85 protein-coding genes, 1 tRNA gene and 1 pseudogene are annotated in these 99,475 nt (G+C 64.2%); 45 read left to right on the top strand and 42 right to left on the bottom strand.

Annotated features, from left to right (window positions below; translation table 11 throughout):
* A partial coding sequence (locus ACK5JE_RS02270; RefSeq protein WP_416800096.1) for an IS256 family transposase occupies positions 1-789 on the top strand: 789 nt, incomplete at its 5' end.
* 203 nt (positions 790-992) lie between these two features.
* Positions 993-1,178, top strand: a complete 186-nt coding sequence (locus ACK5JE_RS02265) for a hypothetical protein (RefSeq protein ID WP_416800095.1) — start codon at positions 993-995, stop codon at positions 1,176-1,178.
* A 190-nt stretch (positions 1,179-1,368) separates the two neighbouring features.
* Here ACK5JE_RS02265 and ACK5JE_RS02260 read toward each other — a convergent pair whose 3' ends face one another.
* The 3 genes from ACK5JE_RS02260 to ACK5JE_RS02250 form a co-directional block, all read right to left on the bottom strand.
* The gene (locus ACK5JE_RS02260) at positions 1,369-2,016 is read right to left on the bottom strand and encodes a DNA-3-methyladenine glycosylase (protein ID WP_416800094.1); all 648 of its coding nucleotides are present in this window, start codon (positions 2,014-2,016) and stop codon (positions 1,369-1,371) included.
* Positions 2,017-2,018: 2 nt separating this feature from the next.
* The gene (locus tag ACK5JE_RS02255; RefSeq protein WP_416800093.1) at positions 2,019-3,059 is read right to left on the bottom strand and encodes an adenosine deaminase; all 1,041 of its coding nucleotides are present in this window, start codon (positions 3,057-3,059) and stop codon (positions 2,019-2,021) included.
* Between the two features lie 202 nt (positions 3,060-3,261).
* The gene (locus ACK5JE_RS02250) at positions 3,262-3,633 is read right to left on the bottom strand and encodes a DUF423 domain-containing protein (protein WP_416800092.1); all 372 of its coding nucleotides are present in this window, start codon (positions 3,631-3,633) and stop codon (positions 3,262-3,264) included.
* Between the two features lie 168 nt (positions 3,634-3,801).
* Between ACK5JE_RS02250 and ACK5JE_RS02245 the strand changes: the two genes are divergently transcribed.
* The 3 genes from ACK5JE_RS02245 to ACK5JE_RS02235 all read left to right on the top strand — a co-directional run bounded on the left by ACK5JE_RS02245 (position 3,802) and on the right by ACK5JE_RS02235 (position 6,625).
* Positions 3,802-5,445: an acyl-CoA dehydrogenase family protein gene (locus tag ACK5JE_RS02245; RefSeq protein ID WP_416800091.1), complete on the top strand. Its 1,644-nt coding sequence runs from the start codon at positions 3,802-3,804 to the stop codon at positions 5,443-5,445.
* 83 nt (positions 5,446-5,528) lie between these two features.
* The gene (locus ACK5JE_RS02240; RefSeq protein WP_416800090.1) at positions 5,529-6,143 is read left to right on the top strand and encodes a thermonuclease family protein; all 615 of its coding nucleotides are present in this window, start codon (positions 5,529-5,531) and stop codon (positions 6,141-6,143) included.
* Positions 6,144-6,145: 2 nt separating this feature from the next.
* Positions 6,146-6,625, top strand: a complete 480-nt coding sequence (locus ACK5JE_RS02235; RefSeq protein WP_416800089.1) for a DUF1178 family protein — start codon at positions 6,146-6,148, stop codon at positions 6,623-6,625.
* 60 nt (positions 6,626-6,685) lie between these two features.
* Here the strand turns inward: ACK5JE_RS02235 and efp are convergent, their stop codons facing one another.
* The 3 genes from efp to ACK5JE_RS02220 form a co-directional block, all read right to left on the bottom strand.
* Entirely contained in the window at positions 6,686-7,243 is a 558-nt protein-coding gene (efp, locus tag ACK5JE_RS02230; protein ID WP_416800088.1) for an elongation factor P, read from the bottom strand.
* Between the two features lie 74 nt (positions 7,244-7,317).
* The gene (gene earP, locus ACK5JE_RS02225; protein WP_416800087.1) at positions 7,318-8,415 is read right to left on the bottom strand and encodes an elongation factor P maturation arginine rhamnosyltransferase EarP; all 1,098 of its coding nucleotides are present in this window, start codon (positions 8,413-8,415) and stop codon (positions 7,318-7,320) included.
* A gap of 88 nt (positions 8,416-8,503) precedes the next feature.
* Positions 8,504-9,706 carry a DUF2863 family protein gene (locus ACK5JE_RS02220; protein ID WP_416800086.1) on the bottom strand — a complete coding sequence of 401 codons (1,203 nt, stop codon included), beginning with the start codon at positions 9,704-9,706 and terminating at the stop codon, positions 8,504-8,506.
* Positions 9,707-10,061: 355 nt separating this feature from the next.
* Between ACK5JE_RS02220 and ACK5JE_RS02215 the strand changes: the two genes are divergently transcribed.
* Positions 10,062-11,480, top strand: a complete 1,419-nt coding sequence (locus ACK5JE_RS02215) for a molybdopterin-dependent oxidoreductase (RefSeq protein WP_416800085.1) — start codon at positions 10,062-10,064, stop codon at positions 11,478-11,480.
* Entirely contained in the window at positions 11,461-12,135 is a 675-nt protein-coding gene (locus ACK5JE_RS02210; protein ID WP_416800084.1) for a molybdopterin oxidoreductase family protein, read from the top strand. Before ACK5JE_RS02215 ends, ACK5JE_RS02210 begins: the two co-directional genes overlap by 20 nt.
* A gap of 79 nt (positions 12,136-12,214) precedes the next feature.
* On the opposite strand, the gene acnB is transcribed toward ACK5JE_RS02210, so the two are convergent.
* From acnB to ACK5JE_RS02180, 6 genes are all read right to left on the bottom strand, one after another.
* Complete coding sequence (gene acnB / locus ACK5JE_RS02205) at positions 12,215-14,800, bottom strand: bifunctional aconitate hydratase 2/2-methylisocitrate dehydratase (RefSeq protein WP_416800083.1); 2,586 nt, start codon at positions 14,798-14,800, stop codon at positions 12,215-12,217.
* 249 nt (positions 14,801-15,049) lie between these two features.
* Positions 15,050-15,349 (bottom strand): GNAT family N-acetyltransferase, encoded by a 300-nt coding sequence (locus ACK5JE_RS02200; RefSeq protein WP_416800082.1) that lies wholly within the window; start codon positions 15,347-15,349, stop codon positions 15,050-15,052.
* Complete coding sequence (locus ACK5JE_RS02195; protein ID WP_416800081.1) at positions 15,339-16,790, bottom strand: bifunctional 2-methylcitrate dehydratase/aconitate hydratase; 1,452 nt, start codon at positions 16,788-16,790, stop codon at positions 15,339-15,341. Before ACK5JE_RS02195 ends, ACK5JE_RS02200 begins: the two co-directional genes overlap by 11 nt.
* A 25-nt stretch (positions 16,791-16,815) precedes the next feature.
* Complete coding sequence (prpC, locus tag ACK5JE_RS02190) at positions 16,816-18,051, bottom strand: bifunctional 2-methylcitrate synthase/citrate synthase (RefSeq protein WP_416800080.1); 1,236 nt, start codon at positions 18,049-18,051, stop codon at positions 16,816-16,818.
* Between the two features lie 62 nt (positions 18,052-18,113).
* Positions 18,114-19,013 (bottom strand): methylisocitrate lyase, encoded by a 900-nt coding sequence (gene prpB, locus ACK5JE_RS02185; RefSeq protein ID WP_416800079.1) that lies wholly within the window; start codon positions 19,011-19,013, stop codon positions 18,114-18,116.
* Between the two features lie 188 nt (positions 19,014-19,201).
* On the bottom strand, positions 19,202-20,191 hold the full coding sequence (locus ACK5JE_RS02180; RefSeq protein WP_416800078.1) for a malate dehydrogenase: 990 nt from the start codon (positions 20,189-20,191) through the stop codon (positions 19,202-19,204).
* Between the two features lie 204 nt (positions 20,192-20,395).
* Between ACK5JE_RS02180 and ACK5JE_RS02175 the strand changes: the two genes are divergently transcribed.
* The 7 genes from ACK5JE_RS02175 to ACK5JE_RS02145 all read left to right on the top strand — a co-directional run bounded on the left by ACK5JE_RS02175 (position 20,396) and on the right by ACK5JE_RS02145 (position 26,119).
* Entirely contained in the window at positions 20,396-21,166 is a 771-nt protein-coding gene (locus tag ACK5JE_RS02175; RefSeq protein ID WP_416800077.1) for a GntR family transcriptional regulator, read from the top strand.
* 66 nt (positions 21,167-21,232) lie between these two features.
* Complete coding sequence (sdhC, locus tag ACK5JE_RS02170) at positions 21,233-21,646, top strand: succinate dehydrogenase, cytochrome b556 subunit (protein WP_416800076.1); 414 nt, start codon at positions 21,233-21,235, stop codon at positions 21,644-21,646.
* Positions 21,646-22,026 carry a succinate dehydrogenase, hydrophobic membrane anchor protein gene (gene sdhD / locus ACK5JE_RS02165; RefSeq protein WP_416800075.1) on the top strand — a complete coding sequence of 127 codons (381 nt, stop codon included), beginning with the start codon at positions 21,646-21,648 and terminating at the stop codon, positions 22,024-22,026. The genes sdhC and sdhD overlap by 1 nt, the downstream gene beginning before the upstream one ends.
* A 1-nt stretch (position 22,027) precedes the next feature.
* Positions 22,028-23,803, top strand: a complete 1,776-nt coding sequence (gene sdhA, locus ACK5JE_RS02160; RefSeq protein ID WP_416800074.1) for a succinate dehydrogenase flavoprotein subunit — start codon at positions 22,028-22,030, stop codon at positions 23,801-23,803.
* 13 nt (positions 23,804-23,816) lie between these two features.
* Positions 23,817-24,533: a succinate dehydrogenase iron-sulfur subunit gene (locus ACK5JE_RS02155; RefSeq protein ID WP_416800073.1), complete on the top strand. Its 717-nt coding sequence runs from the start codon at positions 23,817-23,819 to the stop codon at positions 24,531-24,533.
* A gap of 9 nt (positions 24,534-24,542) precedes the next feature.
* Positions 24,543-24,806, top strand: coding sequence for a succinate dehydrogenase assembly factor 2 (locus ACK5JE_RS02150; protein WP_416800072.1), 264 nt, complete (start codon positions 24,543-24,545; stop codon positions 24,804-24,806).
* Positions 24,807-24,823: 17 nt separating this feature from the next.
* Positions 24,824-26,119: a citrate synthase gene (locus tag ACK5JE_RS02145; protein WP_416800071.1), complete on the top strand. Its 1,296-nt coding sequence runs from the start codon at positions 24,824-24,826 to the stop codon at positions 26,117-26,119.
* A gap of 97 nt (positions 26,120-26,216) precedes the next feature.
* Here the strand turns inward: ACK5JE_RS02145 and ACK5JE_RS02140 are convergent, their stop codons facing one another.
* The gene (locus tag ACK5JE_RS02140; RefSeq protein WP_416800070.1) at positions 26,217-28,511 is read right to left on the bottom strand and encodes an NADP-dependent malic enzyme; all 2,295 of its coding nucleotides are present in this window, start codon (positions 28,509-28,511) and stop codon (positions 26,217-26,219) included.
* Between the two features lie 356 nt (positions 28,512-28,867).
* Here ACK5JE_RS02140 and ACK5JE_RS02135 point away from each other — a divergent pair, with 356 nt between their 5' ends.
* The 5 genes from ACK5JE_RS02135 to ACK5JE_RS02115 all read left to right on the top strand — a co-directional run bounded on the left by ACK5JE_RS02135 (position 28,868) and on the right by ACK5JE_RS02115 (position 37,048).
* On the top strand, positions 28,868-31,747 hold the full coding sequence (locus tag ACK5JE_RS02135) for a 2-oxoglutarate dehydrogenase E1 component (RefSeq protein WP_416800069.1): 2,880 nt from the start codon (positions 28,868-28,870) through the stop codon (positions 31,745-31,747).
* Positions 31,748-31,787: 40 nt separating this feature from the next.
* Positions 31,788-33,005 (top strand): 2-oxoglutarate dehydrogenase complex dihydrolipoyllysine-residue succinyltransferase, encoded by a 1,218-nt coding sequence (gene odhB / locus ACK5JE_RS02130; protein ID WP_416800068.1) that lies wholly within the window; start codon positions 31,788-31,790, stop codon positions 33,003-33,005.
* Positions 33,006-33,100: 95 nt separating this feature from the next.
* A complete protein-coding gene (gene lpdA, locus ACK5JE_RS02125; protein ID WP_416800067.1) occupies positions 33,101-34,528 on the top strand; it encodes a dihydrolipoyl dehydrogenase in 1,428 nt (475 codons plus the stop codon).
* Positions 34,529-34,571: 43 nt separating this feature from the next.
* Positions 34,572-35,663 carry a cell division protein ZapE gene (gene zapE, locus ACK5JE_RS02120; protein ID WP_416800099.1) on the top strand — a complete coding sequence of 364 codons (1,092 nt, stop codon included), beginning with the start codon at positions 34,572-34,574 and terminating at the stop codon, positions 35,661-35,663.
* 44 nt (positions 35,664-35,707) lie between these two features.
* Complete coding sequence (locus tag ACK5JE_RS02115) at positions 35,708-37,048, top strand: tryptophan--tRNA ligase (protein ID WP_416800066.1); 1,341 nt, start codon at positions 35,708-35,710, stop codon at positions 37,046-37,048.
* Positions 37,049-37,102: 54 nt separating this feature from the next.
* On the opposite strand, the gene ACK5JE_RS02110 is transcribed toward ACK5JE_RS02115, so the two are convergent.
* From ACK5JE_RS02110 to ACK5JE_RS02075, 8 genes are all read right to left on the bottom strand, one after another.
* Entirely contained in the window at positions 37,103-38,305 is a 1,203-nt protein-coding gene (locus tag ACK5JE_RS02110) for an ABC transporter substrate-binding protein (RefSeq protein WP_416800065.1), read from the bottom strand.
* A gap of 84 nt (positions 38,306-38,389) precedes the next feature.
* The gene (locus ACK5JE_RS02105) at positions 38,390-39,106 is read right to left on the bottom strand and encodes an ABC transporter ATP-binding protein (protein ID WP_416800064.1); all 717 of its coding nucleotides are present in this window, start codon (positions 39,104-39,106) and stop codon (positions 38,390-38,392) included.
* Positions 39,103-39,918 carry an ABC transporter ATP-binding protein gene (locus tag ACK5JE_RS02100; protein WP_416800063.1) on the bottom strand — a complete coding sequence of 272 codons (816 nt, stop codon included), beginning with the start codon at positions 39,916-39,918 and terminating at the stop codon, positions 39,103-39,105. The genes ACK5JE_RS02105 and ACK5JE_RS02100 overlap by 4 nt, the downstream gene beginning before the upstream one ends.
* Positions 39,908-40,864 (bottom strand): branched-chain amino acid ABC transporter permease, encoded by a 957-nt coding sequence (locus tag ACK5JE_RS02095; RefSeq protein ID WP_416800062.1) that lies wholly within the window; start codon positions 40,862-40,864, stop codon positions 39,908-39,910. The genes ACK5JE_RS02100 and ACK5JE_RS02095 overlap by 11 nt, the downstream gene beginning before the upstream one ends.
* The gene (locus tag ACK5JE_RS02090; protein ID WP_416800061.1) at positions 40,861-41,781 is read right to left on the bottom strand and encodes a branched-chain amino acid ABC transporter permease; all 921 of its coding nucleotides are present in this window, start codon (positions 41,779-41,781) and stop codon (positions 40,861-40,863) included. The genes ACK5JE_RS02095 and ACK5JE_RS02090 overlap by 4 nt, the downstream gene beginning before the upstream one ends.
* A 102-nt stretch (positions 41,782-41,883) precedes the next feature.
* Complete coding sequence (locus ACK5JE_RS02085; protein ID WP_416800060.1) at positions 41,884-42,807, bottom strand: delta(1)-pyrroline-2-carboxylate reductase family protein; 924 nt, start codon at positions 42,805-42,807, stop codon at positions 41,884-41,886.
* A gap of 30 nt (positions 42,808-42,837) precedes the next feature.
* On the bottom strand, positions 42,838-43,473 hold the full coding sequence (locus tag ACK5JE_RS02080) for a helix-turn-helix domain-containing protein (RefSeq protein ID WP_416800059.1): 636 nt from the start codon (positions 43,471-43,473) through the stop codon (positions 42,838-42,840).
* 68 nt (positions 43,474-43,541) lie between these two features.
* Positions 43,542-44,723: an NAD(P)/FAD-dependent oxidoreductase gene (locus ACK5JE_RS02075; protein ID WP_416800058.1), complete on the bottom strand. Its 1,182-nt coding sequence runs from the start codon at positions 44,721-44,723 to the stop codon at positions 43,542-43,544.
* Positions 44,724-44,905: 182 nt separating this feature from the next.
* Here ACK5JE_RS02075 and ACK5JE_RS02070 point away from each other — a divergent pair, with 182 nt between their 5' ends.
* Positions 44,906-46,408, top strand: a complete 1,503-nt coding sequence (locus tag ACK5JE_RS02070) for an aldehyde dehydrogenase family protein (RefSeq protein ID WP_416800057.1) — start codon at positions 44,906-44,908, stop codon at positions 46,406-46,408.
* Between the two features lie 18 nt (positions 46,409-46,426).
* On the opposite strand, the gene speB is transcribed toward ACK5JE_RS02070, so the two are convergent.
* The 10 genes from speB to ACK5JE_RS02020 all read right to left on the bottom strand — a co-directional run bounded on the left by speB (position 46,427) and on the right by ACK5JE_RS02020 (position 59,697).
* The gene (gene speB, locus ACK5JE_RS02065; RefSeq protein ID WP_416800056.1) at positions 46,427-47,377 is read right to left on the bottom strand and encodes an agmatinase; all 951 of its coding nucleotides are present in this window, start codon (positions 47,375-47,377) and stop codon (positions 46,427-46,429) included.
* A gap of 96 nt (positions 47,378-47,473) precedes the next feature.
* On the bottom strand, positions 47,474-48,310 hold the full coding sequence (locus tag ACK5JE_RS02060) for an ABC transporter permease (protein ID WP_416800055.1): 837 nt from the start codon (positions 48,308-48,310) through the stop codon (positions 47,474-47,476).
* Between the two features lie 10 nt (positions 48,311-48,320).
* Positions 48,321-49,556: an ABC transporter permease gene (locus ACK5JE_RS02055; protein ID WP_416800054.1), complete on the bottom strand. Its 1,236-nt coding sequence runs from the start codon at positions 49,554-49,556 to the stop codon at positions 48,321-48,323.
* A gap of 55 nt (positions 49,557-49,611) precedes the next feature.
* Complete coding sequence (locus ACK5JE_RS02050; protein WP_416800053.1) at positions 49,612-50,655, bottom strand: ABC transporter substrate-binding protein; 1,044 nt, start codon at positions 50,653-50,655, stop codon at positions 49,612-49,614.
* A gap of 31 nt (positions 50,656-50,686) precedes the next feature.
* Positions 50,687-51,778 (bottom strand): ABC transporter ATP-binding protein, encoded by a 1,092-nt coding sequence (locus ACK5JE_RS02045; RefSeq protein WP_416800052.1) that lies wholly within the window; start codon positions 51,776-51,778, stop codon positions 50,687-50,689.
* A gap of 66 nt (positions 51,779-51,844) precedes the next feature.
* Positions 51,845-53,104 (bottom strand): 4-aminobutyrate--2-oxoglutarate transaminase, encoded by a 1,260-nt coding sequence (gene gabT / locus ACK5JE_RS02040; RefSeq protein ID WP_416800051.1) that lies wholly within the window; start codon positions 53,102-53,104, stop codon positions 51,845-51,847.
* A 321-nt stretch (positions 53,105-53,425) separates the two neighbouring features.
* Positions 53,426-54,400: an AraC family transcriptional regulator gene (locus tag ACK5JE_RS02035; RefSeq protein WP_416800050.1), complete on the bottom strand. Its 975-nt coding sequence runs from the start codon at positions 54,398-54,400 to the stop codon at positions 53,426-53,428.
* The gene (locus ACK5JE_RS02030) at positions 54,397-55,743 is read right to left on the bottom strand and encodes a purine-cytosine permease family protein (protein ID WP_416800049.1); all 1,347 of its coding nucleotides are present in this window, start codon (positions 55,741-55,743) and stop codon (positions 54,397-54,399) included. Before ACK5JE_RS02030 ends, ACK5JE_RS02035 begins: the two co-directional genes overlap by 4 nt.
* 62 nt (positions 55,744-55,805) lie before the next feature.
* Positions 55,806-57,890: a hydantoinase/oxoprolinase family protein gene (locus ACK5JE_RS02025; RefSeq protein WP_416800048.1), complete on the bottom strand. Its 2,085-nt coding sequence runs from the start codon at positions 57,888-57,890 to the stop codon at positions 55,806-55,808.
* A gap of 34 nt (positions 57,891-57,924) precedes the next feature.
* Positions 57,925-59,697 carry a hydantoinase B/oxoprolinase family protein gene (locus ACK5JE_RS02020; RefSeq protein WP_416800047.1) on the bottom strand — a complete coding sequence of 591 codons (1,773 nt, stop codon included), beginning with the start codon at positions 59,695-59,697 and terminating at the stop codon, positions 57,925-57,927.
* A 247-nt stretch (positions 59,698-59,944) separates the two neighbouring features.
* Between ACK5JE_RS02020 and ACK5JE_RS02015 the strand changes: the two genes are divergently transcribed.
* Both ACK5JE_RS02015 and ACK5JE_RS02010 read left to right on the top strand, forming a co-directional pair.
* A complete protein-coding gene (locus tag ACK5JE_RS02015; RefSeq protein WP_416800046.1) occupies positions 59,945-61,468 on the top strand; it encodes a PLP-dependent aminotransferase family protein in 1,524 nt (507 codons plus the stop codon).
* Between the two features lie 18 nt (positions 61,469-61,486).
* Positions 61,487-62,848 carry an aspartate aminotransferase family protein gene (locus tag ACK5JE_RS02010; RefSeq protein ID WP_416800045.1) on the top strand — a complete coding sequence of 454 codons (1,362 nt, stop codon included), beginning with the start codon at positions 61,487-61,489 and terminating at the stop codon, positions 62,846-62,848.
* Here the strand turns inward: ACK5JE_RS02010 and ACK5JE_RS02005 are convergent.
* Positions 62,775-63,797, bottom strand: a complete 1,023-nt coding sequence (locus tag ACK5JE_RS02005) for a LysR substrate-binding domain-containing protein (RefSeq protein WP_416800044.1) — start codon at positions 63,795-63,797, stop codon at positions 62,775-62,777. The two genes, ACK5JE_RS02010 and ACK5JE_RS02005, sit on opposite strands and share 74 nt — an antisense overlap.
* 130 nt (positions 63,798-63,927) lie before the next feature.
* Here ACK5JE_RS02005 and ACK5JE_RS02000 point away from each other — a divergent pair, with 130 nt between their 5' ends.
* The gene (locus tag ACK5JE_RS02000) at positions 63,928-65,115 is read left to right on the top strand and encodes an acyl-CoA dehydrogenase (RefSeq protein WP_416800043.1); all 1,188 of its coding nucleotides are present in this window, start codon (positions 63,928-63,930) and stop codon (positions 65,113-65,115) included.
* A gap of 9 nt (positions 65,116-65,124) precedes the next feature.
* Positions 65,125-66,381 carry a CaiB/BaiF CoA transferase family protein gene (locus tag ACK5JE_RS01995; protein WP_416800042.1) on the top strand — a complete coding sequence of 419 codons (1,257 nt, stop codon included), beginning with the start codon at positions 65,125-65,127 and terminating at the stop codon, positions 66,379-66,381.
* A gap of 82 nt (positions 66,382-66,463) precedes the next feature.
* Here the strand turns inward: ACK5JE_RS01995 and ACK5JE_RS01990 are convergent, their stop codons facing one another.
* Positions 66,464-68,827: a Tex family protein gene (locus ACK5JE_RS01990; protein WP_416800041.1), complete on the bottom strand. Its 2,364-nt coding sequence runs from the start codon at positions 68,825-68,827 to the stop codon at positions 66,464-66,466.
* 114 nt (positions 68,828-68,941) lie between these two features.
* Here ACK5JE_RS01990 and ACK5JE_RS01985 point away from each other — a divergent pair, with 114 nt between their 5' ends.
* Positions 68,942-71,005 (top strand): ATP-dependent DNA helicase, encoded by a 2,064-nt coding sequence (locus ACK5JE_RS01985; RefSeq protein ID WP_416800040.1) that lies wholly within the window; start codon positions 68,942-68,944, stop codon positions 71,003-71,005.
* Positions 71,006-71,058: 53 nt separating this feature from the next.
* Here ACK5JE_RS01985 and ACK5JE_RS01980 read toward each other — a convergent pair whose 3' ends face one another.
* Positions 71,059-71,898 (bottom strand): outer membrane protein assembly factor BamD, encoded by an 840-nt coding sequence (locus ACK5JE_RS01980; RefSeq protein ID WP_416800039.1) that lies wholly within the window; start codon positions 71,896-71,898, stop codon positions 71,059-71,061.
* Positions 71,899-71,953: 55 nt separating this feature from the next.
* Here ACK5JE_RS01980 and ACK5JE_RS01975 point away from each other — a divergent pair, with 55 nt between their 5' ends.
* The 10 genes from ACK5JE_RS01975 (at position 71,954) to ACK5JE_RS01930 (ending at position 81,242) form a co-directional block, all read left to right on the top strand.
* A complete protein-coding gene (locus tag ACK5JE_RS01975; RefSeq protein WP_416800038.1) occupies positions 71,954-72,931 on the top strand; it encodes an RluA family pseudouridine synthase in 978 nt (325 codons plus the stop codon).
* Positions 72,912-73,730 (top strand): peptidoglycan editing factor PgeF, encoded by an 819-nt coding sequence (gene pgeF / locus ACK5JE_RS01970; RefSeq protein WP_416800037.1) that lies wholly within the window; start codon positions 72,912-72,914, stop codon positions 73,728-73,730. Before ACK5JE_RS01975 ends, pgeF begins: the two co-directional genes overlap by 20 nt.
* A gap of 201 nt (positions 73,731-73,931) precedes the next feature.
* Positions 73,932-75,554: a PHA/PHB synthase family protein gene (locus ACK5JE_RS01965; protein ID WP_416800036.1), complete on the top strand. Its 1,623-nt coding sequence runs from the start codon at positions 73,932-73,934 to the stop codon at positions 75,552-75,554.
* A 15-nt stretch (positions 75,555-75,569) separates the two neighbouring features.
* On the top strand, positions 75,570-76,307 hold the full coding sequence (locus ACK5JE_RS01960) for a 3-ketoacyl-ACP reductase (protein WP_416800035.1): 738 nt from the start codon (positions 75,570-75,572) through the stop codon (positions 76,305-76,307).
* Between the two features lie 2 nt (positions 76,308-76,309).
* The gene (gene phaR, locus ACK5JE_RS01955; protein WP_416800034.1) at positions 76,310-76,882 is read left to right on the top strand and encodes a polyhydroxyalkanoate synthesis repressor PhaR; all 573 of its coding nucleotides are present in this window, start codon (positions 76,310-76,312) and stop codon (positions 76,880-76,882) included.
* A 122-nt stretch (positions 76,883-77,004) separates the two neighbouring features.
* A complete protein-coding gene (locus tag ACK5JE_RS01950) occupies positions 77,005-77,541 on the top strand; it encodes an iron transporter (protein WP_416800033.1) in 537 nt (178 codons plus the stop codon).
* Between the two features lies 1 nt (position 77,542).
* Positions 77,543-77,890 carry a cupredoxin domain-containing protein gene (locus ACK5JE_RS01945; RefSeq protein WP_416800032.1) on the top strand — a complete coding sequence of 116 codons (348 nt, stop codon included), beginning with the start codon at positions 77,543-77,545 and terminating at the stop codon, positions 77,888-77,890.
* Between the two features lie 15 nt (positions 77,891-77,905).
* Positions 77,906-78,769, top strand: coding sequence for an FTR1 family iron permease (locus tag ACK5JE_RS01940; RefSeq protein ID WP_416800031.1), 864 nt, complete (start codon positions 77,906-77,908; stop codon positions 78,767-78,769).
* A 282-nt stretch (positions 78,770-79,051) separates the two neighbouring features.
* A complete protein-coding gene (locus ACK5JE_RS01935; RefSeq protein ID WP_416800030.1) occupies positions 79,052-80,470 on the top strand; it encodes a 4Fe-4S binding protein in 1,419 nt (472 codons plus the stop codon).
* A gap of 265 nt (positions 80,471-80,735) precedes the next feature.
* The gene (locus ACK5JE_RS01930) at positions 80,736-81,242 is read left to right on the top strand and encodes a YcxB family protein (RefSeq protein ID WP_416800098.1); all 507 of its coding nucleotides are present in this window, start codon (positions 80,736-80,738) and stop codon (positions 81,240-81,242) included.
* Between the two features lie 371 nt (positions 81,243-81,613).
* Here the strand turns inward: ACK5JE_RS01930 and ACK5JE_RS01925 are convergent.
* Positions 81,614-81,690: transfer RNA gene (locus tag ACK5JE_RS01925), tRNA-Met, on the bottom strand.
* Between the two features lie 67 nt (positions 81,691-81,757).
* Here ACK5JE_RS01925 and scpB point away from each other — a divergent pair.
* From scpB to typA, 8 genes are all read left to right on the top strand, one after another.
* Positions 81,758-82,540 (top strand): SMC-Scp complex subunit ScpB, encoded by a 783-nt coding sequence (gene scpB / locus ACK5JE_RS01920; RefSeq protein ID WP_416800029.1) that lies wholly within the window; start codon positions 81,758-81,760, stop codon positions 82,538-82,540.
* Between the two features lie 34 nt (positions 82,541-82,574).
* Positions 82,575-84,263, top strand: coding sequence for a pseudouridine synthase (locus tag ACK5JE_RS01915; protein WP_416800028.1), 1,689 nt, complete (start codon positions 82,575-82,577; stop codon positions 84,261-84,263).
* Between the two features lie 269 nt (positions 84,264-84,532).
* Positions 84,533-85,003 (top strand): ribosome maturation factor RimP, encoded by a 471-nt coding sequence (gene rimP, locus ACK5JE_RS01910; RefSeq protein ID WP_416800027.1) that lies wholly within the window; start codon positions 84,533-84,535, stop codon positions 85,001-85,003.
* Positions 85,000-86,484, top strand: a complete 1,485-nt coding sequence (gene nusA / locus ACK5JE_RS01905; RefSeq protein WP_416800026.1) for a transcription termination factor NusA — start codon at positions 85,000-85,002, stop codon at positions 86,482-86,484. The genes rimP and nusA overlap by 4 nt, the downstream gene beginning before the upstream one ends.
* A gap of 55 nt (positions 86,485-86,539) precedes the next feature.
* Positions 86,540-89,467 (top strand): translation initiation factor IF-2, encoded by a 2,928-nt coding sequence (infB, locus tag ACK5JE_RS01900; RefSeq protein WP_416800025.1) that lies wholly within the window; start codon positions 86,540-86,542, stop codon positions 89,465-89,467.
* 16 nt (positions 89,468-89,483) lie between these two features.
* Positions 89,484-89,894 (top strand): 30S ribosome-binding factor RbfA, encoded by a 411-nt coding sequence (gene rbfA / locus ACK5JE_RS01895; RefSeq protein ID WP_416800024.1) that lies wholly within the window; start codon positions 89,484-89,486, stop codon positions 89,892-89,894.
* A 35-nt stretch (positions 89,895-89,929) separates the two neighbouring features.
* Positions 89,930-90,688 carry a tRNA pseudouridine(55) synthase TruB gene (gene truB / locus ACK5JE_RS01890; protein WP_416800023.1) on the top strand — a complete coding sequence of 253 codons (759 nt, stop codon included), beginning with the start codon at positions 89,930-89,932 and terminating at the stop codon, positions 90,686-90,688.
* Positions 90,685-92,505, top strand: a complete 1,821-nt coding sequence (typA, locus tag ACK5JE_RS01885) for a translational GTPase TypA (RefSeq protein ID WP_416800022.1) — start codon at positions 90,685-90,687, stop codon at positions 92,503-92,505. The genes truB and typA overlap by 4 nt, the downstream gene beginning before the upstream one ends.
* A 65-nt stretch (positions 92,506-92,570) precedes the next feature.
* Here typA and ACK5JE_RS01880 read toward each other — a convergent pair whose 3' ends face one another.
* On the bottom strand, positions 92,571-93,485 hold the full coding sequence (locus tag ACK5JE_RS01880; RefSeq protein WP_416800021.1) for a DMT family transporter: 915 nt from the start codon (positions 93,483-93,485) through the stop codon (positions 92,571-92,573).
* A gap of 99 nt (positions 93,486-93,584) precedes the next feature.
* Positions 93,585-94,259: a helix-turn-helix domain-containing protein gene (locus tag ACK5JE_RS01875; RefSeq protein ID WP_416800020.1), complete on the bottom strand. Its 675-nt coding sequence runs from the start codon at positions 94,257-94,259 to the stop codon at positions 93,585-93,587.
* Between the two features lie 152 nt (positions 94,260-94,411).
* Between ACK5JE_RS01875 and ACK5JE_RS01870 the strand changes: the two are divergent.
* Positions 94,412-95,041 (top strand): annotated as a pseudogene (locus ACK5JE_RS01870) (YqiA/YcfP family alpha/beta fold hydrolase); the annotation flags it as partial.
* A gap of 9 nt (positions 95,042-95,050) precedes the next feature.
* Complete coding sequence (locus ACK5JE_RS01865) at positions 95,051-95,551, top strand: GNAT family N-acetyltransferase (RefSeq protein ID WP_416800097.1); 501 nt, start codon at positions 95,051-95,053, stop codon at positions 95,549-95,551.
* A gap of 44 nt (positions 95,552-95,595) precedes the next feature.
* On the opposite strand, the gene ACK5JE_RS01860 is transcribed toward ACK5JE_RS01865, so the two are convergent.
* From ACK5JE_RS01860 to ACK5JE_RS01840, 5 genes are all read right to left on the bottom strand, one after another.
* Complete coding sequence (locus ACK5JE_RS01860) at positions 95,596-95,985, bottom strand: hypothetical protein (RefSeq protein WP_416800019.1); 390 nt, start codon at positions 95,983-95,985, stop codon at positions 95,596-95,598.
* A 511-nt stretch (positions 95,986-96,496) separates the two neighbouring features.
* Positions 96,497-97,261 (bottom strand): ABC transporter ATP-binding protein, encoded by a 765-nt coding sequence (locus tag ACK5JE_RS01855; protein ID WP_416800018.1) that lies wholly within the window; start codon positions 97,259-97,261, stop codon positions 96,497-96,499.
* A 31-nt stretch (positions 97,262-97,292) separates the two neighbouring features.
* Positions 97,293-97,991 carry an ABC transporter permease gene (locus ACK5JE_RS01850; RefSeq protein WP_416800017.1) on the bottom strand — a complete coding sequence of 233 codons (699 nt, stop codon included), beginning with the start codon at positions 97,989-97,991 and terminating at the stop codon, positions 97,293-97,295.
* A 10-nt stretch (positions 97,992-98,001) separates the two neighbouring features.
* The gene (locus ACK5JE_RS01845; protein WP_416800016.1) at positions 98,002-98,691 is read right to left on the bottom strand and encodes an ABC transporter permease; all 690 of its coding nucleotides are present in this window, start codon (positions 98,689-98,691) and stop codon (positions 98,002-98,004) included.
* A gap of 117 nt (positions 98,692-98,808) precedes the next feature.
* A partial coding sequence (locus tag ACK5JE_RS01840; RefSeq protein WP_416800015.1) for an ABC transporter substrate-binding protein occupies positions 98,809-99,475 on the bottom strand: 667 nt, incomplete at its 5' end.

Raw genomic sequence — 99,475 nt, 5'->3', positions numbered from 1 at the left:
GAGGTCATGGCCGAGACGGTGGCCTGGCAGAACCGGCCCCTGGAGCGCATGTACCCGGTCGTGTTCTTCGATGCCCTGCGCGTGAAGATCCGCACCGACGGGCTGGTGGTCAACAAGGCGGTCTACCTGGCCCTGGGGATCGACGCTGATGGGGAGCGTGACGTGCTGGGGCTGTGGATTGAGCAGACCGAAGGTTCGAAGTTCTGGCTCAAGGTCTTCAACGAGCTCAAGAACCGGGGCTGCCAGGACATCCTGATTGCCGTGGTCGATGGCTTGAAGGGCCTGCCCGATGCCATCAACGCGGTCTTCCCGAAGACGACGGTACAGACCTGCATCGTGCATTTGATCCGTAATAGCCTGGATTATGCGGGCTGGAAGGATCGTAAGCCGGTCGCCGCCGCACTCAAGCCCATCTACGCAGCGGCCAACGAGCAGCAGGCCACAGAGGCGCTGACGGCCTTTGCTGCTGGCCCTTGGGGCACGAAATATCCGACCATCGTGGCCGCCTGGGAACGGGCCTGGGAACATGTGGTGCCGTTCTTCATCTTCCCACCCGACATCCGGCGCGTGATCTACACCACCAACGCCATCGAGAACATGAACCGGCAACTGCGTAAAATCATTAAGAACCGGGGTCAGTTCCCCAATGATGAGGCGGCCGTGAAGCTCTTGTGGCTGGCGCTGCGAAACGTGCTGGCCAAGCCGTCACGATCGGTTCATACGTGGAAAGCAGCCATGAATCAGTTCGCCATCTTGTTCGGTGAACGGTTCACTGAGGCCAGGGATTGAACGATGTCAAACCGCCCCGCCCACAAAAAATCTGACACTCCCCTGCCAATCAGTATTTGCAGCAGCACTATCTGCCCCGACACAACCAGGAGTTCACTGTGTCCGCAGCCTAATCCGGTAGTGGCTTCGTACCCTATATCGGCACGGCACTGCCGGACATTCTATGCGAGCAGTTCGAGCGCACGGTGGGCAACGATAACTGCGTGAGCTTCGAAGGCCTGAGCTTGCAGATTCCGCCAGATGCGTTGCGCTATCACTACGTCAAGCGCCGGGTGCGGGTGCATCGCTACGTGGATGGGACGCTGGCCGTGTTTTATGGACCGCGCTGCCTGGCGCACTATGATGAACATGGTGCATGGTTCGGACCCTTGCGCCAGCGGGCCGCCTGACCCGTCCAACGGGCGGCCGCGCCCGGTGTTCAGGCCGCTTCGGGCTACGCCCTACACGGCCTGAACACCGGGCAAGCAAGCGGACATTTCATGAGCTATAAAACCGGACAAGTCTATTTGCTCCCAACAGTCGCCCTGTCGGAGGTGCCCTGTCGGAGGATTCCGGATCGCAGGCGGCAGGGCCGGGCTGTCATGCAATGCGGTCGGTTTTCTGGCGGGATGGCCTGGGCGCCCGGCTGACGGCCGGATGGCCCGATATGAAAAAACGCAAGGGCTTTACGGCCCACTCGCCCGCGTAGTCGACGCCGATGCGGGGGCCGGCAACGATGTCGGTGGGCGAGGGGGCGTCGTCACGGGCGAGCCAGAGCGTGTCGCCGCACAGATCGATGCCATAGTGATCGCGGGTCACCCCCATGGCGCGGCACAGCCGGCCCGGGCCGCTGGTGGAGGCGTCCAGTCCCTGGACGGGCGCCAGCGCCCGTAAGAGAACAGCCGTGCCGCTGCCCTCGGGGCCGGTGACGACGTTCAGGCAGTGGTGCATGCCGTAGATCAGGTAGACGTAGGCATGACCGGGCGGTCCGAACATGGCTTTGGTGCGCGCCGTGCGTCCGCGCGAAGTATGGGCCGCGAGATCCCCTGGCCCCAGGTAGGCCTCGACTTCGACGATGCGTCCGATGCGCTGGCCGTCGGGTGTTGTGTGCACCAGCAGGCGCCCCAGCAGATCTCGCGCGACGGTTTCGGCGGGCCGATCATAGAAGGCGCGGTCGAGCCGCCGGCAATCCCCCCGGATCGGGTCGGCGGTCGTGACGAGCCTGGATTGCGGCGAAGCACCGGGCATTGTCAGCCCCGGCCCGCCGCCGCCGACAGTTGATCCAGCAAACGGGTCTGTTCGGCGGGTGGCAGGAACGAGGATTTCAGGCTGTTGGCCGCCAGCGTGACCAGCTCATCGCGGGTCAGGTCCAGAGCCTCGGCGCTGGCGATGTAGTTGTCCAGCACATAGCCGCCGAAATAGGCCGGGTCGTCCGAATTCAATGTCACGACGGCGCCGGCCCGCAGCAGCTTGGCCAGATTGTGATCGCGCAGGTCGTGGACCACGCCCAGTTTCAGGTTCGACAAGGGACAGACGGTCAGGGGCACACGGCGCTGGATCAGCGCTTGCAGCAGTTCGGGGTCCTCGCTGCTGCGCACACCGTGATCGATACGGGCCACCTTGAGGATGTCCAGTGCGTTGCGTACATATTCGGCCGGGCCTTCCTCGCCCGCGTGGGCGACCAGGCGGAAGCCGAGTTTCGCGCAGCGGGCATAGACGCGGGCGAATTTCTCGGGGGGATTGCCGCGTTCGGATGAGTCCAGGCCGATGCCGATCCACAGGTCCGCGTAGGCCTCGCGCAGCGGTAGCGCGGCCTCGAGCGTGGCAAAGGCTTCTTCCTCGGACAGGTGACGCAGGAAACTGAGCAGCAGGTAGCTGCTGATGCCCAGCGTGTCGCGCGCCTCGCGCAGGGCGCGGGCCAGTCCGGCAAAGACGGTCTCCAGCGCGATGCCGCGCTGGGTATGGGTCTGAGGGTCGAACATCAGTTCAGCGTGAACGACCCCGTCGGCATGAGCGCGATGCAGGTAGGCCATGGCCAGGTCGTAAAAATCCTGTTCGGTGATCAGGACCCCCGCGCCGGCGTAGTACAGATCCAGGAAGGATTGCAGGTCCGTGAACCGGTAGGCGTCGTGGACGGCCTGAACGTCGGCATAGGGCAGGGTGACATGGTTGCGGCGGGCCAGCTCGAACATCATTTCCGGTTCGAGCGTGCCTTCAATGTGCAGGTGCAGTTCGGCTTTGGGCAGGTCGCGCAGCCAGTCGCGCCATTCATAATCGGGAGAGGCGGCCATATGAGACTCCAATCGGGCCTGTCAGACTTTCATTATAGGCAGGGGACTGCGGTGTTGCGTGTCCCCGTTGTGTGTCCCCGTCGTGTGTCCCCGCCGTGTGTCCACGTTGTGCGTCCCCGTCGTGTGTCCCCGTCGCGCCTTGCAAGGCGCTCCGATTCGGCAGGTATACAAGGGTCCGCAGAGGACCCTTGTATGTCCGGCCTCATCCACGCCAGGCGGCCCAGGCGAGCGTCAGCCAGGAAAAGATCATCAGCAGCCCGCCGACGGGCGTGATGGCGCCCAGCGCCCGTACGCCTGTCAGCACCAGCGCATACAGGCTGCCGCTGAAAATGACCAGTCCGGCCAGCATCAGGCCGCCCGCCAAGGCCCCCGGCGCGGCTGCCAGACGGGGCCAGAGGGCAGCGATCAGCAGCAGGCCGATGCCGTGGATCATCTGGTAGTGGGCCGCTGTGCGCCAGACCTCCAGCTGATCCGGGGTGACCAGGCGTTTCAGACCGTGCGCCCCGAAGGCGCCGGCCGCCACACCCAGCGCCAGGATCAGGGCGCCGCACAGCATCAGAAAACGGGATGTCACGACAGTCTCCACAATAAACGACCGCTCGATTGTATCCGTGCTGCCTGTCCGTCGTCGGAGATCGCGGGTAGACTGAGATGATCCGATCAGGCAGGCGCCCCGGCGGATGCGTTCCGCCCGGCTTGTGCAGGGGGCTCTGTCATCGCGGTCATGGCGGGAGGACTTCGAATGCAACTCGAACACACGACGCAGGGCATGCCCGGGTCCGACAATCAGGTGCCGGATCTGCCCGATTGCAATCTGTACCTGACCGATGCGGCGCTGATCGAAGGCGTCCGTCGTGAGCATGCGGGCGACCGTGAGGCCGAACTGGAAACCTGGGGCGAACGGCTCGGCCGCGCTGATCTGACGCGGCTGGCGGCGGAGGTCAATCGTCAGGGGCCCGTACTGCGGGCGTTCGACCGCCGGGGCATGCGTATCGACGTGGTCGAGTTCCATCCCGGCTGGTCGGAATTCCTGTCGCTGGCGTTCGCCCAAGGCATGCACGGCAGCGCCTGGGTCGATCCGGGACCGGGAGCCCAGGTCGCCCGGGCGGCGCACTATCTGATGCACGGCCAGGTCGAGGCAGGCTCTTTGTGCCCCGTGACCATGACCAGCGCCGCCATCCCGCTGCTGGCGCGGGAGCCCTGGTTTGCCGGGATCCAGCCGTTGCTGGCCAGCCGTCAGTACGATGACCGCGACCTGCCGCTGGCCGAAAAGCACGCCATGATGATCGGCATGGGCATGACCGAACGGCAGGGCGGATCGGACCTGCGCGCCAACCTGAGCCGGGCTGAGCCGCAGGGCGAGGGTTGGTTCCGCCTGTCGGGTCACAAATGGTTCTTTTCCTCGCCCATGTCGGACGCCCATCTGGTGCTGGCGCGCGACGGCGATGGTCATTCCTGCTTCTACATGCCGCGCTGGCTGGATGATGGCAGCCGCAACCCGGTGTACATCCAGCGGCTCAAGGACAAGCTGGGCAACCGCTCCAATGCCAGCTCCGAGGTCGAATTCGAGGGGGCGATGGGGCGCCGGATCGGCGAGCCCGGCCGGGGCATCGCTACGCTGGTCGAAATGGCGTCCTACACGCGCCTGGACTGTGTACTGGGCAGTGCGGCCCTGATGCGTCAGGCGCTAGTTCAGGGCATTCATCATGCGCGCCATCGCAGGGCCTTTGGCCGTTTGCTGATCGATCAGCCATTGATGCGGCAGGTGCTGGCGGATCTGGCTCTGGAGAGCGAGGCCGCCACGGCGCTGGCCCTGCGCCTGGCGGGCGCCTTCGACCACCCTGAGCAGCCTGTCGAGCAGGCGTTGCGACGTCTGCTGACGCCCGCGGCAAAATTCTGGGTCTGCAAACGGGCCATTGATGTCACGGCCGAATGCATGGAAATCTGGGGTGGCAACGGCTACGTCGAAGACGGCCCCATGGCCCGTCTGTACCGAGAGGCTCCGGTCAACTCCATCTGGGAAGGTTCCGGCAACGTCATGTGCCTGGATGTGCTCCGGGCTGCTCGCCAGGAATCCCAGCATCTGGCGCAGATGATCGATGGACTGGCCAGAACGCATGCTGGTGAACCCGCGTTGCGGGCCGTGGCCGATCGCTTGCTGGCCGCTCTGGCGCTGGATGCGCAGGGGCAGCAGTCGCTGGCGCGGATGATCTCTCGGGATCTGGTGCTGCTGGTCCAGGCGGATCTGCTGTTGCGTCAGGCGCCGGATGCGGTTTCGCGGACTTTCGTCGACAGTCGCCTGGGCGCTGCCGGTGGCGATGTGTTTGGCGCCCGGCCATCGGCGCTGGCTTCGGATGCGCTGCTGCGACGGGCCTGGCCGGGGTGAGGGATCTCGTGCCCCGGCGCTCCATTACAATGGCCGGAACGGTTGCGCATTCCGGCGCGGCCTGTCTGTCTCCGGTCATGCCGATGTCTTCCTTTTTCAATTCCTTCCGATCCGGCCGTGTCGTGTCGAAGGCCGCCCTGGCTCGGCGCGCGGGTCTGCTGCTGGCTGCCGGACTGGGCCTGGCCTGGTCCATGCTGGGGGCGCGCGCGAACGATACGTACGAGCTTTCCGGCCGGGTCGTGGATGTGGCCGATGGCGATACCCTGACGCTTCTGGTAGGTCGGGAGCGTCATCGGATACGGTTGTCGAGCATCGATGCGCCGGAGACCGGGCACGGTCGCCAGCGGCCCGGCCAGCCATTCGGTCAGGCGGCCCGCAAGGCGCTTGCCGATCTGGTCGCCGGCCGTACGCTGACGCTGCGGTGTTTCGAGCAGGATCGCTACGAGCGCGATGTGTGCGATGCGCCGCTGTCTGGCGCACGCACCGCCAACCGCGCCATGGTCGAGGCCGGCATGGCCTGGGCCAATCGGCAAGGGGGCGGCAAATATCTGCGGGACGAGGCCGTGGCCGGACTGGAGCGGCAGGCGCGTGACCGGCAGCTGGGCCTGTGGCGCCAGCCGGGGGCCATCGCGCCCTGGGACTGGCGCTGGCAGTGCTGGGATGCGCTTGAAAACGGACGATCCACCCCCATCTGCTGATCATGGCACTCAAAGTATTCGACCTCTCGTGCGAGCATGACCATGTCTTCGAAGGCTGGTTCTCGTCTCGGGACAGCTACCAGGATCAGCTGTCCCGGGGGCTGGTGCGCTGTCCCGTTTGCCACAGCGACCGGATCACGCGCCGGGTGTCGGCGCCGCACCTGAATGTCAGTCACCTGCGCGCCGAACCGGCACCCCGTGTCGAGGTTTCGCCTCAGACCCGGGCGGCGGTTGCCGCGCCGTCCAGCGATCAGATGGCGCGCCTGCAGGCCGAGGTCCTGCGCCAGGTCCGTCGCATCGTGCGTCAGAGCGACGATGTCGGCGACCGGTTCGCCGGCGAGGCCCGCCGCATGCACAGCGGCGAGATTGAGGAACGCCCCATTCGCGGCACGGCTTCCGCAGAGGAATGCCGTGAGTTGGTCGACGATGGTATTTCGATCATGCCGATTCCCGAAATCCTGGACGACGACCGGCTGCAATGACGTGATGGCGTCCATAAAAAAACCGGGCCCTGGCCCGGTCTTTTTATACGCTGCGGGAGATTACATCACCCGGCTGCGGTATTCGTTGGTGCGGGTATCGATTTCGATCTTGTCACCGATGTTGCAGAACAGCGGCACGGACAGTTCGTAGCCGGTGTTGATCTTGGCGGGCTTCAGGACCTTGCCGGACGTGTCGCCCTTGACGGCGGGTTCGGTGTAGGTGATTTCGCGCACGATGATGGTGGGCAGTTCCACCGAGATCGCACGGCCGTCGTAGAACACGACGCCGACGGTCATGCCTTCTTCGAGGTAGTTCAGCGCGTCGCCCATGCTGTCGGCTTCGACTTCGTGCTGGTTGTATTCCTCGTCCATGAAGACATACATCGGATCGGCGAAGTAGGAATAGGTGCATTCCTTGTTCTCAAGCACGACCTGTTCGAATTTCTCGTCGGCCTTGTAGACGGATTCGCTGGCGCTGCCGGTCAGCAGGTTCTTGAATTTGAGCTTGACGACGGCGGCGTTGCGGCCGGATTTGTTGTATTCGGCCTTCTGGACGACGAGAGGATCGCTGCCGACCATGACGACGTTGCCTACGCGCAGTTCCTGTGCGATTTTCATGGGGAAAACTCCGGGGATGAGTGCCCCGAGCCAAAACGCATTCCGAGGCAGTACTGAAAAAATAACTGTACATTCTAGCGCGTTTGGCGCTTTCGCAGGCAAAAATCCAGTAAATCTTGACCCAGATCGGGCCGGACGCTCAGCGCCGTGCGCCAGGCCAGGCTGCGCGCGCGCCAGTCCGACCAGACCGGTTCTCGCAGCGCGGCGGGCAGAGTCCGGGCCACCGCGTCGTTGTCCAGCTGATTCCAGGCGTGGATCAGATCGGCGGCGGTCCCGGGCCAGCGGGCCTGATCCAGCCAGGCCTCCAGTTTTTCCAGGTGCGCCTCCTGCGCCTGGCGGTAGATTTGCCAGACCAGGGGCGTGCCTGCCCAGAGCGCCCGGACCAGGGAGTCTTCGCCGCGCACGAAGTTCAGGTCGCAGCACCACAGCAGTTCGTCGAATCGTGCCTGAGGCACGAAGGGGATGGATATGACCTGCAGGCCGTTCTGGTGATGCAGCGGGCCTGATGGTCGGGGGCCGGGTGTCAGCAGCCAGACGGGACGGTCCAGACTCGCCAGCGCCGATTGCAGGCCCGCCAGTGGGGCATCGGGATAGCAGAACAGCAGTATGCACAGCGCGTCGGCGGGTGGCGCCGACAGCAGTCCGGTCAGTGCCTGCAGGCGCTGGCCACGATCCCGGGCCTGATCGGTCTTGCAACGCGTCAGCAGGTCCGGTTCGCGCAGCAGCCCGCCGGTGGCCCGGGTGAAGCCGGGAAAGAAAAAGAATTTCGGTACGCCGTTGGCCTGGAGCGAAGGCAGGCCGTGGCAGTCTTCCACCCAGGGTTCCGCGCTGAGGTATTCCAGGTTGATCCACAGGCAGTCGCGCCCGGCCATGGCGGCCTCGTAGGCCGTGGGCAGCGCGCAGGCGAAAGCCTCGATCACCACGCCGCCCCGAGGTGGCATGGCCTGCTCCGCCTGATTCCAGGGCGCGACCCGGACGCCTTCAAGGGTCTGTCCGGTTGGCCGCAGGATCAGCGAGGGCAGCAGTTGCGCCAGCACGTCGGGCCGATCGATCCACAGTCGCACCGGTTGGCCCAGTGAGGCCAGCCGCCGGGCGAGCCGCCAGCAGACGCCCGCGTCGCCGAAATTATCGACGACGCGGCAGAACAGATCGAATGACAGCGGCCCGGACACGGATCAGTCCGCTGGAACGGTGCCGGGCCGGTCGGCTCCGGGCTGTTTGCCATCAGCGAGACGGGGGACGGTCACGACTCGATCGGGCTCAGTGGAACTGGACGGGCTCCGGATCGATTTCCTCCGGCAATTCGGGATGCTGCATTTCGCCCAGCATGTTGGGAAAGTACGGTGTGCCGCAGTCCTCGCAGAATTCCACAGGGTGCAGGCCGGGCAGACGGCGGATGTCCTGGACTCCGCATTCGCGCAGCAGGGCGGCAATGGTGTCCCAGGTATCGGCCTGGTCTTCGGTGTCCGGATCGGGCTGGGATTCCTCGCGGCTGAGCGCGGGCCAGACGCAGCCATAGATCACATCGTTGCTCTGGCGGGTGCAGAAGCCGATACGGTATTCCTCGATGGACTGGTCTCCGCAGGCGACCATGGCGGCGCGCAGGTCCGTGCCCGGGATCCGGGCGGCGGTCTGCAGCCAGGTGGCCGCGGCTTTCAGGACCAGGGGGCGAATGCCCTGGTCCGCCTGACGGGTGCCGGTGTAATAGGACTGGGGACGCAAGTATTCCAGCTGGCAGCCGGTGAAGGAGGATTCCAGGATGGGGGCGCAGCCCTGCGCCCATTGCTCGGTGATGGCTTCCTGAGAGGGCGCCTCGGAGGGCGGGGGGGATTGCCATTGGAAGACCGGCGCGCCACGTGGGACGACCACCGCGCCGATCAGGAAGAACACATCGGCCAGCAGATCATCCGGCGCCTCGGCGTCGCGCAGGGCCGGACCGTCCCGGCGCTGTCCCAGGATGCGCTGCGCCAGCGCCTGGGTCCAGGTGCGGGTTTCCTGGAATGATTGCGGCAGGCGGTCGAAGCGGATCAACGCAGGCAGGAGTGTGACCTGGGCCTGCGGCCCCAGGACGGTTTTCGCCATCAGCGCTTCGAGCGCGCGCAGTTGGGCAGCGTCCAGTTGTCCGGGCGGCAGGCGGTAGCGGGTCCAGGCCAGAATCGGCGCCGAGATCAGCAGCGTGTCGTGGTCAGGCGCGTCGGGTGCCGGCGTCAGTGATTCTGAGCGGGCCTCGGCTAGTTCCACCAGCAGCTCGTACGCGGCCGAGCGTTGTTCCAGCAGAACGTCCAAGGCGGTCTCCACGGCACGGCCATGGCGTGCGCTCAGCGCCTTGTCCAGGGCTTCGCTGAGGCAGCTTTCCCAGTAGCGGTCTTCCAGGAAACTGCCCGAGCGCGACAGCGCTTCGGCCAGGGCGATCAAGGTTTGCGAGGTCCGCGACAGGGACGAGGAACGGGAACGAGGGGGCATGGTGTAGCAGAAAACAGAGTAAGCCTTAGTGTACCGCGAGCGGTGCGGGTGCCAGCGGCGGCCAGCCTTCGTGTCATGTCTGCTTTCAAGTTGTTCCCTCAGCCTGCGTTCGTCAAAGAAAATATTGTGAATCAATGGGTTGAATGAGGTCTCGCGCGATACACTCGTAAGACCGGGCGGCGGCGGGCTCGCCCTCGTCCGGCGTCATGCCTGAGTCCCCCGCCTTGCCCGGAAGGCTTCGGACCCACCCTTGGGAGCGTCAGGATGGCCAGCATGGATGACAGGATCATCGACATTTGGGGCGCGCGCGCCGTATGCGTCAGGGGCCTCATGGCCGCAACGGGTCGACGGGTTTTTGCAGAACGGTCTTGCGCAACAGCGCATCGAGCGCTGGGTGCGCAGTGCCTGTCTGATGTGCTCGAACGGCTGTGGCCTGGAAATTGCCGTGGCCGACGGTCGGATCGTGGGTGTGAGAGGCCGGGCCGAAGACCGCATCAATCATGGACGGCTTGGACCGAAAGGCCTCTACGGCTGGCAGGGCGAACAGCATGATCGCCTGACGGTCCCGCTCATCCGGGAAAATGGCCGGCTGGTGGAAACCAGCTGGGACACCGCGATGGAACGGATCGTCCGCCGGTCCCGGAAGCTACTCGACGAGACCGGACCGCTCTCGCATGCGTTCTACACGTCCGGGCAACTGACGATCGAGGAATACTACACCCTGGCCGTGATCGGCAAGGGAGGTATCGGGACGCCGCATATGGATGGCAATAGGCGCCTGTGCACGGCCACCGCCGCCGCCGTTTTTGGCGAAAGCTTCGGCTGTGACGGTCAGCCCGGTTCCTACACCGACATCGATCATTGCGATGCGCTCTTTCTGTTCGGCCACAACGTGGCCGAGACGCAGACGGTGCTGTGGGCGCGCATGCTGGATCGACTGGCGGGCACTCGGCCGCCGCGGCTGGTCTGTGTCGATCCGCGCCGTACCAAGGTCGCCGAGCAGGCGACGGTGCATCTGCCGATCCGCAATGGCACCAATCTGGCGCTGATGAATGCGCTGGTGCACGAGTTGACCGCCCGGGGGTATGTGGATTCCGATTACATCGCGGCGCATACCATCGGATTCGAGCAGCTCGAAGCTCTGACGCGGGAGACCACCGCCCAATGGGCGGCCGGGATTTGCGGCGTGCCGGCCGAGGATATCATCCGGGCGGCGGAGATCTTCGGGACCAGCGAGCGGGTCCTCTCGACCGTCTCGATGGGCTTTTATCAGTCGCATCAGGCGACGGCGGCTTCCTGTCAGGTCAGTAACCTGCATCTGCTGCGCGGCCTGCTGGGCCGCCCGGGCGCGGGCATCTTGCAGATGAATGGCCAGCCTTCGGCGCAGAACAATCGCGAGGCGGGCTGTGGGCCGGTGTTGTCGGGCTTTCGCAATTGGCATAATCCCGACCATGTGCGCGAACTGGCCGCGCTCTGGAACGTCGATCCCATGATCATCCCGCATTGGGCGCCGCCGACCGATGCGCTGTCGATCTTTCGTCATGTCGAGGCGGGTTCCATCGGGTTCCTGTGGATTTCCGGCACCAATCCGGTGGTCTCGATGCCGGACACGGAGCGCATCCGCCGCGCGCTGTGCAGCGAGTCGTGTTTTGTCGTGGTCTCGGATGGCTACCGTACCGAAACCACAGGGCTGGCCGATGTGGTGCTGCCGGTGGCGCTGTGGGGGGAGAAAACCGGGACGGCGTTCAATGGCCGTGCAATGCGCAGGCCCTGAGGGGACCGAGCGTCTCTACCCGGACGGTCGGTTCCCCACGACGATCGCGGCGTGCGAGACCTTTGGTCATGACCTTGACACGGGCACCGGCGCGAGCGAGGCGGAATTCCGCTCCCTGGGCGCCGACGGGCGCGCCGTGCTCAAGTCCACGGCCTATGAACCGGCGTTCGAGATTCCCGACGCCACGTATCCGTTGCGGCTCACGACCGGCCGCACGGTCTATCACTGGCATACACGCACCAAGACCCGTCGCGCCGTCCAGTTGCAGCAGGCCGCCCCGGCCATGTGGGTGGAGATCTCCGAACCGGATGCGGCACGCTTGCACATCGCGGAGGGCGATATCGTGCGGGTCACGTCGCGGCGCGGCAGCATCGAGGCGCCGGCCCGCGTCTCGCATGTGCGCGAAGGCGTCGTGTTCGCTCCCTGGCATTATGGCGATACGCCAGCCAATGCGTTGACCCTGTTCGCTTGGGATCCGGTGTCCAAGCAGCCCGAGTTCAAGGTCTCGGCGGTGTTCGTCGAACGTCTGCGCGCCGGAGAGGGGCCCGCGCCGGCGCCGATGCATACCGCCTCGGCGCCGGTATGGCCAACCGGCCTCCATGCGGCGGCCACCGCAGGCCGGTGGCCGGGCGAGCAGCAAGATGGGTCGCCATAAAAAAACCGGGGGACGGGCTTGCGCCCGCCTCCCGGTCTGATGCGGTCTGGCGTCGCGGGGGCGACGCCAGGCGACCAGGTCAGGCGTCGACCGTGTTGGCAACCGCCGTGAAGTCCTCGATCTGATCGAAGTTCATGTAGCGGTAGATCCGGGTGCCGTCCTTGGCCAGCACCCCCATGTCGACCAGGTATTCCTCGCGCGTGGGGATGCGGCCCAGGCGCGAGCAGATGGCGGCCAGTTCCGCCGAACCCAGGAACACGTTGGAGTTCTTGCCCAGACGGTTGGGGAAGTTGCGGGTGCTGGTGGAGAACACTGTCGCGCCTTCACGGACCTGGGCCTGATTGCCCATGCACAGCGAGCAGCCCGGCATTTCCATGCGCGCGCCTGCCGTGCCAAAGGTGCCGTAGTGGCCTTCCTTGGTCAGTTCGCTGGCGTCCATCTTGGTCGGCGGCGCGACCCAGAGCTTGGAAGGCAGGTCGCGCTTGCCTTCCAGCAGCTTGGCGGCGGCGCGGAAATGGCCGATGTTGGTCATGCAGCTGCCGATGAAGACTTCATCGATGGCGGTGCCGGCGACATCGGACAGCGTCTTGACGTCGTCCGGGTCGTTCGGGCAGGCCACGATCGGCTCGTGGATGTCGGCCAGGTCGATGTCGATCACCGCCGCGTAGTCGGCATCGGCATCGGGCTCGACCAGTTGCGGGTCGGCCAGCCAGGCCTCCATGTTCTTGATGCGGCGCGCCAACGTGCGGGCGTCCTGGTAGCCATTGGCGATCATCCATTTCAGCAGCGTGATGTTGCTGTTCAGGTATTCGATGATCGGTTCCTTGTTCAGGCGCACGGTGCAGGCGGCGGCGGAGCGCTCGGCCGAGGCGTCGGACAGTTCGAAAGCCTGTTCGATCTTCAGGTTCGGCAGCCCCTCGATTTCCAGGATGCGGCCGGAGAAGATGTTCTTTTTGCCTTTCTTTTCGACGGTCAGCAGGCCTTGCCTGATCGCGTACAGCGGAATCGCGTTGACCAGGTCGCGCAGGGTGACGCCGGGCTGCATTTCGCCCTTGAAGCGCACCAAGACGGACTCGGGCATGTCCAGCGGCATGACGCCGGTGGCGGCCGCGAACGCGACCAGGCCGGAGCCGGCCGGGAAGCTGATGCCGATCGGGAAGCGGGTGTGCGAGTCGCCGCCGGTGCCGACCGTGTCGGGCAGCAGCATGCGGTTGAGCCATGAGTGGATGATGCCGTCGCCCGGACGCAGCGCCACGCCGCCGCGCGTGCTGATGAAGGCGGGCAGCTCGTGGTGGGTCTTGACGTCCACGGGCTTGGGATAGGCGGCGGTGTGGCAGAAGGACTGCATCACCAGGTCGGCCGAGAAGCCCACGCAGGCCAGATCCTTGAGTTCGTCGCGGGTCATGGGGCCCGTGGTGTCCTGGCTGCCGACCGAGGTCATGCGCGGTTCGCAATAGGTGCCCGGCCGCACGCCCTGGCCCTCTGGCAGGCCGCAGGCGCGGCCGACGAGTTTTTGCGCCAGGGAATAGCCCTTGCCGCTGTCGACGGGCGCCTCGGGCAGGCGGAACAGGGTGGTGGGCGGCAGGCCCAGGGAAGCGCGGGCCTTGGCTGTCAGGCCACGGCCGATGATCAGCGGAATGCGACCGCCGGCGCGGACCTCGTCGAGCAGCACGTCGGATTTCAGCTGGAACTCGGAAATGACCTGGCCGTCCTTGAGCGCCTTGCCTTCGTAGGGGCGCAGTTCGATGACGTCGCCCATGTTCATGGCGGACACGTCCAGTTCGATCGGCAGAGCGCCGGAGTCTTCCATGGTGTTGTAGAAGATCGGGGCGATCTTGCCCCCCAGACAGACGCCGCCGAAGCGTTTGTTGGGCACGAAGGGAATGTCTTCGCCGGTGTGCCAGATGACGGAGTTGGTTGCCGATTTGCGTGAGGAACCCGTGCCGACCACATCACCGACATAGGCGACCAGATGGCCCTTGGCCTTGAGCTCGTCGAGCAGCTTGATCGGGCCGACCTGGCCGGGGGCGTCGGGCACGATGCCGTCACGCGGATTCTTGAGCATGGCGAGCGCGTGCAGAGGGATGTCCGGGCGGCTCCAGGCGTCGGGCGCGGGCGACAGGTCGTCGGTGTTGGTTTCGCCGGTGACCTTGAAGACGGTCAGCGTCATGCTTTGCGGGACTTCGGCGCGGCTGGTGAACCATTCGGCATCGGCCCAGCTTTGCAGGACAGCCTGGGCGTGAGGATTGCCCGCCTTGGCTTTTTCTTCGATGTCGTGGAAAGCGTCAAAGACCAGCAGGGTCTTTTTCAGGCCCTCGGCCGCGACGGGCGCCAGGTCGTCATGGTCGAGCAATTCGATCAGGGCGCCGATGTTGAAGCCACCCAGCATGGTGCCCAGCAGCTCGGTGGCGCGGCGGGCGTCGATCAGCGGGCAGGATTCCTTGCCCAGTGCGATGGCGGCCAGGTAGGAAGCCTTGACCTGGGCGGCGTCGTCCACGCCAGCGGGAACGCGGTGCGTGAACAGATCCAGCAGAAATTCGGCCTCGCCCTTGGGCGGGTTTTTCAGCAGCTCGATCAGATCGGCTGTCTGTTGGGCCGTCAGGGGAAGTGGCGGGATGCCGATCGCCTCGCGGGCGGCGGCTTCGGTGCGGTAGGAGTCCAGCATGGCGTGATGCCTCAGGAAAGAGGGTTGGAAAACGCCATTATTTTACTGGCAAGCCCGATGATCAGGCAATAGTCTTATATAAGATATAAGACTTAAACCCTACAGGACCGGGCCGGATGCCTCTTTTCCGTGCGGAAACCGGACGAGGACGGGCGGCTCGGCATCCTCAGGGAGGCATCCCCGAGGAGGTGCGAATCCAGCCCGAGGGCTTCACCGGGCCGTTTCGCCCAGGCAGATCAGTCGGACGGATCAGTCGAGCAGATCCTGGTATTCCGGATGTCGCTGCACGAAAGCCGCCACATACGAGCACAGCGCCCGCACGCGCCAGCCGCGCGCGCGGGCCGTGTCCAGCCCCGTGCGCACCAGATCGCCGGCGATGCCGCGTCGGCCCACGGCAGCCGGGACCCCCGTGTGGGTGAACGTCGCAACGGGGCCGTCCAGGGCATAGTCCAGCACGCTGAGGAAGCCGTCCTCCGTCCATTCGAAACGATGGGCGGCCTCATTGTGGCGGATGGCCCGGGCCGTGGGCGCTTGAGCGTCAGATGACATACAGATCCACGTATTCATGCACCGGCATGGCTTCGAGCTTTTCCTGGTCCAGCGACACATCCAGGATGCGCTGCTGCTGGCGGGCGGGGAACTGGCGGGCCAGATTCCGACGGAACTTGGCTTCCAGCAGCGGGATGCCATCCTTGCGGCGACGCTTGTGACCGATCGGGTATTCGCAGACGATCTCGTCGAGCCTGGTGCCGTCCGTGAATTCGACCGTCAGCGCGTTGGCGATGGAGCGCTTGTCCGGGTCGTGATAGTCGGTGGTGAACGCCGGGTCTTCGACGCAGATGGTCCTGTCGCGCAAGGCGTCGATGCGCGGATCGGCGGCCACGCCGTCCTCGTAATCCGCCGCAGTCAGGCGGCCGAACAGGATGGGCACGGCCACCATGTACTGGATGCAGTGATCGCGGTCGGCGGGGTTGTTCAGCGGGCCTTTCTTGTCGATGATGCGGATGCAGGCCTCGTGCGTGCGGATCGTGATTTTCTTGATGTCGGCATCGGTCTTGCCCAGGGCCTGCAGCCTGTCGTGGATCTGCATGGCGCACTCGACAGCGGTCTGCGAGTGGAATTCGGCCGGGAAGGAGATCTTGAACAGCACGTTTTCCATCACGTAGCTGCCGTAGGGGCGCTGGAACTTGAAAGGCTGTCCCTTGAACAGCACATCATAGAAGCCCCAGACCGGCGCGGTCAGCACCGAGGGATAGCCCATTTCGCCCGTGCGGGCCATCAGGGCCAGACGCACGGCGCGGCTGGTTGCGTCGCCCGCCGCCCAGGACTTGCGGCTCCCGGTGTTGGGGGCATGGCGGTAGGTGCGCAGGCTCTGGCCGTCCACCCAGGCCAGGGACACGGCGTTGATGGCTTCTTCCCGGGACAGGCCCAGCATCTGGGAGACCACGGCGGTGGAGGCGACCTTGACCAGCACCACGTGATCCAGGCCGACCTTGTTGAAGGAGTTTTCCAGTGCGATGCAGCCCTGGATTTCGTGCGCCTTGATGATGCCTTCGAGCACGGCGCGCATGGTCAGCGGCGCCTTGCCGGCGGCCACCGCGTTGCGCGACAGCCAGTCGGCCACGGCCAGGACACCTCCCAGGTTGTCGGACGGGTGGCCCCATTCGGCGGCCAGCCAGGTGTCGTTGAAATCCAGCCAGCGAATCATGCAGCCGATGTTGAAGGCGGCCTGCACCGGATCCAGCTGGAACTGCGTGCCGGGGACCTTGGCGCCGTTGGGGACCACGGTGCCAGGCACGATGGGGCCCATGAGCTTGCGGCAGGCCGGGTATTCCAGGCCTTCCAGGCCGCAGCCCAGGGTGTCGATCAGGCAGTTGCGGGCGGTTTCGAGCGCCAGCGCGCTGTCGATCTTGTAGTCGAAGACGTAGTCGACGATATCCACCAGCACCTGATCGGGCTGGGGGCGAACGTTGGAAATGGGTGCGGACATGGAATTTCCTGAAGAGAGGTTCGACTTACTTGCGCTTGGACAGGGGAACGAACTTGCGATCCTCCGGGCCGACGTAGTTGGCCGTCGGGCGGATGATCTTGTTGTCGATGCGCTGTTCGATGATGTGCGCCGACCAGCCGGCCGTGCGGGCGATCACGAACAAGGGGGTGAACATGGCGGTGGGCACGCCCATCATGTGATAGGACACGGCGGAGAACCAGTCCAGGTTGGGGAACATTTTCTTGGCGTCCCACATCACGGATTCCAGGCGCTCGGCGATGTCGAACATTTTCATCGAGCCGGCGGTTTTCGACAGGCGCCGCGCGGTGGCCTTGATCACCTGATTACGCGGATCCGAAACAGTGTAGACCGGATGGCCAAAGCCGATCACGACTTCCTTGGCTTCGACGCGACGGCGGATGTCGGCCTCGGCCTCGTCCGGGGTGTCGTAGCGTTTCTGGATCTCGAAAGCGACCTCGTTGGCGCCGCCGTGTTTCGGCCCGCGCAGCGCGCCGATGGCGCCGGTGATGGCCGAATACATGTCCGAGCCCGTGCCGGCGATCACGCGACCGGTGAAGGTCGAGGCGTTGAATTCGTGCTCTGCATACAGGATCAGCGAGGTGTGCATCGCGCGGACCCATTCCTTGGACGGGGTCTCGCCGTGGAGCAGATGCAGAAAATGGCCGCCGATGCTGTCATCGTCCGTTTCGACATTGACGGCGCGACCATTGTGGCTGTAATGATACCAGTACAGCAGCGCGGAACCCAGGCTGGCCATCAGGCGGTCGGCGATGTCGCGGGCGTCCGGCAGATTGTGGTCGTCCTTTTCGGGCAGCACGCAGCCCAGCGCCGAGGCGGCGGTGCGCATCACGTCCATGGGATGGCTGGCGGCGGGCAGGGACTCCAGGACTTCCTGGACATGGACGGGCAGGCCGCGCAGGCGGCGCAGCTTTTCCTTGTAGGCTTTCAGCTCGGCGGCGGTCGGCAGCTTGCCATGGATCAGCAGGTGAGCGACTTCCTCGAATTCGCAAGTGTCGGCGATGTCCAGGATGTCGTAGCCGCGGTAGTGCAGATCGTTGCCGCTGCGGCCGACCGTGCATAGTGCGGTATTGCCTGCGACGATGCCCGACAGCGCCACGGATTTCTTGGGCTTGGGGGTCACGGGCGCGGCGGCGGGCGCCTTGGATGCGGCGGTCTTGCGGGCTGCGGCTTTTTTGGGAGCAGCAGCTTTCTTGGGAGCGGAGGTGTTCTTGGTTGCCATCAGCGGTCTCCTTGAATGAGGAAGGAATCGGAGTAGGGGCGTTCTGGAGAAAAAAATTCCGGTCAGGACGCTTTGTTCTTGCCTTGCTTGAACAGGGCGTCCAGCTGTTCTTCGTAACGGTGGTAGCCGATCCGGTCGTAGAGTTCTTCGCGCGTCTGCATCAGGTCGAGCACCTGGTGTTGATGGCCGTCGCGGCGGATGGCCTCGTAGACGGTCTCGGCGGCCTTGTTCATGGCCCGGAATGCCGACAGGGGATAGAGCACGATGCCCACCCCCGCGCCTGCGAGTTCCTTGACCGTGAACAATGGCGTCTTGCCGAATTCGGTGATGTTGGCCAGCACCGGGACGTTCAGGCTGTCGGAAAATTTCTTGTAGGTATCCAGATCGTAGGATGCTTCTGCGAAGATCGCATCGGCGCCCGCTTCGACGCACGCATGCGCGCGCGCCAGGGCGGCATCCACGCCGTCGACGGCGATCGCGTCGGTACGCGCAATGATGTAGAAATCGCTGTCGTTGCGGGCATCGACGGCGGCTTTCACGCGATCGGCCATTTCTCCGGTGCTGACGATTTCCTTGCCGGGCCGGTGACCGCAGCGTTTGGCGCCGACCTGATCCTCGATGTGGCAGCCGGCCGCACCGAACTTGATCAGGGATTTGATGGTGCGGGCAATGTTGAAAGCCGAGGGGCCGAAGCCGGTATCGATGTCCACCAGCAGGGGAACATCGCAGACATCGGTGATCCGGCGCACGTCGGTCAGGACGTCGTCGAGCGTATTGATGCCCAGATCGGGCAGGCCGAGCGACCCGGCGGCCACACCGCCTCCGGAAAGATAGATGGCCCGGTAGCCGGCGCGCTGCGCCAGCAAGGCGTGATTGGCATTGATGGCCCCGATGATCTGCAGGGGGGATTCTTCGATCAGGGCCTGGCGCAACAGGGCGCCGGGAGAGGCGGGACGAGTCATGATGGACGCTCCGATGAGCCGCCGGCTCCTGGCGTACCCCAGATATGCGGCAGCGTTCGCCCCGGGCGGGGCGTGATTCCAGCCGGTAACAGTGGCATTCTGGGATCAGATTGCCGCGCTGTCTGTCATCGGCTGGACATTCGGCGGCGCGTGGCGAGTGGATGTCGCACGCGCGCGTCGTGGCGGACTTACTTCAGCAGATCGGCAATGCCGTCGCGTTCCTCGAGCAGTTCCTTCAGGGTGAAGTCCATGCGCTCGCGGGAGAAGTCGTCGATTTCCAGGTCCGGGACCCGGGTGTATTCGCCGTTGGCCGTCGTGACCGGCACGCCGTAAATGATGTCTTCGGGGATGCCGTACGAGCCGTCCGAAGGAATGCCCATGGTGACCCATTTTCCGTCGGATCCCAGCACCCAGTCGTGGATGTGGTCGATGGCGGCATTGGCGGCCGAGGCGGCCGAGGACAGGCCGCGCGCGGCGATGATGGCCGCGCCACGCTTGCCCACGGTGGGGATGAATTCGTCGCGGATCCAGGCCTGGTCGTTGATCAGATCCTGGGCGGGCTTGCCGCCGATGGTGGCAAAGCGCGTGTCCGGATACATGGTGGGCGAGTGGTTGCCCCAGACGATCAGTTTTTCGATGTCGGCCACGGCTTCGCCGGTCTTGGCCGCAATCTGCGACAGGGCGCGATTGTGATCCAGGCGCAGCATGGCGGTGAAGTTCTTGGCCGGCAGGTCTGGCGCGGACTTCATGGCGATGTAGGCGTTGGTGTTGGCCGGATTGCCAACCACCAGGACCTTGACGTCGCGGCTGGCGACTTCGTTCAGGGCCTTGCCCTGGGCGGTGAAGATCTGGGCATTGACCTGCAGCAGGTCCTTGCGCTCCATGCCGGGGCCGCGCGGGCGGGCGCCGACCAGCAGGGCCACGTCCGCGTCCTTGAAGGCGGTGCGCGGATCGCTGTGGGCGCTCATGCCGGCCAGTAGCGGGAAAGCGCAGTCGTCCAGTTCCATCATGACGCCTTGCAGCGCCTTCTGGGCCTTCTCGTCGGGGATTTCGAGCAACTGCAGGATGACGGGCTGGTCTTTGCCGAGCATTTCTCCTGAAGCGATGCGAAACAGCAGGGCATAGCCGATCTGGCCGGCGGCGCCGGTGACCGCGACGCGCATGGCAGGTTTGGACATGGTGGTTCTCCGATAGCGATAGAGTGAGAGAGGGTATCCGGAGGGGATGCAAATTGCTGGTAAGAATAGTGTATTTGATTGGCAGGCGTCAAGGGTCTTATATCTTATATAAGACATAAGAGTATTAGACATCCGGGCCTGGAAATGCGAAAATGCGTCGTCTCATTCTGTAGCATGGCCCAACGGCAGCATTTCCTGACCGACATGTCCGAATCTCCTCTGATTGATCGCCCGCAGACGCCGAGTCGCGCGACGTCCAGCGCTGCGTTCAGCCCCCTGTATCAGCAGATCAAGGGGCTGATCCTGCAGGGGCTCGACCGGGGTGAATGGAAACCCGGCGAGTCGATACCCAGCGAGCTCGAGCTGGCCGCCCGTTTTCAGGTCAGTCAGGGCACCGTGCGCAAGGCCATTGATGAGCTGGCGGCCGAGAACCTGCTGATCCGCCGTCAGGGCAAGGGCACTTTCGTGGCGACGCACAATGAGGCCAAGGTTCGTTACCGATTTTTACGACTGACTCCCGACGAAGGGCGCCCCGGCGTGTCCAGCAGCCAGATTCTCGACTGCCGCCGCACCAAGGCGTCGGCCGAAATCGCCGCCGCCCTGGACCTGCGCGCCGGGGATGCGGTCGTGAACATGCGCCGCGTCCTGTCTTTTGACGACGTGCCCACCATTCTCGACGATATCTGGCTGCCGGGCAGTGTCTTCAAGGGGCTGACCCTGGAATCGCTGCTGCGTTACCGGGGGCCGGTGTATGCCCTGTTCGAAACCGAATTCGGTGTCAGCCTGGTGCGCGCCGAGGAAAAAATCCGCGCGGTGGCTGCCACCGACGTGCAGGCGAAACCGCTGCAAGTCCAGCTTGGCAGCCCGCTGCTGCAGGTCGAGCGCATCGCCTATACCTATGGCGATCGTCCCATGGAGTTGCGCCGTGGTCATTATGTGTCGGAGCGCTATCATTACCGCAACAGTTTGAATTGACTCACGGATGGGCGAAAATACCAAGTGAGCCCAGAATTCCTTCCATTTTCCAACTACGAGGCCATCATGTCTGAATCAGCCGCAAAGCCGCGCCCGCAGTTCCGTAACCTGGGGTTGAGCGACCTCATGAGTTACCGTCTGCCTCCGGCGGCCAAAGCATCCATTCTGCACCGGGTGAGCGGCGCACTTCTTTTTCTGGCGCTGCCGCTGGTGATCGTGCCGCTGTTCGCGCAAAGCGTCGAATCGCCCGAATCCTTCGCGGTCATGCGCGAATGGGTCTCCAGCCCCGTCTGTAAGATCGTGCTGCTGGTCCTGATGTGGGGCTATTTCCACCACTTCTGCGCCGGCATCCGTTACCTGACGCTGGATCTGCATATCGGCAATGAGCGCGCGCCTTCGCAGCGCTCCGGCGCCCTGGTGATGGGCGTGGCCCTGGCATTGACCGTGGTCTTCGGTCTGAAACTCTTTGGAGCATGGTAATGGCTCAAGAACGTATCGGTCGCAAGCGCCTGGTCGTGGGCGCGCACTACGGCACCCGCGATTTCATCGTCCAGCGCGTCACCGCCGTCATCATGGCGGTCTACACCCTGATCCTGGTCCTGTACGCCATCCTGGTGCCCAGCCTGGACTACGCGTCCTGGCGTGCTTTCTTCGCCTTTTCTGTCGGCACGCTGCCGGTCGGGCAGCTGCTGGCGACGCTGGCTTTCCTGTCGCTCGCCTGGCACGCCTGGATCGGCGTGCGCGACATCTGGATGGATTATGTTCATTCCGCCGGCCTGCGTCTGTTCATGCAGGTCATGACTGTCCTGTGGCTGGTCGCCGCGGTGGTCTTCTTCGGTCAAATTCTCTGGAGTCTCTAACGTGGCTGCTGTCAACAAATCCCTTCCGCGCCGCCAGTTCGATGTGGTGGTCGTCGGCGCCGGCGGAGCCGGCCTGCGTTGTTCGCTGCAGCTGGCCCAGGCGGGCCTGTCCGTGGCCGTGCTGACCAAGGTCTTTCCGACCCGCTCACATACCGTGGCCGCCCAGGGCGGCGTCAGTGCCTCGCTGGGCAACATGAGCGAGGATCACTGGCAGTGGCACATGTATGACACCGTCAAGGGTTCCGACTGGCTCGGCGACCAGGACGCGATCGAATTCATGGTCCGCGAGGCACCCAATGCCGTGTACGAACTCGAGCACTTCGGCATGCCCTTCGACCGCAACCCGGACGGCACTATCTATCAGCGTCCGTTCGGAGGGCATACGTCCCATTTCGGCGAAAAACCCGTCCAGCGCGCCTGTGCCGCTGCCGACCGGACCGGCCATGCGATGCTGCATACGCTCTATCAGCGCAACGTCGCCGCCCGCACCCAGTTCTTCGTCGAGTGGATGGCGCTGGATCTGCTGCGCAACAACGACGGCGACGTGCTGGGCGTGACCGCGATGGAAATGGAAACCGGTGAGATCTACGTCCTCGAGGCCAAGCACACGGTGCTGGCCACCGGCGGCGCGGGCCGGATCTGGGCCGCGACCACCAATGCCTTCATCAACACCGGCGACGGCCTGGGCATGGCGGCGCGCGCGGGCATCCCGCTGCAGGACATGGAATTCTGGCAGTTCCACCCCACCGGCGTGGCCGGCGCGGGCGTGCTGATCACCGAGGGGGTGCGCGGCGAGGGCGGATTCCTGCTGAACAAGGATGGCGAGCGTTTCATGGAACGCTACGCGCCGCAGCTCAAGGATCTGGCGCCACGCGACTTCGTGTCGCGGTCGATGGACCAGGAAATCAAAGAGGGTCGCGGCTGCGGCGACGGCAGCTACGTGCTGCTCAAGCTCGATCACCTGGGAGCCGAGACCATCACCAAGCGGTTGCCCTCGATTCGTGAAATCGCCATCAAGTTCGCCAATATCGATCCGGTCAAGGACCCGATTCCCGTGGTGCCGACGATCCACTACCAGATGGGCGGCATCCCCGCCAACTATCATGGCCAGGTCGTCACCCACGCCAATGGCGAGGAAAAAATCGTCAACGGTCTGTATGCGATCGGCGAGTGCGCCGCGACGTCGGTGCATGGCGCCAACCGCCTGGGCACCAACTCCCTGCTGGACCTGATCGTGTTCGGCCGTTCGGCCGGCAACTTCATCGTGGGGCAGCATCCGGAACGCCAGCACAGCCACAAGCCGCTGCCGGATACCGACATTCAGGCTTCTCTGGATCGCGTCAACCATCTGGAGACCCGCACCTCCGGCCAGAAGGCCCAGGATGTGGCCAACAAGATCCGCGTGGCCATGCAGAGCCACTGCGGCGTGTTCCGCAAGCTCGATGTCCTGCAAGAGGGCGCCGAGGTCATCGCCGATCTGGTGCCCGAGGTCCAGGACATCTATTTCTCGGACAAGTCCAAGGTCTTCAACACCGCGCGTATCGAGGCCCTGGAAGTCGCCAACATGATCGAGGTCGCCCGCGCTACCACGAAATCCGCCGCCAACCGCCTGGAATCCCGCGGGGCCCACGCCCTCGAGGATCATCCGGAACGCGATGATGTCAATTGGCTCAAGCACACCCTGTGGTTCGCCGAGGATAACCGCCTCGAGTACACGCCGGTGCGCATGAAGCCCCTGACCATGGACAGCATCCCGCCCAAGCCGCGCACTTTCTAATCTGGATATCGTCATGAGTGAAAAACGTATCGTGAAATTCGAGATCTACCGCTACGATCCGGACAAGGATGAGCGCCCCTACATGCAGAAATTCGAGGTCGAACTGCAACCGACCGACAAGATGCTGCTGGACGCGATTCTGCGCATCAAGAACGAGCTCGACGACAGCCTGGCCCTGCGCCGGTCCTGCCGCGAAGGCGTGTGCGGCTCAGATGCCATGAACATCAATGGCAAGAACGGCCTGGCCTGCACGACCAATCTGATGGAACTCAAGGAGCCCATCGTCCTCAAGCCGCTGCCCGGCCTGCCCGTGGTGCGCGACCTGATCGTGGACATGACCTTCTTCTTCGATCAGTACCATTCGATCAAGCCTTACCTGATCAACGACACGCCGCCTCCCGAAAAAGAGCGGTTGCAGTCGCCCGAGCAACGCGAGGAACTCAATGGCCTGTACGAGTGCATTCTGTGCGGTTCCTGCTCGACCTCCTGTCCGTCTTTCTGGTGGAATCCGGACAAATTCGTCGGCCCGGCCGGATTGCTCCAGGCTTACCGTTTCATCGCGGATTCCCGCGACGAAGCAACCGGCGAGCGTCTGGACAACCTGGAGGATCCCTACCGTCTGTTCCGTTGTCATACGATCATGAACTGCACGGATGTCTGCCCCAAGGGACTGAATCCGTCGGCTGCGATCGGCAAGATCAAGGAAATGCTCGTGCGACGCACGGTCTGAGGAAAGAAAATGCCCGGTGACCTGTCCGTTCTGGACCGGGCCCGTCTACGTTGGCGGGCGCGGCGAGGCCTGCTCGAGAACGATCTCATCATCACGCGTTTCCTGGATGCCCGGGAAACGCAGTTGACCGAGACCGATGTCCGGGCACTGACGCAGCTTTTCGACATGGGCGATAACGAACTGCTCGATATCCTGCTGGGACGAACCGATCTGTCGGGCACGTATGACACGCCCGACATCCGCAGGCTCGTCGAACAGATGAAAGCGCTGTAACTTTAAGGAAGATTCACATGCAGCTATCCGATAAAAAAGCGACGCTGTCGTTCTCCGACGGCAGCCCCTCGGTCGAGTTCCCCGTTTATCAGGGCACGATAGGACCGGACGTGATTGACATCCGCAACCTGTACGGCCAGACGGGGATGTTCACCTATGATCCCGGGTTCATGGCGACGGCCTCCTGCGAATCCGCCATCACCTATATCGACGGCGACAAGGGCCAGCTGCTGTATCGCGGCCACCCGATCGACCAGCTGGCGAAGAACTGCGATTTCCTGTCCGTGGCCTATCTGATCATGAACGGCGAGTTGCCTTCTCCGGACCAGAAACAGGAATTCAACCATATCGTCACGCACCACACGCTGGTGCATGAGCAGATGCATAATTTCCTGCAGGGCTTCCGCCGCGATGCGCACCCGATGGCGGTGCTGACGGGGCTGGTCGGCGCGCTGTCGGCCTTCTATCACGACTCCACCGACATCACCGATCCGCGCCATCGCGAGGTGTCGGCGATCCGCCTGATCGCCAAGATGCCGACGCTGGTCTCCATGGCGTACAAGCATTCCGTGGGTCAGCCCTTCATCTACCCGAAGAACGACCTGTCCTACACGGGCAACTTCCTGCGCATGATGTTCGCCACCCCTTGCGATGACTACGTGGTCAATGATGTGGTGGAACGTGCGCTGGATCGCATCTTCATCCTGCACGCCGATCACGAACAGAATGCCTCCACCTCCACGGTGCGTCTGTGCGGTTCCTCCGGCACCAATCCATTCGCGGCCATCGCGGCCGGCGTGGCCTGCCTGTGGGGCCCGGCGCACGGCGGCGCCAACGAGGCCTGCCTGAACATGCTGGAAGACATCCAGGCCCAGGGCGGCGTGGCCAAGGTCGGCGAGTTCATGGAAAAGGTCAAGGACAAGAATTCCGGCGTCCGTCTGATGGGCTTTGGCCACCGGGTCTACAAGAACTACGATCCGCGCGCCAAGATGATGCAGGAAACCTGCCGCGAAGTGCTCGATGCGCTGGGCCTGCACAGCGACCCGCTGTTCAAGCTGGCCATGGAACTGGAACGCATCGCCCTGGAAGACCCGTATTTCGTCGAGCGCAAGCTCTACCCGAACGTGGACTTCTACTCGGGCATCGTCCAGCGCGCCATAGGCATCCCCACCTCGCTGTTCACGGCCATCTTCGCCCTGGCCCGCACGGTGGGCTGGATCGCTCAGTGGAACGAGATGCTCTCCGATCCCAGCTACAAGATCGGTCGTCCGCGCCAGCTGTACACCGGGGCTTCGCTGCGCGACGTGAAATGATCACGCGCTTTGCCGCCACATGAAAAACGGGCCGCGAGGCCCGTTTTTCATGTTTGTCCGCCGAGCGATACGGTCTCGACGGATGCGCGCGAACCGGTCAGTCCGCCTGGCCCGCCTCCTGCTGGGCGTCCACCACGGCCAGGGCCGTCATGTTGACGATCCGGCGAACCGTGGAACTGGTGGTCAGGATGTGCACCGGGCGTGCGGTTCCCAGCAGGATCGGACCCATCGCCACGCCATGGCTGCCGGTCATCTTCAGCATGTTGTAGGTGATGTTGCCGGCGTCCAGGTTGGGCATGATCAGCAGGTTGGCCGGCCCCGTCAGCGTCGTATCGGGGAAGGCCTTGACGCGGATCGTCTCGGACAGGGCCGAGTCGGCGTGCATTTCCCCATCGACCTCGATCTCGGGCGCACGCTCGGCGAGCAGGCGCCGGGCCTCGGCCATCTTGCGGGAGGACGCCGACGGGCGGCTGCCGAAGTTGGAATGCGAGAGCAGGGCGACCTTGGGCACGATGCCAAAGCGGCGGATTTCTTCGGCGGCCAGGATCGTCATGTCGGCGATCTGTTCGGCGGAGGGATCCTCGTTGACGTGCGTGTCGCAGATGAACAGTGTCTGGGTCGGCAGCATCAGCACGTTCATCGCCGCGTAGGTGCGGGCGGTGGGTTTGAGGCCGATGACTTCCTCGACGTATTTCAGCTGGTTGTCGAAACGACTGGCCACTCCGCAGATCATGGCATCGACGTCGCCGCGTTGCAGCAGCATCACGCCGATCAGGGAATTGTGCTTGCGCACCATGGCCTTGGCGATGTCGGGGGTGACGCCGTCGCGGCCGCGCTGCTTGAAGTAGGCGTTCCAGGTTTCGTTGAAGCGCGAGTCGTCTTCGGGATTGACGATTTCCACGTTCTGTCCGGGCACCAGGCGCAGGCCGAATTTCTGGATGCGCATGTCGATCACGGCCGGACGGCCGATCAGGACGGGTCGGGCGAAGCCCTCGTCGAGCACGGTCTGGGCGGCGCGCAGCACGCGCTCGTCCTCGCCGTCGGCGTAGACCACGCGTTTGGGCGCGGATTTGGCCTGGCGGAACATCGGCCGCATCAACTGGCCGGAGTGGTAGACGATGCTCATCAGGGACTGGCGGTAGGCGTCCAGGTCCTCGATGGGGCGACGGGCCACGCCGGAGGCGGCGGCGGCCTCGGCGATCGCCGGGGAGATCTTGACGATCAGGCGCGGATCGAAGGGTTTGGGAATGATGTATTCCGGCCCGAAGGACAGATCCTGGTCGGCATAGGCGCCGGCGACCTCGGCGCTGCTCTCGGCCTGGGCCAGTTCCGCGATGGCGTGCACGCAGGCCAGTTTCATTTCCTCATTGATGACGGTGGCGCCGCAGTCCATCGCACCCCGGAAAATGAAGGGGAAGCACAGTACGTTGTTGACCTGGTTCGGGTAGTCCGAACGGCCGGTGGCGATGATGCAGTCGGGCCGCGCGGCCTTGGCGTCCTCCGGGCGGATCTCGGGGTCGGGGTTGGCCAGGGCCAGGATCAGCGGCCGGTCGGCCATGGAGCGCACCATGTCCTGGGTCAGCACGCCGGGGGCCGAGCAGCCCAGGAACACATCGGCGCCCTTGCAGACGTCGGCCAGGGTCCGGGCGCCGGTCTTCTGGGCGTAGCGGGCCTTGTTGGCCTCCATTTTCTCGTCGCGCCCCTGCCAGATCACGCCGCGTGAATCGACCACGTAGATGTTCTGCTGCGAGACGCCGAGCTTGACCATCAGGTCCAGGCAGGCGATGGCGGCGGCGCCGGCCCCCGAGCACACCAGCTTGACCTTGCCGATGTCCTTGTTCACGACCTTCAGGCCGTTGAGGACGGCAGCCGACGAGATGATGGCGGTCCCGTGCTGGTCGTCGTGGAAGACCGGGATCTTCATGCGCTCGCGCAGCTTCTTCTCGATGTAGAAGCATTCCGGCGCCTTGATGTCCTCGAGGTTGATCCCGCCCAGCGTCGGCTCGAGCGCGGTGATGATGTCGACCAGTTTGTCCGGATCGTGCTCGTTGAGCTCGATGTCGAAGACGTCGATCCCGGCGAATTTCTTGAACAGGCAGCCCTTGCCCTCCATGACGGGCTTGGCCGCCAGCGGGCCGATGTTGCCCAGGCCGAGCACGGCGGTGCCGTTGGTCACCACGCCCACCAGGTTGGCCCGCGAGGTGTACCGGGCGGCGGCCGCCTCGCCATCGGCATGAATGGCCATGCTGGCTGTGGCCACACCTGGCGAATAGGCCAGGGTCAGATCGTCCTGGTTGGCCAGGGGTTTGGTCGGGACGACGGAGATTTTCCCGGGGGTGGGGAATTCGTGGTAATCGAGCGCCATTTTGGCGCGTTCTTCTTTCAGGTCCATGGATCCTGTGCTCCTGCTGTTTCGTATCGTACGTGTCGTCGCGGTGAAAGAACCCGCCCGATTGTGTGTTTATTCGCGTGTTTGTTTATGACCGGGTCTCTGTTTTTTCCGAGTATTTGCCGAGTGTTTGTTAATACCAACGCCCACCGGGTGAAAATCAGTCCCGATTGGGTGTTTTCGGCAGATCAGTTTAAACCTATGCCGCGAGGCGGGTATACTTTGGCCTTAATACGGCTTATGCAAGGCGTCGTACCGTTGCCTTCTGCCCCTGCTATCCGCTCATCGGTCTGGCCGAGCCGCGGAAGGTTTTTCAATCTGCATCGTTCGGGTGAAGCACCCGTCAGGTGAAGCGCACAATGTCCTCGGAACAAGAACTCCAGTCCAAGTCCTATTTATTCGGCGCCAACGCGCCCTACGTAGAAGACCTCTACGAAGCCTATCTGAACAATCCGGGAGCCATTCCTGATCAGTGGCGCGCCTACTTCGATCAATTGCAGCATCAGCCCGCAGTCGATGGCCGGGAAGGCACCCGTGATCAGGCGCATGCCCCGATCGTCGCCTCCTTCGCCCAGCGCGCTCGCGAAAACGCCTTCCAGGTCCGCCCCGCCCAAGCCTCCGACCAGTCCCTGGCCATCGCCGGCAAACAGGTCTATGTCCAGTCCATCATCGCCGCCTATCGCACGCTGGGTTCCCATATTGCCCAGCTCGATCCCCTCAAGCGCCGCGACCGGCTGGACATTCCGGAACTCGATCCCGCGTTCTACGGCCTGACCGAGGCCGACCTCGACCAGATCTATTCGGCCACGAACACCTACTTCACCAAGGCCGATACGATGACCATGAGGGACATCCTCAAGGCCCTGCGTGATACGTATTGCCACAACGTCGGCGCTGAATTCATGCACGTCTCGGATCCGGCGATCAAGCGCTGGATCCAGGAACGCCTGGAGTCCACGCTGAGCGTGCCGGAATTCACCGTCGAAGAAAAGCGCAACATTCTGCGCCAGGTGACCGAGGCCGAAGGCCTGGAACGGTTTCTGCATACCAAGTACGTCGGCCAGAAGCGCTTTTCCCTCGAAGGCGGCGAGAGCTTCATCGCCGCCATGGACGAGGTCGTGAACCATGCCGGCGAGAACGGCGTTCAGGAAATCGTCGTGGGCATGGCGCACCGCGGCCGTCTGAACATGCTGGTCAACATCATGGGCAAGATGCCCGGCGACCTGTTCGCCGAGTTCGAGGGCAAGCACAGTCAGGCCCTGAGCGACGGTGACGTCAAGTACCACAACGGCTTTTCCAGCGATCTGTCCACGCGCGGCGGTCCGGTCCACCTGTCGCTGGCCTTCAATCCCTCGCACCTCGAGATCGTCGACCCGGTGGTCGAAGGCAGTGTGCGCGCCCGCCAGGACCGTCGCGAGGACGAGGCCGGCGAGCAGGTTCTGCCGGTGCTGGTGCACGGGGACGCCGCATTTGCCGGGCAGGGCGTGGTGATGGAGACCCTGAACCTTGCCCAGACGCGCGGGTACGGCACGGGCGGCACGCTGCACATCGTCATCAACAACCAGATCGGCTTCACGACCTCGGATCCGCGCGACTCGCGCTCCACGCTGTATTGCACGGACGTGGTCAAGATGATCGAGGCGCCGGTCTTCCACGTCAACGGCGACGATCCCGAGGCCGTGGTGTTCATCACGCGCCTGGCGCTGGACTATCGTCAGCGGTTCAAGCATGACGTGGTCGTGGATATCGTCTGCTTCCGCAAGCTCGGCCACAACGAACAGGACACGCCGTCCCTGACCCAGCCGCTGATGTACAAGAGCATCGGCACCCATCCCGGCACGCGCAAGCTCTACGGCGACCGGCTGGTGGCCCAGGGCATCCTCAACGCGGGCGAGCCCGACCAGATGGTCAAGGACTACCGTCAGCTGATGGAGGACGGCCAGCACACGGTCGAGCCGGTCCTGACCGACTACAAGAACAAGTATTCCACCGACTGGTCGCCGTTCCTGGGCGCCAAGTGGACGGATCATGCCGATACCGGCATTCCTCTGGCCGAGTTGACCCGCATCGGCGAAAGACTCACCCAGGTGCCGGACAATTTCACCGTGCATCCGCTGGTCAAGAAGCTCCTGGCCGACCGCCTGGCGATGGCGCGCGGCGAGCATCCCGTGGACTGGGGCATGGGCGAGCATCTGGCCTTTGCCTCCCTGGTGAACAATGGCTATGCCATCCGCTTCACGGGCCAGGATTCCGGCCGCGGCACCTTCACTCACCGTCATGCCGTGCTGCACGACCAGAAGCGCGAGCGCTGGGACGACGGGACCTATGTGCCCCTGCAGAACGTGTCCGAGGGACAGGCGCCGTTCGTGGTCATCGACTCCGTGCTGTCCGAGGCCGCCGTGCTGGGTTTCGAGTACGGTTACTCCACCGCCGAGCCCAATGTGCTGACCATCTGGGAGGCCCAGTTCGGCGATTTCGCCAATGGCGCCCAGGTCGTGATCGACCAGTTCATCTCCTCGGGCGAGGCCAAGTGGGGACGCCAGTGCGGCCTGACGCTGATGCTGCCGCACGGCTACGAGGGGCAGGGGCCGGAGCACTCCTCGGCGCGCATCGAACGCTTCCTGCAACTGTGCGCGGACAACAACATGCAGGTCGTGCAGCCGACCAACGGCGCGCAGATTTTCCATGTGCTGCGCCGGCAGATGATCCGTCCCTTCCGCAAGCCGCTGGTGATCTTCACGCCCAAGTCGCTGCTGCGCAACAAGAATGCCGCTTCGCCCCTCGAAGACCTGGCCGAGGGCGGCTTCAAGCCCGTGATCGGCGAAGCCGACGCGAACATCGCGCCGGACGGCGTCAAGCGCGTGCTGCTGTGCTCCGGCAAGGTCTACTACGATCTGGTGCATGCGCGCGATGAGCAGGATCGCAAGGACGTGGTCATCCTGCGGATCGAGCAGCTTTACCCGTTCGCGCACAAGTCCTTCCAGGCCGAATTGCAGAAATACCCCAACGCCAAGGAACTGATCTGGGTTCAGGACGAACCCCAGAACCAGGGCCCGTGGTTCTACGTGCAGCATCATCTGTTCGAGAACATGGGAGACGGCCAGAAACTCGGCTACGCCGGTCGCCCGGCATCGGCTTCGCCCGCCGTCGGCTACATGGCCAAGCACCAGGAACAACAGCGCGCCCTGATCGAGCAGGCCTTTTCGCCCAAGTTCAAGAGCTTCACGCTGAGCAAATAATCCGACCTCCTTTAAATACAGACAACACGGAAGAATCATCATGGCCATTACCGAAGTCCTCGTTCCGCAGCTTTCCGAATCAATATCGGAAGCCACCCTGCTCAACTGGAAAAAGCAGCCCGGAGAAGCCGTTGAGGCCGACGAGATCCTGATCGAGGTCGAAACCGACAAGGTCGTCCTGGAAGTCCCGGCCCCGACCGCCGGCGTGCTCTCCGAGATCGTCAAGGGCGACGGCAGCACCGTCACCTCGGGTGAAGTCCTCGCCCGCATCGACTCCGATGCCAAGGCTGCCGCTACGCCGGCCGCCGCGCCTGCCGAGGCGGCTGCGCCGGCGCAGGCTTCCGCGCCGGCCGCCGCCGAGACGACCAGGCCGGCCGCCAAGTCTTCGGTGGCGTCCCCGTCCGCCGGCAAGATCCTGTCCGAAAAGGGCATCGATCCCGCCACCGTCGAAGGCACGGGCCGTGGCGGCCGCGTGACCAAGGGCGACGCCCTGAGCGCATCGCAGGCACCCGCCGCCCCCGCCACGCCGTCGGCCCCCGTGCCGGTCGGCCTGGATGGTCGTCCCGAGCAGCGCGTGCCCATGAGCCGCCTGCGCGCCCGCGTTGCCGAGCGCCTGATCCAGTCCCAGACCGAGAACGCCATCCTGACGACCTTCAACGAGGTCAACATGCAGGCGGTGATCGATCTGCGCAAGAAATACAAGGACGTCTTCGAAAAGGAACACGGTGTCAAACTGGGCTTCATGTCCTTCTTCGTCAAGGCCGCCGTCGCCGCGCTCAAGCGCTATCCGATCGTCAACGCCTCGGTGGACGGCAAGGACATCATCTACCACGGCTACTTCGATATCGGGATCGCCGTGGGCAGCCCGCGCGGCCTGGTGGTGCCCATCCTGCGCAATGTCGACCAGCTCAGCATCGCTGAAATCGAAAAGCAGATCGCCGACTTCGGTCAGCGTGCCCAAGCGGGTAAACTGGGTCTGGAAGAACTGACCGGCGGGACCTTCTCGATCTCCAATGGCGGCGTGTTCGGCTCGATGCTCTCGACCCCGATCATCAATCCGCCGCAATCGGCCATCCTCGGCGTGCATGCCACCAAGGAACGGCCGGTCGTGGAAAACGGCCAGATCGTGATCCGTCCGATCAACTTCCTGGCGCTGTCCTACGACCACCGGATCATCGACGGACGCGAAGCCGTCCTGGCCCTGGTGGCCATGAAAGAAGCCCTGGAAGACCCTCAGCGTCTGATGCTGGGCGTCTGATTCCGGATACGGCGTCATTGCGCGCGCGCCCACCCCGGGCGCGCCCGGCGGGCATGCGCATGGCGCATGCCCGCTAACCTCTTCGAGAATTCATCATGGCAAAACAATTCGATGTGATCGTGATCGGCGCCGGTCCTGGCGGCTATATTGCCGCCATCCGCGCCGCCCAGCTGGGCCTGTCCGTGGCCTGCGTGGATGCCTGGACCAGCCCGGCGGGCAAGCCGGCGCCCGGCGGCACCTGCACCAATGTCGGCTGCATTCCGTCCAAGGCGCTGCTGCAATCGTCCGAGCACTACGAGCAACTGAACCATCATTTCGCCGAGCACGGCATCACCGCCAAGGGCGTGAGCCTGGATCTGGCCAAGCTGATCGGCCGCAAGGACACGGTGGTCAAGCAGAACAACGAAGGCATTCTGTTCCTGTTCAAGAAGAACAAGGTGTCCTTCTTCCACGGAACCGGTTCGCTGACCGCCAAGACGGACTTCGGCTGGGCCGTCAAGGTCGCCGGCAAGACCGATGAGGAACTCGAAGGCCGCCACGTGATCGTGGCCACCGGCTCCAGCGCACGCGCGCTGCCCGACGTGCCCTTCGACGAGGAGCAGATCCTCTCGAACGACGGCGCGCTGCGGATTCCCGCCGTGCCCAAAAAGCTCGGCATCATCGGCGCGGGCGTCATCGGCCTGGAAATGGGCAGCGTCTGGCGCCGCCTGGGGGCCGATGTCACCATCCTGGAAGCCATGCCCGATTTTCTCGGTGCTGTCGACCGCGATGTGGCCAAAGAGGCCCAGAAGGCGCTCGTCAAGCAAGGTCTCGACATCCGGACCGGCGTGCGCATCACCGAGGTCAAGACCACGGCCAAGAGTGTCAATGTACAGTACACCGACGCGGCCGGCGCCGAGCAGAAGCTGTCGGTCAACCATCTGATCGTGTCCATCGGCCGCGTGCCCAACACGCAGGGCCTGGGCGCCGATGTGGTGGGCCTCAAGCTGGACGAGCGCGGGTTCGTGGTCGTCGATCAGGATTGCCGCAGCAACCTGACCAACGTCTGGGCGGTCGGCGACGTGGTGCGCGGGCCGATGCTGGCGCACAAGGCCGAGGAAGAAGGCGTGGCCGTGGCCGAGCGTATCGCCGGCCAGCATGGTCACGTCAATTTCGACACCATCCCCTGGGTCATCTATACCTCGCCCGAAGTCGCCTGGGTGGGCAAGACCGAGCAGGCACTGAAATCCGAAGGTCGTGACTACAAGGTCGGCAGCTTCCCCTTTATGGCCAACGGCCGTGCCCGCGCGCTGGGGGACACCACCGGTTTCGTCAAGATTCTGGCCGATGCCAAGACCGATGAGGTGCTGGGTGTGCATATCGTCGGCCCGATGGCCTCCGAGCTCATCTCCGAGGCCGTGACCATCATGGAATTCCGCGGCGCCGCCGAGGACATCGCGCGCATCTGCCATGCGCACCCGACGCTGTCCGAAGCCGTCAAGGAAGCCGCCCTGGCGGTCGACAAGCGCACGCTGAACCTGTAGCTCGTCCGAGTCCTGTTTGGTGAGTTCGTCCTCTCAGACGCGGATGGATGTCAGCGCGTACTACGCGCAGGCGCTCAACGAGCGGGGCTTCGTCGCGGACGAGGCCCAGCGCGTGGCGGTCGAGCGCCTGCAGCGATACTACGACGACTGGATCGAGTTCAAGCGCCAGCGCTCCAACGGCCTGAAAAGGCTGTTTTTCCACCCGGTCGTGCCCCGCGGGGTCTATCTGTGGGGCGGTGTCGGGCGTGGCAAGAGCTTTCTGATGGATGCGTTCTATCTGACCGTACCCGTCAAGCGCAAGGTCCGCCTGCATTTCCATGAGTTCATGCGGGGCGTGCATCGGGAGATCCGCGAAGTCAGCGGCGAGTCCGATCCGCTGGATCATGTGGCGCGCAAGATCGCCGCGCGCTACCGTCTGATCTGTTTTGACGAGTTCCATGTGTCGGATGTGGCTGATGCCATGATCCTGTACCGGCTGTTGCTGCGGCTGTTCGAATACGGCACGTCGTTTGTCATGACCTCGAACTACGAGCCATCCACCCTCTACCCGGACGGTCTGCACCGCGACCGCATTCTGCCGGCCATCGCGCTGATCCAGGAAAAGATGGATGTGCTCAACGTCGATGCGGGGGTGGATTACCGGCGCCGCACCCTGGCGCAACTGCGCATGTACATCACCCCGATCGTGGCGGCGACCCATGACGAACTGCGTTCGGCCTTCGATCGTCTGGCCGATACCGCCGAGCAGAAGCCTGTGCTGAACATCGAGAACCGCGAGATTCAGGCGGTGGCGCTGGCCGGAACCGTGGTCTGGTTCGACTTCATGGCGCTGTGCGGCACACCCCGTTCACAGAATGATTATCTGGATCTGGCGGACCGCTTTCAAACCGTGATTGTCTCCGATGTGCCCCGGATGGCGCCTCGTCAGGCCTCCGAAGCGCGTCGCTTCACCTGGCTGGTCGATGTGCTGTATGACCACAAGGTCAAACTGATCCTGTCGGCCCAGTGTCCGGCCGACGAGCTTTATACTGAAGGCCCGATGTCGAACGAGTTCTCCCGCACTGTGTCGCGCCTGATGGAAATGCAATCGCGCGAATACCTGGCCGAAACACGCCGGGCCTCGGTCGTCCTTTAGCGGCGTGAGATGCCGCGTCTGTCCGGAAATTCCCTGGAAACCCCATGAGCACACCCGTCACCCGCGTCCTGACTGGCATCACCACGTCGGGCACGCCCCATCTGGGCAATTACGCAGGCGCGATCCGCCCGGCGATTCAGGCCAGCGTCGAGCCCGGCGTGGATGCGTTTTTCTTCCTGGCTGATTATCACGCGCTCATCAAGTGCGACGATCCGGCCCGCATCGCGCGCTCGCGGCTCGAGTTGGCCGCGACCTGGATTGCCGCGGGGCTGGATACGGAACGGACGACTTTCTACCGCCAGTCGGATGTTCCGGAGATTCCCGAGCTGTGCTGGATGCTGAGCTGCGTCACGGCCAAAGGGCTGATGAATCGCGCGCATGCCTACAAGGCGTCGGTGGACGCCAACACGGCCAAGGGCATCGAACCGGATGACGGGGTCACCATGGGGCTTTTTTCCTACCCGGTGCTGATGGCCGCCGACATCCTGTTGTTCAATGCGCATTGCGTGCCGGTGGGTCGCGATCAGATTCAGCACCTGGAAATGGCGCGCGATATCGCCCAGCGCTTCAACCATCTGTATGGCCAGGGCGAGGATCTGTTCGTGCTGCCGGAGGTCCAGGTCGACGAGGCTGTCGCCACGCTGCCGGGCCTGGACGGGCGCAAGATGTCCAAGAGCTACGACAACACCATCCCCCTGTTCGAGGGCGGAGCCAAAGCGCTGAAATCCGCCGTGGCGCGGATCGTCACCGATTCGCGCCAGCCCGGTGAACCCAAGGATGCCGAGAACTCGCATCTGTATACGCTGTATCAGGCCTTTGCCACGCCGGCGCAGGCGGCGGATTTCCGGACGGCGCTGGAAGGCGGCCTGGGCTGGGGCGAGGCCAAGCAGGCCCTGTGCGAGCTGATCGAGGCCCAGATCGGGCCGCGACGTGAATACTATGCGGAACTGATGGCCCATCCCGAACGGATCGAGACCATCCTGCTGGCGGGCGCGGCCAAGGCCAGGCGGACCGCCACCCCGCTGATGGCGCGTTTGCGCGAGGCGGTCGGCCTGCGGCTGTCCGCAGGCACGAGCGCCAGGTCTGCGGCGCAGGGAACGGCTGCGGCGCGCGCCGGTCGCGCCCGGATCGTGTCTTTCCGGGACGAGGAGGGGCGTTTCCGCCAGCGTCTGTTCGGGACCGATGGCGCCGAGCTGCTGCTGTCCGAGCCCTTTGACGATCCCAAGGCGCTGAATGGTTTGGGCCGTCTGTTCGTCGGTCGTGACCTGTCGGATCTGAAAGCCGCGGCTGACGGCTGCGTCAGCCTCGAAGCCGGCGGCCAGTGCTGGGCGCGGGTGCGCGCGGCCCTGGTGCCTCAGGTGCAGGACGCATTGTCGGCTCTCTGAGGACGGGGCGCTGAGCGCCCGGGCCTGGGGCGCCGGGCGCGTCGAGGGGCCTCCCTATTTCTTGTAGGGGACCATCTTGCCGTCCTTGATGATGACGGGCTGGTAGGATTCCGACTTCTGCATGCCGTCCTGATCGAACGCCTTGGCGCCGCTGACCCCGACATAATTTTGCGATACCGGAATCAGGGCATCGCGGATGGCGTCGGATGTCGCGGCGCCGGCCTTCTGGATGGCCAGCGCGACCAGCATGGTCGAGTCGTAGGCGTAACCGCCGAAAGCACTGGTCGGCGCCTCGCCGAAGGCCTGCTGATAGTCGGCCGCATACTTGTCGTAGGCCGGGCCCCCCGCGCCGGCTTCCAGTCCCTTGATGCCCTCCGCAATCTGCGGCGTCTTCTGGATGTCGGCCACCCATAATGAAGGATAGTCGGCATACCAGTTCTTGGCGGTCTGGAGGCCAAGCTGATAGGCCTCCTGCATCATCAGCCGGGCATCCGCGCCGAAGGCGGTGAACAGGACGGCGCCGGGGTCCTGGGACACGGTACGCCGCAGATCGGCGTTGTAGTCGGACTTGCCTTCTTCGTAACGGACCTTGGTCGTGCAGCTGATGCCCTCCTGCGCTTCGAGCTGCTTGCAGGCCTGGATCTCCATGCCGACGCCAAAGGGATTGTTGGCCACCAGACTGGCATAGCGCTTGGCGCCGGAGTCTTCGCGGGCGAAGTCGGCAAGCGCCTTGCCCATCAGGTCATCCAGGCCCATGGTGCTGAACAGGTAGGGGCCGATCTTGCGCAGTTCGGGCGAGGTCGATGAAGAGCAGATTTCCACGACTTTGGATTGTTGGGCAAACTGTCCCGTGGGCACGCAGACTCCGCTGGACAGAATGCCCAGCACGACCGGGACCTTGTCCACGTTGACCAGTTTGCGCATGGCGTCCAGCGCGGAGGCAGGGCGCGATTCAGTGTCCTCGATGATCAGCTGGATCTTGCCGCCGATCGCATCCGGACCGATCTTGACGGACGCGCCGCCTTGCATGGCGAGATCGTGCCCCTGGTTGACCTGCTGGACGGCGAGCTGGATGCCGCGTGAGATGTCCTTGCCCTGGATGGCGCTGGTGCCGGTCAGCGGAACCAGGACGCCGATCTTGATGTCTGCCGCCAGCGCGGGGCTGATCAGGCCCGCGCACAGCAATGCGGACGCTGCGGCGGTGGCGAGGGGAGTGAAGCGTTTTTTCATGATGTCGTCCTCCGGTTGGGTCTTCATGAAACAAACTGCCGCTGTTGCGGCGAGGTCCGCCATCCTGATGATTGCGTGCTGGCGGGAGCTTTGGAGCAAGGGTCTGGATGTTCAGCTTTTGGCGGTGCCAAGGTAGGCCTCACGGATTTTCTCGTCGCTCAGAATCGTATCGGCGGGGCCTTCGAAGGCGTTCTTGCCGTCGGCCAGCACGATGCCTGTCGTGGATGCGCGCAGGGACAGTTCGGCATTCTGTTCGACAATCAGGATGGTGCGGCCCTGTGTGTTGATTTCCTGGATCTTTTCGAAAACCTCGGCGGCGATGCGCGGAGACAACGCGGCCGTCGGCTCATCGAGCAGGAGCAGGCGCGGATCGGTCATCAGCGCGCGGGCCAGCGCGAGCATCTGCCGTTCGCCCCCGCTCATGGTGTGGACGCGCTGGCGCCGACGCTCGGCCAGTCTGGGGAACCGCTCGAACTGCGTCTGAACGCGGACCGACAGGACGGCGCTGTCCAGCGTGTACCCGCCCATCTTCAGGTTTTCTTCGACGGAGAGCGAAGGAAAGACGTTGTCCAGTTGAGGGACGAAGGCGATGCCGCGGGTCACCCTCAGGTGGGCGGGCAGCCTGGTGATGTCCTCGCCATCGAAGTGGACCCGTCCGCTGCTGGGTACGAGATAGCCCATCAGGGCTTTCAGGAAGGTGGATTTTCCGGCGCCGTTGGGGCCGATGATGGTTGTGATCTCGCCTTCCTGGACCCGCAGGCTGACGCCGTGCAGGATCTCCGTATCGCCATAGCCCGCGATCAGGCTTTCTGCGTGCAACAGGCTCATGCTGGGGCTTCCTGTGATGAAGACGCTGCATCCGGCGTCGTGGCCGGCCCTGTCTGTCCGCCTGCCGCGATGTAGGCGCGCAGCACATCCTCCCGGTCCAGCACATCGCCCACGGGGCCTTCGGCCAGCACCTGACCCATGTCCAGCACGCACAGGGTGTCGCACAGTTCCCGTATCACGGCCATGTTGTGCTCAATGATCAGAAAGGTCTCGCCTTGCTGGCGCAGGGTCTTGATGACGTCCACGATGTCGTCGATCAGCCGCGGATTGACGCCGGCGACCGGCTCGTCGAGCAGGATCAGGCGGGGGCGCGCCATCAGGACCTGCGCCAGGGCCAGCAGTTTTTTCTGTCCGCCCGAGAGTCCGCCCGCCAGCGCGTTTGCGTGATCCTGCAGCTTCACCATGCTCAGGAGATGCCAGGCGCGCTCGAGGTTCTCGTGCTCCTCGCGGTTCACCTGCCGACGGTAGAGCAGGGACGCCAGCACCGATTCGCCGCGCTGCTGGCGCGCGCCCAGCAGCATGTTCTCCATGACGGTCATGCGCTGCGGATTGAGCGTGATCTGAAAAGTACGACACAGCCCCAGCCGGGCAATCCGGAAGGGCGGCAGATTGTGGATGGGCCGGCCATCGAAGCGGATATTGCCCGCATGGGGTCTGAGGAAACCGGAAATAATGTGGACGAGCGTCGTTTTGCCTGATCCGTTGGGGCCGATCAGCCCTGTAATCCGGCCTTCCTCCGCCGTCAGGGAGACTTCGCGCAGCGCCTGCAGGCCGCCGAAATGGCGCGAGACCTTGTCGACTTCAAGCAGCATGGCGTTCTCCCGGTGACGACGGGGGTGGTGCGGCCGTGTTGGCAGGTTTGGGGTAGCGGCGCTTGCGTTCAGGTACCAGCCCCTGGGGCAGGTAGAGGATCACCAGGATGATCAGTACACCGATCAGCACCATGCGCAGGGCCGCCACGGTGGCCGAGTATTCAGAGGGGACGTCGATGAAGCGCGTGGAGTTGTAGATGGCTTCGATGACCAGCGTGCCGGTCAGGGCGCCCAGGTTGTTGCCCGGGCCGCCCATGATGACCATGGCCCAGACCAGGAAGGTTTCCAGGGGCATGAAAAAGCGCGGATCGATGAAACCGACGAAATGCGCGTAGAGACTGCCCCCGGCGCCGGCCAGGGCGCCGCCGATGATGAGCGCCTTGATGCGGGCGCGGCGCACGTCCTTGCCCAGCGAGCGGGCCACCTCGTCGCTTTCCCGGATGCCTTTCAGGAGGCGGCCGAACGGGGTCCGGTCCAGCCAGGTGACGAGCAGGTAGGCGGCCAGGACGCAGACGATGACCAGGGCAAGATAGACATAGCCGTACTGGCGGCTTGTGAATGCGTCCTGGAAGGGCGCTGGAATGTTGCTGATTCCGTAGGAGGCGCCGACGTAGTCACTGCGCAGATTGGTGTTGAGAAAGATGATGCGGATCAGCTCGGCGGCGGCCAGGGTGGCGATGGCCCAGTAGTCCTGCTTCAGATCACCGATCGGCAGGGCCATCAGTCCGCCCAGCACGCCACCGCCCAGGATGGCGAACAGGAATCCCAGCCAGATCGGCAAACCGAGGATCGAGGTGGCAATGCTCGAAAAATACGCGCCGACCATGAAAAAGGCCACCTGCCCGAAATTCACCAGTCCGGTCTGTCCGTACTGAAAGCTGAGGCTCAGACTGATCAGGCCATAGATGCCGACCACGGTAAAGAGATAGACCAGAAAATCGCTCATGAGGCTCGCCTCCCCAGCAGTCCGCGCGGTCGCACCAGCAGGATCAGGATCAGGATCACGAAGGTGATCCCGGTCTTGTATCCCACCGGGATGTAGAGTTCGGTTTCGGCGCTCAGGCGCAGGGCTTGCGCCAGGGGGCCCCAGTTGATGGTCAGGCCGATGTTCTCGGCAAAGGCGATGAGCATGGCGCCCAGGACGGCGCCATACACGTTGCCGATCCCGCCCACGATGGCTGCGGCAAAGACGGCGACCATGATCTCGAATCCCATGTTCGACTGGATCTGCGCGACCAGGCCGAGCATGATGCCGCCCAGCGCACCGAGCGCCGCGCCGATGAACCAGACCGTCCGGATGATGCGCTCTGTGTAGATGCCGCTGGCCTCGGAGAGCTGCGGATTGTCCGCCGTGGCGCGCATCGCCATGCCGAGTTTGGTGCGCGTCAGCAGCAGGTGAAAGCCGAGCATGGCGACCAGGGCCGTGGCGATCACGGCTGCGCCGACCGGCGAGATGCGTCCTCCCAGGATGAGCCATGGGCGGGACAGCGGGATCGGATATGAATGGGCGCTTGGCCCCCAGAGGGCCTGGGCACCATACTGCATCACCATTCCCAGACCGAACGAGGCGATCATGAGGATGGCGGCGGGCCGGTGGCGCAGTTGCGAGAAGATGAGCCGGTCGCTCAGGACGCCCAGGCCGCCCGTGAGGATGCAGGCCACCACGGCGCCGGTCAGGATGGCCCATGCCGGTGGCAGCGGCAGGTTCAGGCTGGCGGTCAGTGCGACAAATGCACCGATGGTGCCGAACTGGACATGCGCGAAGCTGGCAAAGCGCAGAATGTCGTAGACCATCGTCAGGCCGACGGCGATCAGGGCCAGCTCGGATGTCCGGACCAGGCTGTCAATGATGACCTGGAACATGACGCGTCTCCGTGCCGGTGTCGGAAAGAGGGGATTGAGGGTTCATTCGTCCAGGGCCGCCGGGATGGCATCGGCGGACATCGTGGGGGGGAGGGGGAAGACTCATGACGATGATCCTTGTCGTTCACGCTGTTGCGCCACCGCGCACCGCGCCGCGGCCAGATCCCAGGCGGCGCAGCCCACTGTCTTGAGGACGCAGGGTTCCCCGGGTGGCGCGGCGTCGAGCAGGTCGAGCAGGTCATGCACGCGCTCCCATGGCACCCCCGCTTGCAGATAGTCGCCGGCCTCGTGTCGTGCGCCTTCCCGTTCGTCCACATAGAGACGGCTGCCGAGCAGTGTGGCCGCGCCGATCTCCGCGAGATCCGCGCGATAGGCGCCCACAGCGATCAGCATGCGGCCAGGGCGGGCCGGCAGTCCATAGACCGGCACTGCGCTGGTCGTGGCCGTGATGACGACATCGGCTGAATCCGGGACGCTGCGGGTGGCCTGGATACGAGGACGGCCAAGCTGCGCGGTGAATGATTCGGTCTGCGCCGGCGTGCGGCCGATGATGCTGATCCGGACGTCGGGATACAGATCGCACAGGGCCAGGGCGTGTCCGCGCGCCTGGGTCCCGGTGCCGAAAATGACGGCATGGCGCGGGCCATCGGGCAGCAGGTGGCTGAGTCCCAGCATGGAAACGGCCACGGTGCGGCGCGTGGTGACCGTGGGGCCATCGAGCATCAGCCGCAGTTCGCCCGTGTGGCCGTCGTACACCGATACCATGCCGTGGATGGTGGGCAGGCCGCGCTCACGGTTGGTCGTGACGACATTGACCAGTTTGTGCACCCCCAGATCGGCTGCAGTGGCCGGCATCGACAGCAGCGTCCCGCCCTCCGGGAACGGCACCGCCTGCCGCGCGGGCGCCTGGATCAGGCCCTGACGCATTTCCCGTGCCGCCTGCCCGATGGCCTGCATCAGCGCGGGCCAGGGCAGCAGTGCCTGCGTCTGCTGGCCATTCTTCAGGGTGGGAGGAGATGTATTCATCTGCAGCTCATCCTTTGGGGCGGTGATCATTCATTGGGGGTTGCGGCTGAGGTCCGGCGTCGTGCTGACCCAGAGCACCATGGCGTCGGCCTGACTGACGCTGATGACGCGATGCCGCATCCGGCTGTCGATGTAGAAGCTCTCGCTTTCGTTGAGCATGACGGGCTGATAGAACTCGGTATGCAGCTCGATGGCGCCGCTCAGGACGTACACGAATTCCTCGCCTTCGTGCTGGCTCCAGCCCTCGTCATCGCGCACCTGGTGTTTTTTGATGCGCGAGACGAACGGCATCATCTGCTTGTTGGCCAGTTGCGAACACAGGAGCCGGTGATGGTAGAGCGGCGTGTTGTGGGTCTCACCACACCCCTGGCGTTCAATGCTGCGCCGGCCCGCGCCCATGTGGGATTGCGCATTGACGAACAGTTCCGCGATGTCGACACCGAGACCATGCGCCAGACGCAGCAGCACATCATAGGTGGGTGAAAGCTGGCCGGTTTCGATCTTGGAGAGTGTGGGCGTGGAGATGCCGGTGCTGGCCGTGAGCTGCCCCTGTGTCAGGCCTTTGCTCCGGCGCAGCCCCTTGAGCCGCTGGGCAAGCTCGGATTTTCGAGCCTGTGTGCGGGCTTCGGTCAGGTCCGGTTCTTTCATCAGGGTGACTTTTTCCATGTGTTGCTGATCTCGCGGTATGGCGCGTCCTGGCGGGCGCGCAGGGTGTTTTGCGCCGCCCGGTCCGGTCAGACGATGTTGTGTTCGATGATGGGCTGCTGCTGCAGGATGCGCTGCCAGCCCAGCCGCGATAGGTCCAGAGACTGGAACCGCCCGTGGATGATGAGTTCGGACAAGGCGCGGCCGATGGCCGGCGCCTGCTGCATGCCGTGGCCGCTCAGTCCGTTGGCAAAATACAGATTGTCGATGGCGGGATGCAGGCCGAGGATGAGGTTCTGATCGAACAGGTTCATGTCGTAATGGCCTGCCCAGCTCCGTGTGCAGCGCAGGGCCTCGAAGGTGGGGACCCGCGCCGCCAGTGTCGGCCACAGCACCTCTTCGAACAGCGGGTGCTGAACGTCGAAATCGCTGGCATCCGGGTCGTGGTCGGCATCTGGCGCAATGCCCATGATGAAGCCGCTGCCCTCCGGTCTGAAATAGGCGCCGCTGGGGTCGATGACCATGGGGCAGCCGGGCAGGGTTCCGGGGCATTGCACGTAGAACACGCTGCGCTTGCGGGGCCGCACGGGCAGATCGATGCCGGCGCAGGCCGCCAGCCGGGCCGCGCCCGTCCCGGCGGCATTCACGACCGCGTCGCAGGCGATCGTGTGTTCATCCCGCAATCGGACGTGCGTGAGGTGTCCGTCGTGCCGGATCAGATCGATGACCCGGTCTTTGAGGTAGCGGGCGCCCTGTTCGATGGCCTTGCGGCGCATGCCCTGCATCATGCCGTAGGCATCCAGCCAGCCTTCGCCGCTGAGCCCGAGCGCGCCCGCGGCCAGATCGTCGATCGCGAGCCAGGGAAAGCGCCGTGCGAGCTGCGCGCGGTCGAGCAGGGCGATATCGGCGCCCAGGCTGCTTTGCAGGGCCTGATTCCTGGTCAGGGTTTCCAGACCTTTTTCTGTGGCGAGGAAGAGATAGCCGCCTTCGTGGAACGCCGGGTCCGGACAGTCGCCATCGACGCCCATGCGGTTTTTGAACCCGCGCAGGAATTCCGTGCCGAAGAGCGACATCTGAATGTTCTCGGCGGTGGAAAACTGATGGCGGATCGAGGCGGCCGACAGTGCGGTGGCGCTGAATTGGTAGGTAGGGTCCGGTTCGATGACCGTGACCGTTCCACGAAAGCCGGGGTCGGCCGTCAGAAAGTAGGCGGTGGCGCTGCCGATGGCGGCGCCCCCTGCGATCACGACATTGAAATGCTGCTGCGTCATCCTGCGGGCTCCTGGGGACAAAAGGGCTGGCTGAGAGGCTGCAAGGCGGAGAATGAACTTATTGTGAGTTCAAAAATTTCTGATTTCTCTAGGTATTTTCCCGTGAGGAAAATAATTTTCTTTGATTTTCTCGCATGCTATCCTGACCCGGAATCATGAGCAATCACGGTACGGAGCCTGCGATGAACACTCAGGAACTGCTGCAGTCTTTGGGGCTTTCAGATGAATGCCTCGCAGGAGGCGATCTGGCGGTCGATTCTCCGATCGATGGCGCGCGCATCGCGGACGTCCATACGCAGGGCGTTCAGGCGGTCGACCCCATGGTCGCCCGGGCCCAGGAGGCTTTCCTGCAATGGCGGGCGGTTCCCGCGCCCCGGCGCGGCGAGCTGGTCCGATTGCTGGGCGAGGAACTACGCGCCCGCAAGCAGGCGCTGGGCCGTCTGGTCTCTCTCGAGGTCGGCAAGATCGCGGCCGAGGGCGAGGGCGAGGTCCAGGAGATGATCGACATCTGTGACTTCGCCGTCGGGCTGTCGCGCCAGCTCTACGGGCGGACCATCGCCTCCGAGCGGCCCGGGCATCACATGCTGGAAACCTGGCATCCACTGGGCGTGGTGGGGGTGATTTCCGCCTTCAATTTTCCTGTGGCGGTGTGGTCCTGGAACACGGCCATTGCGCTGGTGTGCGGCAACCCGGTCATCTGGAAGCCCTCCGAAAAATCCCCGCTGACCGCGCTGGCCTGCCAGGCGATCTTCAGACGGACGTGCCAACGCTTCGGAGCCGATGCGCCCGAAGCGCTGCTGCAGGTTCTGGTCGGTCATCGCGAGGTCGGCGAGGCCCTGGTCGACGATCCGCGCGTCGCGTTGGTCTCGGCGACCGGCTCGACCCGGATGGGCCGGCAGGTGGGACCTCGTGTGGCCCAGCGCTTCGGCCGTTGCCTGCTCGAACTGGGGGGCAACAACGCAATCGTGGTGACGCCCTCTGCCGATCTGGGCATGGCCGTGCGCGCCATCCTGTTCGGCGCGATCGGGACGGCTGGCCAGCGCTGCACGACCACGCGCCGCCTGATCGTGCATGAGTCCGTGGCCGACGAGTTGCTGGTGCGCCTGAAAAAGGCCTATGCCAGCGCCGTGGTCGGCAATCCCCTGGATACCGGGACGCTGGTCGGTCCGCTGATCGACCAGACGGCATTCGAGCGGATGCAGCAGGCGCTGGATCGTGCGCGCCAGGAAGGCGGCCAGGTGACAGGCGGGGAGCGGTTGCTGGCGGAGCGCTACCCGCATGCCTGGTATGTCCGTCCGGCGCTCGTCGAGATGCCGGAACAGACCGGGCTGGTCTGCACGGAAACCTTTGCCCCGATCCTGTACGTGATGCGCTATGCGGAGTTTTCTCAGGCGCTGGACATGCACAATGCCGTGCCTCAGGGGCTGTCTGCGGCGATCTTTACCACCGATCTGAGGGAATCGGAATATTTCATCAGCGCGCAGGGCTCGGACTGCGGCATCACGAACGTGAATATCGGGACGTCTGGCGCCGAAATCGGCGGAGCGTTTGGCGGCGAGAAAGAAACCGGCGGAGGCCGCGAGTCAGGTTCGGATGCCTGGAAAGCCTATATGCGGCGTGCAACCAACACGATCAACTACTCGCACGAGCTTCCCCTGGCACAGGGCATCCAGTTCGGAGGTTGAGGGGCGTCGGTTTTCCGGTCAGCGCCGTTTTACGCCGGGCAGAACGCACAGCATTTCAAAGGCCAGGTTGGCAGCCAGCAGCGAGGTATTGCCTTGTGGGTCGTAAGGGGGAGAGACCTCGACGAGGTCGGCACCGATGATCTCCAAGCCCCATGTGCCGCGGATGATTTCAAGCGCCTGGGGGACGGTCAGGCCACCGATTTCTGGCGTACCCGTGCCGGGCGCATAGGCCGGATCAATCCCGTCGATGTCAAAGCTGAGGTAAACCGGGCCTTCTCCAAGCTGGTTGCGAACTTGTTCCATAAGAGGTTGAAGTGATCGGTGCCAGCACTCTTCAGCCTGTACGACCCGGAATCCCTGCTGACGACACCAGTCGAAGTCTCCTGCGGTATAGCCGGTGCCGCGCAGGCCAATCTGGACGACTCGAGATCCATCGATCAGATTTTCTTCTACAGCCCGCCTGAAGGGGGTGCCGTGCGCGATCTTTTCGCCGAACATGACGTCGTTGACGTCTGCGTGTGCGTCGACATGCACCAAACCGACAGGACCGTGCTTTTTGCGCATGGCGCGCAAGATCGGCAGGGCGATGGTATGGTCGCCCCCCAGCGTGATGGGCCGGCAGTCTTGGGCGACGATGTGATCGTAGGCTTTTTCGATGCGCTCGATTGAATCAAGAAGATTGAATGTGTTGATCGCGACATCGCCGATGTCGGCAACCTGGAAGGAGTCGAACGGCGCGGCCCGGGTCGCCATGTTGTAGGGCCGCAGCAACGCGGATTCCGCACGGATCTGTCGTGGTCCGTAGCGGGTTCCGGATCGGTTCGATGTGCCGATATCGAGCGGTACGCCGACGAAACAGGCGCCCAGTCCGCAGGCGTCAGGTGCAGGAGGCAGTCGCATCATCGTGGCAATACCCCCGAATCGGGGCATCGCATTACCACCCAAAGGCTGGTTGTAGTCGTTGCTCATCTGCGTTCCTTCTGGGACCTGGTTGTATGGCTGTTGGGTTGCAAATGGAGGCATCGCCTCGTGATGACTCGCGATGCATTGGCAGTATGAATAGCCCTAGTCTTTTCTGACTGTTTTTGCCTCGACCCGCCCGCGCAGCCATTCCAGTACCAGCAGCAGCGCGGTCGAGAACAGGATCAGGATGGTCGCCACGGCGGCGATCACCGGGCTGATGTTTTCGCGGATGCCCGTGAACATCTGGCGCGGCAGGGTGACCTGTTCCGGGCCGGCGAGAAACAAGGTGATGACGATCTCATCGAATGCGGTGGCGAAGGCGAACAGGGCTCCTGCGATCACGCCTGGGGCGATGATGGGCAGCGTCACGCGAAAGAAGGTCCTGACCGGTCCCGCGCCCAGGCTGTAGCTGGCTCGCAGGAGATTGGGGTCGAAGCCCTGCAGTGTCGCGGATACGGTCGTGACCACAAAGGGGGCGCCGATCGCGGCCAGGGCCAGGATCAGGCCGCTGTAGCTGTTGACCAGGCCATAGGGGGCATAGAACAGATAAACGCCCAGACCGGTGACGACCAGGGGCACGATCATCGGCGAAATCAGGACAGCCATCAGCAATCCCTTGCCGCGGAACTGGGCCCGATGCAGGCCTGCGGCTGCAAGGGTGCCGAGGATCGTGGCCAGCAGAGTGGCCGCGGGGGCGACGATGAAGCTGTTGGAGGTGGCCCGGGCCCAGTCTGCTGAATGGAACAGGGTCTGATACCAGTGCATCGAGAACGACTCGATCGGGTAGAGCAGCATCGAGCTCTGGTTGAACGACAGTGGAATGATCACCAGAATCGGCAGCAGCAGGAACACCAGGATCAGAGCGGACAGAATGCGCAGCGTGTAATGCCAGGCGCGTTCGGTCAGAGAAAGGTAGGGCGGGAATTCGGTCTTGAACATACCTGTCCTTTCAGCTCAGGGTCAGTTCCCGTCCGGAGAGCCGGCGGTACAGGGTGTAGAGCAGCAGGGTGGCCGCCAGCAGAATCAGTCCCAGCGCGCTGGCCATGCCCCAGTTGATGGTCTGATTGGTGAAATATGCCACGTAGTAGCTGATCATCTGGTCGCCGGCGCCTCCCAGCAGGGCTGGTGTGATGTAGTAGCCGATGGCGATGATGAACACCAGCAGCGATCCGGCCGCGATGCCGGGATAGGTTTGCGGCACATAGACGCGCCAGAAAGCGGCAAAGGGATGACTGCCCAGGGAAATCGCGGCCCGCTGGTAGCTGGGGGGCACAGATTGCATGACGCTGTACAGGGGCAGCACCATGAAGGGCAGCAGGATGTGGACCATGGAGATATAGACGCCCAGCCGGTTGAACAGCAGGGGCAGGGGTTCGGAAATCAGGCCCATGCCGCCCAGCGCACTGTTGATGAGGCCTTCGCGTTGCAGCAACACCACCCAGGCGGCGATGCGGACCAGCACTGAAGTCCAGAAGGGAATCAGGATGCAGATCAGCACCAGATTGGCTTGCCGCTTGGTCAGGCGCGTGATCCAGTAGGCCAGGGGATAGCCCAGTACGAGAGTGATCAGGGTGACGACCAGGCTGATGATGAAGGTGCGCGAGAAAATTGCCTGGAAAGCCGATGTGTTGGGCGGTACGGCAACTACCCTGCCGTCGGCATCGAGCTTCAGGTCCAGCGAGGCCAGTAGGTAGTAAGGCGTCCAGGCCTTGTCGTTGCTGGCGATGACCGCCCAGTAGGCGGGTTCGGCCCAGCGCTTGTCCAGACGAGTCAGCTCTGTGCGGATGCTTGCGGCATCGTCCGCCTCAATGGGCAGGCGGCGCATGGTCTTGAAGATCAGCGAACGGTAGCCGGCGATCTCGTAGTTCAGACGCCGGGCGAGGGTGCCGGCCGCAGGAGAACTCTTGGCCTGCGTCAGGTCCTGGACGAGTGCCTGAAAGGCGGTGTCGGGAGGCTCGGATCGGCCATCCCAGCGGCCCAGCGCCTGCAGGGTGCGGGGCAGCGTCTGGATGACCTCCGGGTTGTCCGCAGCCCGGGTCAGCAGGGATGCGATCGGAAGGACGAAGATCGCCAGCAGGAACAGGGCCAGCGGCCCGACCAGCAGGAGCGCGCGCCAGGTGCGGCGTCGCTGCGAGATGCGCATCGCGCGCTGGATGGCATCAGGGTCGTCGAAGGTCGTATCCATGGCGGGAATCCTCGGGCGGTCGGAGAGGGCCCGCCACTGACGGGCCCCGGCCGGATCAGCGGGCGGCCCAGGCCGTGAAGCGCTGTTCGAGCTCTTCGCCGTGATCAGTCCAGAACTCCAGGTCGTTGAACAGGGCACTGCGGGCGTTTTCAGGCGAGTTGGGGACGTTGATCAGGACGTCCGGTTTGAGCATGCCGATGGCTTTTTTGCTGATGGGGCCATAGGCGATATGTTGCGTATAGGCCGCCTGCGCCTTGGGAGAGCTGGCGTAGCGGACGAACTCGATCGCCTGGTCCTTGTTGGACGAGCCGGCCGGAATGACCCAGTAGTCAAAGTCATAGACGCTCTGGTTCCAGACGATTTTCAAGGGCCGGCCCTCGCGCTGGGCCGCGTCGATGCGACCGTTGTAAACAGTGGACATGACGACGTCGCCAGCCGTGAGCATCTGCGGCGGCTGGGCGCCGGCCTCCCACCACTGGACGTAGGGCTTGATCTCGTCGAGTTTCTTGAAGGCGCGATCCACGCCTTCAGGGGTGGACAGGACTTTGTAGACGTCCTGCGGCGCCACGCCGTCGGCCATCAGTGCAAATTCGACGTTGTAGTGCGCAGTCTTGCGCATGCCGCGCTTGCCAGGGAATTTTTTCACGTCCCAGAAATCGGCCCAGCCCGTCGGCGGGGTTTTCAGGGTGTCGGCGTTGTAGGCCAGGACGGTGGACCAGACAAAGGTGCCTACACCGCAGAATTTCAGGGCGCCTTTGACCAGATCGTCCTTGTCCAGGATGGTGCTCCAGTCGACGTTTTCGTACAGGCCTTCGTCACAGCCCCGGCCCAATTCGCTGGTCTCTACCTCGACGACGTCCCAGACGACGTTGTTGGACTGGACCATAGCCTTGATCTTGGCCTGTTCGCCGTTGTAGGCGACGGGGATGACCTTTTTGCCGGTTTCTTTTTCAAAGGGCTGGATGAAGGCGGCGTTCTGTGCGTTGCCATTGGCGCCGCCGAAGTTCACGACTGTCAGGTCGCGCGCCTGGACTGAGGTCTGCGCCAGGGCCAGCGGCAGCGCGAGTGCCAGGGCCGTCAGCAGGGGGGTAGGTTTCATGACATGTCTCCTGTGTGTTTTTGCGTAGAAGTCAGGGAAGAAAAACGCGGACGTATCCGGGATCGATCCGCAGAGCGATGCGAGTTCCGGGGGCATGCGTCCCGGCGTCCGCGGCCAGGGGCATCTTGACGAAGAAAGTGTCGCCGCCATCCATCCGGCAACGCAGGCGGACATGGTCTCCGAAATAGACTTCGTCGACGGCGGTGGCCTGGAACGCGTTGAGGTCTGCGGCGGTGGCCGGCAGGACGCGCTCGGGGCGCATGGCGACGACGCAGGAGGCCCCGGCCGTCAGATTCTGGATGTTGAGTCCGCGCAATGAGACGCCGCCGGCCAGTTCGATCTGGCACTGGTCGCCCTCGACTGTGCGGATGGTGCCGGGAAACTGGCTGCTGTCGCCGACGAAACCGGCCACGAAACGGTTGCACGGCGCTTCGTACAGCATGTCGGCGGCACAGACCTGCTGAATGACACCCTGATCGAATACCGCGATGCGGTTGCTCATGGTCAGGGCCTCGCTTTGGTCGTGAGTGACATAGACGAAGGTGATGCCCAGTTGCCGGTGAAGCGCCTTGAGCTCGAGCTGCATGTGCTCGCGCAATTGCTTGTCCAGCGCGCCCAATGGCTCGTCCATGAGAACGATCTTGGGTTGGAAAACCAGGGCGCGCGCCAGCGCGATGCGCTGCTGCTGCCCGCCCGAGAGCTGTGCCGGATAGCGTTTGGCGAAATCCTGCATCTGCACCATGGCGAGGGCCTCACGGATGCGCTCCGTGCGCTGGCCGGCCGGCATCTTGCGGACCCTGAGGGGATAGTCCAGGTTGCGCTCCACCGTCATGTGGGGGAACAGCGCGTAATTCTGGAACACCATGCCCAGGTTGCGGTGGTGGGGCGGGACGTCGTTCAGGCGGCGGCCTTCCAGGAAAATATCGCCCCGGGTGGGCGACTCGAAGCCGGCAAGCATCATCAGGCAGGTGGTCTTGCCTGAACCGGAGGGGCCGAGCAGGGACAGGAACTCGCCGGGATGGATATCGAGATTGAGATCCCGGACGACCAGGTGACTGCCATCGTAGGATTTCTGGACGCCCTGAAAGCTGACCAGGGGTTCTGATGCGGGAGCAGCGGACATCGGGGGCAACCTCCGGAACGGATGGAAGGGGCAGCGGGTCCTTGGGCCTGAGCGTGTGCTGAACCCTCAGGCCATGGCTTCTTTGAGAATAGCCAGTCCTTCCTCCAGCAGGCCATCAGGGATTGTCAGAGGAAAAAGGAAACGCAGGACTTGACCGTAGGCGCCGCAGGACAGCAGAACCAGTCCGCGATCCAGTGCGCGACGCTGGATCGTGGTGACCGTCTCGGGGTCAGGCCGCCCGTCAGGGTGGCGGAATTCGGCTGCGACCATGGCGCCCAGTCCGCGGATTTCGGCCATGCGTGGATGGGCCAGACGGGTCAGCGCCTGTTTCAGCCGCTGGCCCAGGACGTCGGCGCGCGCGATCAGGTTTTCCTCATCGATCACGTCCAGGACGGCCAGCGCGGCCGCGATGGCCAGCGGATTGCCCGCGTAGGTGCCGCCCAATGCGCCGCGAGGCGCCGCATCCATCAGATCGGCCCGGCCGCAGACGCCGGACAGCGGCATGCCGCCGGCCAGGCTTTTGGCCATGGTGATCAGGTCGGGCGTCACGCCTGAATGCTCGATGGCAAACATTTTGCCGGTGCGGGCGAATCCGGTCTGAACCTCGTCGGCAACGAGCACGATGCCGTGGGCATCACAGCGCTCACGCAGCGCCTGCAGCAGTTCGGTTGGCGCGACGTTGAAGCCGCCTTCACCCTGGATCGGCTCAATGACGATGGCGGCGACTCGGGTCGGGCTGATATCGGCTTTGAACAGCAGGTCCAGCGCCCGCAGGGAATCTTGTGTGGTGATGCCTTCGAGCGGATTGGGGAAGGGGATGTGGTAGACCTCGGCGGGGAGCGGGCCGAAAGCCTGTTTGTAGGGGGTGACCTTGCCGGTCAGGGCCATGCCCATGAACGTGCGGCCGTGGAATGCCCCTGAAAAGGCCACCACGCCGGAGCGTCCGGTCGCGGCACGGGCGATTTTGACGGCATTTTCCAGCGCCTCGGCGCCCGTGGTGAAGAACGCGGTTTTCTTGGGCTGACCTCCGGGGGTCAGCCGGTTGATCCGTTCGGCCAGCTCGATATAGGAGCCATAGGGCGCCACCTGGAAAGCCGTGTGCGTAAAGGCATCCAGTTGTGCGCGGATCGCGGCCACGATGCGCGGGTGGCGGTGACCGGTGTTGGCGACGGCGATTCCGGCGGCGAAATCGATGAAACGCCGGCCTTCCACATCCCACATCTCGGCGTTCAGCGCGCGCTCGGCATAGAAATCGCAGGTGATGCCGATGCCGTCGGGGATGGCTGCGTTCTTGCGGGCCTGCAATTGCTGGTTCAGTCCGGTCATGAGTGTCTCCGCTAGGGCTCGAGTGGCCCCGTTTTTTGCGTCAATATACTTCTGTTTTGGTTCTTCAAATAGGTCCATTTAATTATTATTTGTAGAACCAATAAAGAAAAATGTTAATCATGATAAGAATTTTAGTTAAAGAATCTAAAATGACTGGATAAATTGAAATGATCGATTGGCTTTCGTGGCTTGCGATGACCGATCGACAAGATGACCCGCATCAATTCTGGGCGCCCACCCGGGCGCCACCCCGCCCGCGCGCGATTTCGACGCCTGGTGTGCTTCAGGCGCTCCGATCTCGAAGGGGGAAAGGAAGGCGGGCTAGGACGAGTGGCGCGCTTCGCTGGGCGTCATGCCAAAGCGGACCTTGAACTGGTTGCAGAACTTGGACTGGTCCGTGAAGCCCAGCTGATAGGCGATCGTGCCGATCTGGGTGCTGGAGGGCCGGTATTGCAGTTGTGTGAACGCCTCTTGAAGACGCAGCTCACGGATCCACTCCGATACGCTGCAGCCGGTCTCGCGGCAGAGCATGTGCAAGTAGCGTGTGGATAGATTGCACGACTGGGCGATCAGGTCGGGCTTGAGCGCGGGGTTGCCGAGATGCGCGCGAATGCAGGCTTCCACCTGCCGCAGATGCGCATTCCGGATGGCCGAGTTTTCGGAATGCAGGACCTTGGGGTTGTTTTCGAGTGTCGAGGCAAGCAGCTCGACCGTGTGCATGCCCATGAGCGCCTGTGTCGTGGTCGGCAGGTTCTGGTGATGCTGGATGAGCAGTTTCATATAGCTGACGAACAGCGAACCGGCGCCTTCGCGGGCATCGAGCAAGGTCGCGCAATAAGTCCGGGGATTGCGCAGCCGCGAGCGCAGCAGGTCTCCGGGGACCTTCAGCACCCACATGGTATTCGTCTTGGGATGCTGAAAAAGAAAGGGCTCGCGGCTGTCTTCCAGGATGAAGCCGCCCGGAGGGCACCAGGTGCCACGGCCCATCTGCTCGAAGTGGATTTCGCTGAGCTCGGGCACGGTGATCAGGAAGCTGTCGTTGTCGCTCGTGCAGTGATGATCCAGGCGCTGGTAGCGCAGCGCCTGGGAGCACAGACGTGACAGGGACAGGCGGCCGATTTGCCAGGAATCCAGCGTGGCGTCGAACGTGCGGGTCTCTTCGAAGGTGAGTTTCAGGTCGAAGTAGGTGTCGTTGACCGCTGCTCGCCAATAGCGGGATTTATCTTGAGCGGCAATTTCGCGAGTGGAATACTGGCTGTGCATGCCGATCCCCCGGAGGCTCGTCGTTCCCGTCATTCTAGACTGGACAGGCGATATCCGGAACCGCGGCGGGCGGCGGCCGCGTACACGACCGCCGCGACGAGGAATGTGGCGGGGGCGGAGAACGAGGCCAGGCCGGTATTGTGCATCAGGATCAGGCCGCAGGCTGTGCCGGTGAACCAGGCAAGCAGTCCCCTGGGATTGAACGACTGGTGCGAGGCTGCGCCGGTCGCGACGGACGCGGTGGCATCCATGCCGGACGGATTGAGCAGGATGTGCACCAGCGCGACGCCCACCCAGGCGACCACGAAGACGCCCTGGTACGCGAGGGCCTGCAGGATGTAGCTGAAGACGTCGGCCAGCATGATGACATAGGCCAGGACGCCCACCAGGACCGCCCAGATCCAGTGAGGCAGCCGCAGGTTCAGGATGCGCTCGAAGAAGGAGTGCATGTTGGTGGTGGCCAGATGGAAGTTGGCGGTGTTGATTCGCGTCTGGGTCACCCATGCGAACACCAGCCCCCCAAAGCCCATCAGCTGCACGAGGCTGATCACCACGCCCGCTTCGCTCGTGGTGCCGAGCGTGGAGGCCAGAAAGATGCCTGCCATGCCGCTCAGCAGAAAGGTCACCAGATAAAAGGGAACCCCGAAGTTGAAACGCGCATGGTAGGCCGTGTCCTCCTGGCGACCATAGCGCGCATAGTCGAAGGTATACATCATCAGGATCCACACGCCCATGTAGTAGGTGTAGCAGTCCCACCAGCCATATTCGACCGGGCCGTTCTCGGGTTGCAGGAACAGCCAGTCATTGCTGTAGCCGTGGCTGGAAATCGTGAGCAGGACGGCGATCGCCAGCCCGGCCAGGTAGATCGGCAGCAGCACGCCGTTGAGCTTGTCGAGCCAGGTCTGAATGCTGCCGAAGATGAGGACGATGCCGTAGATGATGACGACCAGGTAGGCCAGATTCAGCGGCACGGAGGGAAAATAGGCCTGCAGGGCCACGGCCATGACCGAGCTCTCGAACACGCCGTAGTACAGCGCGGTGGCAAAGAAGATCAGTGTGGCGAGCGAGGCGCCGAAGTCACCGAAGAGCACGCGGGAAAAGAGGGCCACCGACAGTCCGGTGCGGATGGCGTAACGGGAGATGACGCCGTTGATCGCGCCATAGGTCAGCACGGAAAGGCTCATGCCGATGATGGCGTTCAGGGTGCCGAACTGATGCGCCAGCGATGCGGCGACGACGATGTAGAACAGGGCGCTGCATACGCCCCACCAGGCCATGGTCAATCCCAGCTTTCCCATGCGGGAGTGAGGGGGGATCGCGCCGGTGATTTCTTCTGCGGCGGGGGCCTGAGCCTTGTCTTGTGCTTGTGTTGTCATGTTGTCTCCTCCTGTTCCGCTGGTTTTATGGTGTGTGGAATTTCTTTGGGGTGGTGGGGGGATTACGGGGCTTGTCGATCACGCATGACGTAGGTGCCGCTTGCATCCAGGCGGATATGCCAGCCTGGATCGACGACGATGGTGGTGGTGGTCTCCTCGATGACGGCAGGGCCTTCGAGTTCGTCGCCTTCTCCCAGCCTGCTGCCGTCGTACACCGGGGTATCGATGAGGGCGGCATCGACGCTGAAGATCATCGGACGGCGTGTGAGCAGCGCATCGGCGGCATGACCGCCAGGCGGGATTCTTTGCTGTAACTCATGGCCATTGCGCAGGAGCACGATGCTCTCGATATTGACGATCTCCACCTCGCTTTCGGGTTCCGAGTAGGTGAAAAGCTGTTCGTGCATGGCATCGAATGCACGGCGGATTTCATCGATCGTGTCGGCATTGACGGGCAGGTCGCCGATGCTGACGGAACATTCATGGATCTGGCCGACATAGCGCATGTCGATGTTGCGGCTGAAGGACACCCGACTGGTGTCGATGGTTTCTTCTTTTTCCAGCAGCGCCAGCGCCTGGGTCTGCAGCTCGTTGAAACGTTGTTCAATGCGCTCGAGATCGGCATGTCCGTTCAGGCGAAGCGGACAGGCGGCCATGAGGTTGTATTTGATGTCGGACAGGATCTGTCCAAAGGCGCACAGTCCCGAAGCCAGCTTCGGGATCAGCACGGTGCGGATGCCGATCTCGCGGGCCAGTGCCGCGATGTGCAGGCTGGTGGCGCCGCCCGCGCCGACCAGGACGAAGTCGCGCGGATCATAGCCCCGTTCGATGGTCACGCGGCGAATGCCGCTCACCATGTTGTGGTTGACGATGCTGTGGATACCGTAGGCGGCCTTTTCCGGCGAGATGCCAAGAGGCTGCGCAATGGCGTGGTTGATCGCGTCATGCGCGGCCTGGCGGTCGATTTTCAGGCGGCCGCCCAGAAGATGTTCCGGATTCAGGTAGCCCAGCACGACATTCGAGTCGGTGACGGTGGGATCGGTGCCTCCCCGTCCGTAGGCGGCCGGCCCGGGGTCGGCGCCTGCGCTGCCCGGGCCGACATTGAGGACGCCCATGCTGTCGATCCAGGCAATGGAGCCGCCGCCTGCGCCCAGCGTTTCAACCTGCACCATGGGGGTGCCGATACGATAGCGCAGGAAGTCGATGTCCTTGCTCACGTTCGTGATGCCGTCATGCGTGAGCGTCATGTCGAACGAGGTGCCTCCCATGTCGACGGTGATCAGGTTTTCGTAGCCGAAGGGCTTGCCGATATGCATCGCGGCCTGCGGTGCCGAGGCCGGGCCCGAGTTGATGGCGTTGACCGCGCGTGACGCCATGACACCGAGCGAGGCCATGCCGCCATTGGACTGGTAATAGCGCACCGGGGTGACTGCGCCCTGATCACGGAAATACGCATCGATGCGAGTGACATAGCGGCGCAGGACCGGGCCGAGATAGGCATTGGTGATGGCCGTGGAGGTGCGGGTGTACTCGCGCATCTGCGGGTAGACCTCGGTGCCGACTGAAACATAGACATCGGGCAGCATTTCGCGCACGATTTCGGCAGCGCGCCGCTCATGGCGGTCGTTCAGTACCGACCACAGAAATGAGATGGCGACGGCTTCGACGCCTTCGCTGCGGAAAAACTCGCAGGCCTCGCGGACGTCCTCTTCGTTCAGGGGGATGCGAACCGAGCCGTCGCTCAGCGTGCGTTCGCGGATAGGGCGGCGCAGGTAGCGTTCGACCAGCATCCTTGCGGGAGGGTACTGGCCGTCGTAGCGGTGGCCTTCCTCTTTGTGGCCCAGGCGGATTTCGATGGAGTCCTCGTGACCGGCGGTGCAGATGAGGCCGGTTTTCACGCCTTTGTGCTGGATAAGCGCGTTCAGGGCGACCGTCGTGCCGTGAACGCAGAGTTCTGTGTTGGCCAGGATGGCGGAGATGGGTTCTTTGAGGACCTCGGAGATCTGGTTCAGACCGTCCGAGATGGCGTGTGTGCCATCATCGGATGTGGACAGCGCCTTGAACAGGCGCACCGTGCCCGTCTGATCCGCCAGGATGAAATCCGTGAAGGTGCCGCCGGCATCCACGCCCAGTCGGTAGGTTGTCATGGTGTCTTCCTCTGTTGTGCTTGAATGGGGTGGTTCAGGCGGTCAGCGCCTCGTGTGGCGGGACGCCGGCCCGCAGGGCCCGGGTTTGCACGTCATCCAGGACCAGGGTGACCGGATCGATGATCACGCCGTATTCTTCCCGGGCGGCCTCGATGGAGACGAGGCCGTTGCGCACATCGTTGCGGACAGCCTCGGGGTCGCGTTCGAACGCAGCCCCCCAGCCGCCGCCGCCCGGGTTGTAGCTGGCGATCCGCTGGCCTTCCTTGAGGGTGAAGATGGCATTCTTCTTGACCGTTTGCGTGAGTTTGGCGCCGTCGCGGATCTCGATGCGGCCCACTTTGAGATCGGGGCGGGCACTGGCGGCGCCGCTCGCGCCCAGGGCGGGCTCGAAGCGGCCTTCGCCAAAGCTGACGGCGGTCATGGCGTGGTCCAGGGGCTCGACTTCCCAGACCGTGCCGCAGCCGCCGCGGAATTTTCCGGCGCCGCCACTGTCCGGAATGAGGCTGTAGCGGTGGATCTGGATCGGGTAGGCGTGTTCCAGCATCTCGATATCGCCGGAATACAGGGCGCCAAAGCAGCACTGCGGACCGCAGGCATTCCAGCCGTCCATATAGGCGGTGGCGCCCGCGCCCGAGATGAGGGACGCGAGCACCATGGTCACGTATTCCTCCTGGTTGCGCGTGTCGATGCCGGCGATGTTCAGACCGCTCGAGTGTCCCCACGAGCCCACAGCACGCGATGAGTCGGCCTGCTCAAGTGCGAGGCGCACGGCGTCGGCCAGGGTTTCCATGGGCGTGGTCGTGCAGTTCACGTGTGGCGCCGGTTCCGAGGCATTGCACAGTGTGCCTTCAGGGCCCAGATCTACGTGAATGCAGCGGTACAGGCCTTCGTTGTAGGGGGGATCCAGCTGGGCGAACATCATCAATCCCAGGTAGACGCCCGAGATCGAGTTGCCTGCGTAGGAGTTGATGAAATAGGGGATCTGGGGCGGGCTGGAGATGCGGATGTCGCAGCGGCCTCCCCGGATGTCGATCTGCGCGCCGATGGTCAGGTCGCCATAGCCGTGGCCCGCATCCTCGAGGACGGCTTCGGCCTTGTAGGTGCCGTCCGGCACTGAGCGGATGATCTCGCGCATGTGGCGGTCTGCCATGTCGAGCAACTCGTCGACACAGGCCTGGACTGTGTCGACACCGTATTTCTTCAGCAGTGTGGTCAGGTTGCGCGCGCCGACATTCACCGCGCCCAGCTGTGCTTTCAGGTCGCCCTCCTGATCGCGGCGTGAGCGCATATTGGTGAGCATGAAGTTGATGACGTCTTCTCTGGGCTTGCCTTTGTCCCAGAGCTTGACGGGAGGGATGCGCAGGCCCTCGGCGTAGATTTCCCGTGCGTCGGGGTTGTAGCCGGCAGGCACAGGGCCGCCGATGTCCGTGACATGTCCTTTGCAGACCGTCCAGAAAACCAGCTTGCCCTCGTAAAAGACGGGCTTGTACATGCAACAGTCGAGGATATGGCTGCCCATACAGGCTGGATCGTTGTGATAGATGATGTCGCCTTCGTGGATGTCATCGCCGAAATAGTCGGCGACCGCTTTCATCGCGGGGATCAGGCCGCCCAGGTGGATGGGGATGTCCTGGCCCTGCAGGATCATTTCCGGCCGATGATTGAAGAGGGCGTTGCTGTAGTCGTGGGCGACGTTGAACACACTGGATCTGGCTGTTTTCTCCAGCGTCATCGTCATTTCGCGTTGTGTCGTCTCGAGCGTGCCCCGTACGACGGCCAGCGTGATGGGGTCGAGCTGCTTGTTCATGTCTGTCTCCACGAGAGTCCTTGGTCTGCCGGCCGCGCAGTGCGGGCTTGCCGGATGCGCGGCTCGATGTACCGCTAGGTTAAAGACTCGATCCTGATGAGAATTGGCGTATGGAGAAGGACGAATTGCCGCTGGAGGAACAACCGTGCGAAGGCCGGTGCGGCTATTTCCACGCTGATCGGTTTCTTCTATACTGATCATATGGCTCTTTATTTAATCTGTTTTTCAATTTATTAATGGTGCCAATTTGGAATCGTTCGTTCTTTCAGAGTGGCTACAGCAACACTTCGATCCTTCCGGAGATAGTCCTGCTTATCAAAGACTGTATGTCTTGATCAGTAGGGCCATTCTCAAGGGACGCATGGCCGCAGGCGCGCGCCTGCCGTCGACCCGGGATCTGGCCGCCGACCTGGGGATCGCGCGCAATACGGTGCTTCAGGTCTATGACCAGTTGACCGAAGAGGGCTATGTGCATGCGGGCGTGGGGCGGGGCACTTATGTGCAGGACATCAGCCAGGATCTGATCGAGATTCCAGCCGACGACGAGGCGGCCGACAGTCTCGCGTCGTCGGAAACGGGGCAAGATCGGCACCTGTCCAGTCGCGGCAGTGAGTTGTTGTCTCATCTGGGCTTTTCCAACCGCCAGTCGGGCGCTTTCATGCCCGGCATTCCGGATGTGCGTGAATTTCCGCTGAAGGCCTGGGCGCGGATTCAGAACCGACAGTGGCGCGAGGCACCCTGGGAACTGATGCGTTATGCGCCGGCGGGCGGCTATGGTCCCCTGCGCCAGGCCCTGTCCGATTATCTCGGGAGTGTGCGGTCGGTGCACAGCACAGCCGCGCAGGTCATCATGACCACCGGGATCCATCAGGCCATCGACGTCACCATCCGCCTGCTGTGCGACCCGGGCGATACGGTCTGGATCGAGGAGCCTTCCTACTGGGGGATTCGCAACCTGCTGGCATCGGCGGGGATGAATGTCGTGCCGATTCCTGTGGATGGCGAGGGGTTGTGGCTCGGAGAGGCCGAGCATTCCCGTCCGCCGCGCCTGATCGTGGTGGCGCCTTCGCACCAGTACCCGCTGGGCATGGTGATGAGCCTGGCCCGCCGACGCATGCTGCTCGATTATGCGCGCCAGCACGCCTGCTGGATCCTCGAGGATGATTATGACAGCGAGTTCCGCTATGGCAGCCGTCCCCTGCCGTCCCTGCAGGGCATGGATGAAGCCGGACGGGTGCTGTATGTCGGCAGTTTCAGCAAGACGCTGTGTCCTGGCCTGAGGGTCGGATTCCTCGTGGTGCCCGATACGCTGGCCGGCGCCTTTGCCAATGCGGTGGCCGAACTCTATCGCGAAGGCAACATGATGACGCACGCTGTCCTGGCGGAGTTCATCCGCGAGGATCATCTCGCCTCGCACATTCGCCGGGTGCGGCGTCGTTATGCGGAGCGGCGCGCCTGTCTGATCGAGGCCGTGCTCCGGTATTTTGGCGACGGGCTCGAGATCATCGGCGATGACGCGGGCCTGCACCTGGTCCTGGCGCTGCCTGACAGTGTCGATGATGTGATGGTGGAACGGGACGCCTTGCAACAGGGCGTGGTGACCCGCCCGCTGAGCACGTATTACATGGACCGCTCGCGTGTCCGGCCCGGCCTGCTGCTGGGATATGCGGGGGCCACGCCCGATGAAATTCAGCCTGCTTTCGATACGCTGGCCCGTGTGATCAGCCGTTATGTCCGAGGCATCGCACGATCAATCGATTTTTACGGATGAACCCGAAGGAACCCTGACATGACGACGAACGACACCCTGGCGCAAAACGATGTGGCCTACCAATTGCATGCCTATACCAATGCCCAGCGGCACCGCGAGGAAGGCCCCTGCATCATGGCCCGAGGTCACGGAATCCACGTCTACGATACCGAAGGCAAGGAATACATCGAAGGCATGGCGGGACTGTGGAGCGCCGCCGTGGGATTCAGCGAGCCCCTGCTGGCCGAGGCCGCGCGCCGGCAGATGACGTGTCTGCCCTTCTATCACACCTTCAGTCACAAATCGAACATTCCTTCAATCGAGCTGGCGGAAAAGCTGATCGGCCTGACCGGGGGCCGCATGGCCCAGGCGTTCTTCACCAATTCCGGATCCGAGGCCAACGACACCATCGTCAAGATGGTCTGGTATTACAACAATGCGCTGGGCCGTCCGGATAAAAAGAAGATCATTGCGCGTCAGCGTGGTTACCATGGCGTGACAGTGGCTTCGGCCAGCCTGACCGGTTTGCCGGGCAATCACCGCAGTTTCGACCTGCCTTTGCCCCGGATGCTGCATGCGCGCTGTCCGCATTGGTATCACGAAAGCCTGCCTGACGAGACCGAAGCCGCGTTCTCCGACCGGCTGGCCGCCGAGCTGGAGGCGCTGATTCTGGCCGAAGGCCCTGAGACGGTGGCGGCTTTCATCGGTGAACCCGTCATGGGGGCGGGCGGCGTGATCGTGCCGCCCGAAACCTACTGGCCGAAAATGCAGGCGGTCTGCCGCAAGTACGATGTGCTGCTGATCGCTGACGAGGTCATCACCGGATTCGGGCGCACGGGACAGATGTTCGCCTCGACGCTGTTTGGTATCGAGCCGGATTTCATGACGTTGTCCAAGCAACTGACCTCGTCGTATCAGCCGCTGGCCGCAGTGCTGATGAACGAGCGCGTGGCCGACGTGATCGCGCGTCACAGCGGCGAGCTGGGCGCATTCGGTCATGGCTATACCGCCAGTGGTCATCCGGTGGCGGCCGCTGTGGCGCTGGAGAATATTCGCATCATCGAAGAACGTGGCCTGGTGGACAATGCGGCTGCGGCGGGGGCCGTGCTGCAACGTCGGCTGCGGGATCTGGCAGGCCATCCGCTGGTGGGCGAGGTCCGCGGCGTCGGGCTGATCGCCGCCGTCGAACTGGTGGCCGACAAGGCTTCGCGCGCATCCTTCGATCCCGTGGGCAAGGCCGGCACCCGGGTCGTGCGTCAAGCCCAGGACAATGGTCTGATCCTGCGCGGCATCCAGGATAGTGTGGCGTTCTGTCCGCCGTTGATCATCACCGAGGCTCAGGTCGGGACGCTGGTGGATCGTTTTGCGCAGTCTCTGGATGAGGCGGCCAGGACGCTGTAGGCGCGGACCGCGGGGCGATGGGGCCGACAATCGGACGGTTGTCCGCTGAGGGGCCGTGACGGCCGGATTCATCGTTCCGCGCCTGTCCGACGAGCCAATCGCGAAAATGCCTCAGGGCGGGCAGCGAGGCCTTGCGTTCGGGGATGATCAGGTGAAAGGCCCGCTGGCCGGGACCGCTGTGCGGATTCAGTACGCCCAGAACGCCCTGGGCGAGTTCACGCTGGATCAGGAAGGGCGGGATCAGCGCCACGCCCAGTCCGTCGCTGGCTGCCTGGGACAGCATGGAAAACAGCTCCAGTCGCGTGCCGGCCAGGGCGGCGGGCGCGGCAACGCTTGTGGAAGCGAACCACTCGCGCCAGGCGGTCGGCCGGGTGCTTTGCTGCAGCAGGGGCAGGGCAGCGATGCGGGCGGCGTCCAGCGGACCGGTGGCCAGGCGGGGACTGCAGACCGGGACAGGATTTTCCTTCAACAGGAAATGGGCCTGTGTGCCCGGCCAGCGCGGGTCACCCGAATAGATGGCCGCATCGAATTCCGTATCCTCGAACAGGAAAGGGTGGGTCCGGGTGGCCATGTTGATCTGCAGGCCCGGCCGGTCGGCGCGCAGCGACGCCAGACGGGGCAGCAGCCAGCGGGTGGCAAAGGTCGGCACCACGGCGAGTTCCAGTACGCCGCCGCCCTGGTGGGCCATGACGGCCTGCGTATCCCGTTCGAGGGCGTCCAGTTGCCGGCGGACCAGCCGGCTGTAGCGCTCGCCCGCGTCGGTCAGGCGCACCCCCCGGCGTGCACGCTGGAACAGCGGCACGCCGACCAGTGCCTCGAGCCCGGCGACCTGACGACAGATCGCGCCCTGGGTCAGTGACAGTTCCTGGGCGGCACGCGTGAAGCTCTCATGCCGCGCGGCGGCCTCGAAGGCTTGCAGGGCCTGGGTGCTGGGAAGACGTTTGCGCATTTACGGAGTGATGAAAAAACACAGATAGCGCAGTTTATATCGTTTGTATCCTGGAGGATATCTCGTTAGGATGCGTGGATATCACTAATGATCACGTTGATCCCATATTCGACTTTCCGGAGACCTCACGATGTCCGCTGCCCGTTCTCAGTTCCAATGGCTCGATCCCCTGCTGCTGGACCAACAGTTGATCGACACCGAGCGCATGGTGCGCGATGCTGCCCGCGCCTATGCCCAGGATCGGCTGCAGCCGCGCGTCCAGGAGGCTTTCCGCCACGAAAAGACCGATCCGTCCATCTTCCGCGAAATGGGTGAGCTGGGCCTGCTGGGCGCCACGATTCCGGAACAATACGGCGGCGCGGGCATGAACTATGTCTGCTATGGGCTGATCGCCCGCGAGGTCGAGCGGGTGGATTCGGGCTATCGCTCGATGATGAGCGTGCAGAGTTCCCTGGTCATGGTGCCCATCAACGCTTTCGGTACCGAGGCGCAAAAGGAAAAATACTTGCCGAAACTGGCCTCGGGCGAATGGATCGGCTGCTTCGGCCTGACCGAGCCCGACCATGGGTCGGACCCCGGCTCCATGGCCACGCGGGCGAAAAAGGTCCCGGGCGGCTACAGCCTGACGGGCGCCAAGACCTGGATCACCAACAGCCCGATCGCGGATGTGTTCGTGGTCTGGGCCAAGGACGAGGCCGGCGATATCCGTGGCTTCATCCTGGAAAAGGGCTGGAAGGGCCTGTCGGCGCCGGCGATCCACGGCAAGGTCGGCCTGCGCGCCTCGATCACGGGCGAGATCGTCCTGGACGAGGTCTTTGTACCGGAAGAAAACGCCTTCCCCGAGGTGCGGGGCCTCAAGGGGCCCTTCACCTGCCTGAATTCGGCGCGCTACGGCATTGCCTGGGGCGCGCTGGGCGCGGCCGAGGCCTGCTACGAGACGGCGCGTCAGTATGTGCTGGACCGCAAGCAATTCGGCCGCCCGCTGGCCGCCAATCAGCTGATTCAGAGAAAACTGGCCGACATGCTGACCGAGATCACCCTGGGCCTGCAGTCGGTGCTGCGGGTCGGGCACCTGAAAGACGAAGGCCAGGCACCGGTGGAGATCACCTCCATCATCAAGCGCAATTCCTGCGGCAAGGCCCTGGACATCGCCCGCACGGCACGCGACATGCTGGGTGGCAACGGTATTTCGGACGAATTCTGCATCGCCCGCCATCTGGTCAACCTCGAAGTCGTCAATACCTATGAAGGCACGCATGATGTGCATGCGCTGATCCTGGGGCGGGCCATCACCGGCATCGCCGCTTTCGCCAACTAGGGCCCGGCCATGGCGTATCCAACCGCCGGGTCGGATGCCGCGCCGCGTGGCGCGCTGTCGCATATCCGTGTTCTGGACCTGTCGCGCATCCTCGCCGGCCCCTGGGCCACGCAGATCCTGGGGGACCTGGGGGCGGACGTGATCAAGATCGAGCGTCCGGGCGAAGGTGACGACACGCGCGGCTGGGGGCCGCCCTGGATGCCCGATGACCAGGGAGGTGAATCGCGTGTTGCGGCCTATTATCTGTGCGCCAACCGCAACAAGCGCTCGGTGACCGTCGATATGGCCAGTGAGCAAGGACAGGCGCTGATCAGGCGTCTGGCCTGCGAGTCCGACGTGCTGGTCGAGAATTTCAAGGCGGGCGGGCTGGCACGCTACGGGCTGGACTATGACAGTCTGCATGCGCTCAATCCGCGGCTGGTGTATTGCTCCATCACGGGGTTCGGACAGACCGGACCGTACGCGGCGCGGGCGGGCTACGATTTTCTGATTCAAGGGCTGGGCGGGTTGATGAGCGTCACCGGCCGGCCCGATGGCGAGCCAGGTGAAGGGCCGATCAAGGCGGGCGTGGCGCTGACCGACATCCTGACGGGCCTGTATGCGGCCAACGCCATTCAGGCCGCCCTGGCGGCGCGCGAGCGGACGGGGGCGGGGCAGCATCTGGACATGGCGCTGCTGGACGTGCAGGTCGCCAGTCTGGCGAATCAGGCCATGAATTATCTGGCGACCGGCGTCAGTCCGGCGCGGTTGGGCAATGCCCATCCCAGTATCGTGCCGTATCAGGACTTTCCCACCGCCGATGGCTACATGATTCTGGCCATCGGCAATGATGGGCAATTCGCCCGTTTTTGCGAGGAAGCCGGCCGGCCGGATCTGGCGCGGGACGACCGCTATGCCACCAACCGGGCGCGCGTGGAGCATCGCGACACGCTGATTCCCATTCTGCGGCATCTGACCACGGCCCGCACCACTGCCGCCTGGGTGGCCGCGCTGGAAACCCGCGCCGTGCCCTGCGGTCCGATCAATGCGGTCGAGCAGGTCTTCGACGATGCCCAGGTGCGCGCGCGCGGCCTGCGTATCGAGATGCCGCATCCGGAAACCGGCAGAGTGCCGCTGGTGGCCAGTCCGATCCGCCTGTCGGAGACGCCGGTGGACTATCGTCTGCCACCGCCCTCGCTGGGGGCGCATACCGACGAGGTGCTGACGCAGGTCCTGGGGCTGGCGGCTGAGGACATCGAGGCCCTGCGGGTGGACGGCGTGATTTGAGTTTCATGCCGGACGCGCGCGCAGGACGGGGGCCGCGTGAGAGTCCGGCTGTCCGGGTGCGCGCGCCCCCGGTGCCTGATCCTCAGTTCTTTGATGACTTCAGTCGCGCAAAGGCCTCGGCCATGGCGCCCTGGGGAGCGGCCTGCCTGTCGGGCCGACCGCCGCGTTGACCGGCCCGGCCGCCCGGTCGCGCGGCGCCCGCTCCGGATGCCGGGCGCGGTTCCGGATCGTCCTTGCGCATGCTCAGCGCAATGCGCTTGCGCGCCACATCGACTTCCAGCACTCGCACCTGGACGGTCTGACCGACCCGCACTACGTCGCGCGGATCCTTGACGAACCGGTCGGCCAGGGCGGAAACATGCACCAGGCCGTCCTGATGCACGCCGATATCCACGAACGCGCCGAAATTGGCGACGTTGCTGACCACGCCCTCCAGGACCATGCCTGGCGTCAGGTCCTTGATGTCGTTGATGCCTTCCTTGAAGCGTGCCGTCTTGAATTCCGGGCGAGGGTCGCGGCCCGGTTTTTCCAGTTCCGCGAAGATGTCGCGCACCGTGGGCAGGCCGAAGCGCTCGTCGGTGAAGTCGGCCGGGGACAGTCCTTCGAGCGACCGGACGTTGCCCATCACCGCCGAGGCCGGCTGACCGGCTTTTTGCAGAATCCGTTCGACCACGGGGTAGGCCTCGGGATGCACCGCAGAGGCGTCCAGCGGGTTGTCGGACCCGGGGATGCGCAGGAATCCGGCGGCCTGTTCGAAGGCCTTGTTGCCAAAACGGGGCACATCGCGCAGCGCCTTGCGGTTGAGGAAAGCGCCGTGCGCCTCGCGCCACTGGACGATGTTGCGCGCCAGGGACTGGTTCAGGCCGGACACGCGTGTCAGCAGCGGCGCCGAGGCCGTGTTCACATCTACGCCGACGGCATTGACGCAGTCCTCGACCACCGCGTCCAGGGAACGGGCCAGTTCACGCTGGTTGACGTCATGCTGGTACTGGCCCACGCCGATGGCTTTGGGTTCGATCTTCACCAGCTCGGCCAGCGGATCCTGCAATCGGCGGGCGATGGAGACCGCGCCGCGCAGGCTGACATCCAGTTCGGGGAATTCCTGGGCAGCCAGTTCGGAGGCCGAATAGACCGAGGCGCCGGCCTCGGACACGACGACGCGCTCGAATGCCAGTTCGGGATGACGTTCGCGCAGCGTGGCGGCCAGGCGCTCGGTTTCGCGCGAGGCGGTGCCATTGCCGATGGCGACCAGATCGATCTTGTGGCGTGCGACCAGTGTGGCCAGGGTCCGCAGGCTGCCTTCCAGATCTCGGCGTGGTTCGAAGGGGTAGATCGTGGCGGTCTCGAGCAGCTTGCCAGTGGAGTCGATGGCGGCGACCTTGACCCCCGTGCGGATGCCGGGGTCCAGCCCCAGCACGGCTTTTGGGCCGGCCGGGGCGGCCAGCAGCAGGTCCTTGAGATTGGCGGTGAAGACGCGGATCGCCTCGGCTTCTGCGGTTTCCCGCAGCCGTCCGATCAGCTCCGTCTCGAAGCTGGTCAGCAGCTTGACCCGCCAGGTCCAGCGGCAGACCTCGGACAGCCAGTGCTGGCGAGGTGTGGCGCGGGCATCGAAGCGGGCATCCAGATCCAGGAGGTCGGCCACGCGCGCGACAAAGGGGTGAGGGGTCTCCTCCTCGCGTTCGGGGTCCAGTCCCAGGCGCAGATCCAGCACGCCTTGCTGCCGCCCCCGCAGCAGGGCCAGAATGCGATGCGAGGGCAGGGTGCGCAGGGCCTCACTGAAGTCGAACCAGTCGCGGAAATTCGCGCCTTCGGTTTCCTTGCCCGCCACGACCCGGGCATAAATCCGCCCGCTGTTCCAGAGTTCCGTGCGCAGTGTGTCCAGCAGCGTGGCGTCTTCGGCGAAGCGCTCGGCCAGAATGTCGCGCGCGCCGTTCAGGGCGGCGCGCGCGTCCCCGAAACCGGCTTCGGCATTGAGGTAGGCGGCCGCCAGCGTTTCGGGCTCGGCGGCCGGATCGGCCAGCAGGGCATCGGCCAGGGGCTCCAGCCCGGCCTCGCGGGCGATCTGGGCGCGTGTGCGCCGCTTTGGCTTGTAGGGAGCGTACAGATCCTCCAGTCGCTGCTTGCTGTCGGCTTCCAGGATTTGCGTCCGCAGGGTCTCGTCGAGCTTGCCCTGACCGGCGATGGAATCCAGGATCGCCACACGGCGGCCTTCCAGCTCGCGGATATAGAGCAGCCGGACTTCCAGCTGGCGCAGCACCGTGTCGTCCAGCCCGCCGGTGGCTTCCTTGCGATAACGGGCGATGAAGGGCACAGTGGCGCCGGAATCGAGCAGATCCACCGCGGCGGCAACCTGCGCGGGGCGGGCATCGAGTTCGGCCGTCAGCAGCCGCAGGATGCGGGCGGGATCAACAGCGTGGTTCAGTGCGTCGGGATGGGTCGTGGTCATGAGCATTACGGATTACCGGTACAAGCGGCGCATTTTGCCATATCTGTCCCGTCTGGCAGGGATGTCTGGCGTATCATCCTGTAGTTGATTCGCCTCCACGCCGTGCCCCGCCTCATGTTTTCCGACGATCTTGCCGACCTTTTCGGTCCCGATGGCCCGCTGGCCCGCCAATTGCCGGGTTATGTGCCGCGCGCGGCCCAGCTCGAGCTGTCCGAGGCCATCCGCGACGCGCTGGACGGCGGCAGTGTGCTGATCGCCGAAGCCGGTACGGGGACAGGCAAGACCTGGGCCTATCTGGCGCCCGCCTTCCTGTCGGGTGGCAAGGTGTTGGTTTCCACTGGCACCCGGACGCTGCAGGATCAGCTGTTCAGGCGCGACATCCCGCGGCTGCGCGCCGCGCTGGCGCTGCCGGTGGACGTTGCGCTGCTCAAGGGCCGCAGCAATTATGTCTGTCACTATCACCTGGAGCGCCTGGAGCAGGACGAGCGCGCCCTGAAATCGCGCGATGAAATCACCCAGTTGCGCGCCATTCGCCGCTTCACGCGGGAAAGCGGCAGCGGTGACCGGGCGGATCTGCCCGAAGTGCCGGAAACCGCCGATATCTGGAACCGGGTGACTTCGACCCGTGACAATTGTCTGGGTCAGGACTGTCCCTATGTACGTGACTGTTTTCTGCTGAAGGCCCGGCGTCATGCTCAGGAGGCCGACGTGGTGGTGGTCAACCATGCGCTGTTCATGGCGGATCTGGCGCTGCGCGAAGAGGGCATCACCGACCTGTTGCCGGAAACCCGACTGGTGGTTTTCGATGAGGCGCACCAGCTGCCCGATACGGCCACCCGTTTCCTGGGACAGAGCCTGTCGCTGCATCAGGTGCTGGACTGCGCCCGCCAGGCCGAGGCGGCCGGGCTGGCGCACGCCCGCGAGACCGTCCGCTGGAGTGAGTTGTGCCAGGCCCTGGATGCGGCGGCGCGCGACTTGCGTCTGGTCAGTGCGCCCGTCGGCCGGTTGCCGGGTGGCCGCGCAACCTTCGAACAGATCCCTGAGACGGAGGCCTTCGACCAATCTCTGGACCGGCTGGCGCAAGCCCTGGATGGCCTCGCCGAATCCCTGGGCACCCAGGAGGAGCGTCATCCGGATCTCGCCGCTGCGGCCCGCACGGCCCGCACCTTGCGCGCCCGGTTGTGGCAGTGGGCGCATCCTGGCCGGGGCGAACCGGTGGTGGAGGATGTCCCCGGTTTCGTCGGGCAGCCAGCGGATGTGGCACAGAGGGAGGCCGGTGCGGCAGAGGATCAGGCGGCCGTGCGCTGGATCGAGCACAGCGCGCATTCGGTCCGGCTGCAGCGGGCGCCTTTGTCGGTGGCGCGGATCTTTTCAGGATTCCGGCGGCCCGGACAATCCTGGGTGCTGACTTCGGCTACTTTGTCGGTGCGGGGCGATTTTCAGCATTTTCAGCGCCAGCTCGGGCTGGGCAGCGCCGCGACGCGCAGTTGGGTGTCGCCTTTCGATTATCCGGCGCAGGGTCTGCTGTATGTGCCCAGGTCCCTGCCATGGCCGAACGATCCTGGTTTCACGGACGCCTTTGCGTGCGCCCTGCTGCCGCTGGTGGATGCTTGTGAAGGCGGAGTGCTGGTACTGTGCACCACCCTGCGCGCGGTCGACCGGGTGGCCGACGCCTTGTTGCGCGGCATGCTGGCCTCGGACCGGCCTGTGATGCGCCAGGGGGAGGCTTCGCGCGGTGTGCTGTTGGAGCGTTTCCGCTCGGCCGGCAATGCGGTGCTGGTGGGCAGCACCAGTTTCTGGGAAGGCATCGATGTGCCAGGCGATGCGCTCACCCTGGTGGCGATCGACAAGCTGCCATTTGCGCCGCCCGATGATCCGGTCCTGGAGGCGCGCCTGAACGTCTGCCGGGCCGAAGGCGGCAATCCCTTCATGGAATACCAGTTGCCGCAGGCGGCGCTGCTGCTCAAGCAAGGCGCGGGACGCCTGATCCGGTCCGAGACCGACTGGGGTGTGCTGGTCGTGGGCGACGGGCGGCTGGTGGACAAGCCCTACGGGCGGCTGTTGTGGCAGGGGCTGCCGCCTTTTGCGCGCACCCGGGATGCCGAGGTGGCGCTGGATTTCATGAGAAATCCGCCCGCAAGACAAGCGCCGGCGGCAGAAGACGCCGCCGAGGCCTGACGCGGCGGGACGTCAGCGCCTGGCCTGATGGGGGCGGGGCCCCCGAAAAAACGCTAGAACCAGTTGATCGGATTCCAGGCGCTGGAGGGCTCATCCAGCCCTTGCTCGTAGTATTTGCTGTTGGGGAAATTGCTGTCGAGCACGCGCTTGGCGTCGTCACGCAGCTTGGGCAGATTCAACTTGTCGTAGCTGAGCATCATCAGGTAGAGGGCCTTTTCCGCGATGGGTGCGCCTTCGAAGTCGGTGACCACGGTCTGGGCGCGATTGGTGGCGGCCACGTAGGCGCCACGCTTATAGTAGTACTCGGCGATGTGGACCTCGTTCTCGGCGATCGTGTTCACCAGCCAGGCGGCGCGCAAGCGGGCATCGGGCGTGTAGCGGCTGTCGGGATAACGCCGGATCAGTTCGTTGAAGGCCTCGTAGGACTGACGCAGTCCCTTGGGGTCGCGTTCGCTGGGATCCTGGCGCGTGAATCCCGACAGGATGGCACTGGGGGGGGTGAAGGAGATCATGCCCTTCAGGTACAGCATATAGTCCGTGCCGGGATGGTTCGGATATTGCTGCATGAAGCGGTCGATCGTCGCCTGGGCCTGCTCGGGTTCCTCGTCCTTCCAGTTGATGTAGGCCTGGTCGATCAGGGACTGCTGCGCGTAGATGCCAAAGGGGTAGCGGGCTTCCAGCGCTTCCAGGTTCTTGCGGGCTTCGGACCAGTTGCCCGAGCTCATTTCCGAGCGGGCCTGGCTGTAGAGGCGCTCCGCGCTCCAGCCGGCTGTCGGGTCGACATTGCTCTTGGTCGAGCTGCAGCCTGCTACCAGCGTCAGGCACAGGCAGGCCAGGACCAGCCGGAGATGGGTTGACAGGATTTTGGAGGAAACGGAGGCATGCGCGGCCACGGGGCATCCTTGGTCAAGGTGTTAGCATTGTCGGCAGATTATATGATTTGTCGCCATGCCGTACACGGATATCGCCTCAGAAGACACCGAACCCGACGCGCCCGAGGTTTTTCAACTGCCGCTCGACGTCCTGCCGGATCGGCTGGATAAGGTTCTTGCCGGCCTGATGCCGCAGCATTCCCGCAGTCGTTTGCAGTCCTGGATCGAGGCGGGTCATGTCGAGGTCGATGGCGCGCCGGGCAAGGTGCGCACCCGGGTTGGACCCGGCGCCCTGATCCACGTCTGGCCCCAGCAGGCGCCCGAGGATCTGGCCTTTGTCCCTGAGGATGTTCCTTTCCGCGTCGTCGCCGATGCGGCGGACTGGATCGTGGTGGACAAGCCTGCCGGCCTGGTGACCCATCCGGGCGCGGGCAACTGGCATGGCACGTTGCTCAACGGCCTGCTGTTCCGCTATCCCGAACTGGCCCGCGTGGCGCGGGCAGGTATCGTCCACCGGCTGGACAAGGACACTTCCGGTCTGCTGGTCGTGGCCCGCACCGAAACCGCGCAAACGCAATTGGTACGTCAGCTCCAGGCGCGCACGGTACGGCGCGAGTATTGTGCGCTGGTGCATGGCGTCTTGCCGGGGCGCGGAACCGTGGACGCGCCCATCGGCCGCGATGCCCGGGTACCGGTGCGCATGAGCGCCGATCGACCAGTGGCGCCCAAGCCGGCGATCACCCATTACGAATCCTTGGGGGTCGGTCATGCCGGCAGGATTGCCGTGTCCCGTGTCCTGTGCCGTCTCGAGACCGGCCGCACACACCAGATCCGTGTCCACATGGCGCGTCTGCGGCATCCCCTGCTGGGCGATCCGCTGTACGGTGGCCGACTGGAGGCCGGCGCCGGGCGCCAGATGCTGCATGCCCGCGTGCTGGGTTTCGACGATCCCGTCACCGGACGACCCTGCGCGTTTACGGCGGAGCCGCCGGATGATTTCTGCCGTGTGCTTGACGGCATTCGATGGGAAAACGATGACAGCGATCACGCTTGAGCCTGCTCCGGGCATACAGGGGGTGACCGGCGCGCCCTGGACCGGGGTGCGTTATTTTTCGACTTGGCGCATCGGCGGCGTCAGCCTGCCGCCGCGCGACAGCCTGAATCTGGGCGCGCATGTCGGAGACGACCCCGCCGCGGTTCAGGAAAACCGGCGACGGCTGCGACAGGCCCTGCCAGGAGAGCCATTCTGGCTCGAACAGGTGCATGGTACGGAGGTGTTCGATGCGGATGGTGTGCCGGATGCCTGCGGGCAGTTCGCGGATGGCGAGGCCGGCGTCCCGCCTGCGCGCGCGGATGCCGCCGTGACGACCCGCCGCAGCCGTCCCCTGGTGATCATGACGGCCGATTGTCTGCCGGTGGTGCTGGCCGACGAGCATGGCACCGTCCTGGGGGTGGCCCATGCGGGCTGGCGGGGACTGGCATCCGGTGTGCTGGAAAACACGTTGGATGCCATGCGTCGGCGCGCGCCTGGCGTGCGACGTTGGCGTGCCTGGATCGGCCCGGGGATCGGGTCACGGGCCTTTCAGGTCGGGCCTGAAGTGCGCGCCGCATTCATCGATGCCGCCCCCGCAGGAGCGGGCCGCGCGCATTGGGCGTCATTTTTTGTGGCTGAGCCAGCCAGCGATCGCTGGCTGGCTGATCTGGCGGGTCTGGCGGGCGCCCGGTTGCGGCAGGCCGGTGTTTCGTACGTGGCGTCCAGCGGAGAGTGCACCTGGACGCAGGCGGACCGCTACTTTTCTCATCGGCGCGACCCCGGGTCCGGAAGACAGGCAACCCTGGCCTGGCTGCCGTGAATGGCGGCGGGCCTCGTGGGCGCTGGCGGGAAGTCCATGATTTTGACTTTTTTTGCTCTATCTTGATCCGTATCTATGGCAGTATTCGGCTTGTTCTGGGTAGCGACTTACCCGAATTGACGCAATTCACCAGAATGACAGAATAGACCCACAAATGGTTCCGGGCAGTTTCAGGATCTTGGCGCAACAGGGAAGGGTGGAATGGCTGATCGAAATTCTTCACAAAGGGTGACACCGTCCAGGGTCGCCTCCACCCAACTGGCTTCCATCCAGTCAGATTTCTTCAAGGCCTGGCAGTCGCTGCAGGACCAGTTTCATCAGGGGGCGCTGACGCCGCCCGCTGACCGCCGGTTTTCATCGGATGCCTGGGCCAGCAATCCCCATGCCTTGTTCTCTGCGCATGCCTACCTCATCATGGCCGGCGCCTTGCAGCGCATGGCGCAGGCAGCCGACCTCGATGCCGCCGCGCGCGAACGCCTGCGGTTCTCGGTCATGCAGTGGATCGAAGCCGCCGCGCCGTGCAATTTCCTGGCGTCCAATCCGGACGCGCTCAAGGCCTCGGTCGACAGCGGGGGAGAATCCCTGCAGCGGGGGCTGACGAATCTCTTGCGTGACCTGACGCGGGGGCGCATCTCGCAGACCGACGAATCGGCCTTCATGCCCGGTGAAAATCTGGCCATGACGCCGGGGACGGTGATCTACGAAAACCCGCTGATGCAGATCATCCAGTACCGGCCGCAGACCGCCAAGGTCCATCAGCGGCCCCTGCTGATGGTGCCGCCCTGCATCAACAAGTACTACATCCTTGACTTGCAACCGGCCAACTCCCTGGTGCAGCACACCGTGCAGGCCGGCTTCGAGGTCTTCATGGTGTCCTGGCGCAACCCGCTGCCCGAGGATCAGGACGGTATCGAGCGCAAGACCTGGGACGACTATGTCGAGGACGGCGTGCTGCAGGCCATCCAGGTCGTGCGCGACATCACCCGCCAATCGCAGATCAATGCGCTGGGCTTTTGCGTGGGAGGCACGCTGCTTTCCAGCGCCCTGGCCGTGGCCCGCGCCCGGGACGAGGACCCGGTGGCCGCGCTGACCCTGCTGACGACCTTTCTGGATTTCCGCGAAACCGGCATTCTCAATGTTTTCGTCGATGAGCAGCATGCCCGCGCGCGCGAGCAGCAGCTGGGCGCCGGCGGACTGATGACGGCGGGCGAGCTGTCCACGACCTTCTCGTTCCTGCGGCCGGCCGAGCTGGTATGGAACTATGTCGGCTCCAACTACCTCATGGGGGAGTCCCCGCGCGCCTTCGATCTGCTGGCCTGGAATGCCGATGGCACCAATCTGCCGGGGCCGTTCTTTACCTGGTATTTCCGCAATACCTACCTGGAAAACCGCCTCGAGACCGGTCAGTTGCGCATCTGCGACGTGGCCGCCGACCTGCGCGCCCTGGACATGCCGGCCTATCTCTATGCCTCGCGCGAGGACCACATCGTGCCCTGGACTTCGGCGTACGCCTCGACGCGGCTGCTGACGGGGCCGCTGCGCTTCGTGCTGGGCGAGTCCGGCCATATCGCCGGGGTCATCAATCCTCCGGAGCGAGGCCGTCGCGGCTACTGGTACCGGGATCATGACAGTGCCCTGCCGGGCGATCCGAACGCCTGGCTCGATCAGTCCGAGCATGCCCGGGGCAGCTGGTGGCCCGACTGGCTGGACTGGCTGGTCGGACATTCCGGAGAATTGCGCAACGCCCGGCGTACTCCGGGCAACCAAAAATATCCTGCCATAGAACCCGCACCCGGGCGCTATGTCAAAGTCAAAGCAGTCTGAAAAAAGGAGAGCACCATGAGTGGCAAACTGGCTTACGTGACGGGGGGTATGGGCGGCATCGGCACATCGATCTGTCAACGCCTCGCAAAGGATGGCTTCACAGTCGTGGCCGGTTGCGGTCCCAGCCGGGACCATGCCAAGTGGCTGGACGAGCAGGCCGCCCTGGGCTACAAGTTCAACGCCTCGGTCGGCAACGTGTCCGACTGGGATTCCACCGTCGAGGCCTTCATCAAGGTCAAGGAGCAGTTCGGCCCGGTCGACGTGCTGGTGAACAACGCGGGCATCACGCGCGACAGCGTCTTTCGCAAGATGAACCAGGATGACTGGCGCGCCGTCATGGACACCAACCTCAACAGCCTGTTCAACGTGACCAAGCAGGTCATCGACGACATGGTGGATCGCCAGTGGGGGCGGATCATCAACATCAGTTCGGTCAACGGCCAGAAAGGCCAGTTCGGCCAGACGAACTATTCCACCGCCAAGGCCGGGATCCATGGCTTCACCATGGCGCTGGCCCAGGAGGTCGCCAGCAAGGGCGTTACCGTCAACACCATCTCGCCGGGCTATATCGGCACCGACATGGTGCGGGCGATCCGTCCCGACGTCCTGGAAAAGATCGTCGCCACCATCCCGGTCAAACGCCTGGGCACGCCGGAAGAAATCGGCTCCATCGTCGCCTGGCTGGCGTCCGACGACTCCGGTTTCGCGACCGGAGCGGACTTCTCGCTGAACGGCGGCCTGCACATGGGATGATCATGACGCGGCAAAATCCATCACCCCAGGCTGAGCGGTTGATCAAGAAATACCCCAACCGCCGCCTCTATGACACCCAGTCCAGTGCCTACATCACACTGGCCGACATCAAGCAGCTCGTGCTGGACAATGCGGTATTCAAGGTCGTCGATGCCAAGTCGGGCGACGACCTGACCCGCAGCATCCTGCTGCAGATCATCCTCGAGGAGGAGTCCGGTGGTGTGCCCATGTTCTCGGCCGAGGCGCTGGCGCAGATCATCCGGTTCTATGGCCATGCCATGCAGGGGGTGATGGGCACGTTCCTGGAAAAGAACATCCAGGTGCTGATGGACATCCAGGACCGCATGGCCGAGCAGTCGCAAGGGCTGTATCAGCAGCATTTCGGTCCGGAGGCTTGGGCGCAGCTGATGAACATGCAGACTCCGGCCCTGCAGAACATGATGAATAATTACATCGAGCAAAGCCGCAGCCTGTTCGTGCAGATGCAGGATCAGATGCAGGACCAGACGCGCAACATGTTCTCGGCGTTCCCATTTCCTGGGCAGCCGCCCGAGAGCGGGAAGAAAAAGAAGTGATCACAGGCCGGGCGTTCCGCCCGGCCACGTCTCGTATTTCGTTGATTCATCTCAATTTCCGGGGCGGCATTTCGATGCTATAGTAACGAGAATCATTCTTCTTACTAGCACGGAGATCGTTCATGGTGAAAAAACTGTTCGTCGCGTTGGCCGCTGTCGGCCTAGCCTCTTCCGCTCTGGCGGCCGAATATCCAATCGGTGAACCGAGTGAGCTCAATGGGCTGGAAGTCGCGGCGGTCTATCTGCAGCCGATCGAAATGGCGCCCGAAGGCATGATGCGCCCGGCCAAGGATTCCGACATTCACCTCGAGGCCGACATCCACGCCACGGCGGACAACAAGAACGGTCTGCCCGAAGGCGCCTGGGCTCCGTATCTGAATATCCAGTTCGTGCTTCAAAAGCAGGGCAGCGACAAGGTCCTCAAGGGCAACCTGATGCCCATGGTGGCCAATGACGGCCCGCACTACGGCGACAACGTCAAACTCGAAGGCCCGGGCAAATACGACCTGACCTTCATCGTCGGCTCGCCCGAGACCGCGCCCAACAACCATTTCGGCCGTCACACCGACAAGGAAACCCGTGTCGACCCGTGGTTCAAGACGTTCGAGGTCAAGTACGAGTTCGTCTATGCCGGGACCGGCAAGAAGGGCGGCTACTGACATGCGGACCTGGATCGCCCTGGCAGCGCTGGTCTGGGCCGGCTGGCTGGCGCCGATGTCGGCAGCCAGCGCCGCCGGCCTGTCGGTCCATACGCTCACCTTCAAGGGGGACGGCACCTTTGAACCCGCCCGCCTCGAGGTTACGGCGGGTCGCTTCAAGATCGTCCTGGTCAACGAAAGCACCGAGGCCGTCGAATTCGAGAGTCTGCCGCTGCGCAAGGAAAAGGTCCTGGGGCCGGGGGTGACCTCGTTCGTGGTGCTGTCCCTGTCGCGGCCGGGTGAATATCCCTTCTTCGACGACTTCCATCCCCAGGTGAAGGGCGTCCTGGTGGTGCAACCCAAGCCCTGACCGTCGCATCCCATCATGGAACAAGTCGCCTTCATCGTCTGGCGTGAAAGTGTCGAGGCACTCCTGGTCGTCGGCATTCTGTACACCTGGCTGCGCGCCTCGCCGGAAGGCCGGCGCGGGCTGCCCTGGCTATGGGGCGGCGTGGGCGCCGGGTTGTTGCTGGCCGGCGCGCTGGCGCTGGTGTTGCTGGGGATTTCCTCCTGGCTGACCGATGAGGGCCAGGAATGGTTCCAGGCCTTGATGGCGCTTGCGGCTTGCGGCCTGGTGGTCCAGATGGTCGTCTGGATGCGCGTGCATGGACGCGGCCTCAAGCGTGAGCTGGAATCGGGCGCCTCCGAGCAGATCGGCGGTGATCACTGGTGGGGACTGCTCGTGCTGGTCATGATCGCCGTGGCGCGCGAAGGAAGCGAGACCGTGGTCTTCCTGTATGGCACCGTCCTGTCGTCTCAATCGTCGGGAGGGCTCGGCGCCATGGCGCTGGCCGGCCTGGGCGGGTTCGCGGCGGCACTGCTCACCTTCGGGGTGCTGCAATTGGGCGGGCGCATCATCACCTGGCGGCGATTCTTCAAACTCACCGAAATCCTCTTGCTGCTGCTGGCGGGCGCCTTGCTGGTGTCTGCGCTGGATCGCCTGATTTCCCTGGGTGTGTTGCCCACCCTGATGGATCCGGTGTGGGATTCCTCCTGGCTGTTGAGCACCGAAGGCGGACTGGGCAAGATCCTGGCTGATTTCGCCGGCTATCGTGACTATCCGGCGCTCTCTCAACTGCTGATCTGGCTGGCGTACTGGTGCGTCGTGGCGTGGCTGTTGCGCCGTGCATCGCGTGCTGCTGCCGCGCCGGCCGCAGCAGGCCGCAGCAAGGCGACCGCTGCTGTGTGACCAATGTGTGCGGTGCGCCACCTGCTGTTTTCGTGTCGCCGGCAATCGCCGGCGCCGTTGCTTCCAGGCATGATCGTGCTTCGGACAGGAACTTTGTCCGGCAACGGGGGTGCTGTCGGCGGACGACGCGGCCTCGATCCGGTGCCTGGTTCTCATCATGCAATGCGCGAGTGAGCTGTGGTTGGCAGCCGATGGCGCTCATGCGAGCACGCCGGTTTGCCTGAGGCAGGGGATGCGGGGAGAATACCGCCTTGGTTTCATGACCTGTAATGACATAGCTGCATGATTTCGTCGCATTCCTTCCGGTCCGGTGTCGCACGCGCAGGAAATTTCCTGCGTGATCATCAGCGCGCGATCCGATGGACGCAATGGGTCATCGTCGTCGTCTACATCGTCCTGCTGGCCGTGCCGGCGGTCATGCCGTTGCCGGATCGCACGGCCTCTGTCTTCAACAACCTCACCATCTTTGCCCAATTCGCCTTCTGGGGAATCTGGTGGCCGTTCGTGCTGGTGTCCATTCCGCTGTTCGGGCGCGTCTGGTGCGGTCTGTTCTGTCCCGAGGGCGCCCTGACCGAATGGGCCAGCAAGCACGGACAGGGCCGGGCCATCCCGCGCTGGATGCGCTGGGGTGGCTGGCCATTCGTGGCGTTCAGCCTGACCACCATCTACGGCCAGTTGGTCAGCGTGTATCAATATCCCTGGGCGGTTGCCGCCGTGCTGGGCGGATCGACCGTGGCGGCCATGATCATCGGCTGGCTCTACGGGCGTGAAAAACGCGTCTGGTGCAAATACCTCTGTCCGGTCAACGGAGTGTTCAACCTGCTGGCCAAGCTCGCGCCCTGGCACTACCGGGTGGACGCCGCCGCCTGGCGCGCCCCCGTCCGGCGGATCGAAACCATCAACTGCGCGCCCTTGCTGCCCCTGCGCAACATGCAGGGCGCGGCCGAATGTCACATGTGTGGGCGATGTAGTGACTACCGGGGCGCCATTACCCTGACGCCTCGGTCGCCGGAGGCTGAGATCGTCCATGTGGCTTCCGGCAGCGGCTGGCAGACGGCCCTGATCGTCTTTGGCCTGATGGGTCTGGCCGTGGGGGCCTTTCTGTGGAGCGCCAGTCCCTGGTTCGTGTCGATCAAGCAGTCCGCCGCCACCTGGCTGGTGACGCGAGACATCTACTGGCCGCTGGCGGACAATGCCCCCTGGTTCATCCTGACGCATTACCCGGATGTCAACGACAGCTTCAGCTGGCTGGACGGCGGCATCATTCTGCTCTTCATCGCAGGCGCGACCGTCGTGGTGGGCGGGGCCGTGTTCTGCGGCCTGTGGCTGGCAGATCGATCGCTGCCGGTCATCGAGGCGCCGGGCGTGCGGGATGCGGACGGCCAGTTGCTGCGCAGCCGCTTGGCGGGCGTTCACAAGCTCGCCCAGGGTCTGATCCCGGCAGCGGGGGCGGGGGTGTTTCTGGGGCTGTCGGCCACCACGCTGACGCTGTTGCAGAACGAAGGGGTTCCCACCGGCTGGGCCAATGCCGTGCGCTTTGTCCTGCTGGCGCTGGCGCTGTTCTGGAGCTTGCGATTCGAGTGGCGGCTGGCGGGGCTGCGCACGGCTCGGCCGATGCGCCGCTTGGGTGCGGTGGTCCTGGTGGCCGCGGGTCTGTTGCCGTTCTGCTGGGCCTGGGTGCTGTTCTTTGTGCGTTGGTGAGAGGCCGGTCGGGCCTGATGGTTGCGCCGCAAGTCCGTTCACGCAAGCCCGTTCAGCAAGCGCCCGCCGCCGGTTCTTCGCGGGTCAATGAGACACCCGACGATCGCACCCGTCAAGTTATGACCATCGTCGACACAGCAACATTCCGCCGTGAGCAGTCATTGGACCTCGGCAGTCTGAAAGCCAAGGTGGATGTGATTTCGTGAGGTGATCGAACAGTTGTCGCGGGTCATGTAAACTCGCGGAAAGCAGAAGCAGGGACGTGATGGCGGACGGCAGGAGAACTTCGGTCACCTATACAAGGGAAATGCTGGAAAGCGCCGTCAAGGCGTTCGTCTGGCGGCGGGGGATCACCGAACAGAAAGGACTATGGGTGGTCGAAGCCGTGATGATCGCCGCCTTGGCATGGCTGCTCTGGAGCGGCGAACGCGGTTGGCCGATTGGCGTCATCGGTGTCGCCGTACTGCTTCCGCCTTGCCTGATCGTCGGGGTGTGGGTCGCGCATTATCGAAATACTGTCGGAAAGTTTCTCCGTATGCCGTCCCGCCAGGCGGTATTCGTTTTCCGCGATGACGGCTTCGAGGTCATATCCGAGCTTGGGGAGGCTCGGCTCCCTTGGTCAACCATCACCGAGATTTGGGAACGTCCCGACTGCTGGATGCTGTTCACGGGGCCGAACCAGTTCATGACGCTGCCGATTGGAACAGTGATGGAAACAGATCGAGAGTTTCTGCGACCCAGGCTATCGCCTGCGGCACGGAGAGAATCGTGAAGAAAGGCTGTCGCAGGTTTTGGGATTCTTGGACAAGATATTTGGGAGGTTCGGCCAGCTTTGCGAATACCTGCAAGACGAGGACGGTCGCGCCCGCGCCGCCGAGACCTGCCGGTTCCTGGTCGATCAGGTGACCCTGATGCCCGACAACGGCGAACTGGCCATCGTCCTGCGCGGCGATCTCGGGGCGATCCTGCGCTTTGCCGCCGGCAAGAAAAACCCCGACTTCCTTTCGAAGGCCGAGGCTTTGGACAACCTGCTATCGCAGGGACCGCTGGTTGCGGGAGGGCGCAACAGACGATCTCTGCGGAATGGATCCGGGAATGCAAAAACCTCCGCGGCGGGGCCTACGGAGGTTTCGCAATTATCGTTGGTTGCGGGGACAGGATTTGAACCTGTGACCTTCGGGTTATGAGCCCGACGAGCTGCCAGACTGCTCCACCCCGCGTCTGAGAAGCAAGACTATAGCAAGTCTGCGAAAATAATGCAAGCAATCCATCGGAGTTCAAGCTAAAATGACGGAAGCGGAAATCCTGCGCGTATTGGAAACAGCCTTGTTGTGCGCCGATGCGCCTTTAACGGTCACTGATCTGCGCAGTCTCTTCGAGGACACGATTTCCGGGGACGACGTCCGCCGCCATCTTGCTGCCTTGCAGCTCGATTGGCAGGACAGGGGGCTCGAACTGGTGCAGCTTGCCAGTGGCTGGCGCTTCCAGAGCCGTCCCGACATGCAGCGCTACCTGGGGCGACTGAACCCCGAAAAACCGCCTCGCTACTCACGTGCCGTACTCGAAACGCTGGCCATCATCGCATGGCGGCAGCCCGTAACGCGCGGAGACATCGAGGACATTCGCGGTGTCACGGTCTCGGCTCAGATCATCCGCACCCTGGAGGACCGGGGCTGGATCGAAACCCTGGGTTATCGCGATGCGCCTGGGCGTCCTGCATTGCTGGGGACGACGCGTCGTTTCCTCGAGGATCTTGGCCTGCGGGCGCTGGATGAGTTGCCTGCCCTTGATGAGGAAGGCTCTGCGGATGCGCTGGGTGTGCTGGCGTTCGATGCGTCGGAAGACTCGGATGCTGCGCGCAGTCAGGTCGAGGCGCAAGAGACGGAAGTCCAGGTCGAGGCGCAACAGGTCACAAGCCAGGATGTGGCGCAGGAGGCGCAAGGCGGGCAGCGCACCGACGAGGAAACCCAGGCAGTTGAGCCTGGGATGGCGGCAGTGGATTCAGCCGTGTCTCCGGACATCGGTCCCGACGAGCCCGAGGCCTTGGTGTCGCGTGCCCCGGATGAATGAAAAACGGAATTTTGTGTAGGAGTCACCGAACCCCATGACAGCAGAAATTGAGACGAGGCCGGAAGGCGCCGCCACGAGCGCACCCGAAACGCCGTCTGCGACCGAGAATCGGCCGGAAAACGGCAAGCCACGCGGGCGCAAGCTGCGCACACCGTTTCGCCGCCGGCGTGGGGATGCGCAGCGGGCTGGCAGCCAGGGGGGGGCGGCTCGCGAGTCCGAGTCCGCCGAAGCCATTGACGCGGGCACGACCGAAGAGGCCGATCGCGCTCTGAGTTACCTGAACGATGCGCATCCGACCGCCCGGCGCCTGGACCGCTATCTGAACAGTGACGTCCTGATGCCCAAGCTGCACAAGGTCCTGGCCGACGCCGGGGTGGGCTCGCGCCGCGACATGGAGGACCTGATCGTCGCTGGTCGCGTCTCCGTCAACGGTGAACCCGCTCACGTGGGCCAGCGCATCGGGCCAGACGACAAGGTCCGTGTCAACGGCCGTCTGGTGACGCGTCCCAAGGCAGGCAAGCTGCCCCGCATCATCATCTACCACAAGCCTGCCGGTGAAATCGTCAGTCATGATGACCCCGAGGGGCGGGCATCCGTGTTCGCCCGCCTGCCGCGCATCCGCACGGGCAAATGGCTGTCCGTGGGTCGTCTGGACCTGAACACCGAGGGGCTGCTGATCCTGACGACTTCGGGAGAACTTGCCAACCGCTTGTCTCATCCGCGTTACGGCTCGGAACGCGAGTATGCGGTTCGCATCCTGGGCGAACTGGGCGAACAGGAAAAGGCGCGCCTGACCAGCGGCATCGAGCTGGAAGACGGGTCGGCGCAATTCAATTCTCTGGACTACATCGGCGGCGAGGGCAGCAACCGCTGGTACCGCGTCACGCTCAGCGAAGGCCGCAACCGCGAGGTGCGACGCATGTTCCAGGCGGCGGGGGTGACCGTCAGCCGTCTGATCCGCACGCGTTTCGGCGATGTCATGCTGCCGACCAATCTGCGCCGGGGGCGTTGGGATGAACTGAATTCCGACCTGGTCGGCGCCCTGATGGTTCAGCTGGGTCTGTTGCGCAGTGGCGATGAGGACGAAAGCCAATTCGAGTGTCAGCCGCTGTCCCATGCCAGTGCGCTGCCGCCGGGGTTTGGCTCGCCGGGACAGAACGGTCAGAATGGCGCGCGTCTGAATCGCCGGGGCAAGGTGTCCGGCGGTCGCAAAGGGGGTATTGACCCGTTCACGACCGGGCTGCTCATCAGTGGCGGGCTGGCCAACGGGCATCCGGATGGTGGCAAGCCTCGTCAGGCGGCGAAGTCCGGCCGCAAGCCGTCCAAATCCCAGTTTCATGGTCATGGCCAGGAAGCGCCGGACGGACAATCCGAGGACCGGTTTGCTGCTGGCCGGCCGTCCCGGCAGGGCAATGCGGGCAAGCCCGGCGGAAAACCTGCGGGCCGTCATGCGGGCAAGCCGGCCCGGCCAGGCAAGCCCGGCGCCGGGAAATCCGGCAAGCCCGGCAAGCATGCCCAGGGCGAGGCGGGGCCTGCTCAGGCCGATGTGGTGTCCGTGCCGGGCCGCGCGCCCAAGGGCGCGCAAAAACCCAGCCGCAAACCCGGGAACAAGTCAGGCAACAAGGCTTCGCGCAAACCGTCGGGCGGCGGCGGTGGCGAGCACCAGCCCCGGGGCGCGCACGCGCACGAGTCCCGTCTGGGGTTCCTGGGCCGGAACCGCTGATGCGTGTCTGGTGCCGGGATTTCGCAAAAGAGGTTCCGGAAACCGTCTTCAGGCAAAAGAATGCTGTTATAATGTAAGGCTTTACAGCACCTTTGTGCTGTGTCCACCGGGGGTTTGCCTTTCGCATCATGTCATGCGAGGCGCGGCGTTGCGGATGCCTTGATGCATGCGCGAGCCAGTGCAGGCGGGCCGTCGGCGGTTCCTGAATGGGCTTCGGGGTGACCGGGGCGAACAAAGGGCTGCGGGACAGCCCCTTTTTTTTGGATTTTATGGCGGATATCTTGACGGTCGCCCAGCAGGCGCTGCTGGGTTTCGATGTGGAACTGGTCGATGTGGAACGCATGCCCCTGGGGGGCCTGCGTGTGGTGATCGATCGTCCTGAAGGCGTACGCATCGAGGACTGTGAGCAGGTTTCCCGCCAGTTGTCGCACGTGTTCGAAGTCGAGAATATCGACTACAAGCGCCTGGAAGTCAGTTCTCCCGGTGTGGACCGACCCTTGCGCCGCCCGGCGGACTATGTCCGTTTTGCCGGCGAGCGCATCGAACTGCGCCTGCACGAACCGGTCGAATCCCGCAAGACCTTTACGGGCATCCTGCGGGTCAGCGGGGATGAGTCGCCCGTGTTCAGCCTGGACTGGGAAGACCCGTCCGGCCAGTCACGGACGCTGCCGTTTTCTTTTGACGATGTGGACCGGGCCCGATTGGACCCCGTTCTCGATTTCAAGGGTAAGAAGCGATGAGTCGCGAAATTCTGCTGTTGGTCGACGCCCTGGCGCGTGAAAAAAACGTCGAGCGCGATGTCGTGTTCGGCGCTCTGGAAAGCGCGCTGGCCTCGGCCATGAAAAAGCGGTTCAAGGAAGACGTGGACATTCGCGTGGCCATTGACCGACAGACCGGCGAGCACGAGGGCTTTCGCCGCTGGTTGATCGTGCCCGACGAGGCCGGCCTGCAGGAACCCGACGCCCAGGAACTCTATACCGACGCCCAGGACATCGTGCCGGGGATCGAGGTCGGTGAATACATCGAGGAACCTCTCGAACCGATCGAATTCGGTCGCATCGGCGCGCAGGCGGCCAAGCAGGCCATCCTGCAGAAAATCCGCGACGCCGAGCGCGAACAGGTGCTCAATGACTTCCTGGACCGGGGCGAGACCATCGTCGCCGGCACGGTCAAGCGCCTGGACAAGGGTGACGGCATCATCGAAATCGGCAAGGTCGAGGCCCGCCTGCCGCGCACTGAGATGATCCCCAAGGAAAACATCCGCGCTGGCGACCGCGTCCGCGCCTACGTCCTCAAGGTCGATCACGCCGCGCGCGGTCAGCAGGTCATCCTGTCGCGCACTTCGCCCGACTTCATCCGTGAACTGTTCGAGAACGAAGTTCCCGAGATCGAGCAGGGCCTGCTCGAAATCAAGGCGGCGGCGCGTGATCCGGGCGTGCGTGCCAAGATCGCCGTCGTGGCGTACGATAAGCGGATCGACCCGATCGGCACCTGCGTCGGGATGCGCGGTTCGCGTGTCACGGCCGTGCGCAACGAACTGGGTGGCGAACAGGTCGATATCGTCCTGTGGGCCGACGATCCGGCCGAATTCGTCATTGGCGCACTGGCGCCGGCGCATGTCGAATCCATTCTCGTAGACGAGGACAAGCACGCCATGGATGTGGTGGTCGATGAGGAAAACCTCCCCAAGGCCATCGGCGCGCGTGGTCAGAACGTCCGTCTGGCTTCCGAGCTGACCGGCTGGCAGATCAACATCATGACGCCCGAGGAAAGCCAGAACCGTCAGGATGCCGAACGCACCGAGTTGCGTCGTACTTTCATGACAAGGCTGGATGTGGACGAGGAAGTCGCCGACATCCTGATCGACGAGGGCTTCACCGGTCTCGAGGAAGTCGCCTATGTGCCCTTGCAGGAACTGCTGGACATCGAGGCTTTCGATGAGGATACCGTCAATGAACTGCGCACACGTGCGCGCAATGCGCTGCTGACCGAGGCCATCGCCCAGGAAGAACGCGTGCAGACCGCGCGCGACCTGCTGGAAATCCAGGGCATGGATTCAGTCCTGGTGGCAAAACTGGCCGAAAACGGCATCACCACGCTGGACGATCTGGCCGAGCTGGCCGCCGACGAGCTGGCCGATCTGACCGGGCTGCCCGCAGAAACCGCCAGCGACATGATCATGCAGGCGCGGGCCCACTGGTTCGAGGACGACGAAGCCTGATCGCTTCGTCGCATCGAACCGAGTCGCCCTTCAACGTAGTCAAAGAGAGAGTCGAATGTCGAGTAACACCGTCGCCCAATTCGCCGAAGAGCTGAACATGCCCGCCGACGTCCTGCTGGATCATTTCCGTTCGGCCGGCGTCGAGCTGGATTCGGTGAACGCTGACGTGACCGAAGCAGACAAGAGCGCACTGCTCGAGTCCCTGCGCCGTTCGCATGGCTCCGACATGGGCAAAAAGGTCGTGCTGACGCGCCGCAAGACGTCAGAAATCCACCAGGCCGACAGTACCGGCCGCTCGCGCACGATCCAGGTCGAGGTCCGCAAGAAACGCGTGCTGGTCAAGCGCGACCGCTCCGAGCTGGTCGAAGCCGCCCGTGCGGAGGCGGCCGCTCAGGCCGCCGCGACGGAGACGGCGACTCCGGCTGCCGAGGCGCCCGCGCCTCAGGTCGAGTCTGCCCAGGCTCCGATGACCCCGGCCCCGGTCGAGCCGGTTGCCGAAGTCCAGGCGGTCGAGCCCGTCGCGCCCGAAACAGCCGGGATCGAGCCTCCGGTGTCCGCACCCGAGACGCCGGCGCCTCAGGTTCCGGCGTCCGAGGCCCCGGCAGCCGCTTCCGCAGCGGACGGGACGCCGGCGCCGCAGGTCGCCGAGCTGGTTGAATCCTCGCAGAATGCCGAGTCCGCCTCTCCGGCGGCCAAGCCCGAGTCCGATGCGCCTCAGGCCGAGGCTTCCGCCGCTGAACCGGCTGCGGCCGTCGAGCCGGCGCCGCGCGCCGAGCCCGTGCCCGCGTCTTCTGCGCCGGTATCCGCGCCTTCGGCGACTCCGGGCAAGGCGCGCCGCGCGCCCGCCAATACGGATCGGGAACGCGCCCGCCGCGCCGCCGAGGCCGAGGCCGCCGCGCTGCGCGAGATGATGCGCCAGCCGCGCAAGGTCCTGCGCGCGCCCGAGCCCGAGGAATCGGCCACGACCGGCACGCTGCACAAGCCCGCCGGCACCAAGACCGGCACCAAGAAAGAATCCGAAGGCAAGAAGGTCATCAAGACCTCCGATGTGTCCTCGAGCTGGTCCAACGACGGCCGCAAAAAGCCCTCCAAGGCCGAGACCCTGTCAGCCGGTGCCGGGCGTGATGCCTGGCGCGCCGGTGGCAAGTCGGGTGGACGGGGCGGCAAGAGCGGACGCGGCAAGGGCCGCCGTCAGGCGGAGCATCAGGAACCGGTGCAGGCCGAATTCATCGCCCGTGAAATTCACGTGCCGGAGACGATCTCCGTAGCCGATCTGGCCCACAAGATGTCGATCAAGGCGGCCGAGGTCATCAAGCATCTGATGAAACTCGGCCAGATGGTCACGATCAATCAGATTCTTGACCAGGAAACCGCCATGATCGTGGTCGAGGAACTCGGTCACACCGCCATCGCCGCCAAGCTCGATGATCCGGAAGCCTTCCTGGCCGATACCGAGGCGGCCGACGAGGCCGAGGCGTTGCCGCGCGCGCCGGTCGTCACTGTCATGGGGCACGTCGATCACGGCAAGACCTCGCTGCTGGACTATATCCGCCGCACCAAGGTCGCCACTGGCGAGGCTGGCGGCATTACCCAGCACATCGGCGCCTACAGCGTCAAGACCGATCGCGGTGTGGTGGCCTTCCTGGATACCCCGGGCCACGAGGCCTTCACGGCCATGCGTGCCCGCGGCGCGCAGGCCACCGACATCGTCATCCTGGTGGTGGCGGCCGACGACGGCGTCATGCCCCAGACCAAGGAAGCCATCCATCATGCCCGCGCCGCCAATGTGCCGCTGGTGGTGGCGATCAACAAGATCGACAAACCGGAAGCCAACCCCGAACGCGTCAAGCAGGAACTCGTGGCCGAAGAGGTCGTGCCGGAAGAATACGGTGGCGACGTGCCTTTCATTCCTGTGTCCGCCAAGACCGGTCAGGGCATCGACGACCTGTTGGAAAACGTCCTGCTGCAGGCCGAAATCCTGGAGCTCAAGGCGCCTGTCGATGCGCCCGCCAAGGGGATTGTCATCGAGGCCCGGCTGGACAAGGGCCGCGGCCCGGTGGCGACCATCCTGGTGCAGAGCGGGACCCTGCGTCGTGGCGATGCCGTGCTGGCTGGCGTGGCATTCGGCAAGGTGCGCGCCATGCTGAACGACACCGGCAAGCCCACCGCCGAGGCGGGTCCGTCGACGCCGGTTGAGATTCAGGGTCTGGCCGAGGTTCCGGCTGCCGGCGACGAGGTTCTGGTCCTGAACGACGAGCGCAAGGCCCGCGAAATCGCCCTGTTCCGTCAGGGCAAGTTCCGCGACGTCAAGCTCGCCCGCCAGCAGGCCGCCAAGCTGGAATCGATGTTCGACAACCTGGGCGAGGGCGTGCGCACGCTGCCGTTGATCGTCAAGACCGACGTTCAGGGTTCCCAGGAGGCCCTGGTGCAGTCGCTGCTCAAACTGTCCACCGACGAGGTCCGTGTCCAGGTCGTGCATGCGGCCGTGGGCGGCATCTCCGAGAGCGATGTCAATCTGGCGATCGCGTCGGGCGCCGTGGTGATCGGCTTCAACGTGCGGGCGGACGCCTCGGCCAAGAAACTGGCCGAAAGCAACGAGATCGACCTGCGCTACTACAACATCATCTATGATGCGATCGACGATGTGCGCAACGCCATGTCGGGGATGCTGGCGCCGGAACGTCGTGAGGAGGTCATCGGTCTGGTCGAGATCCGCGAGATCTTCACCGTGTCCCGCGTGGGCAACATCGCAGGCTGCATGGTGCTCGAAGGTCTCGTGCGCCGCGATTCCCAGGTCCGCCTGCTGCGCAACAACGTGGTGCACTGGACAGGCTCCCTCGATTCCCTGCGCCGCTTCAAGGACGATGCCAAGGAAGTCAAATCCGGTTTCGATTGCGGGATCACGCTCAAGGGCAACAACGATATTCAGGTCGGGGATCAGCTCGAAGTCTTCGAAATCAAGGAAGTCGCCCGCACGCTCTGATCGCGCGGCATGAATCATGGGTCGTCATAAATCCAAGCCGAATCCCGGACGCAATACGCGCCTGGCCGACCAGATCCAGAAGGATCTGGCGGCCCTGGTGCAACGTGAGCTCGACGTCGCGCGCGCCGGTCTGATCACGCTGACAGGCGTCGATCTGTCGGCCGACTATGCGCACGCCAAAGTCTATTTCACGGTATTGGGTGCCGAGCCCGACACGGCGGCTCAGGCGCTGAATGACAAGGCGGGCTGGCTGCATTCGCAGTTATTCCGCATGCTGCACATCCATACGGTGCCCACCCTGCGCTTCGTGCATGACACGCAACTGGCGCGTGGCATCGAGCTCACGCAACTGATCGATCGGGCCAACCGCCCTCAGGCGGGCGCGTCGGATATCCCCGAACTCGAAGACCCGGACGGCCAGCCCTGACAGGGCGGTCGTCACTCACCCGGACGGATTGAACGATGGCTTCCCGACGCGGGCAGATGCTCGACGGAGTCCTGTTGCTGGACAAACCGGAGGGTCTGTCCAGCAACCATGCGCTGCAGCGCGCCAAACGCACAGTGGACGCCCGCAAGGCGGGTCACACCGGCACGCTGGACCCGTTCGCCACGGGTCTGCTGATCTGCTGCTTTGGCCGGGCGACAAAAATTTCCGCCGCCATGCTGGAAGCCGACAAGGTTTACGAGGCGACCGTGACGTTCGGCGAGGAAACCGACAGTGGCGATCTCACCGGCCATGTCACGGCGCGGGCGGAGGAGGATTTCACCGGCGTGGATGCGCCGGCGCTGGAGACCGCGCTGGCGGCATTCCGGGGCGAGATCGAGCAGATTCCGCCCATGGTGTCGGCGCTCAAGCGCGACGGCAAGCCACTGTACGAATATGCTCGCCAAGGCATCGAGCTGGAGCGCCCGCCGCGCCGGATCGTGATCCATGCGCTGGATCTGCTGGAATGCGATGGCCGCCACGCCCGGTTGCGTGTGCATTGCAGCAAGGGCACCTATGTGCGCACCCTGGCCCAGGACATCGGTCGCCTTCTGGGGTGCCTGGGGCATCTTTCGGCCCTGCGGCGCACCGCCGTCGGGCCTTTTGCGATCGAGCGTGCCGTGGGGCTGGATGCCCTGCAGGCCATGGCGGCGCCGGCGACGGCGCTGATTCCTTTACATGCCTTGCCGGACGGTCTGTGTCCGGCCAGTGTTTCCACCGAGGACAAAATTCTATGAAACGAGCTTTGCGCAACGTGGCCATCATCGCCCACGTGGACCATGGCAAGACCACACTTGTCGACCAGCTGCTGCGGCAGTCCGGCACCTTTCGCGACAACCAGCAGGTGTCCGAACGGGTCATGGATTCGGGCGACATCGAGCGCGAACGCGGTATCACGATTCTGGCCAAGAACTGTGCCGTCGAATATGAAGGCACGCACATCAATATCGTCGATACCCCGGGTCATGCCGACTTCGGTGGGGAAGTCGAGCGCGTGCTGTCCATGGTCGATGGCGTGCTGCTGCTGGTCGATGCGGTCGAAGGCCCGATGCCGCAGACCCGCTTTGTCACGCGCAAGGCATTGGCACTGGGCCTCAAGCCGATCGTGGTCGTCAACAAGGTCGATCGTCCGGGGGCGCGGCCGGATTTTGTCGTCAACGCGACCTTCGATCTGTTCGACAAGCTGGGAGCGACCGAGGAGCAGCTGGATTTTCCGGTGATCTATGCTTCGGGTCTGTCGGGTTACGCAGGGTTGACCGACGATGTGCGCTCGGGCGACATGCGTCCCCTGTTCGAGGCCATCCTGCAATACGTGCCGCAGCGCGATGACGATGCCGACGGTTCCCTGCAGCTGCAGATCATCTCGCTGGACTACAGCAGCTACGTGGGCAAGATCGGCGTCGGTCGCATCAACCGGGGCCGCCTGCGTGCCGCGCAGGATGTGGTGGTGAAATTCGGTCCTGAAGGCGAGCCCTTCAAGGGCCGGGTCAATCAGGTCTTGAAGTTCAAGGGCCTCGAGCGGGAACTGGTGAGCGAAGCCGAAGCCGGCGACATCGTGCTGATCAATGGCATCGAGGACATCGGTATCGGCTGCACCTTGATGGATCCGGCGGCGCCCGAGGCATTGCCGATGCTGCGCATCGACGAACCCACGCTGACCATGAATTTCATGGTGAACACCTCTCCTTTGGCGGGGCGCGAAGGCAAATTCGTCACCAGCCGCCAGTTGCGTGACCGCCTGGATCGCGAACTGAAATCCAATGTGGCGCTGCGCGTCAACGACACCGATGACGACACGGTGTTCGAGGTCTGCGGCCGGGGAGAACTGCACCTGACCATTCTGCTCGAAAACATGCGCCGCGAAGGCTACGAGCTGGCCGTGTCGCGTCCGCGCGTGATGTTCAAGGAGATCGACGCAGTGCGGTGCGAGCCCTACGAGCTGCTGACGGTGGACGTGGAAGACACGCACCAGGGCGGCGTGATGGAAGAACTGGGCCGGCGCAAGGGCGATCTGCAGGACATGCAGCCCGACGGGCGCGGCCGCACCCGCCTGGAATACCGCATCCCGGCACGCGGGCTGATCGGTTTCCAGGGAGAATTCCTGACGCTGACACGGGGCACCGGCCTGATCAGCCATATTTTCGACGACTACGCGCCGGTCCGCGAAGGCGGGGTGGGCGAGCGCCGCAACGGGGTGCTCATCAGCCAGGATGACGGCACTGCCGTGGCCTATGCCCTGTGGAAACTGCAGGAGCGTGGCCGCATGTTCGTCTCGCCCCAGGAGCCGGTCTACGAGGGCATGATCATCGGCATTCATTCGCGCGACAATGACCTGGTGGTCAATCCCATCAAGGAAAAGAAACTCACCAACGTCCGGGCTTCCGGCAAGGACGAGCACATCGACCTGGTGCCGCCCATCGCCCTGAGTCTGGAATATGCGGTGGAATTCATCGCCGATGACGAACTGGTCGAGGTCACGCCGAAGTCGATCCGTTTGCGCAAGCGCCATCTGCAAGAGCACGAACGACGCCGCAGTCTGCGCGAATCCGCCTGATCCCGCTGTGGAATCCCGCAATGACCCCCGCCTCATGGGGCGGGGGTCATTGCTTGTGCGTCAGGTCAGCGCGTCTCGGTCCGGATCACGATGGTCAGCCCGGCCAGCAGTGCCGCCAGGCCGGCGTAGGCCAGCGTGCCGGGTCGTTCTCCCACCACACCCAGGGCCAGCAAAAAGGCGGTGACAGGCTCCATCAGCGCCAGCGACACGCCAGTGGCAGCGCTGATGCCGCGCAGGCCGGAGGTGAACAGCAGGTAGGCGATGCCTGTCGAGGCGATGCCCAGGAAACTCACCACCAGCCAGCCCGAGGCCGTGATCTGCGCCGGCCCCGCCCAGCAACCGGCGGCCGGCAGCGCCAGCAGGGCGCCCACCATGAACACGCCCAGAGTGGTGACGGCCGGTGTCGCATGCTGCACCAGCCTCTTGTTCAGCAAGGCGTAGAGCGCATAGGTCAGGCCCGAGGCCAGGCACAGGGCGATGCCCAGCGGATCGGCCTGAATGTCGCCTCCGCGTCCAAGCACCAGCAGGACACCGCCGCCGACCGCCAGCAGCGTACCCGTCCACCAGCCCGGGCCGGGCCGGGCGCCACCAGCCAGTTGCAGCAGGCCGGCCCAGATCGGGCCACTACCGATGGCCAGTGCCGTGCCCACCGCGACTCCGGTGATCTTGACGCCCGCAAAGAATGCCAGGTTGTAGCCTGCCATGCAGGCGCCGGCAAGAATGGCCCGACGCCAGTCCAGTCCGGCCAACTGGCGGACCAGGTGAGACAGTCCGTTGATCGCGCCGGCGTAGGCCAGGAAAAAGAGGGCGGCAATCCCCAGACGCAAGGCGCCCACCCAGTAGGGAGACAATGTTCCGTCGGAAAAGCTCTGGGCCGTGCCTGTGGTGCCCCACAGCATCGCCGCGCACAGTACCAGCAGGATGCCGTGCAAAGGCTGGATGGTGGAGGAGGGCGCGGCAGGATTCGATCTCGTGCTCATTCCGTCATGATGGCAGGGTGGGCCGCAGCCGTTTGTCGAGAAACGCTCGTGGTTTCTGTGTCAGTCAGAGTCGTGCGTGTGAGCTGTGGGACTTCGGTTTCAGGCAACAGGCCGCCGCAGTGCGCGTGCGCCGACACCGCGGTCCCGTCGCAGCGCATACGCCAGGGCGCTGCCCGAGCGGTAGCCGACCCGGGCGGCAGCCGCTTCAAGTGTCGTGCCTCGTGCCAGCATCCGGCTGGCAGATTCCAGCCGCAGGGCGCGCAGGTAATCGCCCGGGGGGCGGCCGGACAGTTCCAGCAGGCGCGTGTGAAAGCGCTGCGAACTGAGATTGAACAGCCGCGCCATGCGCGCTGTGGACCAGGCCTCGTGCAGCGCCTCGGTCAGCGTCGCGTTCAGCTGCGCCAGGTCCAGGCCGCGGCGCGAGGACAGCACGGTAGGCAGGCCCAGCAACAGGGCCAGCTGCTTACCGGCATCGTCCTGGGCGCTCAGTGTGCGGCAGGCGGGTGTCAGGGCGAATCGGCGCAGTCGTTCCAGACCCGTGGATTCGGGGGCGTCGATCACCAGAATGCGGGTGCCAGGCCGGGCGCAGTAGGCGTGCCGGGCGCCGGCCGGGATCAGCATCCCGCAGGAAGAGTCGGTGAACAGGGCGTGCCCATCGATTTCCAGTTCCATGCGGCCCGACAGCGGGACCATGATCTGGGCATGATCATGCGCATGGGCGTGTGCCTGCCCATCGTAGGTACGCAGTGTGCTGACCGGTTTGAGGAGCGGCATGGCGGGGCATCAGGTCCGGATCGAGTTGATAGATCTTAACGCGGGTCGTGGTGCTTGTGGGTAGCTGCCGGCATTGCGCAGGCTGCTTACAATGAAGCCTGGGGTTCCGTCGTGCGCCGCCGGGTGCCCGGACAGCTTCCCGCCTGGATGTCATGATTCTCTATCTGCACGGATTCCGTTCCTCCCCCGACTCCTTCAAGGTGCGTCTGATGGCACGGGCAATGGCCGAGCGTGGCCTGGACGCCGATTGGCATTGTCCGCAACTGCCTGCCAGCCCGGCGGCGGCGTTGAGCCTGGCGCTGAGCCTGGCCCAGGCGGGCTTGAGTTCCGCGGCGGGTTTCCAGGGGGAGCGGCAGGAGGTAGCGTCGGCACGGGATGATGCCGCGGCACGCTTGACCGTCATCGGCTCTTCCCTGGGCGGGTTCTACGCTACCTGGCTGGCCGAGCGGCTGGGTTGCCGCGCAGTGCTGCTCAATCCCGTCGTCCATGCGGCCCGCGACCTGGCGACCCAGGTCGGCTCGCACCGGACCTTTCATGGCGATGAGCCCTTCGAGTTCCTGCCCGGCTACGTCGAGGAACTGGCGCGGGCCGAGGCCGACATGCCGGTGCTGACGCGGCCGGCGCGTTATTTCCTGCTGGCGGCCACCGGCGATGAGGTCCTGGACTGGCGGGAAATGCAGGCCCGGTTCGCGGGCAGCCGGCAACGCATCATCGAAGGCAGCGATCACGGGATTTCGGATTTTGCCGCCTGGCTGCCCGAGGTCCTGGATTTCGCCCTGGGCGGTTCTTCGGTGTTCGCGCAGGCGCAGACTGTGGGCCCTGGTGCGTCACGGGACGGGTCTGTCGGCCAGGGGGGGGCGAGGCTTTTCGGCGATCATCGCGTCGTGACAGGCAGCTGGGATGCGCTGGGCGCTGAAGCCGGCCGCATTCGTCTGGAAGTCTTTGTAGAGGAACAGCGGGTGCCGCTGGAAGAAGAGCTGGATGCGCGCGATGCGCAGTGCCTGCATGCCATCGCCTATGATGCTGATGGTCAGGCCATGGGCACGGGACGTCTGCTGCCCGATGGCCATATCGGCCGGATGGCCGTGCGCAAAGCGTGGCGCGGCCAGGGGGTCGGGTCGCACTTGTTGAGCGCGTTGATGGAAGCGGCCCGCCGTCGGGGCGACCCGGAGGTCGTGCTGGATGCGCAATTGCATGCCCGGGCTTTCTACGCCCGCCATGGTTTTGTCGAGGAGGGCGGAACTTTCATGGATGCGGGGATTCCGCATCGGGTGATGCGGCGGCGGTTCTGACTGCCATTCGAGAATGTCTGCGCGCAGGTCTGCGATGAAAGACGTCATTCAGCGCGATGGCATCCAGGATGTTCATTGACCAGGCCTCGTTTCATTACCAGACGTTCGGCAATCGTGACATAGCGCATCTTGCGTTTCTGTTCCAGCTGCTCCACGGCGGCCAGATAGGCCGGCTCCAGTGCTTCGGGCAGACGCAGCATCCATTCGATCAGACGCAGCAGCGACCTGACCTGGCCGTGATCATAGCCATATCCGTAGAGCAGTCGCACGAGCGCCACGATGGGCGCCATCCGCCGTGATCGGTTCTGGTACTGCAAGGCGCGTAATTGCGCCATGATCACGATGGCGGCCGGGATGCCCAGGCTGAACAGGGTCGGGGGTGAGCGGCCTGCACGGTGGCTGAATCCTTCGTGACGATCCTCGATGCGTGTCATGTAGCGGTACATCCGCCGCGCGAACCGGGCATGAGCCTCGGTCCCATGGGACCGCCCTCGATTTCGATGTGGATCAGAATCCAGACATCGTCCGTCTCCTTGCCGCAGACTCTGACCAGTTTGTCGGCCGATCGCCGGCCACTGCCGGGCGAGCCCCGGGCGGCGCTCAGTGTCTGCGGTTCCTTGTCCAGGAATTCCGCTGGCGCGGACCAGTCAATGACGGTGTACAGATCCGGTGCAAAGAGTTCGATGGCGGGCAGGAAAAAAATTTCCAGCGCTTCTTTCCATGGACTGTCGTGATCGTCGGCCTGCGCCGTGATGGATGAGGGGGCTTGCCTCGTCCGGGCCGCCAGACCGGGAAATACGAAGGGATGCGCATGTCACGAGTCCCTCGGCACGTGCCAGGGCCCAGCCCGCGATCGGGTCGGCCTGCCTCGGGGTTGCGGGCGGGAGAAACGCCTTCGGTCCCAGTGGGCGCCGCTACCAACGCCGAGCCTGTCGGATGGTGAGTCTATTTCAGATTGCCCGACAGGAACTGTCGCAGCCGGGGGCTTTGCGGATTGTCAAAAATATCAGCCGGCGCGCCGGTTTCTTCGGTCACCCCCTGGTGCAAGAACATGACCTGGGATGCCAGATTGCGTGCGAAGCCCATCTCGTGAGTGACGACCAGCATGGTGCGGCCTTCTTCGGCGAGTTTCTGCATGACCTTGAGCACTTCGCCGACCAGTTCCGGATCGAGCGCCGAGGTCGGCTCGTCGAACAGCATGACTTCCGGCTCCATGGCCAGGGCACGAGCAATCGCCACGCGCTGCTGCTCGCCGCCGCTCATGTGCGCAGGGTAAGCTCCCTTGCGATGGGCCACGCCGACCTTGGCCAGGTAGTGCTCGGCCTTCTCGATGGCTTCCTTCTTCGGCACGCCGAGCACGTGCACCGGCGCCTCGATGACGTTGTCGAGGGCGCTCATGTGCGACCACAGGTTGAAGTGCTGGAACACCATCGACAGGCGCGAGCGCATGCGCTGCAGCTGCTTGCCGTCGGCGGCCTTGAGCGCGCCGTCCTTGTTCGGCACCAGCTTGAGCTCCTCGCCGTTGAGCAGGATCTTGCCGGCGTGTGGCTGCTCCAGCAGGTTGATGCTGCGCAGGAAGGTGCTCTTTCCCGAGCCGCTGGAGCAAATGAAGCTGATCACGTCGCCGGCCTTGGCCGCCAGGGTTACGCCCTTGAGCACTTCGTGGTCGCCGTAGCGCTTGTGCAGGTCCTGAACTTCGAGTTTGTACATGGTCGGAATCTCTCGGCGAATTCGGGGAAAATCAGGCCTTGCGCGGGGCCAGGTAGGCCAGCCAGCGGCGTTCGGCGAGCTTGAACAGGCGCACCAGGATGAAGGTCAGGCAGAGGTAGAACACCCCGGCGGTGATGTAGGCCTCGAACGGCAGGTAGTACTGCGAGTTGACGGTCTTGGCCGCGCCAGTGATGTCGATCAGGGTCACCACCGAGGCCAGGCTGGTGGTGTGCAGCATCATGATCACCTCGTTGCTGTACTGCGGCAGCGCACGGCGCAGCGCCGAGGGCAGGAGGATGCGGCGATACAGCTTGAAGCGCGACATGCCCATGGCCTTGGCCGCCTCGATCTCGCCATGCGGCGTGGCCTTGAGGCTGCCGGCGAGGATTTCCGCGCTGTAGGCACTGGTGTTGATGGCAAACGCCAGGCAGGCGCAGAAGGTGGCGTTGGACAGGTACGGCCAGAGGAAGCTCTCGCGCACTGCCTCGAACTGGGCCAGGCCGTAGTACAGCAGGTACAGCTGCACCAGCATCGGCGTGCCGCGAATCACATAGGTGTAGAGCCAGGCCGGGAAGTTGATCAGCGGCTGCTTGGAGACGCGCATCAGGCCCAGCGGCACCGCGGCCAGCAGGCCGAAGGCCAGGGCGATCAGCAGCAGCTTGAGGGTGACCAGCACACCGCTGAAGTACAGCGGCAGGCTGTCGAGCACCACGTTGTAGTCGAAAAGCATGGTGGCTCCCTCAGATTTCAGCGGATTTCACGCCGACCGAGTAGCGGCGCTCAAGAAAGCGCAGCACCAGCAGCGAAACACTGGTCATCGCCAGGTAGATGGCGGCGGCCAGGAGGATGTAGGTAAAGGGTTCACGGGTAGCGTCGCCAGCGCTCTTGGCGCGCGCCATCATGTCCTGCAGGCCGACCAGCGAGATCAGCGCAGTGGCCTTGACCAGCACCAGCCAGTTGTTGGTCACGCCCGGAATCGCCAGGCGGATCATCTGCGGCACCAGGATGCGCAGGAAAATGCGCAGCGAGCTCATGCCATAGGCCAGGCCGGCCTCGCCCTGGCCCTTGGGGATGGCCATGAAGGCACCGCGAAAGGTCTCTGAGAGATAGGCGCCGTAAATGAAACCGAGCGTGCCCACTCCAGCGACGAAGGGATTGATATCGATGTAATCCTCGTAGCCCAGCAAGGGCGCGAGGCGGTTCACCAGGTCCTGACCGCCATAGAAGATCAGCAGGATCAGCACCAGATCAGGAATACCACGGATCACCGTGGCATAAGCTTCGCCCATGACGGCCAGCCATTTCACCGGCGACAGACGGAACGCCGCGCCAATAAGCCCCAGCACAACCGCCACCGCCATCGACAGCAGCGACAACTGCACGGTAAGCCAGGCGCCCTCGAGAATGGTCGAGCCGTAGCCGTTGAACATGAAGCGATCCTCTACAGGAAACAACAGCCCGAACGGGCCTAGGGATGAGCCGGAAAAAACGCAGGCTCATCGCCTACGTGGCGCCCTGCCCCGTCACGGGGCGGGCGCCGAGCAGGATTACTTGCCGTAGATGTCGAACTGGAAGTACTTGCCCTGCACTTCCTGGTACTTGCCGTTGGCGCGGATGGCCAGGATGGCAGCACTGATCTTGTCGGCCAGCGCCTTGTCACCCTTGCGCACAGCGATGCCCTGGCCTTCGCCGAAGTATTTCTCATCGGTAAAGTCCGGACCTACCAGGGCGAAGCCCTTGCCGGCGTCGGTCTTGAGGAAGCCGTCGTCGATGTTGACGACGTCAGCCAGGGTGGCGTCCAGGCGACCGGAAGCCAGGTCGAGGAAGATTTCGTTCTGCGAGGTGTAACGCACGATCTCGGCGCCGACCGGGGCGAAAACGTCGGTGGCATAGCGATCGTAGATCGAGGAACGCTGCACGCCGATCTTCTTGCCCTTGAGGCCGGCCACGTCGGTGTACTCGCTGCCGGCCTTCATCGCCAGGCGTGCCGGAGTGGAGTAGTACTTGCCGGTGAAGTCCACCGAGCGCTTGCGCTCTTCGGTGATCGACATGGACGACAGCACGGCGTCGAACTTGCGCACTTTCAGTGCCGGGATCAGGCCGTCGAATTCCTGCTCGATCCACTGGCACTTGACCTTCATCTCTTCGCACAGGGCGTTGCCGATGTCGTAGTCGAAGCCGGTGATCTTGCCGTCCGGAGTCTTGTAGGCGAAG

The sequence above is a fragment of the Castellaniella sp. genome, assembly GCF_047971665.1.
In the GTDB taxonomy this organism is placed as follows: domain Bacteria; phylum Pseudomonadota; class Gammaproteobacteria; order Burkholderiales; family Burkholderiaceae_B; genus Castellaniella.
This window is presented reverse-complemented; position numbering and strand designations above follow the sequence as displayed.

What these genes read in the sequence shown, in the direction of transcription:
- nusA (WP_416800026.1), top strand. Translation starts at nt 85,000, where the DNA reads ATGAGTCGCGAAATTCTGCTGTTGGTCGACGCCCTGGCGCGTGAAAAA.
- ACK5JE_RS02200 (WP_416800082.1), bottom strand. Translation starts at nt 15,349, where the DNA reads ATGTCATCTGACGCTCAAGCGCCCACGGCCCGGGCCATCCGCCACAAT.
- scpB (WP_416800029.1), top strand. Translation starts at nt 81,758, where the DNA reads ATGACGGAAGCGGAAATCCTGCGCGTATTGGAAACAGCCTTGTTGTGC.
- ACK5JE_RS02070 (WP_416800057.1), top strand. Translation starts at nt 44,906, where the DNA reads ATGAACACTCAGGAACTGCTGCAGTCTTTGGGGCTTTCAGATGAATGC.
- ACK5JE_RS02090 (WP_416800061.1), bottom strand. Translation starts at nt 41,781, where the DNA reads ATGTTCCAGGTCATCATTGACAGCCTGGTCCGGACATCCGAGCTGGCC.
- ACK5JE_RS01945 (WP_416800032.1), top strand. Translation starts at nt 77,543, where the DNA reads ATGCGGACCTGGATCGCCCTGGCAGCGCTGGTCTGGGCCGGCTGGCTG.
- acnB (WP_416800083.1), bottom strand. Translation starts at nt 14,800, where the DNA reads ATGCTGGACTCCTACCGCACCGAAGCCGCCGCCCGCGAGGCGATCGGC.
- odhB (WP_416800068.1), top strand. Translation starts at nt 31,788, where the DNA reads ATGGCCATTACCGAAGTCCTCGTTCCGCAGCTTTCCGAATCAATATCG.
- ACK5JE_RS02175 (WP_416800077.1), top strand. Translation starts at nt 20,396, where the DNA reads ATGTCCGAATCTCCTCTGATTGATCGCCCGCAGACGCCGAGTCGCGCG.
- ACK5JE_RS02045 (WP_416800052.1), bottom strand. Translation starts at nt 51,778, where the DNA reads ATGTCCGCTGCTCCCGCATCAGAACCCCTGGTCAGCTTTCAGGGCGTC.
- ACK5JE_RS02245 (WP_416800091.1), top strand. Translation starts at nt 3,802, where the DNA reads ATGCAACTCGAACACACGACGCAGGGCATGCCCGGGTCCGACAATCAG.
- prpB (WP_416800079.1), bottom strand. Translation starts at nt 19,013, where the DNA reads ATGACTCGTCCCGCCTCTCCCGGCGCCCTGTTGCGCCAGGCCCTGATC.
- prpC (WP_416800080.1), bottom strand. Translation starts at nt 18,051, where the DNA reads ATGGCAACCAAGAACACCTCCGCTCCCAAGAAAGCTGCTGCTCCCAAA.
- ACK5JE_RS02075 (WP_416800058.1), bottom strand. Translation starts at nt 44,723, where the DNA reads ATGACGCAGCAGCATTTCAATGTCGTGATCGCAGGGGGCGCCGCCATC.
- ACK5JE_RS01940 (WP_416800031.1), top strand. Translation starts at nt 77,906, where the DNA reads ATGGAACAAGTCGCCTTCATCGTCTGGCGTGAAAGTGTCGAGGCACTC.
- rbfA (WP_416800024.1), top strand. Translation starts at nt 89,484, where the DNA reads ATGGGTCGTCATAAATCCAAGCCGAATCCCGGACGCAATACGCGCCTG.
- ACK5JE_RS01875 (WP_416800020.1), bottom strand. Translation starts at nt 94,259, where the DNA reads ATGCCGCTCCTCAAACCGGTCAGCACACTGCGTACCTACGATGGGCAG.
- sdhC (WP_416800076.1), top strand. Translation starts at nt 21,233, where the DNA reads ATGTCTGAATCAGCCGCAAAGCCGCGCCCGCAGTTCCGTAACCTGGGG.
- ACK5JE_RS01935 (WP_416800030.1), top strand. Translation starts at nt 79,052, where the DNA reads ATGATTTCGTCGCATTCCTTCCGGTCCGGTGTCGCACGCGCAGGAAAT.
- ACK5JE_RS02095 (WP_416800062.1), bottom strand. Translation starts at nt 40,864, where the DNA reads ATGAGCGATTTTCTGGTCTATCTCTTTACCGTGGTCGGCATCTATGGC.
- ACK5JE_RS02145 (WP_416800071.1), top strand. Translation starts at nt 24,824, where the DNA reads ATGCAGCTATCCGATAAAAAAGCGACGCTGTCGTTCTCCGACGGCAGC.
- ACK5JE_RS02060 (WP_416800055.1), bottom strand. Translation starts at nt 48,310, where the DNA reads ATGTTCAAGACCGAATTCCCGCCCTACCTTTCTCTGACCGAACGCGCC.
- ACK5JE_RS02150 (WP_416800072.1), top strand. Translation starts at nt 24,543, where the DNA reads ATGCCCGGTGACCTGTCCGTTCTGGACCGGGCCCGTCTACGTTGGCGG.
- ACK5JE_RS01845 (WP_416800016.1), bottom strand. Translation starts at nt 98,691, where the DNA reads ATGTTCAACGGCTACGGCTCGACCATTCTCGAGGGCGCCTGGCTTACC.
- ACK5JE_RS01860 (WP_416800019.1), bottom strand. Translation starts at nt 95,985, where the DNA reads ATGACACGCATCGAGGATCGTCACGAAGGATTCAGCCACCGTGCAGGC.
- ACK5JE_RS02180 (WP_416800078.1), bottom strand. Translation starts at nt 20,191, where the DNA reads ATGTCCAAACCTGCCATGCGCGTCGCGGTCACCGGCGCCGCCGGCCAG.
- rimP (WP_416800027.1), top strand. Translation starts at nt 84,533, where the DNA reads ATGGCGGATATCTTGACGGTCGCCCAGCAGGCGCTGCTGGGTTTCGAT.
- ACK5JE_RS02155 (WP_416800073.1), top strand. Translation starts at nt 23,817, where the DNA reads ATGAGTGAAAAACGTATCGTGAAATTCGAGATCTACCGCTACGATCCG.
- ACK5JE_RS01985 (WP_416800040.1), top strand. Translation starts at nt 68,942, where the DNA reads ATGTTTTCCGACGATCTTGCCGACCTTTTCGGTCCCGATGGCCCGCTG.
- ACK5JE_RS02195 (WP_416800081.1), bottom strand. Translation starts at nt 16,790, where the DNA reads ATGTCCGCACCCATTTCCAACGTTCGCCCCCAGCCCGATCAGGTGCTG.
- gabT (WP_416800051.1), bottom strand. Translation starts at nt 53,104, where the DNA reads ATGACCGGACTGAACCAGCAATTGCAGGCCCGCAAGAACGCAGCCATC.
- ACK5JE_RS02105 (WP_416800064.1), bottom strand. Translation starts at nt 39,106, where the DNA reads ATGAGCCTGTTGCACGCAGAAAGCCTGATCGCGGGCTATGGCGATACG.
- ACK5JE_RS02020 (WP_416800047.1), bottom strand. Translation starts at nt 59,697, where the DNA reads ATGAACAAGCAGCTCGACCCCATCACGCTGGCCGTCGTACGGGGCACG.
- ACK5JE_RS01975 (WP_416800038.1), top strand. Translation starts at nt 71,954, where the DNA reads ATGCCGTACACGGATATCGCCTCAGAAGACACCGAACCCGACGCGCCC.
- ACK5JE_RS01915 (WP_416800028.1), top strand. Translation starts at nt 82,575, where the DNA reads ATGACAGCAGAAATTGAGACGAGGCCGGAAGGCGCCGCCACGAGCGCA.
- ACK5JE_RS02035 (WP_416800050.1), bottom strand. Translation starts at nt 54,400, where the DNA reads ATGACGGGAACGACGAGCCTCCGGGGGATCGGCATGCACAGCCAGTAT.
- ACK5JE_RS02260 (WP_416800094.1), bottom strand. Translation starts at nt 2,016, where the DNA reads ATGCCCGGTGCTTCGCCGCAATCCAGGCTCGTCACGACCGCCGACCCG.
- ACK5JE_RS02235 (WP_416800089.1), top strand. Translation starts at nt 6,146, where the DNA reads ATGGCACTCAAAGTATTCGACCTCTCGTGCGAGCATGACCATGTCTTC.
- ACK5JE_RS02055 (WP_416800054.1), bottom strand. Translation starts at nt 49,556, where the DNA reads ATGGATACGACCTTCGACGACCCTGATGCCATCCAGCGCGCGATGCGC.
- ACK5JE_RS01850 (WP_416800017.1), bottom strand. Translation starts at nt 97,991, where the DNA reads ATGCTTTTCGACTACAACGTGGTGCTCGACAGCCTGCCGCTGTACTTC.
- ACK5JE_RS02025 (WP_416800048.1), bottom strand. Translation starts at nt 57,890, where the DNA reads ATGACAACCTACCGACTGGGCGTGGATGCCGGCGGCACCTTCACGGAT.
- ACK5JE_RS01855 (WP_416800018.1), bottom strand. Translation starts at nt 97,261, where the DNA reads ATGTACAAACTCGAAGTTCAGGACCTGCACAAGCGCTACGGCGACCAC.
- ACK5JE_RS01995 (WP_416800042.1), top strand. Translation starts at nt 65,125, where the DNA reads ATGGCGTATCCAACCGCCGGGTCGGATGCCGCGCCGCGTGGCGCGCTG.
- efp (WP_416800088.1), bottom strand. Translation starts at nt 7,243, where the DNA reads ATGAAAATCGCACAGGAACTGCGCGTAGGCAACGTCGTCATGGTCGGC.
- ACK5JE_RS02030 (WP_416800049.1), bottom strand. Translation starts at nt 55,743, where the DNA reads ATGACAACACAAGCACAAGACAAGGCTCAGGCCCCCGCCGCAGAAGAA.
- ACK5JE_RS02005 (WP_416800044.1), bottom strand. Translation starts at nt 63,797, where the DNA reads ATGCGCAAACGTCTTCCCAGCACCCAGGCCCTGCAAGCCTTCGAGGCC.
- speB (WP_416800056.1), bottom strand. Translation starts at nt 47,377, where the DNA reads ATGAGCAACGACTACAACCAGCCTTTGGGTGGTAATGCGATGCCCCGA.
- ACK5JE_RS02050 (WP_416800053.1), bottom strand. Translation starts at nt 50,655, where the DNA reads ATGAAACCTACCCCCCTGCTGACGGCCCTGGCACTCGCGCTGCCGCTG.
- ACK5JE_RS02135 (WP_416800069.1), top strand. Translation starts at nt 28,868, where the DNA reads ATGTCCTCGGAACAAGAACTCCAGTCCAAGTCCTATTTATTCGGCGCC.
- ACK5JE_RS02085 (WP_416800060.1), bottom strand. Translation starts at nt 42,807, where the DNA reads ATGAATACATCTCCTCCCACCCTGAAGAATGGCCAGCAGACGCAGGCA.
- phaR (WP_416800034.1), top strand. Translation starts at nt 76,310, where the DNA reads ATGACGCGGCAAAATCCATCACCCCAGGCTGAGCGGTTGATCAAGAAA.
- ACK5JE_RS01960 (WP_416800035.1), top strand. Translation starts at nt 75,570, where the DNA reads ATGAGTGGCAAACTGGCTTACGTGACGGGGGGTATGGGCGGCATCGGC.
- sdhD (WP_416800075.1), top strand. Translation starts at nt 21,646, where the DNA reads ATGGCTCAAGAACGTATCGGTCGCAAGCGCCTGGTCGTGGGCGCGCAC.
- ACK5JE_RS01930 (WP_416800098.1), top strand. Translation starts at nt 80,736, where the DNA reads ATGGCGGACGGCAGGAGAACTTCGGTCACCTATACAAGGGAAATGCTG.
- ACK5JE_RS02010 (WP_416800045.1), top strand. Translation starts at nt 61,487, where the DNA reads ATGACGACGAACGACACCCTGGCGCAAAACGATGTGGCCTACCAATTG.
- ACK5JE_RS01880 (WP_416800021.1), bottom strand. Translation starts at nt 93,485, where the DNA reads ATGAGCACGAGATCGAATCCTGCCGCGCCCTCCTCCACCATCCAGCCT.
- ACK5JE_RS02100 (WP_416800063.1), bottom strand. Translation starts at nt 39,918, where the DNA reads ATGCTGCTTGAAGTCGACAAGGTCTCGCGCCATTTCGGCGGCCTGCAG.
- ACK5JE_RS01990 (WP_416800041.1), bottom strand. Translation starts at nt 68,827, where the DNA reads ATGACCACGACCCATCCCGACGCACTGAACCACGCTGTTGATCCCGCC.
- ACK5JE_RS01965 (WP_416800036.1), top strand. Translation starts at nt 73,932, where the DNA reads ATGGCTGATCGAAATTCTTCACAAAGGGTGACACCGTCCAGGGTCGCC.
- typA (WP_416800022.1), top strand. Translation starts at nt 90,685, where the DNA reads ATGAAACGAGCTTTGCGCAACGTGGCCATCATCGCCCACGTGGACCAT.
- ACK5JE_RS02115 (WP_416800066.1), top strand. Translation starts at nt 35,708, where the DNA reads ATGAGCACACCCGTCACCCGCGTCCTGACTGGCATCACCACGTCGGGC.
- infB (WP_416800025.1), top strand. Translation starts at nt 86,540, where the DNA reads ATGTCGAGTAACACCGTCGCCCAATTCGCCGAAGAGCTGAACATGCCC.
- pgeF (WP_416800037.1), top strand. Translation starts at nt 72,912, where the DNA reads ATGACAGCGATCACGCTTGAGCCTGCTCCGGGCATACAGGGGGTGACC.
- truB (WP_416800023.1), top strand. Translation starts at nt 89,930, where the DNA reads ATGGCTTCCCGACGCGGGCAGATGCTCGACGGAGTCCTGTTGCTGGAC.
- ACK5JE_RS01950 (WP_416800033.1), top strand. Translation starts at nt 77,005, where the DNA reads ATGGTGAAAAAACTGTTCGTCGCGTTGGCCGCTGTCGGCCTAGCCTCT.
- ACK5JE_RS02110 (WP_416800065.1), bottom strand. Translation starts at nt 38,305, where the DNA reads ATGAAGACCCAACCGGAGGACGACATCATGAAAAAACGCTTCACTCCC.
- lpdA (WP_416800067.1), top strand. Translation starts at nt 33,101, where the DNA reads ATGGCAAAACAATTCGATGTGATCGTGATCGGCGCCGGTCCTGGCGGC.
- ACK5JE_RS02240 (WP_416800090.1), top strand. Translation starts at nt 5,529, where the DNA reads ATGTCTTCCTTTTTCAATTCCTTCCGATCCGGCCGTGTCGTGTCGAAG.
- ACK5JE_RS02080 (WP_416800059.1), bottom strand. Translation starts at nt 43,473, where the DNA reads ATGGAAAAAGTCACCCTGATGAAAGAACCGGACCTGACCGAAGCCCGC.
- ACK5JE_RS02140 (WP_416800070.1), bottom strand. Translation starts at nt 28,511, where the DNA reads ATGGACCTGAAAGAAGAACGCGCCAAAATGGCGCTCGATTACCACGAA.
- ACK5JE_RS02000 (WP_416800043.1), top strand. Translation starts at nt 63,928, where the DNA reads ATGTCCGCTGCCCGTTCTCAGTTCCAATGGCTCGATCCCCTGCTGCTG.
- ACK5JE_RS02255 (WP_416800093.1), bottom strand. Translation starts at nt 3,059, where the DNA reads ATGGCCGCCTCTCCCGATTATGAATGGCGCGACTGGCTGCGCGACCTG.
- zapE (WP_416800099.1), top strand. Translation starts at nt 34,572, where the DNA reads ATGGATGTCAGCGCGTACTACGCGCAGGCGCTCAACGAGCGGGGCTTC.
- ACK5JE_RS02220 (WP_416800086.1), bottom strand. Translation starts at nt 9,706, where the DNA reads ATGCCCCCTCGTTCCCGTTCCTCGTCCCTGTCGCGGACCTCGCAAACC.